The following is a 112,001-nucleotide window of genomic DNA, read 5'->3' on the forward strand; positions in this document are numbered from 1 at the left end:
GCTTTTCCTCATTCGTCTGCTCCTTCAGGTGGGGCAGACTCTACATCAGACTGAGGGATCGCGTGGGGGGCAGGTCACGAAGAATTGACTTGAGGTTCCCCTGTTGAACACGCGGCTGACGCTCATGTGCCCGGTAGTAAATTGTCTGAAACGGGACGCCTTTAACGAGTTCATCGTCGGAGGACTCAAAACACGCGATCATAGCGTGAGCGTAGATGTTTGTAGAGCGTTGTCGGTTTCTTATTCCTGACGAAACCCGCCTCGAAAATTCCAAGTAAACTGCCTCTAGCTGCTCGGCATAATTCATTGCGGCGCTTTCATAAGCGTCGATTCGGGTGCAGAATTGTTTGTCAGGCTTCCCTTCGAAAATATCCGATTGATCTAGGGTTTCAAGAACGAGAGCCTGCAGCAGTCCAACATTTCCGTAGCTGTCTCGGACAATCTTACTGGATATCTCATGGTCTATGTCGATGTTAAGGTTGTTGCTGCCCTTCTGTATCACGGCTACCAGATCGGTAGCGCTCCAGTAAACGCTGACCTCAGTTATGCGTCCGGCAAGGTCCGGGTTGAGGTGGGTAAGGTAGTTTCTCCGGACCCAGACGCCGATAATTACAACAAACGTCCTGTAATCCCAAAAGGCCTTGAGGTCATGCGCAAGACTGCGTTGCGCTTCATTCGATAGGTAATGAAAATCTTCAATTACCACTCTTCGTCCCGACTCTCGAATGATGCCGCAGATAAATTCTAAGTCGTTTAAGTCCTTTCCTACCGGATGGCGCTGAGTTCCACTTTCAAGGCTTCCCGAAAGCTTCGCTGACCCAACCACCTTTGCAAGAAGTTTCCATCCTGCTTCTCCGCTGCCGGAGAATTCAAGCATCCCGCCGTGCTTCTTATTGTGAGAAATGTCTAGCTTGATGTCGAGAGAGGCTAAGATTGATTTGTATACATCCGTCGCGGCGAAGCCGAGCCGGCACTGAACCACGATGGCATCTGGGAAAACCTTTTGTCGGAGCCAAGATTTGCCTGCCTTTGATTCTCCTTTAAGGGAGACGTGCGTCTCCCTTTCCGCAAGGCGACGGATCTCTTCATCTAGATTTCCGCGGTCAACGTAAGAATAATCATTAACCGATGCTTGAACGCCAAATACCTCAGATGCCTTCATTTGTACCTTCACCATTTATAAGCAAGGGATAGCGTCTTAACTATTTCGATTCGTTGCGTTCCGGCTAAGGCGTCCGACGGCGAATCCACGAGCTGGTCCCTCACCCCAAAAATCCCACCACAGCCTCCACCACCTCCCCCGGCTTCTCCGCATGCAGCCAGTGCCCCGTGCCGGCGACCCGCTCCAGCCGCGCCTCGGGGAACGCCGCGAAGATCGCCGCCTCGTATTCCGGCAGCACGTAGTCGCTCAGCGCGCCCGCCAGGAACAGCGCCGGGCCGTTCCATGACTTCCCCTCGCTGCCCGGCCAGCCGGTCAGGTCCGCCATCCTCGCGCGCAGGACCGGCAGGTTCAGGCGCCACTCGGGCGGGGTCGCGCTCAGGTCCAGGGATTGCAGCAGGAAGGCGCGGACGCCGGGGTCCGCCACCCGCGCCGACAGGGCCGCGTCAGCGGCGCTGCGGGTCTTGCAGGCGGTGAACTCGGTCCCCTCCATCGCGTCGATCTGCTTCATCTGGCTGTGGGAATAGGCGACCGGGGCGATGTCCAGCACCACCAGCCGCCGCACCAGCTCGCCTTCGGTCAGCGCCAGCCACATCGCGGCCTTGCCGCCCATCGAATGACCGACCACGTCCATGCGCCCGCCGTGGTCCCGGATCACCTGGGCCAGATCGCCCGCCATCGCCGGGTAGGAATGGTCGGGATCGTGCGGCGACAGGCCGTGGTTCCTCATGTCCACCGACACCACCTTGCGGTCCCGCGACAGCGCGCGGGCGAGGACGCCCAGGTTGCGGGCCTGACCGAACAGCCCGTGCACCAGCAGCACGGGGGTCTTGTCAGAGGGTTCTTCGGGGCCGGCGGCGGTCGTGTGCAGCTTCATGGCCGCAGCCTAAAGCGGCTGGCACGGCCTTGCCAGCGATCTTATGGTGGCGCGAAAACGGGGGGCGCCATGACGATCGAGGATGTGCAGGGCTGGGCCGACGAGGTCGCGCGGCTGATGGCGTCACGGTTCGGCGGCGCGCGGCGCGGCGCGTCGCCGGCGCTGGCGACGATGATGAAGCGGCGCGGCCGCGCGCTGCCCCGGCGGCACCGGCGGGCGGCCGCGCTGCTGGCGTCTCATGCGGGGCTTGCGGCCAATCCGCGCACGGCCCGGCAGGTGGACACCGCCCCCCTGCGCGAGGCGCACCGGCAGCTGGTCGAATACCTGCGGCCCCTGGGAAGCCGGCGGCGGTTCACGGACGGGCTGCTGCACGTCGGCGCCGCCGTGGCGCTGGGGCTTCTGGTCGTGGGGGCGCTGGCCGTCTGGCTGATGGTCCGGCGCGGGGCGCTATAGGGCACCGCGCCGCGCCGGGGTCAGGGGTCAGAGGTTCGGATACAGCGGAAAGCGGGCGCAAAGCGCCTTGACCTCACCCGCGACCTTCGCTTCGACCTCCGCATTGCCGTCGGGGCCGTTCGCGGCAAGCCCGTCCAGCACCTCGACGATCCAGCGGCCGATCTGGCGGAACTCGTCCTCGCCGAAGCCCCGCGTGGTCCCGGCGGGGGACCCCAAGCGCACACCCGACGTGACGGTCGGCTTTTCGGGGTCGAAGGGGATCCCGTTCTTGTTGCAGGTGATGTGTGCGCGCCCCAGCGCGTCCTCGGTCGCGTTGCCCTTGACCCCCTTGGGACGCAGGTCCACCAGCATCAGGTGCGTGTCGGTGCCGCCGGTGACGATGTCCAGCCCGCCCTTCATCAGCTCGTCCGCCAGCGCCTGCGCGTTGGCGATCACGCGCGCGGCGTAGTCCTTGAAGTCCGGGCGCAGCGCCTCGGCAAAGGCCACGGCCTTGCCGGCAATGACGTGCATCAGCGGCCCGCCCTGAATGCCGGGGAAGATCGCCGAGTTCACCTTTTTCGCGATGTCGGCGTCGTTGGTCAGGATCATGCCGCCGCGCGGGCCGCGCAGCGTCTTGTGGGTGGTCGTGGTCGCCACATGCGCGTGCGGGAAGGGCGAGGGGTAAAGCCCCGCCGCCACCAGCCCCGCGAAGTGGGCCATGTCCACGATCAGATAGGCCCCGACCTCGTCCGCGACCTGGCGCAGCCGCACGAAGTCGATGATGCGCGGGATGGCCGAGCCGCCGGCGATGATCGCCTTGGGCTTGTGCTCGCGGGCGAGACGCTCGACCTCGTCGTAGTCCAGCAGGCTGTCCTGCTTGCGCACGCCGTACTGGACCGCGTTGAACCACTTGCCCGACTGGTTGGGCTTCGCGCCGTGGGTCAGGTGGCCGCCCGCATCGAGGCTCATCCCCAGGATGGTGTCGCCCGGCGTCAGCAGCGCCTGGAACACGCCCTGGTTCGCCTGGCTGCCGCTGTTGGGCTGGACGTTCGCGAACGCGCAGCCGAACAGCTCCTTCGCGCGGTCGATCGCCAGCGTCTCGGCGATGTCCACGAACTCGCAACCGCCGTAGTAGCGCTTGCCGGGGTAACCTTCGGCATACTTGTTCGTCATGACCGAGCCCTGCGCCTCCAGCACCGCCTGCGAGACGATGTTCTCGGACGCGATCAGCTCGATCTCGTCGCGCTGGCGGCCAAGCTCCTTGCGGATGGCGGCGAAGATCTCGGGGTCGCGGGATTCGAGCGGTTCGGTGAAGAAGGCGTTGTCGGTCATGGCGTCTCTCCCAGGTGTGGCGACGGTCTAGCGGCTTTGCGGTGCGGTTTCCAGAATGGAGCGGGGGCGCGCGTCACGGAATGAAGCTTGCCAAGGCCGGGGCGCGGTGCATGGTTGCCGCCATGACACGGATGCATTTCACGGCGAACGACACCGAGCTTGCGCAAGCGGCGCTGGCGCAGCTGACCGACCGGCACGGCCAGGCGGAGATCGCGCAGGCGGACGTGATCGTGGCGCTGGGGGGCGACGGGTTCCTGTTGTCCACGCTGCGCCAGAACTCCGGCCTGCCCATCTACGGGATGAACCGGGGCACGGTCGGGTTCCTGATGAACGACTATGCCGAGGACGACCTGCCCGAACGCATCCGCGCGGCCGAGCAGACGGTCATCAACCCGCTGTCGATGGTGGCGCTGTCGTCGGACGGGCACGAGCATCGCGCCCTCGCCATCAACGAGGTTAGCCTGCTGCGCGCGGGTCCGCAGGCGGCGCGGCTGCGGGTCAGCGTGAACGGCCGGGTGCGGATGGACGAGCTGACCTGCGACGGCGCGATCCTGGCGACGCCGGTCGGGTCCACCGCCTACAACTATTCGGCGGGCGGGCCGATCCTGCCACTGGGGTCCGACGTGCTGGCGATGACCGCCATCGCCCCGTTCCGCCCGCGCCGCTGGCGGGGGGCGATCCTGCCGAAATCCGCCGTGGTGCGGTTCGACGTGCTGGAGCCGCTGAAGCGCCCGGTCATGGCCGACGCCGACGCGCGCGGGGTCGAGCGCGTTCACCGGGTGGAAATCCGCTCCGAACCCGCGATCACCCACCGGCTTTTGTTCGACACCGGCCACGGCATGGACGAGCGGCTGATGCGCGAGCAGTTCGTGTGAGCCGCGCCGCGGGGGGCGCTGCCCCCGTCCCTCGCGGGACTCCCCCGGGATACTTGGGCAAAGGAGAAAGGCGGTCGATTGCGCGGACTGCGCGGGAGCGTTAAACGCGGCCCATGCTAGACAATCGCCCCCAGCTGCCGCCCGAGATCGCCCGTCGCCGGACCTTCGCGATCATCTCGCACCCCGACGCCGGCAAGACCACCTTGACCGAAAAGTTCCTGCTGTTCGGCGGCGCGATCCAGATGGCCGGCCAGGTCCGCGCCAAAGGCGAGGCGCGGCGGACGCGGTCCGACTTCATGAAGATGGAGCAGGAGCGGGGGATTTCGGTTTCCGCCTCGGCGATGTCGTTCGATTTCGGCGACTACCGCTTCAACCTCGTGGACACGCCCGGCCACTCGGATTTCTCCGAGGATACCTATCGCACGCTGACCGCCGTGGATGCCGCGATCATGGTGATCGACGGGGCCAAGGGCGTCGAAAGCCAGACCCGCAAGCTGTTCGAGGTCTGCCGCCTGCGCGACCTGCCGATCCTTACCTTCTGCAACAAGATGGACCGCGAAAGCCGCGACACGTTCGAGATCATCGACGAGATCCAGGAGAACCTGGCCATCGACGTGGCCCCTGCCAGCTGGCCGATCGGGGTGGGGCGCGATTTTCTCGGCACCTACGACCTGCTGCACGACCGGCTGGAGCTGATGGACCGCGCCGACCGCAACCGGGTGGCCGGGTCGGTCAAGATTTCCGGCCTCGACGATCCGAAGCTGGCCGAGCATATCCCCGCCGAGCAGTTGGCGAAGCTGCGCGATGAGGTCGAGATGGCGCGCGAGCTGCTGCCCGCTTTTGACCGCAAGTCGTTCCTGGAAGGGCACATGACCCCGATCTGGTTCGGGTCGGCCATCAACAGCTTCGGCGTGAAGGAGCTGATGACGGGGATCGGCGAATACGGCCCCCAGCCGCAGCCGCAGACCGCGGCCGAGCGGCAGATTTCGCCCGACGAAAGGGACGTGACCGGCTTCGTCTTCAAGGTGCAGGCCAACATGGACCCCAAGCACCGCGACCGGGTGGCGTTCGTGCGCCTCGCCTCGGGGCATTTCGAGCGCGGGATGAAGATGACGCATGTCCGGTCGAAGAAGCCGATGGCGGTGTCGAACCCGGTGCTGTTCCTCGCGTCCGACCGCGAACTGGCCGAAGAGGCGTGGGCCGGCGACATCATCGGCATCCCGAACCACGGCCAGCTTCGCATCGGCGACGCGCTGACCGAGGGCGAGATGCTGCGGTTCACCGGCATCCCGTCGTTCGCGCCCGAGCTTCTGCAGACGGTCCGCGCGGGCGACCCGATGAAGGCCAAGCACCTGGAAAAGGCGCTGATGCAGTTCGCCGAGGAAGGCGCGGCCAAGGTGTTCAAGCCCGCGATCGGCTCGGGCTTCATCGTCGGCGTCGTCGGCGCCTTGCAGTTCGAGGTGCTGGCGAGCCGGATCGAACAGGAATACGGCCTGCCGGTGCGGTTCGAGCCGTCGCAGTTCACCTCGGCCCGCTGGATTTCGGGCCCGAAGGACGCGGTGGAGAAGTTCGCCGCCACCAACAAGCAGCACATGGCGACGGACAACGACGGCGATCTGGTCTATCTCACGCGGCTGCAGTGGGACATCGACCGGGTCGTGCGCGACCAGCCGGAGCTGAAGCTGACGGCGACGAAGGAGATGATGGTGTGATAAAAGCCAACCTTCCTGAACGCGTCGGCGAAAGGGAGCAGGCCGTTGTGGCTCGCGTCGTCTCAGGGTTAGACCACAACGGCCTTCTTGTGCTTGGTGCCTGGACAACTGCAATGATGCAGATACGGAACATGCCCATCGCTCGCTGGCGAAAGGCGCAACTGGCTCTCAGAGCGACGTTTGCCTCAAAAGCCACATGGCCCATTGTCAAGTTGATGGCCAAAGCGCTTAAGAGTTCGATCAGATCGGCTTCAGGAACACGCCTTGGCCGCACCGGACTCGTGGGGGCGGCCGCGCTGGCGTTGTTTGGTGGACAAGGTGCCGGCGTGGCAGCCTTGGGCGGCGCTATCGCCGTGCCACTCTGGATTGTTGTAGGCGGGGGCTATGCGTTTGCGGAGGCATTGCAGGCGGGAATCTTGCTTGCTGCCGAACGGGAACCGTCCGTCAGCAAGCAGCCCTGACACAGCTCTCACCCCACCGTCAAATCCATCGTCACCTCGGCATTCAGCACCTTGCTAACCGGGCAGCCGACCTTCGCCGCTTCTGCCGCCTGGCGGATCGCCGCCTCGTCGCCCTGGCCCGACACCTTCGTCGTCAGGTGGACCTTCTTGATCGTGAAGCCCTCGCCGTCCTTTTCGATCGACACGGCCGAGCTGGTCTCGATCCGGGCGTTCGTCACGCCCGCCTTCTCAAGCTGCCCCGACAGCGCCATGCTGAAGCACGCGGCGTGGGCGGCGCCGATCAGTTCCTCGGGGTTGGTGCCCTTCTCGTCGCCGAAGCGGGTGCTGAAACCGTAGGGCGAGTTCAGGACGCCGCTCTCGGTCGAGACCGTGCCCTTGCCGTCCTTGATGCCGCCTTGCCACTGGGCCGAACCGGTTCTGGTGCTCATCGCATGTTTCCTCGTCTGGGTGTGGCCGGTGAACGCGCGAGCGTGGTGCATGGTTCAGGGCGCGCGTGCCCGGGCCAAAAGCTGGCCGACACTACGGACCGAAAACCGGTTTGGCGTTGCGGGACGCAGGGACTATAGTCCCGCAGCTTTTCAAAAGGGTCCCGCATGCTGGGCAGAATCTATCATTACATCCTGTTCACCATCGGGCGCGCGATCGTCTCGGCGCAGTCCTTCGTGGCGTGGTGGCGCACCCGCGACATGCCGACCGTCGTCCATGTCGAGGCGCCGTATGACGGGCGCCCGATCATGCTGCTGGCGCTGTTCCAGAAGGGGCTGCTGCGCCCCGACGTCGTGCGGATGCTGGAACACGCGCGCCGCGCCGGCTTTTACGTCGTGGGCGTGAACACGCTCAAGCTGCGCGACCCGGCAGGCATCGCCGGGCTGATCGACTGCTACATTGAGCGGCCGAACTACGGCCGCGACTTCGGCAGCTACAAGGCGGGCTTCCTGCACATCTACGCCCGCGGCATGGACCAGACCTGCCAGCGATTGTTGATGGTGAACGACAGCGTCTATTTCTCGAGCGGGCAGATGGCCAAGTTCCTCACCGACATCATGGTCGGGTCGCAGGTCCTGGGCGCGACCGAGAACCACGAGATCGACCACCACCTGGGATCGTTCTGCATCTCGATGGCGGGCGGGGTGCTGCGCGCGCCTGCGGTGCGCGCCTACTGGGAAGCCTACAAGCTGACCGACGTGCGGCCGCGCGTCATCAAGACGGGCGAGATGCGGCTGTCGCGGACGCTGAAGGGGGCGGTGATGTCGCCGCGCGAGTTCGTCGCGCTTTACAGCGCGACGCGGTTCGCAGCCCAGGTCGAACATGACGACGCGCTCTTGCATTTTGCGATGCGGAACGGGCGGTCGGCCAACATCAACCACTGGAAGCGGATCACGCCCAAGGCCGCGCTCGACTATCTGTCCACGCGCTTCCTGGTGCCGTTCAACCCGGCCGCCAGCTTCGAGCAGCCGAAGCCGAAGCAGTTCCGCAAGCCCGAGGGGATGCCGCAGGCCAGCCTGGCCGAAAGCGCCTTCGTGGCCGACTACGACGACTTCGTGAAGTTCGTCCACAACCGCGTGGGTGAAGCGGGCAACATCAACGAGACCGCGCTGCGGTCGATGACCGCGGCCTACGCCGCCGAGGTGTTCATGGAGGGCAGCCAGATCCACCAGAACGCCGCGATCCTGCTGGCGATGGGGTTGCCGATCATCAAGCTGGACGGGCTGTACCGGGGCATGTTCAACTTGGCCGACGTACGGACGCTGACCGATCAGCTGCCCACCGACGAGGCCGAGGAACTGCGCGCCCTGCTGATGGAACGCCCCTTCGGCGGCGACACGCTGGTCGGCTGGAAACGCGCGACCTTCATGCGGGGCTATATCTGATGGCCGTGCGCCGCGCCGAAAGCGCCGCCGCCCGCCCTGCCGCCCGCCCTGCGGCCCTGCGCGCCGTCCGGTCCGCGTAACGGACGCCGGCTGATGGCCCGCCTCGTCATCCATATCGGCACGCACAAGACGGGAACGACGTTCCTGCAACACAAGCTGGCCCTTGCCCGGCCGTGGCTGGAAGAGCGGGGCTTCGTCTATCCAGACCTCGGCCGTCCCGCGCATCATCCGCTGATCGCGCACTGGGTCGGGCTCAAGCGCGAGCTGGAGTTCTGCCCCGACCCGGTGCCCGTGTGGCAGGCCATCGCCGCCGCCCATGTCGACAGCGACCGCACCGTCGTCCTGAGCAGCGAGGAGTTCTCGCGCGTCACCGTCAACCGCCCCGATTTCAGGGCGATCCGGGAATGGTTCCAAGGATACGAGTCGGTCCGGCTGATCTGCTATATCCGCGACCAGCTGTCCTACCTGCAGTCGATCTATACCGAGGTGTCCAAGGTCATCAATCCGACCGCGCCCCACGCCATGGTGGAAGAGGCGATCCGTACCGGCACCTACACGGGCGTCGCGATCGGCTACAACCTTCTGGCCGACATCCTCGCCCAGCAGATGCCGCTGGAGGACGTGACCTTCTGCAGCTACAGCGACGCCTGCCAAGGCGAGGGCGGGATCCTTGGCCATTTCCTGCGCCAGCTGGGGATCGACGACCTGCCGCCGCCGACGCCGGTGCAGCGCCACAACGAAAGCCGGGCGGCGCTGGCGGTGTGGATCGCCAACATGATCTCGGCCCCCGCCATCTCGCCCGCGCCGCTGGTCGAGAAGGTCACGCAGGTCCTGGCCGAACATGTTCCCGATTACCGCCGCGCGATGATCTTCACCCCCGACGAGGTGGCGCAGCTTCAGGCGCGGTTCGAGGGCGCGAACCGCTATTTCGAGGTGCGGGCGCAGCCTTCCAGCCCCGGTTTCACGATCCCGCCGCTTACGAGTTTCGATGGGCGTCCGTCGCGCGAGGATATCGGCGCGGCCGTGTGGGACGCGGTGGTCAAGGGACTGTAGCGGGGCAGATCGTCCGCGCCGTCTTGCGGTGGTTCAGCGCGCCAGCCGTTCGCATTCGCTGATCGCGAAGCGGTCGGTCATCCCGGCCACGTAGTCCAGCACCAGCCGCGCCCGCGCCGTCTCGTCGCGCGCCGCCAGCGCCTCGGCCTGCCAGTCGGCAGGCAGGAGCGTGGGGTCGTTCATCAGAAGCGGGAACAGGTGCTGCAGGATGTCGGTCACGCGCGCCCGCTCCTCCATCACCGAGGGGGCGCGGTACATGCGGGTGAACAGGAACGCCTTGATCGCGCGCAGGTTCTGAAACAGCGGCTTGGAAAAGCGGATGATCGGGCCGTCCATGTTGCGGATGTCGTCGGCATGGGCGGGCTGCAGCGCGGCCAGCCGGTTTTCGGCCACCGCGATCACGTCCTCGACCATGTCGCCGAACACGCGACGCAGCGCCTCGTGCCGGCGGCGCATGGGGGCGAGGCCGGGGTGCAGGCGGTCCACCTTGGCGAAGGCAGGGCCGATCAGGGGCAGTTCGGCCAGATCGGCCTCGGTGAACAGGCCGGCGCGCAGGCCGTCGTGCAGGTCGTGGTGGTTGTAGGCCACATCGTCGGCCACGGCGGCCACCTGCGCCTCGGCGCTGGCGTGGGTGTGCAGCGCAAGGTCCCATTCGGCGTTCACCTCGGCCAGCGCGTAGGGCAGGGGGTCTGCTGCCGGGCCTGCCGTGGGGCCTGCCCCGACGACTGGACCTCCCGTCGGGTTTGCCCCGGCGACGGGGCCGTTATGCTTGGCGATCCCTTCCAGCGTCTCCCACGTCAGGTTCAGCCCGTCGAACCCGGCGTAGTGGCGTTCCAGCCGCGTTACGATCCGCAGGGCCTGCGCGTTGTGGTCGAACCCGCCCCAGGGCGCCATCAGCGCGGCCAGCGCGTCCTCGCCCGTATGGCCGAAGGGCGGGTGGCCCAGGTCGTGGGCCAGCGCCACGGCTTCCGCCAGGTCGGTGTTCAGCTCAAGCGCGCCGGCGATCGTGCGGGCGACCTGCGCGACCTCGATCGTGTGGGTCAGGCGGGTGCGGTAATAGTCGCCGCGATAATCCTCGCCGTCCTGCTCGACGAAAACCTGCGTCTTGTGCTTCAGGCGGCGGAAGGCGCTGGAATGGATGATGCGGTCGCGGTCGCGCTGCCAGGGGCTGCGGAAGGTGGACAGGTCCTCGTCGTGCAGCCGCCCGCGGCTGCTGGCAGGCTGGCAGGCGTAGGGGGCGGTCATGCGGGTTCCCTTCCCGTGCGCTCGCCCGCCGGTCGTGTCGCGGTTTCCTTGCAGGCAGCGGTTTCCTTGCGAGCGGCCAAGCCGCCGCCTATATTCGCAGCCTATATTCACCGCCACAGCATCGAAACGGGAACGCCCCATGAACCTGCCTCCCACGGTCACCCCCCGCGCGTTCGCGCGGCTGGCCGAGATCAATGCCGGTTCCGGGGATCAGGCGCTTCGCGTCGCCGTCGAGGGCGGGGGCTGCTCGGGCTTTCAGTACGACATCCGGCTGGACGCGGCGGCTGACGACGACATCGTCATCGAAGGCCAGGGCCCCAATCGCGGCCAGCGCGTGCTGGTCGACCCGGTGTCGCTGCCGTTTCTCAGCGGCGCGGTCATCGACTGGTCGGACGACCTGATCGGCGCGCGCTTCGTGATCGAAAACCCGAACGCCAGTTCATCCTGCGGCTGCGGCACCTCGTTCTCGATCTGACACGATGCTTCTTGAAATCCTGTTCGTCCTCGTCCTGACCGTCATCAACGGCCTGTTGGCCATGTCCGAGCTTGCGGTGGTGTCGTCACGCCCCGCCCGCCTGCAAAGCATGGCCGAAAAGGGCGACCGCAGCGCGCAGGTCGCGCTTGAGCTGCTGTCCGAGCCGGGCAAGTTCCTGTCCGCCGTGCAGGTGGGGATCACGCTCGTCGGCGTCCTGACCGGTGCCGTGTCGGGTGCGACGCTGGGCACCCGCGCGGCGGACGCGCTTGCCGCGGCCGGCGTGCCCGTGTCGGTCGCCCAGCCGGTGGGCGTGTTCCTGGTCGTCGCCGCCATCACCGCGCTGTCGGTGATCGTGGGCGAGCTGGTGCCCAAGCAGATCGCCATGTCGAACCCCGAGGCGATCGCCGCGCGCGTGGCACCGTGGATGCGCCGGCTTGCCAAGGTGGCGACGCCGCTGGTCTGGTTTCTCGACTTCGCGGGGCGCGGGCTACTGCGCCTGCTGGGTATCCGCAGCTCGTCCGATCGCGCCATCACCGACGAAGAAGTCCGCATGACCATCGCCGAAGCGACGCAGGCGGGCGTCCTGATGGAGGGCGAGCGCGGCATGATTGCGGGCGTAATGCGCGTGGCCGACCGCACCGCGCGGGCGATGATGACGCCGCGCCGCGATGTCGACATGATCGACGTAAGCGACCCGCCCGAGACGGTGATCGAAAAGGCCCGCTCGGCCAAGTTCTCGCGCATGCCGGTGACGGACGGCAGTTCCGACGAGATCCTGGGCGTCGTCGCGCTGCGCGACCTGATCGGCGTCGAACGGCCCGACGTGCGGGCCCTGATCCGCGAGGCGCCGACCGTCCTCGACGCCGCCGACGCCCTGTCGGTGGTCGAGGTGCTGCGCGCCACTCCGTCGCGGATGCTGCTCGTCTATGACGAATACGGCCACTTCCAGGGCATCATCACCGCGATGGACCTGCTGGAAGCGATCACAGGCGATTTCGTGGACCCGCACGGGGACGAACCCGACATCGTCCGCCGCGCCGACGGATCGTGGCTGGTCGCGGGCAGCGAAAGCGCCGACGAGTTCGCCAACGAGACCGGGTTCCCGGTGCCCGAGGGGGATTTCAGCACCGTGGCGGGCATGGTGCTGGCGCTCATCAACCGCATCCCGCGCACGGGCGACGTGTTCAGCCACGACGGCTGGGTGGTCGAGATTGCGGACATGGACGCGATGCGGATCGACCGCCTGATCGTGACCGCGCCCGCCACCGCTGGTTAGGGCTGCCGCCGGCCGAGGCTGTGGTTCGGGGCCAAGCCCCCGGAGCGCGCCTTACCGCTTGGGGATCATCCCCATGATGCGCCGGGTTTCCTCGACGATCGGGGCCGAGATCGCGTCCGCGCGTTCGGCGCCCGCGCGCAGGATCCGGTCCAGTTCGCCTGGGTCGCGCATCAGGTCGTTCATGCGGCCCGTGATCGGCCCCAGCACCGCCACCGCCGCGTCCGCGAGCGCGGGCTTGAACGCGCCGAAGCCCTGCCCTTCGAACCGGGCGCAGATCGCGTCGGCGGTTTCGTCCGTCAGCGCTGCGAAGATGTTGACGAGGTTCTTCGCCTCGGGCCGGTCCTTCAGCCCCTCCATCGAGCCGGGCAGGGGCTCGGCGTCGGTGCGGGCCTTGCGGATCTTCTGGGCGATCGTGTCGGCGTCGTCCGACAGGTTGATGCGGCTGGCGTCCGAGGGGTCGGACTTCGACATCTTCTTCGTGCCGTCGCGCAAGGACATCACCCGGGTCGCCGGGCCTTCGATCACAGGCTCGGTCATGGGGAAGAAGTCCACGCCATAGTCATGGTTGAACTTGGCCGCGATGTCGCGGGTCAGTTCCACATGCTGCTTCTGGTCCTCGCCGACCGGCACGTGGGTCGCGTGATAGGCGAGGATGTCGGCCGCCATCAGCGCCGGATAGGCATAAAGCCCAAGGCTCACGGCCTCGGCGTTCTTGCCCGCCTTGTCCTTGAACTGCGTCATCCGGTTCATCCACCCCATCCGCGCGACGCACATCAGAAGCCAGCCAAGCTCGGCATGGGCCGGAACCTGGCTTTGCGCGAACAGGACCGACGCGTCGGGATCGACGCCCGAGGCAATGAACCCGGCCGCCGCCTCGCGTGTCTGGCGGATCAGCGCCTCCGGCTCCTGCCAGACGGTGATCGCGTGCAGGTCCACAAGGCAGTAGATCGTTTCCCGCTGCCCCTGCTGCGCCGCAAAGCGTTTCAGCGCGCCAAGGTAGTTGCCCAGCGTCAGCCCGCCCGACGGCTGGATGCCGGAAAAGACGCGCGGGGTGAACGCGCCTTTGGACGCGTCCGGGGTGGCGTCCGGTTGGGGTGCGAGGGACATCGGCGCTGCCTGCTTGGAAAACTGTCACCGGCGGATTACCCCTGACCCCGAACGGGCGCAACCGCCCTGCAACCGCCCCGCACCCCTCCCGCACCCCGACGAAGGACCAGACCATGCGCGCAGGCTACGACGAGAACCCGCTGAACCCCGTGCCGCCGGTGGTGTGGCTGATCGCCCTGCCGGTGATCCTGTCCGAGGCGGCGTTCGGGCTGGCGCAGGCCGGGTTCATCGGCGGCGGCCAGTATTCCGGCGGCGTGCTGCGCCAGCTTTGGGTCGAGCGCACGGCGCTGGCGCCAGAGGCGCTGCTGCGGATGTGGCAGTGGGGCGAGCCGGGGGCGCAGCTTTACCGGCTGCTGAGCTATCCGTTCGTCCATTATTCGTTCACCCACGCGGTGTTCGTGACGGTGTTCCTGCTGGCGCTGGGCAACATGGTCGCGCGGCAGATCCGCCCGCTGGCCGTCCTTTGCATCTTCCTCGGCGCCGCGATCGCGGGCGCGGCCGTCTATACGGTGGGGGCGGCGCTGCTGCCGACGGCGGGGTTCGGGCTGCTGGTCGGCGGGTATCCGGGCGTCTACGGCCTTCTTGGCGCCTTCACCTTCCTGCTGTGGACGCGGCTGGGGCAGGAAAACGCGAACCGGCTGCGCGCGTTCTCGCTGGTGGGGCTGCTGCTCGCGTTCCAGCTGGTGTTCGGGCTGCTGTTCGGGAACGCGGGCTACGCCTGGGTGGCCGAGATCGCGGGCTTCGTCACCGGCTTCGCGCTGTCATTCGTCCTGGTGCCGGGCGGCCTTGCCGACGTGAGGGCGCGCATCCGGCATCGGTGAGGGCGCTCGGGGCCTTCCCGCTCAGCGACGGCGGCGCAGCTGCCCGCGCAGATCGGCCACCCGCACCGCGCCGAATGCCAGCGCGGCCGCGCCGTAAACGGCCATGCCGCCGAAAACCAGCGCCGCCAGCGCCCCGTAGCGGTGGCCGGGCGATTGCAGCGCCGGGCCAAGCAGGCGCATCAGCCCCGCGACCGCCGCCCCCATCACCGCCGATGCCGCCACGATCCGGGGCAGGGCGCGGCGCATCCGCGCGTCGAACTGCGCCGCCGGGCCGAAGGCGCGGCTGCCCCACCACAGCTGCGCGGCCATCGTCCAGCCGGCGACGGTGGTCCCCAGCGCGGCCGCCGCATAGCCGATCAGCGGCGACAGCCCGACCGCGATCACCGCGTTCACTGCCATCGACCACAGCGCATAGCGGAACGGGGTGCGGGTATCCTCGCGCGCGAAGAACAGCGGCTGCTGCACCTTTTGCAGGGTAAAGGCGGGCAGCCCCACCGCGTAGATCGCCAGCACCAGCGCCGTCGGCCCCACGTCGTCCTGGTCGAACGCGCCGCGTCCGAAGAGGACCGAGATCAGCGGATGGGCCGCCACCGCAAGCGCGACCGCGCAGGGGACCGTCAGCAGCAGCGCGAACTCCGTCGCGCGGTTATAGGCGTCGCGCCCGCCCTGTTCGTCGCCCGCCTTCAGGCGCCGCGAAATGTCGGGCAGCAGCACCACCCCGATGGCGATCGCGACGACCCCCAGCGGCAGCTGGTACAGGCGGTCGGCATAGGTGAGCCAGCCGATCGCCCCCTCGTAGAACGACGCGACCTGCCGTCCGACCAGCAGGTTGACCTGCACCACGCCCCCCGCCAGCACGGCGGGCGCGGCGATCGCCAGAAGGCGGCGCAGGTCGGCCGTCATTCGCGGCAGCCGCAGCCGCAGCGGAAAGCCCATGCGGCGGGCCGCGAACCAGACCGTGCCCAACTGCACCAGCCCCGAGACCGGCGTGGACCACGCCATCGCCAGCCCCATGTCCCAGCCGAAGCGTTCCGCCATCAGCATCGCGGCGATCAGCACCACGTTCATCAGGACCGGCGCGGCGGCGGCCGCGACGAACCGCCCGCCCGCGTTCAGCAGCCCCGACAGCAGCGCCGTCAGCGACATGAGCAGGATGTAGGGAAAGCAGATCCGGCCGTAGATCACGGCCAGGGGAAAGCGTTCGTCGCCCGCAAAGCCCGACGCCATCGCCAGGACCAGCCACGGCATCGCGATGGTGGCGATCACCGATACCAGCAGCACGACCCCGAACAGCCCCGCGAAGGCGTCCTCGGCGAACCGTTTCGGGTCGTCGCCTGATTCCAGCTTCTTGGCGAAGATCGGCACGAAGGCGGTGTTGAACGCCCCTTCGGCGAAGAAGCGGCGGAACATGTTGGGCAGCGAGAAGGCGACCAGATACGCCTCGGCCACCGGGCCGGTGCCCAGGAACGCCGCGATCAGGATGTCGCGGGCGAACCCCACCACGCGGCTGGCCAGCGTCCAGCTTCCGACGGTCAGGAAGCCCGAGATCAGGCGGATCGGTTTCATCGTGCCGGGGTCCTTCGCAGCGACGGCCGCATCGCGCCCGCCGGTCGGTGAGGGGGATAGAAGCGGGCGCGGCGCGGGGCAAGGCCGCGCGCGCGGCGGTTGGCGCTTCTCAGCCCACGTCGCGCGCGCGTTCGGCGCCTTGGGCGATGGCGGCGCGCAGCTTGCGCTCAAGCGCGTCGCGCCGGGGCTGCTGGTGCAGCTTCAGCCCGAAGCTGTCCTTGACATAGAAGCTGTCCACCACCTGCGCGCCGAAGGTCGCGATGACGGCGCTTGCGATGCGGATGTGGTTGGCGGCCAGCGTCCGCGTCAGGTCGTAAAGAAGGCCGGGCCGGTCGCGGGTATCGACCTCGATGATGGTGTAGATGTCGGACCCCTCGTTGTCGAAGGTGACGTGGGTCGGAAAGCGGAAGGCGCGGTCGCGCTTCTTCATCCGGTCGCGGTCGGCGAAGGCCTCGCGCGGGACGACCTCGCCCGCCAGCGTGCGGTCGATCATCTTCCGCAGCCGTGGCAGCCGGTCGGCGGCATAGGGATGCCCCTGCTCGTCCTGCAGCCAGAACACCGCGGTCGCATAGCCGTCCCGCGTGGTATAGGTGCGCGCGTCCACGATGTTGGCCCCGACCAGCGCCAGCGCGCCCGCCAACCGTGAGAAGATGCCGGGGTGGTCGGCCAGCACGAACGCGGCCCGCGTCGCGTCGCGGGCCGTGTCGGGGTGCAGGTCGATGCGGATGTCGTCGGGCCCCGCCTGCGCCAGCAGCGCCGCGAACACCGCCTGCGTGTCGGCGGGCAGGCCCTGCCAGTAGGTGTCGTAGTGGCGCGACAGCTCGGCCTTGATCGCGCGCCCGTCCCAGTCCTTGGCGACCAGCATGTGGCGCAGGCTGCGGCGCGATTCATCGACCTGCTGGCTGCGGTTCACCTCTTCCAGGCCGCTTTCCAGCGTCTGCGCGGTCGCGGTGTAGAGCGTGCGGATCAGGTCCGCCTTCCAGTTGTTCCACGTGCCCGGCCCGACCCCGCGGATGTCACAGACGGTCAGGACCAGCAGCAGGTCCAGCCGCTTGCGGGTCTTTACCGCCTTGGCGAACCCCTTGAGCGTGCGCGGATCGCCGATGTCGCGCTTTTGCGCGGTGTCCGACATCAGCAGGTGATTGCGGACCAGCCACTCGATCGTCTCGACCTCGTCGGCGGGCAGCCTCAGCCGGGCGCAGACGCGCCGCGCCATCTGCGCGCCGATGATCGAATGATCCTCGGGCAGGCCCTTGCCGATGTCGTGCAGCAGCGTCGCAAGGTAGATGACGCGGCGGTTGATCTTGCCGCCCATCACCTCGGTCACGATCGGCAGGGTCTCGTCCTGTTTGCCGTGTTCGATCGCGGCGAGGGCGGCGACGCACTGGATCAGGTGCTCGTCCACGGTGAAGTGGTGATAGACGTTGAACTGCATCATCGCCACGATCCGCTCGAACTCGGGGATGAAGGCGCCCAGCACGTTCAGCTCGTTCATGCGCCGCAGCGCCCGCTCCGGCTCGCCGTGGCGCAAGAGCACGTCAAGGAAAATCCGCACCGCCTCGGGGTTCGAGCGCATGCGGTCGTCGATCAGGTCAAGGCTCGACGTCACCGCCCGCATCGCGTCGGGGTGGATCAGGATGCCGGTGCGGACGGCTTCTTCAAACAGGCGCAGGATGTTGAGGGGGTCGCGGCGGAACAGGTCGGGGTCGGCGATGGTCAGGCGGCCGTTCAGCTCTCTGAACCCCTCGCGCAGGTTGCGGCGCCGGCGCAGGAATCGCGACAGCGGCGCGCGGTAAAGGTGGCGGGTTTCCAGCGCGGTCAGGAACACCCGCGTCAGGTCGCCTACGCGCGTCGCGTGGCGGAAGTAATCCTGCATGAAGATTTCCACGGCCCGCCTGCCATGGCTGTCGTGGTAACCCATGCGGCGCGCCACCTCGACCTGCATATCGAAGCTGAGCGCATCGACCGCGCGCCCCGCGATCAGGTGCAGGTGGCAGCGGACCGCCCACAGGAAATCCTCGGCGTTCCAGAAGGTCGCGTGTTCGTCGCGGGTGAAGAAGCCCAAGTCCACCAGCTCGACCGCGCGGTCCACGCGGTTGATGTACTTGGCGATCCAGTAGAGCGTCTGCAGGTCGCGCAGGCCGCCCTTGCCCTCTTTCACGTTGGGTTCCAGCACGTAGCGCTGCCCGCCCTGCCGCTGGTGGCGGGCGTCGCGCTCGGCCAGCTTCGCCTCGATGAACTGGGGCACGGTGCGCTCGAACAGCTCGGGGCCAAGGCGGTTTCGCAGCTCCTCGGCCGTCAGCGCGTCGCCGCAGACGAGGCGGTGTTCCAGCAGGCTGGTGCGGATGGTGATGTCGGCGGCGCCGAGTTGCAGGCATTCGTCCACAGACCGCGTCGCCTGCCCGACTTTCAGCTTCAGGTCCCACAGCATGTAAAGAATCGATTCGATCGCGCCCTCGGCCCAGCCCGATGGCCGCCACGGCGTCAGGAACAAGAGGTCCACGTCAGAATGGGGCGCCATCTCGGCCCGGCCGTAGCCGCCGACCGCCATGACGGCCAGCCGCTCGCTGGTGGTCAGGCTGTGCTGGGGGTGCAGGCAGGTGACGGCGACGTGGTGGACGGCGGCCACGACCGCGTCGGTCACGGCGGCGATGGCGCGCACCGTCTCGCGCGCGGCGCGGGGGTGGGCGGCGAAGCCCGCCAGCACGTCGGCCATCGCCTGCGCCCGCGCGGGCGCGATGTGGGCCACGGTCGCGGCCCTGATCTCGCGCGGCTCGGTCAGGCCGTGGAGCGCCAGCTCGAGGGTCGGAATGAAGGTCGCGGGGTCGAACAACGGATGCGCCCCGGGCAATGCCGGGGCGCTTTGGGTCGGTTGGGGCAGGGGGCGGTCCGGCAACGTCAGAACCCGGCGCCGCCGAAGCTTTGCGGCGCGGGGTCGATGATCGTCAGCTGGTTGCCCCGGATCGTGGCGATGGACAGGCCGCGCTGGTTGGTCCCGTCGGGGCGCAGGCGGAAGACGCCGCTGATCCCCTGGAAGCCGTTCCCCGAGGTCAGGCCCGCCGTCGTCAGCGCGTTCGCGCGCCCCGCCCGCACCAGGGACGCGATGGCCGACACCGCGTCGTAGCCCAGCGTGCCAAGCTCATGCGGGGCCTCGCCGTAGCTTTGCTGGTAGCGCTGCGAGAACTGAGCGATGCGGGGCAGGTCGGGCACGGCGAACCAGCCGCCCTGCACGCCCGGCAGTTGCAGCCGCGACGCCGGCACGTCCCAGCGGGTCAGCCCCATCAGCTGGATCGAGCTCGAGGTGACGCCGTTCTTCGCCAGCTCGTCGGTCAGGTAGGGCAGGACCGAGGGCGAGTTGGCGGTCATGAATACCGCGTCGGCCTGCTTGGCGTTGGCGATCGCGGCGACCTGCGGGACGATTCCGTCGATCCCCTGCTCGGACACCGGATGGACCGCCTTGCCGGCCAGCGTCGCGCGGTTGCGTGCGATCGCCGCCTCGATCGCGGCGGCGCCGATCTGGCCGGACACGTCGTCCTCGGCCACGACCAGCACCCGGCGCTTGCCCTGCCGGACGCCGTAGCCGATCAGCCGGTCGGCGGTGTTGTAGAACGTGTTGCCCAGGACAAAGACGTTGCCGCCCGCGATGTCGCCGTTATTGGAAAACGCAAGGACGTTGACCCGCCCCGCGACCGCCTGCCCGACCGCGTTCGCCGAATCGGCGTGCAGCGGCCCGACGATGATCTTGGCGCCTGCCGCCATCGCCTCGTTCGCGCGCGCGACCGCCAGCGCGGGATCCGACCCGGTCTCATAGACTCGCAGGTCGATCCGCGCGCCTTGCGCGTCGGCGGCGGCCATCTTGGCCGAGTTCACGATCGAGCGCGCGATCCGGTCCAGCTCGGCGCTTTCGCCGCCGCCCGGGACAAGCAGCGCGACTGGGACCGGCTGGCTGGGGTCGATCGTCGGGCCGGTCTGCGGCCCCGTCGCGGTGGTCGTTCCGGTGGCGTCGCAGGCGGCGAGGAACGCGACGGAGACGAGCGCCGCAACCCGCATCAGCGGACGGGACAGGCGCGACAGGCCGCGACGGGGGGCAAGGGCGGTCATGGTGGGGGTCCTGACATTCCTGGGGACGATTTTCCCGTGCAGGGTAGTCACAGACGGGGTTTGCTGGCAACCTGCCGCGCCGGTCGGGCTTACCCGGAACGGCGCGCACGAAGGGGCAGGAAAATGCAGGACGACGATCCATCCACGGTGGCGGGTCCCGGCACCCCCGCGCTGGCCCCCGGCCTGTACCTGGTGGCCACCCCGATCGGCAACGCCCGCGACATCACCCTGCGCGCGCTGGACATCCTCGCCGGGGCGGACCTGCTCGCGGCCGAGGACACGCGGACGCTGCGTCACCTGATGCAGATCCACGGCATCCCGCTGCGCGGCCGCCGCATCGTGGCCCATCACGACCACAATGCCGAAGCGAGCGCCCGGGGCATCCTCGCGGCGGTCCGCGACGGCGCGTCCGTCGCCTACGCGTCCGACGCCGGCACGCCGCTGATCGCGGATCCGGGCTTCGAGCTGTCGCGCATGGCCGCGGCCGAAGGCCTGGCGGTGCAGACGGTGCCCGGCGCGTCCGCCCTGCTCGCCGCGCTCACGCTGGCCGGGCTGCCGACCGACCGCTTTATGTTCGCGGGGTTCGTGCCGTCTGCCAGGGGCGCGCGCCGAAGCTGGCTCGCCGAGGTCGCAGCGGTGCGCGCGACCGTCGTCATGTTCGACAGCCCGAGGCGCGTTAAGCAAACGTTGGAAGAGTTGTGCGAGATTGATGCGAATCGATCTACGGTGGTGTGCAGGGAACTGACGAAGAAGTTCGAAGAGGTGCTGCGGGGCACCGCCGCGGAACTGGCGGACCGGATCCCCGACGAAGGACTGCGCGGCGAAGTCGTGATCCTGCTCGCGCCACCCGCGCAGGTGGCCGTCGGCGACGACGTGCTGCGGGCGGCGCTTGCTGATCGCCTGGAGCGGATGTCGGTCCGGGACGCGGCATCCGAAGTGGCGGCCGAACACGGCGTGGCAAGGAAGCTTGCCTACGCGCTGGCGGTGGAAATGGGTCGGTCCGACACGGACGCGACCGGGGGGTGATGGATGGGGCAGCTTCATTTCGCAGGCATCGACGCAGCGCGGTCTCAGCGCAGCCGGTCCGGCCGGGTCGTGCGCGGCCTTTCGGCCCAGGCCTCCGGCGCGGCTGCCGAGCGGCTGGTCGAGGATCGATACGCGGCGCTGGGCTGTGCCGTCCTCGCCCGGCGCTGGCGGGGTCCGTCGGGCGAGATCGACCTGATCCTGCGCGACGGCGCCTGCGTCATCTTCGTCGAGGTCAAGAAATCCGCGACCGTCGACATGGCCGCCGAACGGCTTGGGCGGCGGCAGATGGACCGCATCTGCAACGCCGCGCTCGAGTTCTGCGAGACGTTGCCGACCGGATCGCTGACGGAAATGCGCTTCGATGCGGCGCTGGTCGACGCCACGGGCAAGGTCGAGATCGTCGAGAACGCGTTCGGGCAGCACTGAGCGTCGCCGCTTGCATCGGTGCAGCGCGCAGGCAACAACCGCGCTGACGAGCAAGGAGTGTCGCGGATGAGCCTGTACGTTGCCCTGCAGATGGACCCGGTCGAGAACGTCTCGATCACGGCGGATTCGACCTTTCGGATCGGGCTCGAGGCGCAGGCGCGCGGGCACAGGCTGTTCCAGTACACCGTCGACCGCCTTTATTTCGACGAGGGCAAGGTGCGCGCCGTCGGCCGTCCGGTCGAGTTGCGGGCCGAGGCGGGGCGCCACGTCCAGTTCGGCGACTGGGCCGACGTCGATCTGACAGACTTCGACGTGGTCTGGTTGCGGCAGGATCCGCCGTTCGACATGGCCTACGTCACCTCGACCCATCTTCTGGATCGCATCCACGGCGAGACGCTGGTGGTGAACGACCCGTTCTGGGTCCGCAACCATCCCGAAAAGCTGCTGGTGCTGGACTTTCCCGACCTCACGCCGCCGACGATGATCGCCCGCGATCCGGCGGCGATCCGCGCCTTTCGCGAACGCCACGGCGACATCATCCTGAAGCCGCTTTACGGCAACGGCGGCGCGGGCGTCTTTCACCTTCGGCCAGGCGATCCGAACCTGTCGTCGCTGCTGGAAACCTTTGCGGGCATCAACCGCGAGCCGATGATCGCGCAGAAATACCTGCCTGCGGTAGTCAGGGGCGACAAGCGGATCATCCTGGTGGATGGCGAGCCGGTGGGGGCGATCAACCGCGTGCCCGCTGCGGGCGAAGCGCGATCGAACATGCATGTGGGCGGTCGTCCCGAAAAGGTCGGGCTGACCGACCGGGAACGCGAGATCTGCGCGCGGATCGGACCGGTCCTGCGCGACAAGGGCCAGATCTTCGTGGGTATCGACGTGATTGACGGCTGGCTGACCGAGATCAACGTCACCTCCCCCACGGGCATCCAGGAGCTCGAGCGTTTCGACGGCATCAATGCCGCCGCCCTGATCTGGGAGGCGATCGAGCGTCGCCGGTCTGCGCGGGCCTGATTGGCGGACCTGACCCCTTCAGGCGCGCTGACCCTGCCGAAACGAAGAACGCCGGCCCTCGCGGACCGGCGTTCGTCGTTGCAACCACAGCGGCCGATCAGGCGCCGCTGAGCGTCTTGGCCACTTCCGCGGCGAAATCTTCCTGCTTCTTCTCGATGCCCTCGCCGACCTCGACGCGGGCATAGCCCACGACCTCGACGCCCGCCTGCTTTGCGGCTTCGGCGACGGTCAGGTCGGGGTTGATGACGAACTTCTGGCCCAGAAGCGTCACTTCCTCGAAGAACTTCGCCATCCGGCCGACGATCATCTTCTCGATCACCGCGTCCGGCTTGCCCGACTCGCGCGCCTGCTCGGTCAGGACCGACTTCTCGCGCTCGATCAGCGACGGGTCCAGATCGTCCTGCGACAGCGAGGCCGGGTTGGTCGCCGCGATGTGCATCGCAATCTGGCGCCCGATCTCGGTGTTGTCGCCCTTCAGCGCGACCAGCACGCCGATCTTGCCCATGCCCTCGGCGGCCGCGTTGTGGACGTAGCTCACCACCTGGTCGCCGCTGACCGCGACCATGCGGCGCAGCGACATGTTCTCGCCGATGCGGGCGATCGCGTCGGTCAGGACTTCCGAGACCGGCTTGCCGCCGACCGGGGCGTCGTTCAGCGCCTCGACCGAGTCCACGTCCAGCGCCGCTTCGGCGATGCTGCGGACCATGTTCTGGAAGTCGACGTTCTTGGCGACGAAGTCGGTTTCCGAGTTCACCTCGACCGCGATGCCCTTGCCGTCCTTGACGGCGACCGCGACCAGCCCCTCGGCCGCGACGCGGCCCGATTTCTTGGCGGCCTTCGCCAGGCCCTTGGTCCGCAGCCAGTCGACCGCGGCTTCCATGTCGCCGTTTGTTTCGGTCAGCGCCTTCTTGGCGTCCATCATGCCTGCGCCAGTGGATTCGCGCAGTTCCTTCACCATCGCGGCGGTAACGGCCATGGATCACTCTCCTGAATATCGGTGTGGGACGGGCGGGACTTAGCCCCGCCCGATGACGTTTGGATGACGCCGGGCGTCATCCCCAGCGGGTCAGGCCGAGGCGCCTTCGGTCGCTTCGGTGGCGTCGGCGGGCTCGGCGTCGGCCAGATCGTCCAGATCCTCGGCCGGCGCGTCGGTCAGCGCGCCAAGGTCGACGCCCGCCGCACCCATCTGCGCCGACATGCCGTCGAGCGCCGCGCGTGCCGCGAGATCGCAGTAAAGCGCGATCGCGCGCGCCGCGTCGTCGTTGCCCGGGATGACGTAGTCCACGCCCTTGGGCGAGGCGTTGGTGTCGACGATCGCCACAACCGGGATGCCCAGCTTGTTGGCTTCCAGCACCGCGAGGTCTTCCTTGGTCACGTCGATGACGAACAGAAGGTCCGGCAGGCCGCCCATGTCGCGGATCCCGCCCAGGCTCGCCTGCAGCTTGGCCTGCTCGCGCTCCATGCCCAGACGTTCTTTCTTGGTCAGGCCCTCGGCGCCCTGGTCCATCGCCTCGTCGATCTGCTTGAGGCGCTGGATCGACTGCGAAACGGTTTTCCAGTTGGTCAGCGTGCCGCCGAGCCAGCGGTGGTTCATGTAGAATTGCGCGGATTTCTCGGCGGCTTCGGCGACGGCGCGCTGCGCCTGGCGCTTGGTGCCGACGAACAGGACGCGCCCGCCCTTGGCGACGGTGTCGCGCACGACCTGCAGCGCCGCGTCCAGCATGGGCACGGTCTGCGTCAGGTCGAGAATGTGGATGCCGTTGCGGTCGCCGTAGATGTATTCGGCCATCCGCGGGTTCCAGCGCTGCGTCTGGTGACCGTAGTGAACGCCAGCTTCAAGCAGCTGACGCATGGAGAAATCGGGAAGCGCCATGTCCATGTCCTTTCCGGTTTGCGCCTTGGCAGGGGATTCAGGGCGTGGTGAGCGCCCCAACCGGTGGACCCGCGACGGATTTCTCCCGCCGAAGGCCCGCCCCTGCCTGTGAAGTGCGTGCGCCATAGCGCAACTGCCGCCGGGGCGCAAGCGCAGGAAGGGCGGCATTTTAGCGGCAATCGAGGTGCGGGCGGCCGCCCTTCAACCGAAACTTAACCCGCCTGCGTCAGAAGGGCGGGACGGCTTGTGCAGCGGGGGACCGGGACATGCAAATTCAGGCGCTCCTTCAGGCGCGTCACACGGCGCGCGTCCGATGACGGCGACGCTGGTGCTGGCGGAACGGCTGGACCTGCCCGCGGCGCGGCCGCTGGCGCGCGACCTGATTGCCAACGAGGGCGAGGACCTGGCGATCGACGCGGGCCGGGTGGCGCATCTGGGCGGCCTTGCGCTGCAGCTGCTGATCGCCGCGACGCGGCGGTGGCGGGCCGAGGGGCTGTGCCTGACGGTCGCGCCGCGCTCGGTGGCGTTCGACGACGCCGTCCGCCTGTTCGGGGTCGCCGAGGGCGACCTGCCCGATGCGGGGGATGCGACATGTCGCTGAACATCCTCGCGGTGGACGACAGCCGCACCATCCGCGACACGCTGCGCATCACGCTGGTGTCGGCGGGCATGATGGTCACCACGGCCGACGACGGGCTGCACGGGCTGCAGCTTCTGGAGCAGATGGACCGGCCCGACGCCATCATCTCGGACATCAACATGCCGCGGCTGGACGGGTTCGGCTTCATCCGTGCCGTGCGCGGGATCGAGCATCTCCGGGCGGTTCCGATCCTGGTGCTGACGACCGAAAGCGCGCCCGAGCTGCGGGCGCGGGCCCGCACCGCCGGGGCCACCGGCTGGATCGTCAAGCCGTTCGATCCGGGCCGGCTGATCCGGTCGCTGCGCCTGGTCGCGGGTTGAGGGGGCATCATGTCTGACGACGCGATCAACGCCATCCGCGCCTCGTTCTTCGAGGAATGCGAGGAGCTTGTCGAAAGCCTGCACGACGCGCTCGAGCAGATGGATCGGGGCACGGGCGACGACGAGACGGTGAACGTCGTCTTCCGCGCGGTCCATTCGATCAAGGGCGGCGCGGGGGCGTTCGGCCTGGGCGACCTCGTCGATTTCGCCCACCGGTTCGAGACGGTGCTGGACGATCTGCGAAGCAGGCGGCTGAGGGCCGACGCCCAGGCGATCCGGCTGTTCTTCCAGGGCGCCGACCTGCTGCACGACCATGTCCGCGCCGCGCGGTCCGACGCGCCTCCGCCCGACGGCGCCGATGCGGTGCTGCACGCGCTTGAGGCGCTGCCGCTGACGCGGGCGCCGCAGGGCGCGGGCGCGGTCGATTTCACGCCGATGCTCATTGATCTCGGCTTCGCCGGGCTGGCCGAAGACCAGCAGGCATTGAACGGGACGGTCCCGTGGCAGATCCGGTTTACCCCCCGGCACGGGCTTTATGCCTCGGGGAACGAGCCGCTTCTGATCCTGCGCAGCCTCGCCGCGCTGGGTCAGGCGCGGGTGACCTGCATCGCGCCCCCCGACCTCGCGCTGTCGGTCGAGGCGGCCGAGGAGCCGCGCCTGACATGGGAGATCGAGCTGGCCGGCGACGTGCCCGAGGTCGACCTGCACGAGGCGTTCGATTTCGTCACCGACGTGTCGGACCTCAGCATCCGCCGCGCACCGGCGCCGACAGGGGCGGTCGAGACGGCAGGCGTGTCGGACCAGCCCGCTTCCGATCCGGCCGAAACTGCCGAGCATCTGCCGCCGGACCGGCCAAAGCCGGACCCCCGCCCCGAGGCCGAATGGCTTCCCGCGACGGTCCGCGTGGATCTTGACCGGGTGGACCGGCTGGTCAACCTGGTGGGCGAGCTGGTCATCAGCCACGCCATGCTCGCGCAAAGCGTGTCCGAAGCCGGGATCGCCGAGCACGGGGCGGTCAGCGGCGGGCTGGAAGCGTTCCAGGTGCTCACCCGCGACATCCAGGACAGCGTGATGATGATCCGCGCGCAGCCGGTGAAGCCGCTTTTCCAGCGCATGGCGCGGATCGTGCGGGAAACCTCGCTCGCCGTCGGCAAGACCGTGCGGCTCTTGACCGAGGGCGAGGCGACCGAGATCGACAAGACCGTGATCGAGCGCCTGTCGGACCCCTTGACCCACATGATCCGCAACGCCGTGGATCACGGGATCGAGCCGCCCGAGGTCCGGCTGGCCGCGGGCAAGCCCGCGCAGGGAACGGTCACGCTGACCGCCTCGCACCGCGCGGGGCGGGTGATGGTCGAGATCGCCGACGACGGGGCCGGGATCGACCGCGACCGGGTCCGCCGCACCGCCGTCGCGCGCGGGCTGATCGCGCCCGACGCGCAGCCGACCGAGGCCGAGATCGACAACCTGCTGTTCCTGCCCGGCTTCACGACCGCCGCCGCGGTGTCGTCCTATTCGGGGCGCGGGGTCGGGCTCGACGTGGTGAAAAGCGCGATTTCCGGGCTTGGCGGCCGGATCTCGATCCAGGCCGAGCCGGGGCGGGGAACGCGCTTTTCGATTTCCCTGCCGCTGACGCTCGCGGTGCTGGACGGGATGGTGGTCCGGGTCGCGGACCAGACAGTGGTGGTGCCCTTGTCGGCGATCATGGAAACCGTGCTGCTGTCGCCCGAGAACATCCGCCGCGTCGGCGGATCGACCGAGCTTCTGCACGTCCGGGGCCGGCTGTTGCCGCTGTTCGACCTGGGCGCGCAGCTGGGCTTCCGGCCCGCGCGCGGCTCGGAACGCGACCAGATCGTGATCCTGACCGCGCAGGACGACGGCAGCCGGGCGGCGCTGGTGGTCGATGCGATCCTCGACCAGCGGCAGGTCGTCATCAAGGGGCTGAGCCGGCAGTACGGCCGCACCCCCGGCGTTGCGGCGGCGACGATCCTGGGCGACGGGCAGGTGGCGCTGATCCTCGACCCCTCCGACCTCATGGCGGGCGCGCGCGCGCCCGCGCCCGCCCCAGTTTCCCTTGCAGGATGATCCGGCCATGACCGAGCACTCAGCACAATCCCAAGGCGCCACCGAGCTTCTGGCGTTTCGCCTTGGCGACCAGGAATACTGCGTCGACATCATGTCGGTGCGCGAGATCCGGGGCTGGACCCGCGCCACCCCGCTGCCCTTCGCCCCCGGCCACGTGAAGGGCGTCATCAACCTGCGGGGCACGATCCTGCCCGTGATCGACCTGGCCGTCCGGCTGGGCATGGACGCGGTCGCGGGCGACGAGCGCAACGTCATCATCGTCGTGGCGGTGAACGGGCATACCGTCGGTCTGCTGGTCGATGCGGTGTCCGACATTCTGTCGATCGCGCATGACGACTTCCAGCCGCCGCCGGACCTGGGCGACAGCCGGGCCGCGATGTGCATCAGCGCGCTGACGCTGGTCGACGACCGCCTGATCCGCGTCCTGGACCTTGGCGCGGTGCTGCCGCGCCAGTCGGCTGACGCGGCATGATCCGCAGCGGCCCGCCCGAACCGGGTGCCGCCCCGGCTGAACCCGTGCCGGAGGCGGATCGACAGACCAACGCGCGAGCCGGGGTGCCGCGCCCCGGGTTCGCGCGGTTCCGGGGGCGCGCGGCCGGCATGGTGCCCCAAGCGGCACGGCACGATGACGAAGAAGAGCCGGGTGACCGGTTTGGTGCCGCCTGCCACGACCACGGCAGGTCGGCGGGGCAGGCCGCCGCGGTTTCCTTGAACGGGTGCCCTGCGGATGAGGCGCGGGGTGATCTCCGCCGGCTGCATCCCGCTTCCGTTTCGGGCGAGATATCGCAACACCGGCTCGATGGGCCTACGTCCTCGTCGGCACGGGCGACCACCACGTCGCCCGGCCGCACGGACATCGCTGCCGCCGCGCTGTCGTTCCGGGCGGCCGGCAACCGACCCACCCGCGCGCCGTCCATTCCGGCGGCTCGGGAAGCTTCTTCGTATCGAATTGTCAACACCGGCAACCCGCCCCCGCCGGACGCCGTTTCCGGCTGCGACGCCGACGCGCGACCCGGCGCGATCGCCGCCCGACCGCACCCGTTTCCGCCTGCCGCCCCGCCCGTCCCCTCAGCCGCGAACCCGACCAACGTGCCCCCCATCGCCGCCCTGCGCCCCCGACAAGTTGACGACGACCTGTGCGCCCGCATCGCCCGCATCATCTACCGGGAGGCGGGGATCGTGCTGGGGGCCGACAACAGCAACATGATCCTCGCCCGGGTCGGCAAGCGTGTGGCGCGCGCGGGCTGCGACGATCTGGACGCGTACGTACGGATGCTCGAGGGGCCGCCGGGCGCGGAGCTGATCCCCGATCTCGTGACCGCGCTCACCACCAACGTCACCCAGTTTTTCCGCGAGGCGCATCATTTCGATTTTTTGCGCGGCGTGGTCGCGCCGGGGTGGAGCGGGGACATCGACACCCCACTCGACATCTGGTCGGCGGGCTGTTCCAGCGGACAGGAACCCTATTCCATCGCCATGGCCTTGTCGCCGCCGGCGCTGTCCTGGGCCGACGCGCCGCCGCTGCGGATCCTCGCCACCGACATCGACCACGCCGTCCTCGCCCGGGCGGAGCGGGGCGAATATTCGCAGGCCGAAGCCGGGTCGATCCCGCCCGCGCTGCGCGAGGCGTGGTTCCAGGACGCAGCGGGCGGGGTCCGCGCCCGCCCCGGGCTGCGCGGCAAGGTCGAGTTCCGGCCCATGAACCTGCATGGCCGCTGGGACCTGTCGGGGCAGTTCGACGTGATCTTCTGCCGCAACGTGATCATCTATTTCGATGCGGCCGCGCAGCTTCTGCTGTGGGAGAAGTTTCTTTACCACCTGCGCCCCGGCGGGTGGCTGGTCGTGGGCCATTCCGAGCAGGCGCCGAAGGCGCTGCAGGCGCGGCTGAGGCCGGTCGGGCCCACCGTCTACCAGTCCGTGGATCCAGCCGCGGCAAGAGGATGAGAGTATGAGCATCAAGGACCTCCTCCACGTCATGGTGGTGGACGACACGGCGACGAGCCGCGGGCTGATGCTGCAGGCGCTGGACAGCATGGGCATCCGCAACATCCAGCACGCCGCCGACGGGCACGAGGCGCTGGCGAAGCTTGCCGGCAAGCCGGTGCATCTGGTCCTGTCGGACTATTTCATGCCGGGAATGGACGGGCTGCAGCTTCTTCAGTCGCTGCGCGGCGACGCGCGGACGCGGGGCGTGGGCTTCGTGCTGGTCACGGGCCGCGCCGAGCCGGACCTGATCGAGCGCGGCAAGACGCTGGGCATGAACAACTTCATCCGCAAGCCGTTCACCACCCCGGAACTGAAGGCCTGCCTTGAGGCGGTCGTGGGCCGGTTCTGAATGGACGGCGCGGCGGAGGCTTCGCTGATGACGGCGGTCGGGGGCGAGCTGTCCGCGATGGCCGCCGACCTGCTGCGCCTGCAAGTGGCGCTGTCGGCGGCGTTCTGCGACGGCGGCGATCTTGGGAAAGCGTCCGGCGACCTGCCCGGAACGACGCAGGCAGACCTGCCCGGCGGGGCTGCCGTGCCAGGCATCGTGATCGCCCTGCAGGACCTGGACCGCCTGACGCAGACGGCCGCGGAACTCGGGCGGCTGTGCGTGGCGGCGGGCCGGGCCGGGGCCGCATATGACGGTGATGCGCCGGCCCGCACCGGCGGACCCTCCGCCGGGATCCATGGCGCGCTGGCGGGCGTGACGATGCACTCGCTTGCGGCGCGGCTGTCGGACCGCCTTGGTGCCGTCCCCACCGATCCGCCAAGCGCGGGGCCGGACCCCGTGCCGAACGCCTCAGACCGGGACGCGCCCGGCGTTCTTCATCTTTTCGACTGAGCGCCCCCTGCACACCCCCGCCGCGCTTGCGGCTTTACCCCGGCAGGGCACGTGCTTATGTGCTGGGACTGCCTCTCGCCCAGCCGGAAAGCTTCCCGATGCCCAGTTTGAACGACATCCGCTCGACCTTCCTCGATTTCTACGAACGGAACGGGCACGCCCGGGTGGACAGCTCATCCCTGGTGCCGCGGAACGACCCCACGCTGATGTTCGCGAACTCCGGCATGGTGCAGTTCAAGAACCTGTTCACCGGGGTCGAAAAGCGCGACTACGTCCGTGCGACGAGCGCGCAGAAATGCGTGCGCGCGGGCGGCAAGCACAACGATTTGGACAACGTGGGCTACACCGCGCGGCACCACACCTTCTTCGAGATGCTGGGCAACTTCAGCTTCGGCGACTACTTCAAGGAACAGGCGATTCCCTACGCGTGGGAGCTGCTGACCAGGGACTTCGGCATCGCTAAAGACAAGCTGCTGGTCACCGTCTATCACACCGACGACGAGGCGGCGGCGATCTGGAAGAAGGTCGCGGGGCTTGGCGACGACCGCATCATCCGCATCGCGACCGACGACAACTTCTGGCGGATGGGCCCGACCGGCCCGTGCGGCCCCTGCACCGAAATCTTCTACGACCACGGCGACGGCGTCTGGGGCGGCCCGCCCGGCAGCGCGGACGAGGACGGCGACCGCTTCATCGAGATCTGGAACCTCGTCTTCATGCAGTTCGAGCAGTTCGAGGACGGCGCGATGAAGCCGCTGCCTAACCCGTCGATCGACACCGGCATGGGGCTGGAACGGATCGGCGCGCTCTTGCAGGGCAAGCACGACAACTACGACACCGACCTGATGCGCGCGCTGATCGAGGCGTCGGCCCACGCGACCCACAGCGACCCCGACGGCCCGGGCAAGATCCACCACCGCGTGATCGCCGACCACCTGCGTTCGACCAGCTTCCTGATCGCGGACGGGGTAATGCCGTCGAATGAGGGGCGCGGCTACGTCCTGCGCCGGATCATGCGCCGCGCGATGCGCCACGCGCACATGCTGGGGGCCGAGGACCCGGTGATGCACAAGCTGGTGCCCGCGCTGGTGCGCCAGATGGGCGCGGCTTATCCCGAACTCACCCGCGGGCAGGCGATGATCGAAGAGACGCTGCGGGGCGAAGAGGCGCGTTTCCGCCAGACGCTCGACCGCGGCCTGCGGCTGCTGGGCGACGAGGTCGCGCGCCTGCCCGCGGGCGCGGACCTGCCCGGCGAGACGGCGTTCAGGCTTTACGACACTTACGGCTTTCCGCTGGACCTGACGCAGGACGCGCTGCGCGAGCAGGGGCGCGGGGTCGAGGTCGCGGGCTTCGACAGCGCGATGGCCGAACAGAAGGCCAAGGCGCGCGCCGCGTGGTCCGGCTCGGGCGAGACGCGCGATGCCGCGATCTGGTTCGACCTGGCCGACCGCCACGGCGCGACCGAGTTCCTGGGCTATGACGCCGACGAGGCCGAGGGCGCGATCCTGTCGCTGGTGATCGACGGGGCCGAGGTCGAAGCAGCGACCGAGGGCCAGCAGGTCGGGATCGTCGTGAACCAGTCGCCGTTCTACGCCGAAAGCGGCGGGCAGGTGGGCGATCGCGGCCTCATCAAGACCGAGACCGGGGCGGCCCGCGTGACCGACACCCGCAAGTCCGGGAACCTCTTCATCCACATGGCCGAGGTCACGCAGGGCCGGATCGGACGCGGGCAGGGCGCGGTCCTGTCGGTCGATGCCGCGCGGCGCGGGGCGATCCAGTCCAATCACTCGGCCACCCACCTTCTGAACGAGGCGCTGCGGGCGGCGCTGGGCGCGCATGTCGCGCAGAAGGGGTCGCTGAACGCCGAGGACCGGCTGCGGTTCGACTTCAGCCACGGCAAGGCGCTGTCGGCCGAGGAGCTGGCGCAGGTCGAGGCCGAGGTGAACGGGGTCATCCGCCAGAACACGCCGGTCGAAACGCGCGTCATGTCGCCCGACGACGCTCGCGCGATGGGCGCGCAGGCGCTGTTTGGCGAGAAATACGGCGACGAGGTGCGGGTCGTGTCGATGGGCCGCAAGGCCGGGTCGGACAAGGGCGCCAGCCGCGACGTCTATTCGATCGAACTGTGCGGCGGCACCCATGTCGACCGCACCGGCGACATCGGCGCCTTTGTCCTGCTGGGCGACAGCGCGTCGAGCGCGGGCGTGCGCCGGATCGAGGCGCTGACGGGGCAGGCGGCGCTTGACCACCTGCGCGGCGCGGAGCGGCAGCTGAGCGAGATCGGCGGCCTGCTGAAGGCGCAGGCGGGCGACGTGGTCGGCCGGGTGAAGGCGCTGGCGGACGAGCGCAAGGCGCTGGCGAACGAGGTCGCGCAGCTGCGGCGCGAGCTGGCGATGGGCGGCGCGGGCGCGGCCGAGGTGGCCGAAAAGGACCTGGGCGGGATCAAGTTCGTCGCGCGCCAGCTGTCGGGCGTCTCGGGCAAGGACCTGGGCACGCTCGCCGACCAGATGCGGGGGCAGCTGTCCGCGCCCGGCGCGGTGCTGGCGCTGTCGGATGACGGCGGCAAGGCCACGGTCGCGGCGACGGTGTCGCCCGATCTGGTGGACCGGCTGAGCGCGGTCGAGATCGTGCAGGCGGCGGTGCAGGCGCTTGGCGGCAAGGGCGGCGGCGGCCGTCCCGACCGGGCGCAGGGCGGCGCGCCGTCGCTTGACGCCGCCGACGCCGCCATCGCGGCGGTCGAGGCGCTGATCGCCGCCAAGTCCTGATCCGACCGGCGGTGCCGCGCCATAACGCGCGGCCCCGCCCGGCCCACCGGCCCCGCGCGCGGCGATGTGATCGCGGCTTTGCCCCGGCCCGGCACAATGCCGGTGAAATCGGCCGGTTTTCGTGCTAGACCCCGATCAAAGAAGCAAGAAACGGGGCAGGGGACATGTGTCGCTGGGCGGCTTACATCGGTGAGCCGATCTATCTCGAGGAGATCGTCAGCCTGCCGGCGCATTCGCTCGTCCGGCAAAGCCTGTCCGCGATCCGCTGCCATACCCCGGTGAACGCGGACGGCTTCGGCCTTGCCTGGTACGGCGACCGCTACGATCCGGGGCTTTACCGCGACGTGCTGCCCGCCTGGTCCGACCCGAACCTTCGCAGCCTGACCGCGACCGTCAAGTCGCGCCTGTTCATGGCCCATGTCCGCGCCTCCACCGGGACCGCGACCAGCCGCAACAACTGCCATCCCTTCGCGGTCGGGCGCTGGTCCTTCATGCATAACGGCCAGTTCGGCGGCTATGACGGCTGGCGGCGCGCGGCCGAGGCGCTGATCCCCGACGATCTTTACGCCCACCGCAAGGGTGCGACCGACAGCGAGGCGCTGTTTCTTGCCGCGCTGGGCGAGGGGATGGCGGCCGATCCCGCGGGCGCGATGGAACGGGCCACGCTGCGGTTCCAGGCGCTGGCCGAGGCGCGCGGCACGCTGCCCCACGTTCGGCTGACGGCCGCGTTCTCGGACGGGCGGCGGCTTTACGCGGTGCGCTACGCCAGCGACGATCAGGCGCCCTCGCTTTATTACCGCTGGTCGCCGTCACGCTCGGGCTTTGCGGTCGTATCCGAACCGCTCGAGGCGGACGAGCCCGGCTGGCTCGAAGTGCCGCCGGGGTCGTTCTGCGTGTTCGACGGGCAGGAGGTCGCGATCCGGCCGTTCCGGCCCGTGGCGGAGCGTGCGGCGGCCTGACTTGTCGGCACCGCCCCCGCGTGGCACAGCGGCGGGCAAAAGGACTGCCGCCATGACCGACGCCCCCGACCCCACCGAAGCCGTCGCCGGCCTGCCCGTCGTCCGCCTGCGCCCCAAGGCGAACGCCCGCGCGATCCGGCACGGGTTCCCGTGGGTGTTCGCCGACGAATTGGTGGTGGACCGCCGCACCCGCGCGATCCCGGCCGGCGCGATGGCGGTGCTGGAGGATGCCGAGCGCCAACCGCTCGGCGTTGTCACCGTCAACCCGAACTCCAAAATCGTCGCCCGGATGATGGACCCGCGGGCGGACGCGGTGATCGACCGCGACTGGCTCGCCGCGCGGCTGTCCCGCGCGCTGGCGCTGCGCGAGCGGCTGTTCGACGCGCCGCTCTACCGCCTGGTCCACGCGGAATCCGACGGGCTGCCCGGCACCATCATCGACCGCTTCGGCGACGCCGCCGTGATCCAGCCGAACGCGGCCTGGGCCGACGCCATGATCGACGACCTCGCGCAGGCGCTGGTCGATGTCACCGGCGTGTCCACCGTGGTGATGAACGGCAGCGGCCGGGCGCGCGGGCTGGAAGGGTTGCAGGACCGCACCGAGGTTCTGCGCGGCGCGCTCGGCGGTCCGGTCGAGGTGCCGATGAACGGGGCGATCTACCTTGCCGACCTGATCGGCGGGCAGAAAACGGGGCTGTTCTTCGACCAGCGCCCGAACCACGCCTTTGCGGCCCGTCTGGGACGTGGGGGGCATGTCCTCGACGTGTTTTCCCATGTCGGCGGCTTCGGCCTTGCCGCGCTGGCGGCGGGCGCCGCGCAGGCCACGCTCGTCGATGGATCGGCGGCGGCGCTGGAGCTTGCGGCGGGGGGCGCTCGCGCGATGGGCGCGGCCGACCGCGTCACCACGCGCCAGGGCGATGCCTTCCAGCAGATGGAGGCGCTGGGCGCCGAGGGCGCGCGCTTCGACCTCGTGGTCTGCGATCCGCCCGCCTTTGCCCCCGCCAAACCGGCGTTGGAGGCGGGCTTGCGCGCCTATGAACGGGTCGCGCGCCTTGCCGCGCCGTTGGTCGCGCCGGGGGGCTATCTCGTCCTGTGCTCGTGCAGCCACGCGGCCGACCTGACGGCGTTCCGCAACGCGAGCGCGCGCGGCATCGGCCGTGGCGGACGGCGGATGCAGCTGGTCCACACGGGCTTTGCCGGGCCCGACCACCCGATCCTGCCGCAGCTCGCGGAAAGCGGCTATCTCAAGTCCCTGTTTTTCCGGCTGGACGGATGAAGGCGGTCCTGGACGCCTGCGTCCTTTACCCCACGGTTTTGCGCGAGATCCTGATCCTCGCCGCCGACGCGGGGCTTTACGAGCCGGTCTGGTCGCACCGCATCCTTGCCGAATGGCGTCACGCCGCCGCGCGGCTGGGGCAGGGCGACGTGGCGGGGGCCGAGATCGCGCTGCTGACGGCCGCCCGCCCGGCTGCCTTTGCGCCGGATGACGGCACCGCCGCCGAAGGGATCGACTGGCCCGACCCCGCCGACCGGCACGTGGCCGAAGCCGCGCTGGCGGCCCGCGCGGACCTGATCGTCACCGCCAACCTGCGCGATTTTCCCGCCCGCGCGACGGCCGCGCTGGGACTGCGCGCGGTCCACCCCGACGCCTTCCTGACCGGCCTTTACGCGTCCGCGCCCGACCCCGTCGCGGACGCCGTCCGCATCGTCCATGCGCGCGCCGTCGGCGCCGGCGGCCCGGTCGAGTTGCGCGACCTTCTGCGGCGCGCGCGGCTGCCGCGGCTGGCCAAGGCGCTGGCTCGTTCGGGCTGACCCCTGTCCGCCCGGGCTTGCCGCCCCCCTTCGTCCGGTGTCTAACCCAAGCGCGAAAGGATGGTCCCACATGGTATCGCGTGTCATCCCGGTCGAAGATTTCGACCTGATCATCTTCGGCGCGACGGGCGACCTGTCCCGCCGCAAGATCATGCCAGGCTTGTTCCGGCGCTTCGTCGCGGGCCAGATCCCGCCCGGCGCGCGCGTGATCGGCAGCGCCCGGTCGGCGATGACGGCCGACGAGTTCCGCGCCGATGTCCGCGCCGCCATCGCCGAACACGACAGCCGCCGGGCCGATCATCCGCAGCTGGACGAGTTCCTGGCGCGGCTGGACTATGTCGCGCTGGACGCGACCGACCAGGCGGGTGCCGGGCCCGCGTGGCAGGCGATCCGCGACAAGATGCGCGACGGGGTGATCCGCGCCGCCTATTTCTCGGTCGCGCCGTTCCTGTTCGAGCCGCTGGCCCGCGGGCTGGCGCAGCACGGCCTTGCGGGCGAGGGGATCCGCATCGTCGTCGAAAAGCCGTTCGGCCACGATCTTGCCAGCGCGCGCGACCTGAACGCGATGCTGGCCCAGCATTTCGACGAGGCGCAGATCTACCGGATCGACCATTACCTGGGCAAGGAAACGGTCCAGAACCTGATGGCCGTCCGCTTCGCCAACATCCTGTTCGAGCCGCTGTGGAACGCGCAATACGTGGACCACGTGCAGATCACCGTGGCCGAGACGGTGGGCGTCGCCGGGCGCGGCAGCTATTACGACCAGGCCGGCGCGATGCGCGACATGGTCCAGAACCACATGATGCAGCTTCTGTGCATGATCGCGATGGAGCCGCCGTGGCATTTCGACCCCGACGCCGTGCGCGACGAAAAGCTCAAGGTGCTGCGCGCGCTGATGCCGGTTGACCCCGGCGACATCATCCACGGTCAGTATCGCGGCGCGGGCGACGTGGCGGGGTACGGCGCCGATGTCGAGAACCCGGACAGCCGCACCGAAAGCTTCGTGGCGCTGAAGGTGCGGCTTGCGAACTGGCGCTGGCAGGGGACGCCCTTCTACCTGCGGACCGGCAAGCGCCTGCGCGCCCGCACCAGCGAGATCGCGGTCGTGTTCCGCACCCCGCCGCATTCGATCTTCGACGCGGCCGATCCGCCGCGCGCCAACGAGTTGATGATCCGCCTTCAGCCTGACGAAGGGATGGACCTCAAGGTGATGATCAAGGAGCCGGGGCCGGGGGGCATGCGGCTGGTGCAGGTCCCGCTTGACATGTCCTTTGCCGAGGCGCTGGGCGAGGACGGGGCGGAACTGCCCGATGCGTACGAGCGGCTGGTGATGGACGTGATCCGCGGCAACCAGACCCTGTTCATGCGCGGCGACGAGGTCGAGGCAGCCTGGGCCTGGGCCGATCCGATCGTCGCGGCGTGGGCGGGATCCTCTGCCGCCCCTGCGCCCTACGATGCTGGGTCGGCCGGTCCGGCCGAGGCCGCCGAACTGATGAAACGCGACGGGCGCCGCTGGCGCGAGATGCGCGATTGACGCCCGCACGCACGGGCGAATGAGGAAGACATGAAGCTGATCGAATATCCCGACCGCGAGGCGCTGGTGCTTCAACTGGCCCAGGACATCGCCGGCCGCCTGCGCCAGGCGCTGCGCTCGGACGGCCGCGCGACGCTGTGCCTGCCCGGCGGGTCCACGCCCGCGCCGCTGTTCTCGCAGCTGTCCGAGCTGCAGCTGGAATGGGACCGCGTGATCGTGTTTCCCGGCGACGAACGCTGCGTGCCGCCCGCCGACGCGCGGTCGAACGCGCGGCTGGTGCGGCATCAGCTGATGCAGGGCCCGGCCGCCGCGGCGCAGTTCATCGACCTGTTCACCGGCACCGGCACGCCCGAGGAAGAAGCCGCCGCCGCGACCGAGCGTCTTGCGCCCGCGCTGCCGATCACCGTCCTGCTGCTGGGGATGGGCGAGGACATGCACATCGCAAGCCTGTTTCCCGACAACGACGGGACCGCCGCCGCGCTTGACGCGGGCGCGCCGCCGGTCGTGGCGATCCGGTCCGAGGCGCTGGCCGAGGCGCGGCTGACGCTCAGCGGTCCGGCGCTGAAAACCGCGATGGACCCGCATCTGATGATCTTCGGCGCGGCCAAGCGCGCGGCGCTGGAACGGGCGGCCAAGCTGCCCCCGGCGCAAGCGCCCGTGCGGGCGCTCTGGGGCGATCTGAACGTGCATTGGGCCGAATGACGGGAACAAACGCGATGACGACCTGGAACGACCTTCACGCCCACCGGCAGGCTAACGCCGACCGCCCGATCGCCGCCCTGTTCGCGGCCGAGCCGGACCGCGCCGCGAAGCGTTCGACAGAAGCCTGCGGCATGGTGCTGGACTGGTCCAAGACCACGCTGGACGACCGCGCCGTTGAGCTGCTGCTGGACCTCGCGCACGACGTGCCGGCGCGGCGCGAGGCGATGTTCACGGGCGAGCGCATCAACGAAACCGAAGGCCGCGCCGTCCTTCACGCCGCGCTGCGGGCGGTCGTGGCCGAGAACCCGGCGCCGGTCGTGGTGGATGGCCGCGACGTGCTGCCGGGCGTCGCCGACACGCTGGCCCGGATGCGCCGCTTTGCCGAACGCATCCGCGACGGCAAGATCGCCGGGCAGGGCGGCAGCTACACGGACGTGGTGAACATCGGCATCGGCGGGTCCGACCTTGGCCCCGCGATGGCGGTGCGCGCGCTTGCGCCCTATCACGACGGGCCGAGGGTGCATTTCATCTCGAACGTGGACGGGGCCGACGCGCACGACACGCTGAAGGACCTGGATCCCGAACGCACGCTGGTGATCGTGGGGTCCAAGACCTTCACCACCATCGAGACGATGACCAACGCCGCGACCGCGCGCGATTGGATGGGGCGGACGGTCACGAACCCCGCCAGCCAGTTCGCCGCGCTCTCGTCGGCGCTGGGCAAGACCGCGCAGTTCGGCATCGACGCCGACCGCGTGTTCGGGTTCGAGGACTGGGTCGGCGGGCGCTATTCCGTCTGGGGGCCGATCGGGCTGTCGCTGATGATTGCGATCGGGCCCGAGCGGTTCGACGAGTTCCTGTCGGGCGCTGCCGCGATGGACGCGCACTTTCGCGAGACCGCGCCGGACCGGAACATGCCGGTCATGCTGGCGCTGGTGGGGCTGTGGCACCATCAGGTCTGCGGCTATCCGACCCGCGCGGTTCTGCCCTACGACCAGCGCCTGCTGCGGCTGCCGGCCTATCTGCAGCAGCTGGAGATGGAATCGAACGGCAAGCGCGTGTCGATGGACGGCGCGGACCTGCCGCGCGTGTCCGGTCCCGTTGTCTGGGGCGAGCCCGGGACGAACGGGCAGCACGCCTTCTACCAGCTGATCCACCAGGGGACCGAGGTGGTCCCGTGCGAGTTCATGGTCGCGGCCCAGGGCCACGAGCCCGATCTGGACAAACACCACAAGCTGCTGCTCGCCAACTGTCTTGCGCAAAGCCAGGCGCTGATGCGCGGCCGCTCGCTGGACGAGGCGCGGGCGCTGATGCAGGCGAAGGGGCTTGGCGGCGACGAACTCGACCGGCAGGCCCGCCACCGGGTGTTCCCCGGCAACCGCCCGTCCACGACGCTGGTCTATCCCAAACTGACGCCGTTTCGGCTTGGGACGATCATCGCGCTGTACGAGCATCGGGTGTTCGTCGAGGGCGTGGTGCTGGGCATCAACAGCTTCGACCAGTGGGGGGTGGAGCTGGGCAAGGAGCTTGCGCTGGCGATCGCGCCGCTGCTCGACGGGGATGCGGACGCGCGGCAGGGCCAGGACGGATCGACGCTGCGGCTGGCCGGGCTGGTGGACGAGATGCGGGGCGCGGACGCCTGACCGTTCAGAAACGCCGAGCGCTCAGCCGCCGCGCCCGCTCAGGCGCTGGCGTGGAAATGCGCGAGTGCCGCGTTCATGAAGCGGGTGCGGCGTTCGGGCGTTTCGAACATCGCCTCGTGCCGGCCGCCGTCGATCCGCATCAGCTTCGCGCCCGGCCAGCGGTCCACGCGGGCGCGGATCGCATCGGGCGCGACGATCTTCTCGCGGTCGCCAAGGGCCACCAGAACCGGGATGTCGGGCAGGCCGGATGCGGGGACCGCCGCCAGCCGCTCGATCTCGGCGAAGGCCGATCCGACCCAGCCGTAGCTCGCGCCGCCCAGCGTCAGGTCGGGCCACGCCGCCGCCTCGGCCACCAGCCGGCCCCATTGCAGCCCGTCCTCGGTCAGCAGGTTGTCGCGGAACGGCCCGTCCAGGACGAAGCTGCCGCGCCCGCCGGTTCCGATCGCGGGCAGTCCCGACCGGCCCAGCCTGCCCGCCACCCGCGACAGCCCCGTTCCCAGAAGGCGCATGGCGGGCCGCGCCATGATCCCCCACATCGGGGCCGAGAACACGGCGCTGCGAACCGGCAATTCGTTGACAAGCGCCGCAAGCCCGATCGCCCCGCCCATGGAATGGGCCAGCAGGTGCCAGGGCTGCGGCAGGTCCAGGTCCTGCGCGGCGATGACGATTTCCACCACGTCGCGCTGGAAATCGGCGAAGTCGGCCACGTGGCCGGGGCGCGGATCGGCTTGCAGCCGGTCCGACATGCCCTGGCCGCGCCAGTCGGCGGCGATGACGTGAAACCCCTCGGCCGCAAGCTCGCGGCCGACCCGGGCGTATTTCTCAAGGTATTCGGTGCGGCCCGGAAACAGCAGGATCGTGCCTGCGGCGTCGCGGTCGCCGGCGGCCGGCCAGTGGGCCAGCCGCAGCTTCACGCCGTCATCCGCCTGCGCCCAGAAGGCCTGCGCGGGTGCCGGCGCATCGCCGGGCAGCAGGTGAAAGGGCGCAGGGGTCACGCGGCGGACCGGGCCGGGCGGTTCCGTCCGGTCAGGACAGCGCGCCGCCGAGCTTCATCGCCGCCGGCAGCGAGCCGTCGATCTTCAGCTTGCCGCTCATGTAGGCCATCGTCGGGTTGCTGGCCCCGGTCATGATGCCCTCGAACGTCTCGCGCGAGGCGGTCAGCGTGACGTCGGCTTCGCCGTCGCCTTCGCGGGCGCCGCTCTGGTCGATGAAAACGGTGCCTTCACCCGTGATGACGAACTTGGCGGTGCCGTCGTAGCTGCCGCCGAGGCGGGCGTTCAGTTGCTGGACGGCGGCGTCGATGACCTGGCTCATTCACAATCTCCGTTTCTGCTTTCGCTGGCGAACACCGCTGCGAAGCGATACATCCCCCTTATGCGCGGCCTTTTGCCAATGTTCCATACTGTCGTGGCGGCAACTGCACTGTCGATCGCCGCGGCCCTGTCGCCGGTGGCCGCGGCGTTGGCGCAGGATGCGGCGTCGCCGCCGGTTTCCGCCCCCGACATGGACGCGCTGTTCGCCGAACTCGCCCAGGTTGAGGGCGAGGGCTGGGCCGCCGCCGAAAGCGACATCCTGCGCGAATGGTCCCGCTCCGGGTCGCCGGTGGCGGACCTGCTGCTGAAACGCGGCTACGGCGCGCTGGATGCGGGGGATACCGTGGGCGCCATCGGGCACCTGACCGCGCTTGTCGAACACGCGCCCGATTTCGCGCCCGGCTGGGCCGCGCGGGCCGAGGCGTTCTACCTGCACGGCCAGATGGGCCCGGCGGCAGCCGACCTCGAACGCACGCTCGTGATCGAGCCGCGCTACTGGCCCGCGCTGACGCAGCTTGCCACCATGCTCGAGGAACTGGGAAGCGAGGGCGCCGCGCTCAGCGCCTATCGGCAGAGCCTGTCGATCAACCCCCATCAGGTCGAGGCCGAGGACGGGCTCGCGCGCCTGCGCGCCGCCGCCGAGGGAACCCCGATCTGATGGCCGGCACGATGAGCGCGTCGGTCGAACGCGCCCGCGTCACGGCCGTCCTCGGGCCCACCAACACCGGCAAGACGCATTACGCGATCGAGCGGATGCTGGCGCATCGCACCGGCGTCATCGGCCTGCCGCTGCGGCTGCTGGCGCGCGAGGTCTATGACCGCATCGTCAAGGCGCGCGGCCCCTCGGTCGTGGCGCTGGTCACGGGCGAGGAACGGATCGTCCCCGAACGCACCGCCTACTGGGTCGCCACGACCGAGGCGATGCCCGACGTGCTGGCCGATTTCGTCGCCATCGACGAGATCCAGCTGGCCGCCGACCCGGAACGCGGCCACGTATTCACCGACCGCCTGCTGAACATGCGCGGCCTGCACGAGACGCTGCTGCTGGGGTCCGATACCATGCGTCCGGCCATTGCCGCGCTGGTCCCCAACGCGCAGTTCATGCGGCGCGAGCGGTTTTCAACCCTCAGCTGGGCCGGGTCCAAAAAGCTCAGCCGGATGCCCGCGCGGTCGGCCATCGTGGGCTTCAGCGTCGATGACGTCTATGCCACCGCCGAACTGCTGCGCCGCCAGAAGGGCGGCTGCGCGGTCGTGATGGGCGCGCTGTCGCCGCGCACGCGGAACGCGCAGGTGGCGATGTACCAGGCGGGCGAGGTCGATTACCTCGTCGCCACCGACGCGATCGGGATGGGCCTGAACCTCGACATCCGCCACGTCGCGTTCGAGGCCACGCACAAGTTCGACGGCCGCCGGATGCGGCCCTTGTTCCCGCACGAGCTGGGCCAGATCGCCGGCCGCGCGGGCCGCCACACCGAACCCGGCACCTTCGGCGTCACCGGCGAGGCGCAGCCGCTGGAAGACGGGCTGATCGAGGCGATCGAGAACCACCGCTTCCAGCCGATCAGCCGCCTGATGTGGCGCAACCCGTCGCTGGAGTTCGGGACCGCGGACCGGCTGGTCCAGTCGCTGGAACAGCCCTCGGGCAGCGAATGGCTGGCGCGCGGGCGCGAGGCGGACGACCTGCGCGCGCTCAAGGTGCTGCGCGACCTGCCGGAAATCCGCGACCGCGTGACCCACCCCAAGGACGTGCGCCTGCTGTGGGACGTCTGCCGGGTGCCCGATTTCCGCAGCATCTCGCCGGTCGAGCATACGACGCTGCTGTCGCGCATCTTCGGCTTCGTCCAGGACGGCGGCATCCCCGCCGACTGGCTGGCGCGCGCCGTGGCCCGGATCGACAAGCCCGCGGGCGACATCGACGCGCTGTCCAAGCGCCTGGCGTATATCCGCACCTGGACCTACGTCGCGCAGCGGGGCGGATGGGTCCGGGACGAAGCCCATTGGCGGGGCGAGACGCGCGCGGTAGAAGATCGCCTGTCGGATGCGCTGCACGCGGCGCTGACGCAAAGATTCGTGGACCGCCGCACCTCCGTTCTGTTGCGGCGGCTCAAGCAGAAGGAGAGCCTTGTGGCCGAGGTGAACGACAAGGGCGAAGTGACGGTCGAGGGCGAGTTCGCCGGCCGGCTGGAAGGCTTCCGGTTCCGCACCGATCCGACCGCCACGGGCGACGAGGCGCGGATGCTGACCCGCGCCGCCTACGAGGCGCTGCGGCCCGAGTTCCACCTGCGGTCCGACCGGTTCTACAACGCGCCCGACACCGAACTGGACTTCACCGAACAGGGCGGTCTGATGTGGGGCGCCTCGGCGGTGGGCAAGCTCGTCAAGGGCGGCGACGCGCTGAAACCGGGGATCGAGGTTTTCGTCGACGAGGAAGCCGGGCCCGAGATCGCGGAAAAGGTCCGCCGCCGGCTCCAGCACTTCATCGACCGCAAGATCGCATCCGGGTTCGAGCCCTTGATCGCCATGCGCGACGACGAGACGCTGAACGGCCTTGCCCGCGGCGTGGCCTTCCGCCTGGTCGAGGCGATGGGGGTTCTTCCGCGCGAGGGCGTGGCGCAGGAAATCAAGGACCTGGACCAGGACGCGCGCGGCAGCCTGCGCAAGCACGGGGTCCGGTTCGGGCAGTACACCATCTTCCAGCCCGCGCTGCTCAAGCCCGCGCCGACGCGGCTGCGGCTGCTGCTGACGGCGCTGTGGGACGGCGCGGACGAGTTTCCGGGCAGCCCGCCCCCCGGCCTCGTCACGATCCCGAACCTGCCCGACGTGCCGCGCCGCGCCTATACGCTGTCGGGCTATCACCCGGCGGGCGAGCGCGCGATCCGCATCGACATGCTGGAACGGCTGGCCGACCTTCTGCGCGGACAGGACAGCCGCGCGGGGTTCGAGGCGACGCCCGACATGCTGTCGATCACCGGCATGACGCTGACGCAGTTCGCCGACCTGATGCGCGGCCTTGGCTACAAGGCCGAGCCGGGCGAGCGGCCCAAGTCGAGCGCGGCGCCGGTCGCGCCCGAGCCCACGCCCGCGCCCGAGGCGGCGCCCGCGTCCGACGCGCCGCTGACCGAGGAGGAAAGCGTGCTGGCGGCCGAAACCCGCGCCCGCTGGGAAGCCGAGCAGGCGGCGCGCCGCGCGGCCGAAGAAGCGGCCGAGGCCGCCGCCCGCGCCGAGGCCGAGGCGCAAGCGGCCGCTGCGGCGGGTGGCGAGGACGGACCGCTGGCGATGGACGCCGCCCCGGAAGGCGGGTCGGGCGACGCGGGCGCGGACATGCGTTCGGACGCCGGGGCAGAGGCGGCCCCGGTGGAAACCGAGGCGTTCTTCACCTTCACCTGGGCGCCGCGCGCGCGGGGCGGGCAACGTCGCGGCGGGGGCGAGGGCGAGGCGCGGGGTCCGCGCCGCAACTTGCGCGGCCGCGACGGCCAGCATGGCCAGCAGGGCGACCGCCCGGCCCACGCCGCCGGGGGGCAGACCGTCGACGGTGCGCCGGCGTCGGAAGCGTCGGCGTCGGATGGGCAGCCGCATGAAGGACAGCCTCGCGACGGACAGAATCGTGGCGGGCGGAACCGTGGCGGAAAGCCGCACGGCCAAAATCAGGGCCAGGGCCGGGGTGAAGGTGGCGAGCGCCGCTTCGACGGCAAGGGCGACCGCAATCAGGGCGACCGTGGCAAGGGCAACCGCAATCAGGGCGGGCAGGGCGACCGTACCGGTGACCACGGCGACCGCGGTAATGGCGGCCCGCGCGGCAAGGGCGGTCCCAAGGGCAAGCCCGAGCCGGTTCGCAACTACGAGGCGCGTCCGCCCCGTGCCGAAAAGCCGATCGACCCCGACAACCCCTTCGCCGTCTTGGCGGCGCTGAAGAACCGCTCGTGACGGCGCGCAAGCAGGTCCTCGCCTGACGTGGCGCGGGGTCGCGCAGGCCTGCCCCCCAGGGACGCCGCCCCGGTGGCCAGTGCCGTGCGGCTGGACCGCTGGCTGTGCTTTGCGCGCGTGTTCAAGACCCGCACCCTCGCCGCCGACCGGATCGCCGCAGGCGGCGTGCGGCTGAACGGCCAGCCCTGCCGCAAGCCCGGCCAGACGGTGCGCCCGGGCGATGTCGTGACCGCCGCCACGCCCGGCAAGGTCCGCGTGCTGCGCGTTGTCGCCTCGGGCGAGCGGCGCGGGCCCGCGACCGAGGCGCAGGCGCTTTTCGAGGATCTGACCGATCCCCCGGACCCCGCCGCCGCTGGCGTGGACCCGGACCCCGGTGCCGCGGCCGACGAATGAACGGGACGGCACGGCCCGCGCCTGCGGCTTGAACCCTTGGGCGACAAGGTCTAGGTCAGGTCCACTCATCTGGGGGCGCCGCGATGACCTATGTGGTCACTGACAACTGCATCATGTGCAAGTACACCGACTGCGTCGAAGTCTGTCCCGTGGACTGCTTCTACGAAGGTGAGAACACGCTGGTGATTCACCCCGATGAGTGCATCGACTGCGGCGTCTGCGAACCCGAATGCCCGGCCGACGCGATCCGCCCGGACACCGAGCCGGCCATGGAAAACTGGGTCGAGTTCAACCGCAAGTATTCCGAGCAATGGCCGGTCATCACCCGCAAGAAGGACCCGCTGCCCAGCGCCGCCGAGATGGACGGGCAGAAGGGCAAGCTGGAAAAGTACTTCTCGGAAGCGCCCGGCGAGGGTGATTGAGGCCGTCCTGGCGAGCCGGTTCCCTGCGGGTTCGTGCCCGCCCGCTCAGTCGTCCAGCACCTGACCGTCGGCGTTCCGCAGGTCGTTGTGGATCGCCACCGCCGCGCGCGATCCGGTGCCCATCGCGAAGCTGATCTGATCGAGCCCCTCGACCGCGTCGCCTGCCGCGTAGACGCCCGCGACCGAACAGCGCTGGTGTTCGTCGGTGACGAAACAGGCGTCCCCCGACAGGTCCAACCCCAGCCCGTCACCCAGTTCGTTCCGCGTCCGCGATCCCAGCGCCGCATACAGCGTCTCGACCCGCAAGCTGCGTCCGTCATCCAGCGTCAGGCCGACATCGCCGCCATCGAAGTCGAACGCGCTGACCGGCACCGCCTCGATGGCGATGCCCGCCTTGGCCGCCTGCGCGGAGAGGTCGGGGTTAAGATCGGGCGCGGCCAGCGCCAGCACGACCACGTCGTCGCTGTAGCTCCGCAGAAACATCGCCTCGGCCAGCCCGTGCGCGGTCAGGCCCAGGACGCCGATCCGGCGGCCCGTCTGTTCGAACCCGTCGCAGATCGGGCAGTAGCGCAGCTGCCCCGACGCCACCGCCGCGTCGTGGACGTCCGGGTCGATCGGCGGGCGCAGGTTCAGGACGCCGGTCGCCAGCAGGACGGTGCGGGCGCGGACCGGGCCTGCCGTCGTCCGGGCGCGGAACCCGCCGCTGTCGCGCGAGATGGCCGTGACCTCGCCCCGGCGCAGGTCACAGGCGTAGCGGCCTGCTTGCGCGCGCATCTGCGCCAGCAGGTCGCAGCCGCGCACCCCCTCGGGGTAGCCCGGCATGTTGTGCGACCGGGGGATCATGGCGAGCCGCCCTTCGTCGGCATCCACGAGCACCACCCGGCGGCGGAACCGGCCGATGTAGATCGCGGCCGTCAGGCCCGCAGGCCCGCCGCCGATGATCAGGCAATCGACGCGGTCGGGGTTTGCGGTGTCGTCCACCGCCTCGCCCCCCGCCTCGTCCGCCCGCCCATGCCCCATGTCAGCCGCCCCAGGTCCGGTCCAGCACGTCCACCCAGTTCCGCCAGGCGATGCGCTCGATCAGCGCCTCGCCATAGCCATGCGCGGCCATCGCCTGAACCAGCCGCGCGGCGCCGGTCACGTCGGCGATGTCCGTGGGCATCAGCGCCCCGTCGAAATCCGACCCCAGCGCCACCCCGCCTTCGCCGAGGATGCCCAGCAGGTGGTCCAGGTGGCGCAGCATCAGGTCGATCCCCGGCACCGCCTCGCGCCGCCCGTCCGGGCGCAGGAAGCCGATGGCGAAGTTCAGCCCGACCAGCCCGCTGCTGTCGGCGATCTGGCGAAGCTGCCGGTCGGTCAGGTTGCGCGAGCTTGGGGCAATGGCGTGGGCGCAGGAATGGCTGGCGACCAGCGGCGCGTCGGACAGGCGCGCGACGTCGTCCACGCCCTTTTCGTTCAGGTGCGACAGGTCGATCATGATCCGCAAGGCGTTGCATTCGGCGACCAGCGCGTGGCCCGCGGACGTCAGCCCGTCACCGGTGTCGGGGCTGGACGGGAACGCGAACGGAACCCCATGGCCGTAACGGGTCGGCCGCGACCAGACCGGGCCGAGCGATCGCAGCCCCATCGCGTGCCAGGCGTGAAGCGCGTCGGGGTCCAGGATCGCCTCGGCCCCTTCCATGTGCAGGATGGCGGCGATCCGGCCCGCATCCATCGTCGCGCGCAGGTCAGCGGCGCTGCGGCAGATCGACAGCTCGCCCGTCCGCTCGATCGCGAACAGCGCGGCCGCCTGCCGGAATGCGGACGGCAGCGCCAGGTCGTGCGGGATCTCGGCCGGCAGGTCCAGCCGGAACGGCGGCGTCCAGTCGGGGGCCGGCACGGGCCGGATGTCGCCGAAGTCGGGCTCGGGCACCCACATGGCGAAGAAGCCGCCGGCGAAGCCGCCCGCGCGCATCCGGGGCAGGTCCAGATGCCCGGTCGCGTCGCCGTTCAGGAACAGCTCGGCGACGCCGGTGCGGTTCCCGCCCGCGCCCGCCGCCACCAGCCGCTGCAGCATGTCGTTATGGCCGTCGAAGATCCGCATCATGCCCGTCTTTCCCGTGGAACGGGCCGACCATGCCCGCGCGATCCTGCGGACACAACCGGCCAGTTCGACGATGCCTTGACGGTGCTGCGACCCGGATCAAGTTCCGCTCGGACGTCGCGCCAGAGCGGTCAGCCGCAGGTCACGTCGCCCACGATCCCGTCCGTGCCGACATGCAGGTTCACGCGGCCTTCCATGCGTTCCATCGTGACCATCATGTCGGGGGTGAGGACGCGGACGTTCGCGCCGTCGGGGATCGGCACCTCGGCTCGCGGCTTGCCGATATAGGCGCGGAAGCTGTCGGCGTCGCAGCTGTCGGTCCCCGCGCCTGCGGGTGTCGGGGACGGCGTGGCGGGTTTGGCAGACGGCGCGTCCGAGTTCGCCGCAGGCGGCGCGGTCGCTGCGGGCGGCGTCGCGGCGTCCGCCGCGCTGCCGGTCGCCGCGGCGGGTTGCAGCAATTCGGGCATGTCGCCGAACGGGGCGGTCATCTCGGCCGTCTTGTTCTGCTTGTTGTAGATGCAGACCATCCGGTCGGCCGTCCCGTCCTTCAACGTGACCGTCACCAGCGCCGCGCCGTAGCTTTCGCTGCCGAAGGGGTTCACCGCATAGCTGGCGCTCGCGCCCTCGGGGACGTCGGTGATCTGCGCGCAGGCGGCCTGCACGTCCGTGCGGAAGGTGGCCCAGGCATCGTCGGACGATGCGAGCGCGGGGGTCGCCAGCAAAGGCCCAAGCAGGGGCGCGGCAAGGACGGCAACGGCAAAGATCGAACGCTGCATGGGGGATCCTTTCATGAGGTCCGGCCGAACGCGCGCCGCGGCGCACGGTTCAGCCACGTTCGGGTGAACGCCCGGCGCGGCCCAGTCGCCATACAGCCCAGCCCGCCAGCAGAAGCGCCAGCCCCGAGGCGGCCGTGCGAACGACGTTCCAGGTCTGCCAGCGCGGCGAATACGCGTCCCAGATCGCGGCGGCGGCCGCCCGGTCGGTGGGCACCGCGACCTGCGCCAGCGCCTCGTTCATCGGCACGTTGACCGCCATCGTGAGGATCAGCCCGAAGCCAAGGTAGATCGCGGATGCGGTGGCGAAGGCCAGGCTGGCGGGCCGGGCCGTCCGCCACGCGGCCCAGGCCGCCGCCGCCAGCACGACGGGCGTCCCGAAGAAGGCGGGCGCGAAGACGGCGTTGCGGACCGATGCGTTCATGGCCTGCATGGCGGCGATGGCCACCCGGGGATCGGCAGCGTCGAGCCCCCACATGGTCGAGCAGACCCAGGCATAGAAGAAGCCGAAGATCGCGCCGGTGAATATCAGCGATACGAGCGCCAGGGGCATGTCCGGGCCTTTTCGTTGGTGCAGCGCGATCATCTAGCGCGCCTGCGCGCGTGAGGCCAAGCCGAACCGCCTTTGCCCCCTCAGCGCCCGCGCTTCGACCGCTTGTTGCCGCCGCGCTGGCCCGCGCGGCCTGCCGTGGACCGCCCCGACGACCGCACCGCGGCTTCCGCCGCCTCGTCCACCGCCGTCTGCCGGGCGAGGGGGTCGTCCGACACGGCAAGCTCCACCGCTTCCAGCCGCTTGACCTCGTCGCGCAGGCGCGCGGCCTCCTCGAACTCCAGGTTCTCGGCGGCCTTGCGCATCTGCGTCCGCAGCGCATCGAGATGGGCCGCGAGGTTCGATCCGACCAGCGGCTTGTCGATCTTGGTCGTGATCCGCGACTGGTCGGTGTCGCCGGCCCACAGCCCCGCCAGCACGTCGTCCACGTTCTTGCGGACCGTTTGCGGGGTGATGCCGTGCTCGACGTTGTAGGCGTGCTGCTTGGCGCGGCGGCGCTCGGTTTCCGCCATCGCGCGTTCCATGCTGCCGGTAATGCTGTCGGCGTACAGGATCACGCGCCCGTCCACGTTCCGCGCCGCCCGGCCGATGGTCTGGATCAGCGAGGTTTCCGAGCGCAGGAACCCTTCCTTGTCGGCGTCGAGGATCGCCACCAGCCCGCATTCGGGTATGTCCAGCCCCTCGCGCAGCAGGTTGATCCCCACCAGCACGTCATAGGCGCCAAGGCGCAGGTCGCGCAGGATCTCGATCCGCTCGATGGTGTCGATGTCGCTGTGCATGTAGCGCACGCGGATGCCCTGTTCGTGCAGGTATTCGGTCAGGTCCTCGGCCATGCGCTTGGTCAGCGTGGTGACAAGCGTCCGGTAGCCCGCCTTTGCGACCTGCCGCACCTCGTCCAGGAGGTCGTCCACCTGCGTCTCGACCGGCCGGATCTCGATCACCGGGTCCAGAAGGCCGGTCGGCCGGATCACCTGTTCGGTGAAGACGCCGCCGGTCTGGTCCATCTCCCAGGTCGCGGGCGTCGCGGACACGAACACCGACTGCGGCCGCATCGCGTCCCATTCCTCGAACTTCAGCGGGCGGTTGTCCATGCAGGACGGCAGGCGGAAGCCGTGTTCGGCCAGCGTGAACTTGCGCCGGAAGTCGCCCCGGTACATGCCGCCGATCTGCGGCACGCTGACGTGGCTTTCGTCGGCAAAGACGATGGCGTTGTCGGGGATGAACTCGAACAGGGTCGGCGGCGGCTCGCCCGGCGAACGGCCGGTGAGATAGCGGGAATAGTTCTCGATCCCGTTGCAGACGCCGGTCGCCTCGAGCATCTCCAGATCGAAGTTGGTGCGCTGTTCCAGGCGCTGCGCCTCGAGCAGCTTGCCCTCGTCCTGAAGCTGGCCCAGCCGGGTGGTCAGTTCCGACCGGATGCCCTTGATCGCCTGCTGCATGGTGGGGCGGGGGGTGACGTAGTGGCTGTTGGCGTAGATGCGGATCTGCTTGTAGTCGGCTTCCTTCGCGCCGGTCAGCGGGTCGAACTCGACGATGCTTTCAAGCTCGTTGCCGAAGAAGGAAAACCGCCACGCGCGGTCGTCCAGGTGGGCGGGCCAGACCTCGACCACGTCGCCGCGCACCCGGAACGCGCCGCGCTGGAACGCGGTGTCCAGCCGCTTGTACTGCTGCGCGACAAGCTCGCCGATGAACTGGCGCTGGTCGTAGGACTTACCCACGACCATGTCCTGCGTCATCGCCGAATACGTCTCGACCGAGCCGATGCCGTAGATGCAGCTGACCGAGGCCACGATGATGACGTCGTCGCGTTCCAGAAGCGCCCGGGTGGCCGAGTGGCGCATCCGGTCGATCGCCTCGTTGATCTGCGATTCCTTCTCGATATAGGTGTCGGACCGCGCGACGTAGGCTTCGGGCTGGTAGTAATCGTAGTAGCTGACGAAGTACTCGACCGCGTTGTCGGGAAAGAAGCCCTTGAACTCTCCGTAAAGCTGCGCGGCGAGGGTCTTGTTCGGGGCAAGGATGATGGCGGGGCGCTGCGTCGCCTCGATCACCTTGGCCATGGTGTAGGTCTTGCCGGTCCCGGTCGCGCCCAGCAGCACCTGGTCGCGTTCGTTGGCCAGCACGCCTTCGGTCAGCTCTGCGATGGCCGTGGGCTGGTCGCCCGCCGGCTGGAACTCGGACTGCATGACGAACCGGCGGCCACCTTCCAGCTTGTCGCGCTTCTGGGGGGTCAGCAGCAGCGGGATCGGGGCGTTCGAGTTGTTGTGGGCCATCGGCGTTCCTTGGCTGCGGTGCTGAAAGCTTGGGGATCGGGGGGGCGGTTTTCAAGCGGGCGGCTGCGGGGTCCGCGCATGGAAAGGGGCCGCCCTTTCGGACGGCCCCGGCTGTTCAGTCGATCAGGCGAACGGGCGGGTCAGGCGCCGGTCGACTGGATCACGCCGCAGGCCAGACGGTCGCCCGAGGCGCCCGACGGCTGCGTGGTGTAGTCGTCCTGCCCGGTGTGGATCACGAAGGCCGAGCCGTCGCTGTCCAGCACGTCGTCCATCGTCACGTCGTTCTTGAAGAACTCTGCCTTGACGGTCCCGTCGGGGGCGACGGTCACGTTGGGCAGGTCGCCAAGGTGCATGCCTTCGGGCGAGTGGATGCCGTGGGCATGGCCGCCCGAAAGATGCGCGCCGGCCGATTCGAAGGTCGGGCCGTCGCAGGCGCCGGTTTCGTGGATGTGGACGGCGCGGACGCCCTCGCTCAGGTTGCCCAGGTCCAGCATGACGTGGATCGCGCCGGATTCGGTCGCCATCAGCGACACGCTGCCGACATCGGTGCCATCGGCGGTCGCGACAGTGGCCTCGGCCGTCTTCATGTCACCCATGGGCGCCGGCATGGAGCCGCTGGCGTCCGACGACGGCGTCGGTGCAGTCGTCGGCGCGGGCGTCGGCGCGGCGCCGGGTGCGGGCATCGGCATCGGCATCGGGGCCGCGCCCGGTGCGGGCGGCGGGGGAACCGGCGCGCCTGCGGCCGGTGCATCGGCGGCCGGTGCATCTGCGGCGGGCGCGGTGCCGGGCGTCGTGGTGACGATCACGCCGGTGACCGGGGCGGGTGCGTCGGTCGTCGTGGTATCCGTCGCGCCGTCGTCCGACGACTCGCCGATCGTGGTGCCGGATTCGCCGGTGCCCGAGGTGCCGGTGCTCGAATCGTCCAGATCAGGGACGGGCGCGCCTTCGGTGCCGACCGCAGTCGGGGTGGTGCCGACCGAGTCGCCGCTTTCGCCGGTGCCGCTTTGGCCGGTGGCGGATTCGTCGGTGGTGGCGACCGGTGCGGGCAGGGTGCCGGTGCTGGTCGGGGTTTCACCGACGGTGGCACCGCTTTCGCCCGAGCCGCCCTGGCCGGTGGCGGTGGCGTCGGTGGACGATCCATCGGTCTGGGCAAGAGCGCCGAGGGGCAGAGCAACGGACATCAGCAAGGCCATAACTGTCGTGCGGGTCATCGAGACTCTCCTGGGGATAGGTGGACGTTCAGATGCGTGGTGATGCCAGGGGAACGCGTGACAACTTGATGATGTTCCAAGACTTCATACTTTGTTTACCTGGCGGTGATGCGGGGGACGGCTTGCCGGCTGCGTCTTGATCCCGGCGCGCGGCTACGGCATGAACGGGGCCAGCCAACCCCCCGGGATCACAGCCATGCGCGTCCGCATCTACCAGCCTGCCCGCAGCGCCATGCAGTCGGGAACCGCCCGCACCAAGGCGTGGGTGCTGGACTTTCCGCCCGCCGACCCGCGCAGCATCGACCCGCTGATGGGCTGGACCAGCAGCGACGACACGCAAAGCCAGGTGCGCCTGCACTTCGACAGCCTGGACGAGGCGGTGGCCTATGCCACCGACAAGGGCCTGGACTTCATCGTGCAGGAACCCAAGCGGCGTGGCGTGAACGTGCGCCCGCGTGGCTATGGCGAGAACTTCGCGACCGATCGCCGGACGCCCTGGACGCACTAGCCTTGTGATCCCGGCCGCATCGAAAAGCCTCGGCATCGCTGCCGGGGCTTTTTGCTTGGTCGTCGCGGCGGATCAGCCGTTCCCGTCGCTTTGGGGCTGATCCAGCGGATCGCCGCCCTTCTTGTTGTGCCGGCTTTCCTGCCGGGTGCCTGCGGGTCCCGGGCTTCCGTCGGGGCTGCCGATGTCGGTGGCGCGGTTCGACAGGTCGGTTTCCTCGATCCGGTCGCGCACGTCTTTCGGGGCGTCCAGATAGGGGCGCGGGTCGAAATCCTTGTCGGCGTTGGATGTGTCCACGCCCTTTTCGATGATTTGCCGCTGCTGCTGGTGGGTCTTGTCGCCGCTCATCGTCGTCTCCCGTGATTGCTGGATTGACTTGGCCTTGATGGGGGTCGCGCCGCTCGCTTCGCTCAGCGAGACGTGCCACCCGTGTCCGCGTCGTCGTCGGTGGGCCGCTCGTCGGCGAGCTTTTCGCTGTCAGGCACCGCGTCGCCGGTCTGGTCGCTTTCGCGGTCCTGCAGCTGCTCGTTCTGGACGTGCCGCGAATCCAGTCCGCGCTCGTCGGAATGGCGCGAGGTGTCGCGGTTGGACAGGATCTCGGTGCGCGGCGTGATCTCGGGGTCGGCGGGACCCATCCCGCCAGAGCCGTCGCCCTTGCCCTGGTCCTGCTGGCCGGGCCCGAACTTCTTGCCTGCGTTCGCCATGTCGCGTCTCCCTTTCGGATTCACGAACACAACGTCGCGCTGTCGCCGATGTTCCGCTTTCGGCGGCATGGCGACATTCGGGACGTATCGGGCGCGGCGGACTGGCGACCCCGGGAGGGCTCGAACCCCCAACCTTGGACTTAGAAGGTCCCTGCTCTATCCGGTTGAGCTACGGGGCCGCACGCGGCCTGCTTGCGACAAAGCCGGGCGGCGCGCAAGTCGGTGGCCCGGGATGCCGACCGACGCCACTTGCCCCCGGCGCAAACAAAAGGGCCGGCGTGGCGCCGGCCCTTCGATCAGTGTCTGGAAAGGATCGCGATCACTCGCGGTTGCCCATGAACTGCAGCAGGAACATGAACAGGTTCAGGAAGTCCAGATACAGGGTCAGCGCGCCCATGATCGCGGACTTGCCCAGGAAATCCTGGTCCGAGTTCGCCAGCTGAAGGTAGGTGTTCTTGATGTTCTGCGTGTCGTAGGCGGTCAGGCCCGCGAAGATCAGGACACCGAGGGACGAGATCGCGAACTGCATCGCCGGCGACTTGAGGAAGATGTTGATGAGCATCGCGACGATCAGCCCGATCAGGCCCATCATCAGGAAGCGGCCCATGCCCGACAGGTCGCGCTTGGTCGTGTAGCCATAGATCGACAGCGCGGCGAAGCCGGCGGCGGTCGCAACGAAGGTCTGCACAATCGACATGTCGGTATAGGCGAGGAAGATCCAGCTGAGCGACGCGCCCATCGCGGCCGAGAACACGTAGAACAGGACCGTGGCCCCCGCCGTGGACAGCCGGTTCACGGCCGCGCCGAAGGCGAACACCAGCACCAGCGGCAGGAAGGTGATGACCCATTTCAGCGGCGAAAAGTAGATCGCCTGGCCAAGCTGGGTCGCCTGTCCATCCGGGCCGATGGCCAGCGCATGCAGGCCGTAGGCGGTGCCCGCAGTGACGAGCATCGCGATGCCCATCAGCGAGTACACCTTGTTCATGTAGCTGCGCAGGCCCTCGTCGATCGCGGCGCTGCGGGGCGCAGTGCCGGCGCGGGGGAATGCGTTGTAATCGGCCATCGAAGCCTCCCTTTGACGTGTCGACCTGCGGGCTGGCCGCAGTTGCGAGGAATATCGGGGCGCGCACCCCTCGTTTCAACCGTTTCCGGGTGGCGGAAGCTCTTTTTCGCGCCGGCGATTCCCTTGCGGGACACACGCGGTGCGGGAACCACCCCCATCCGACGCCACGATGGCCTTATGCAAACCTCACATGACACAAATATGGCAAGGCCCGGGGTTCCTGTCCGGAAATCTGGCCATCTCACCTATCCTTTTGGACACTTCGGTGACGTTAGCCCTACAAATTATGCGCGACTTGGCGGATAAGAATTCTTGTTAAACGGTTCTCTGTCACACAGGTTTTCCACTTCATGGCACATTCAGTTGATCTTCACGTCGGGCGAAAGCTCAGGCAGCGCCGCTGGCTCATGGGTATGACCCAGCAGCAGCTTGCCGACCGGGTTGGAATCAAGTTCCAGCAGATCCAGAAGTACGAGACCGGGGCAAACCGGGTCGCGGCGTCCCGCCTTTGGGAAATGGCCGAGGCTCTGGACGTGTCGCCGGCCTATTTCTTCGACGGCCTGCTTGAACACGGCGGTTCCGAACCGACGGCCGATGTGCTGAACGACAAGGAAGCACTTCAGCTGATGCGGTCCTACTACGCCATGCCGCAGGCGCAGCGCCGCCAGATCTTCGAACTGGCGCGGGTCCTGTCGCACGCCGCCTGAACGGCGCGGACGACAGCCGGCTTCTTTTTCGTGCAGCTCATTGTCCGCCGCGGTGCAGATCGCGGCGGACAAATCTTTTTGGGTCACCGTCGCCGGTGGCGACGCCGCGCGTCTGGCCGTCCGGGCGGCGGACGGCTAGACTTGCCGCGCTTTGCAAGGGGCCGCCCGGATGACCGACAGCCACGACCTGGTCGCGACCGCCCACGCGCTGGCCGATGCCGCGGGTGCGGCGATCCTGCCGTTCTTCCGCTCGCCCGACCTCGCCCCCGAAAACAAGCTGGCCTCCGGCTTCGACCCCGTGACGCAGGCCGACCGCGCGAGCGAGACGGCGATGCGCGCGATCCTTGCCCGCGACCGCCCCGACGACGCCATCCTGGGCGAGGAGTTCGGGGCCACCCCCGGCAACAGCGGCCTGACCTGGGTGCTGGACCCGATCGACGGCACCCGCGCGTTCCTGTGCGGCGCGCCCAGCTGGGGCGTCCTGATCGCCGTTACCGACCGCGCGGGTTGCCCGCTGTACGGCTTGATCGACCAGCCCTGGACGCGCGAGCGGTTCGAGGGTGGGATGGGCCACGCCTCGGTCCGGTCGCCGCACGGAACGCTGCCGCTCGGGGTCCGGCAGGGCCGGTCGCTGGCCGACGCCACGCTGATGACGACCTTTCCCGAGGTTGGCACCGCGACCGAGGGCGCAGCCTTCCGGCGCGTGGCGGGCAAAGTGCGGCTGACGCGCTATGGGCTCGACTGCTACGCCTATGCGCTGCTGGCAATGGGGCAGGTCGATCTGGTGATCGAGGCGGGCTTGCAGCCCTATGACATCGCGGCGCCCATGGCCGTGGTCGAGGCGGCGGGCGGGATCGTCACCGACTGGACCGGCGGGCCCGCGTGGAACGGCGGCCGCGTGATCGCCGCCGCGACGCCCGACCTGCATCGGCAGGCGATGCGGCTGCTGGCCGACGACTAGGCCCGCCCGGACCACGTTGCCCGCCCGCGCCGGTCCTTCTATGGTCGCGCCGACCGGGCACGCCCGCGCGCCCCGCAATCCGCCACAGCCGAACCGAAACGAGGTGCCGCATGTCCGACCCGCGCCCCCGCGAGCCTGAGTCCGAGGACGATTTCGTCCCCGCGCGCACCGTCGTGGCCGACATCGACGAGGCGGTGGACACGGGCGACGCCGCGCGTCTGGACGACCTGCTGGAACCGCTGCACCCCGCCGACATCGCCGACGTCATCGAGCAGCTGACCCCGCGCCGCCGGGGCGAGTTCGTGCGGCTGTATTCGCGCGAGATCGACGGCGAGATCCTGTCCGAGATCGACGAATCGATCCGCGACGAGGTGATCGAGGCGCTGCCCGACCACATCCTCGCCGACGCTGTGCGCGAGATGGACACCGACGATGTCGTCGACCTGGTCGAGGACATGGAAGGGCCGGAGCGCGAGACGATCCTTGCCGCGCTGGACGAGCCCGACCGGGTCGCGGTCGAGCAGTCGCTGACCTATCCCGAATACTCCGCCGGCCGCCTGATGCAGTCCGAGGTGGTGGTCGCCCCCGAACACTGGACGGTGGGCGAGACGATCGACTTCCTGCGCGCCGAGGAATGGCTCCCCGACCAGTTCTACCACGTCATCCTGATCGACCCGCGCCGCCACCCGGTGGGCTACGTCACGCTGGGCCGGCTTCTGTCGGCGCGCCGGGGCATGCGCCTGCGCGACCTGACCGAGGACAGTTTCCGCACCGTGAACGTCCTGCAGGAAGAAGGCGAGGTCGCCTATGCCTTCAACCAGTACCACCTGATCTCCGCGCCCGTCGTGGACGCCGACAACCGCCTTGTCGGCGTCATCACTATCGACGACGCGATGAACGTGCTGGACGAGGAACACGAGGAAGACATCCTGCGCCTTGCCGGGGTGGGCGACGAATCCTCGCTGTCGGACAGCGTGATCGAGACGCTGCGCCAGCGGCTGCCGTGGCTGGCGGTGAACGTCTGCACCGCGCTGATCTCGGCCACGGTGATTTCCATGTTCGAGGCGTCGATCAGCAAGCTGGTGGCGCTGGCGGTGCTGATGCCGATCGTGGCGTCGATGGGCGGGAACGCGGGCACGCAGACGCTGACGGTCGCGGTGCGCGGGCTTGCGACCAAGGGGCTGACGCCGGGCAACGTGCGCCGGGTCATGCTGCGCGAGGTGCTGGTGGGAATGCTCAACGGGCTGGTGTTCGCGCTGGCGCTGGCGGTCATCGCCTATGTCTGGTTCGGCGGCGTGCAGCTGGCGGCGGTGATCGCGGTCGCGATGCTCATCAACCTGACAGTCGCGGCGGCGGCGGGCATCGCCATCCCGCTCGCGCTTGAGAAATGGGGCGCCGACCCGGCGCTCGCGTCCGGCACGTTCGTGACCACCGTGACCGACGTGATCGGGTTCTTCGCGTTCCTGGGGCTGGCGACCTGGGTCCTGCTGTGACCGACGCGCCCGGCGCCAAGACGGCGCTGCGGGCGCAGGCCCTGGCCGCGCGCGGGGCGGGGGGCGATCAGGCGGCGCTGGATCGCTGGCTCGCCCGGGCGCTGAACCCGCATCGCGGCAAGACGCTGGCCGGGTACTGGCCGATGCGGGGCGAGCCCGATCCGCGCCCGGCGATGGCGGCCCATGACGGCCCCGTCTGCCTGCCGGTGGTCATGGCGCCCGCGACGCCCCTTCGCTTCCGGCGATTCGCGGGCGAGGTCGAGGCGGGCGCCTTCGGCACCTCGCACCCGCCCGAGACGCACGAGATCATGGTCCCGCAGGTGCTGATCGTGCCGCTGGTGGGCTTTGATCGCCACGGCAGCCGGATCGGCTATGGCGGCGGGTTCTACGACCGCACGCTGGCCGAACTGCGCGGGCAGGGGCCGGTGACGGCCATTGGCCTGGCCTGGGCGGGGCAGGAGCTGGCGCATATTCCGGTCGAGTCGACCGACGAGCCGCTGGACGCGATCGTCACGGACCGCGGCATCCTCGTGGTCTGACGGGGGCCGCGATGGCTGGGGACAGCTTGGTGGAGATCGCGTGAGGACGCCCCCGCAAGTCCCTAAAAACGCACGAAGATAATCGCTTGTCCACAGGGTGTTCAAACGCGTGTTAACCAATTGTTAACCAAACGAGTCGCGGGCAGAACGCGGCCGGCTTCACCGGAATGTCAAAGGATTTACTCGCCTCAGCCGAACAAAAAGTTTCTTGCGACACGCGAACCGACGCGGCATTTTGTGCGGACGGGATCAAGCGACCACCACATCTGGTAAGCCCTGAGTTGGTGGCGCCGCTTTGCAGAAACAACGATTGCGCCTTGGCATTGCGCCGGGCCGCACGGGTCCTTGGGCCCGGGCGGGCTGGCCCCGCACGACGGCGCGCGCACGAAGGGACAGGCGAGAAATGAAGATCGAGCGGCGCTTCACCACCACCGAAACCGGCTTCGGCACCGGCGCGTACGGCGACATCGCATTCTCGACCACGGTCAGCGAGATCCGCAACCCGGACGGCACCGTGGTGTTCCGCAACGAGGCCGTCGAGGTCCCCGAGGGGTGGAGCCAGGTCGCCTCGGACGTGATCGCGCAGAAATACTTCCGCAAGGCGGGCGTTCCCGCGGCGCTGAAGCGGGTCAAGGAAAAGGGCGTGCCCGAGTTCCTGTGGCGCTCGGTCGCCGATGACGCGGCGCTGGCGAAGCTGCCCGAGGGCGAGCGGATGGTGGGCGAAACCTCGGCCCGGCAGGTGTTCGACAGGCTTGCGGGCGCCTGGGCCTATTGGGGCTGGAAGGGCGGCTATTTCACCGCCGAAGCCGACGCCCGCGCCTATTACGACGAGATGCGCCACATGCTGGCACGGCAGATGGGCGCGCCGAACAGCCCGCAGTGGTTCAACACGGGCCTGCACTGGGCCTATGGCATCGACGGGCCGAGCCAGGGCCATTTCTACGTCGATTTCCAGACGGGCGAGCTGGTCAAGTCCGACAGCGCCTATGAACACCCGCAGCCGCACGCCTGCTTCATTCAGTCGGTCAGCGACGACCTGGTGAACGACGGCGGGATCATGGACCTGTGGGTCCGCGAGGCGCGGCTGTTCAAATACGGCAGTGGCACCGGCACCAACTTCTCGTCGCTGCGCGGCGAGGGGGAGCGGCTGTCGGGCGGCGGCAAGTCGTCGGGGCTGATGGGTTTCCTCAAGATCGGCGACCGGGCGGCGGGCGCGATCAAGTCGGGCGGCACCACGCGGCGCGCGGCCAAGATGGTGATCTGCGACATGGATCACCCTGACATCGAGGCCTTCATCAACTGGAAGGTCATCGAGGAACAGAAGGTCGCCAGCCTCGTGGCCGGGTCCAAGGCGCATGAGGCGAAGCTGAACGAGATCTTCGCCGCGATCCGGCAGTGGGACGGCTCGTCCGACGACGCGACCGACCCGGCTAGAAACGCCGCGCTGAAGGCCGCGATCCGGTCGGCGAAAAAGGCGATGATCCCGGAAACCTACGTCAACCGGGTGCTGCAATACGCGCGGCAGGGCTTCGACTCGATCGAGTTCCCGACCTACGACACCGACTGGGACAGCGAGGCCTACGCCTCGGTCTCGGGCCAGAACTCGAACAACTCGGTGCGGGTGACGGACGCGTTCCTGAAAGCCGTGCGAGAGGATGCCGATTGGGCGCTGGTCCGCCGCACCGACGGCAAGGTCGCAAAAACGGTCAAGGCGCGCGAGCTGTGGGACCAGATCGGCCACGCCGCCTGGGCCTGCGCCGATCCGGGCATCCAGTTCCACGACACCGTCAACGCCTGGCACACCTGCCCGGCGGACGGGCCGATCCGCGGGTCGAACCCGTGCAGCGAATACATGTTCCTCGACGACACCGCCTGCAACCTGGCGTCGATGAACCTGCTGACGTTCCTGCAGGGCGGCACGTTCGACGCCGATGCCTACGTCCACGCCACGCGGCTGTGGACCCTTACACTGGAAATCAGCGTGCTGATGGCGCAGTTCCCGTCGAAGGAAATCGCGCAGCGGTCCTACGACTTCCGCACGCTCGGCCTCGGCTACGCGAATATCGGCGGGCTGCTGATGAACCTCGGCCTCGGCTACGACAGCGACGAGGGGCGGGCGCTGTGCGGTGCGCTGACCGCGCTGATGACCGGCGTCAGCTACGCCACCAGCGCCGAGATGGCGGGTGAACGCGGGGCCTTCCCCGGCTATGCCCGCAACGCCGACGCGATGCTGCGGGTGATCCGCAACCACCGCGCCGCCGCCCACGGCACCGGCGCCTATGACGGCGTCAACGTGAACCCGGTCGCGCTGGATGTGGAAAACTGCCCCGACGTGCGGCTGGCGCAGATGGCGCAGGCCGCCTGGGACGAGGCGCTGACGCTGGGCGAGGAACACGGGTTCCGCAACGCGCAAACGACGGTGATCGCGCCCACGGGCACCATCGGCCTGGTGATGGATTGCGACACGACCGGGATCGAGCCCGACTTCGCGCTGGTGAAGTTCAAGAAGCTGGCCGGCGGCGGCTATTTCAAGATCATCAACCAGTCGGTCCCCGCGGCGCTGGAAACGCTGGGCTACGGCTCGGCCCAGATTGCCGAGATGGTGGCCTATGCGGTGGGCCACGCATCCCTTGGCAACTGCCCCGGCATCAACCACGCCGCGCTGGTCGGCCACGGCTTCGGCCCGCGCGAGCTGGAAAAGGTGGACGCGGCGCTGGCGTCCGCCTTCGATATCCGCTTCGTCTTCAACCAGTGGACGCTGGGCGAGGATTTCTGCAAGGGCGCGCTGGGCATCCCCGCCGACAAGCTGTCCGACCCCGCCTTCGACCTGCTGCGCCACCTTGGCTTTACCAAGGCCCAGATCGACGCGGCGAACGACCACGTCTGCGGGACGATGACGCTGGAAGGCGCGCCGTTCCTGAAACCCGAACACTACAGCGTCTTCGACTGCGCCAACGCTTGCGGCAAGACCGGCACACGCTACCTGTCTGTGGACAGCCACATCCGCATGATGGCGGCGGCGCAAAGCTTCATCTCGGGCGCGATCTCGAAGACGATCAACATGCCGAACTCGGCCACGATCGAGGACGCGCTGGCGGCCTATGAGCTGTCGTGGAGCCTGGGGATCAAGGCGAACGCGCTGTACCGCGACGGCTCGAAGCTGAGCCAGCCGCTGGCATCCGCGCTGGTCGAGGATGACGACGAGGCGGCCGAGGTGCTGGAAACCGGCAACGCGCACGAGAAGGCCACCGTCATCGCCGAGAAGATCGTCGAGCGGATCATCGTCAAGGAAGCCGTCCGCAGCCACCGTGAAAAGCTGCCCGGCCGCCGCAAGGGTTATACGCAAAAGGCGGTGATCGGCGGTCACAAGGTCTATCTGCGGACCGGCGAATACGACGACGGCAAGCTGGGCGAGATCTTCATCGACATGCACAAGGAAGGCGCGGGCTTCCGGGCGATGATGAACAACTTCGCCATCGCGGTCTCGGTCGGCCTGCAATACGGCGTGCCCCTGGAGGAGTTCGTGGACGCCTTCACCTTCACCCGGTTCGAGCCGGCGGGGATGGTGCAGGGCAACGACTCGATCAAGAACGCGACCTCGATCCTGGACTACATCTTCCGCGAGCTGGCGGTGTCGTATCTGGATCGAACCGACCTCGCCCACGTTAAGCCCGCGGGCGCCGCGTTCGACGATCTCGGCGGCGGCGAAACCGAGGGGCGCAACGTCGCGGCAGTGAGCGACGAGAAGTCCAAGAGCCTGGAGATGCTGCGCCAGATCAGCTCCACCGGGTATCTGCGCAAACGTCTGCCGCAAGAGCTGATGGTGCTGCAGGGGGGCGCGTCGTTGGTGGCGATGGCGACCGGCATGGCCGAGGCGCGGGGCGGGTTCCAGGCGGCGACCGTCGAGGCGGTCACCACCGTGTCGATGGACGTGCGCGCGAAGGCGAAGATGCAGGGGTATGAGGGCGACCCCTGCGGCGAATGCGGCAACTACACGCTGGTGCGCAACGGCACCTGCATGAAGTGCAACACCTGCGGCGGCACGAGCGGCTGCAGCTGAGACATCCCGGGCCGCGCCACCAAGGCGCGGCATCGCGGGACGAGGGACCCCCGTCCGACTGGACGGAGCGGCAGGCGGAAGACCACGAGCAGCATAAACCTTACCCGCGCATTGCAAGATGCGCGGGCATTTCCTTGCCTCAGCCCTGGCCCATCCGGTCCAGCTCCGCCGCCGCGAGGTCGGCCACGCGCAGGTCGATGGACATGTCCGCGCCGTCCTCGGCGAACCACGCGGCGGACAGCCCGCACCATGCCACGATCCACATCAGCAGGCGGCGGCGATCCAGCCCGGCCGCTTCGGTAACGATGTCGAGGCGGCGCAGGAACCGGTCCGGCCGGACCGCCACCGGCGGCTCGGCCCGGGCGAGGTCGGGATTGGTGAAGATGTTGGCGTAGTCGAAGCCGCGTTCGCCGATCAGACCCTTGGGGTCGATGGCGAGCCAGCCGCGCGGCCCGAAATCCAGCACGTTGTCGTGGTGCAGGTCGCCGTGCAGGACCACCGGGTCGCGGGGGGCGGCCAAGAGCGCCCGCGCCACGTCTGCGCTGCGGCCGAAGAAGCGGTCCCGCGCGCCCGCCGCCGTCCAGAGCGACCGGAACCAGCGGTCCAGCGGCACGAGCGTAGGCGGCGGGTCCGGTCGCGGCACGTGCAGCCGGGCGGCGGTGGCGCAAAGGATCCGGCTCGCCAGATCGTCCTGACCGCAGTCCTTTTCGTCGCGCGCCATGGCCGACAGCGACCCCGCGCCGGTCGCCCGTTCGATCAGCAGCGCGTGGTCGGCGTGCCTCAGCACCCGCGCCGCGCCGTCTCCGTTCCAGTGGACCATCAGCGCGGCCCCGCCACGCTCGTGCGGGTCGTCCGACAGCTTCAGCATTGCCGGCGTCTCGCCCGTGCGCACCGGCAGCAGCCGCGCGCCCGCCGTAACGATCGGCGCGCCGTCGGGCCGCAGGTTCCAGGCCGTGAGATAGGGTTGGAACGCGGTCATCTGTCTTGTCAGGACCGCCCGCACCGCCGCCGCAAGCTGCACGCAAGGCGCGAACCCGGCGCGCAGCGACACTCCGCCGATGCGCTTCAATCAACGGCCGATTTCCGCCGACGATGTCACCGGGCGTTCACAACCCCTTCAAATCGCTCGGTCGGGGCGGGTCCGAAATGCGTGGACAGGCCGAAATGCCGCCGCCATCATCTTGGCAGGTTGACGCTGTAAATCCGCGATAATCGATGCGAGCCGCCGCGCTGCGTGGTCGGCTCCGGCAGCATCAACCACACAATTTGTCGCACAGGGAGTGCCAAGTTATGCCGGCTCCGATACCAGCAGACGACCAGTGGTGGATCAACGACCAGACCCCCGACAATCCGTTCGGCAAGAGCGATGACTACGAATCCTTCCTCAGCTACGTGGGCGCGCTCAACCGCAGCCTGACTCCCGCGATCGCCGCGCAGCCGCTGCGGATCAACCTTTCGGAACTCAACGACCATCCCGACTACAAGGCGGCCGCGATCGGCGCGTTGGAAAGCTGGGCGGCGGTGACGCCGCTGCGTTTCATCATCGTCGATGACGCGCCGTTCGACCCCGCGACCGACTGGATGGAAGTCGTCAGCCCCGAGATCGGGGAAGAAGATGACGGCAGCGCCTATTCCAGCAACCGCTACGTCAGCATCGGCCAGCGCTTCCACGACAGCGAACCGAACCTGACCGACATCGGCGGCTACGTTTTCGATTCGTTCGTCCACGAATTCGGGCACGAGTTCGGACTGAATCACCCCGGCCTCTACAACTACTCGGGCCCGGGCGGCGTCCAGATCAACTATCTCAACAACGCCACCTGGATCTACGACCGCCAGCAGTACAGCGTCATGTCGTACTTCGACGGCATCGACGTGGGCGAGACCAGCCGCTGGTCCGCCACCGGCCCGCTGATGGCCGACATCGAGGCGGTGATCCGCCGCTTCTTCTCGACCGTGGATGCCGAGGGCAACCGCACCTACCAGACCATTGACCTGAACACCGGCGACGACGTCTACGGCTTCAACGGCACGCTGGACAACTTCACCCTGACCGCGTCGGGGATGCAGCACGACATCGGCTTCACCATCCACGACACGGGCGGGAACGACACGATCGACTTCTCGGGCTCGACCGCGGGAACGATCCTCGACATGCGCGCGGGCCAGTTCTCAAGCGTCAACGGCCACACGAACAACGTGTCGATCTTTGCCGGCCATAACGCCGACGGGACCGAATACTACATCGAGAACGGGATCGGCAGCGGCTACGCCGACGTCATCATCGGCAACGACGGCGCCAACGTCATCGACGGGCGCGCGGGCGCCGACAGCATGGCGGGCTACGGCGGCGACGACACCTACTTCGTGGACTCGGCCGACGACATCGTCCGCGAGGACGCCGACGGCGGCAACGACACGATCATCGTGCTGAACGGCGGCATCGACCTGGGCGACGTCGCCAACGTGGAAAACATCATCTACGTCGACGGCACGCCGGTCGTGCCCGGCAACGGCTCGGGCAACGGCAGCCAGCCGGGCAGCGGCGCTGCGATGGCCAGCATCATCGTGGGCACGGACGCCAACGAGACGCTGACCGGCGGTGCGGGTGGCAACACCATCATCGGGCGCAACGGCGACGACCTCATAATCGGCGGGCGCGACTCGCTCGACAGCCGCGACATCAACAACACGATCCCGATCGAGGATCTCGAGGACCAGACCGAAAGCGACGACGGCGCCGACTCGCTGTTCGGCGGCAACGGCAACGACACCATCATGGGCGGCGCCGGCGACGACACGCTCGACGGCGGGCAGGGCGACGACGTCCTGCGCGGCCAGGCCGGCGTGGACGTGTTCCGCGGCGGCGCGGGTGTCGACACCGTGGACTACAGCGTCGAAAGCCCGTTCCAGCTGCTGGTGAACCTTGAAACCAACGTCGCCGCCGGCGGCACGGGTTCGGGCGACACGTTCGACAGCATCGAGAACCTGATCGGGTCCGACGACCGCATCGACCGCTTCGTCGGCAACGGCGCGGCCAACCACTTCTGGGGCCGTGGCGGCGGCGACTTCTTCAACGGCCGCGCCGGCAACGACATCCTCGATGGCGGCAACGACGGCGACATCCTGTACGGTGAGGCCGGCAACGACACCATCATCGGCGGCTCGGGCCAGGACTACCTGGACGGCGGCGAGGGCGTCGACACGGTCGTCTATGCCGGCAGCTCGGCCGGGGTGACGGTGGACCTGGCGGCAGGCACGGCACGCGGCGGCGACGCCGACGGGCCAGTGCAGATCGTCGGCCGCGGCACGGTGATCCGGCACGACATCCTCGCGGGCTTCGAGAATGCCGTGGGCTCGGTCCACAACGACCGGCTGCTCGGGAACGCGCAGGCGAACGTCCTGTCGGGCGGGTTGGGAGACGACACCCTGGCGGGTGGCGCGGGTACCGACACGCTGAACGGCGGCGCGGGCCGCGACACCGCCGACTACCGGTCCTCGACCTCCGGCGTGTCGATCGCGCTGGGCGGCGGCCGCTCGGGCGGTGACTTCTACACCTCGATCGAGAACCTGGCCGGTTCGGGTTACGCCGACCGGATCAGGGGCGACGACGCGGCCAACCTGCTGACCGGGCAGGGCGGCAACGACCAGCTGTTCGGCAACGGCGGCGACGACACCCTGCTGGGCGACTTCGCCCCCGCAGGCGAGGTGCCGCCGCGGCCGGGGATGGGCACGGGCTACGCCACGCTCGGGCCGGACGCGACCAACAACTCGATGGCCACCGCGTTCGACATTTCGAACAACTTCTCGCTGACCGCGGACCCCGACATCTTCGACTCGACGACCGTCCTGCACACGACGGTCAACGCGACGGGGAACGGCGGCGGCGGCTACTACGCCGTCAATCTTGCGGCCGGCACGGTCATCACGATCGACATCGACCACATCGCCGATCCCAACGTCCACGACAGCTGGGTGCGCCTGCTGAACGCGGACGGCGAGATCGTCGCCGAGAACGACGATGGCGGCGCGGACCCGGGCTCGACCAGCTCGCGCGACTCCAGCACGGTGTTCACCGTCACGGAAAGCGGCACCTACTACATCCTCGAAGGCCAGTGGGACCCCGAGCTTCCGGGTAGCGGCTGGTCGCCGACGGTGCCCGAAGGCTCGACCTACGAGCTGAACGTGTCGGTCGAGTTCCCGCCGGCCGAGATCCAGCCCGGCAGCGCCGGTGCCGACCGCCTGTTCGGCGGCGCGGGCAACGACCTGCTGGACGGCGGCCTTGGCGCCGACCGCCTGACCGGCGGCACCGAGGAAGACACCTTCCGCTTCTCGACCGCGCTCGGCGGCGGGAACGTGGACGAGATCGTCGACTTCAACGTGGCCGACGACATCATCTTCCTTGCCCGCGACATCTTCGAGGGCGTGGGGGCCGCCGGCACGCTGGCGCTCACCGCGTTCCACCGCAGCGCGGCGGGCACGGCGCAGGATGCAAGCGACCGCATCATCTACGACACCGACAACGGCTACCTGTCCTACGACGCCGACGGCTCTGGCAGCGGCGCGGCGATCCGCTTCGCCCATCTCTCGGCCGGGCTGGCGCTGTCGGCAGACGACTTCTACCTCATCTGATCCGGCGGAGAGGGGGGCACGCCCCCCTCACGTCACCCACGAAAGCTGGCGATCCCGTTCCGCGGGGTCGCCGTTCCCGTCAAACGAAAGGGACACGCGGACATGACGCGCACGAGCCCCCGCGCGACCATGCTGATGGCCGCCGCAACCGCCGCCCTGACAACCATCGCAGGCACGAACTTGGCTGAAGCATCCGACATCCAGGGCACCGTCGCCTTTGCCGACGACGCCGCGATCCCCAAGGGCCGGATCGAGATCTACATCGACGACCCCGCCGCCAAGGGCGCACGCCGCCCGGACGCCGCGGCGACCCAGGTGGAAAGCGACGGCGGTTCCAGGACGATCGCCTTCACGCTGGCCGCACCTTCGGACGCCCCGGCGACGCAGGTGGTCGCACGGCTGGAACGCGAGGACGGCTTTTTGCTGGCCCGCGGCAGCGCCGCGCTGGAACCCGGCGCCCCGACGACGATCACGCTTTATACGGTGATGTACTAGGCGTGGCCGCAACCCCCGGCGGCCAAGCGCCGCCGGACATGCGGACGATGACGCGCCGCGCCTGCGCGCTTCGGCCTCATAAAGAATAGATGGATTTGGTGGAGCCAAGGGGAGTCGAACCCCTGACCTCTTGAATGCCATTCAAGCGCTCTACCAACTGAGCTATGGCCCCACCGGAGGTCCGGGTGGCCTGTGTCGACCGCCCGCGTGGGGGTCGTATATGGGCAGGGCCGGACCCCTGCAAGCGGAAAAATCGGGGTCGGGCCGCGCGCATGCGGCAGGATGCAAAAAGGGGCCGCGCGGGCCCCTTTTCCTTGTCGGCTGGTCGGTGGGACCCGGCGGGCGCTGCGGCCTCAGTCCTCGTCGGGCTCGGCCACGTCGGCGATGTCGTCCAGCGACACGTCGCCGTCGTCATCGTTGTCTTCCAGCAGGTCGTCGTCGAGTTCGGTCGAATCCTCGTCCAGATCCTCGTCGTCCAGCACGGCATCCTGGTCGTTGTCGAGCGCCGCGCTTTTCTCGGCGATCATGGCGCGGGTGCGGCCGTTCTGCAGCGCCTCGACGGTATAGACCGCGCCGCAGGACGGGCAGGTCATCGGGTCGTGCTGCAGGTCGTAGAAGCGGGTCGAGCACTGCGGGCACAGGCGCTTGGTGCCCCATTCTTCCTTGGGCATGGTCTTGTCTTTCTGTCCGTGTCAGGTAAATCCGACGACCCCTGCCATACGCATCGGGACGTGTAAAGTGTTTCCGGGGCAGGTCCGCGACGGCTGCGACGGCCACTGCAAGGCATGAGGGGACGCGGGCGCGTGGCATCGGGCGACGACCGGATCATCACCATCGACGGGGACATCCCGGTCAGGCTGCGCCGCAACCTGCGGGCGCGGCGGATGACGCTGCGGGTGTCGCGCGCCGACGGCGCCGTGGTCCTGACCCTGCCCCCCCGCGCGTCCGAGGCAGATGGCGCGGCCTTTGCCCGGTCGCGCGCGGGCTGGATCCGGGGCGCGCAGGCGGCGATGCCGGCGCCGCAGGTCGCGGCTTTCGGGGCGGCGCTGCCGGTCGAGGGGCGAGCGCTGATCCTGTCGCCCGCGCCGGTCCGCGCGGCGCGGGTGGACGGCGATGCGCTGCTGCTGCCGCAAGCGCGCGCCCCCGGCCGGGTCGCCGAGGCGTGGCTGAAGCACCTGGCGCGCGATCGCCTCGCCGCCGCCTGCGACCGCCATGCGGCGGCGCTGGGGCGGCCCTTTGCCGCCATCGCGCTGCGCGACACCCGGTCGCGCTGGGGCAGCTGCACGCAGGACGGGCGGCTGATGTTTTCCTGGCGGCTGGCGATGGCCCCGCCCGAGGTGCTGGACTACGTCGCCGCGCACGAGGTCGCGCACCTCGCGCATATGGACCATTCGCCTCGGTTCTGGGCCGCGGTCGCCGGGCTGATGCCGGACTATGCCCCGCGCCGCGCATGGCTGCGCCGGAACGGCGGCGACCTGATGGCGTGGTCGTTCCGGTCGGACGGACCCGGCGGCGCTTGACGCCGGGCGGTTGTGATCACAAGGTCGGGCATGGCGAACCGCAGCACCCCCGCACCCCCGGCACCGCCCGCGTCCTCCGCATCCGTGGCGTCCACCGCGCCCGCGCAGCCCGCGACGCATGAGCGCGTGTATCGCGCGCTGCGCGGCCGGATCATGCTGGGGGAACTGCCGCCGGGACGGGCGCTGACCTTGCGCGGCATCGCCGCCGACCACCGCGTCAGCATGACGCCCGCGCGCGAGGCTGTGCGGCGCTTGGTGGCCGAGGGCGCGCTGACGCTGTCCAGTTCGGGCCGGGTCGCCACGCCGGAACTGTCGGTCGAGCGGATCGAGGAACTCGCCGCGCTGCGCGCCCTGATCGAGCCGGAGCTTGCGTCACGCGCCTTGCCGCGCGCGCATTTCGCGTTGATCGACCGGCTGGCGGCGATCAACGCCTCGCTCGGCGACGCGGCGCAGAACCACGACGCGGTCGGCTATATCCGCTTGAACCTCGAGTTTCACCGGACGCTTTACCTGCGCGCGCAGGCGCCCGCGATGCTGGCTGTGCTGGAAACGATCTGGCTGCAGCTGGGGCCGACAATGCGCGCCGTCTATCAGCGGATGCGCCGGAACGAGCCGCCGCGCCATCACCGCCTGATCCTGGCCGCGCTCAGAGCGGGGGACGAGCCAGGGCTGCGGCTTGCCGTGCGCGCCGACGTGACGCAAGGGCTGCGCCACCTGATGAACCAGGACGCGCCGCGCTGAGCGGTCCGGTCAGACCTCCTCGATCCGCAGCTCCACCGGCTCGCCGACGATGACGCCGGTGCGGGGCAGGGCGCCGATGGCGAAGTCGATCGCGTCGGGCGTCGTCTTGTGGGTCACAATCAGCACCGGCGCGTCGCCGCTGGCGTGACCGTACTGCCGCATCCTGTCGATCGAGATGCCCGCGTCGCCCAGGACCGTCGCCACCTTGGCGAGCGCGCCGGGCTTGTCGGCCAGCGTCAGCCGCAGGTAATAGGCGGCGGGCACCGCCGTCCGCGCGGGATGGGCCGAGCGCAGGCCGGTCGCGGGCTGGCCGAACACCGGCAGCCGCACACCGCGGGCGATTTCCACGATGTCGGAAAGGACGGCGCTGGCGGTCGGGCCCTGTCCCGCGCCCGCGCCGCGCAGGACCAGCTGGCCCACGGCATCGCCTTCGATCACGACCATGTTGGTGCCGCCTTCCAGCTGGCCCAGCGGGCTGTCGCAGGGGACGAGGCACGGCGACATGCGCTGTTCCAGCCCCCGCGCGGTCATCTGCGCGACGCCCAGCAGCTTGATGCGGTAACCCATGTCGGCCGCGCGGTTGATGTCGTCGATGCTGACGCGCTCGATCCCCTCGATCTCGACCCCGTCGAAGGCGGGTTTCGTGCCGAATGCGATGGCGGCGAGGATGGCCAGCTTGTGGCTGGCGTCGATGCCGCCCACGTCCAGCGTCGGATCGGCCTCGAGATAGCCGAGCTGGCGCGCCTCTTCGAACACGGTGTCGTAGGGCAGGCCCGCCGACTGCATCCGCGTCAGGATGTAGTTGCAGGTGCCGTTCATCACGCCCATGACGCGGCGGATCGCGTTGCCGGCAAGGCTTTCCGTCAGCGTCTTGATGACCGGGATGCCGCCCGCCACCGCCGCCTCGAACCGCAGCGACCGGCCCAGCTGCTCGGCCCGCTCGGCCAGCGCCTGCCCGTGGACGGCCAGCATCGCCTTGTTCGCCGTCACCACGTCCTTGCCGCTTTCCAGCGCGATCAGGGTGGCGTCGCGCGCGACCCCTTCCTCGCCGCCGATCAGTTCGACGAACACGTCCACGTCCTCGCGCCGCGCGAGATCCGCCGCGCTGTCGGCCCAGACGAAATCCGACAGGTCCGCATCGCGGTTGCGGTGCCGGTCGCGGGCGCAGACGGCCGTGATCTGGACCGGGCGGCCGCAGCGCGCGGCCAGAAGGTCGGCGTGGGACTGGATGATCTTGACGACGCCGATCCCGACGGTGCCAAGACCGGCGATGCCGAGACGGAGGGGGGCGGACATGGGGGCCTCGTGACTGGGAAGAAGGGCGGGTCGGGCGGGTTTGGGGGGCGTCCGATCGGTGTTAGCCTGCCCGCGCGGGTGATTGCAACGAGGGGCGGGGCAGGCAGGCGTGCGCCCACCGCGCTTTCGACGCGCGCCCGGCCGCGCCGATCAGTCGCTGCCCTTCCAGTCGGCGACCAGCGCCGCCTCGATCACCCGCCCGACCCGCTGCGCGGCAGCGAGCGTGCGGTCGCACAGCGCCGTCAGGTCCGCGGCGCTGAGCGCGCTGTCCACGACCTCGCCCCGGCTGCCCGAGAACGCGGGCACCCAGCCTGCGGGGGTCGGGTGCCAGGCCGCGTGGCACAGCACGTTGCGCCAGGTCTTGATCTCGCCCAGTTCGGCGTCGAGCGCTGCGTCCATGTGGTTCGCCCGCCGCAGCGTCTGGTCGAGCCGCTCGATCAGGTTGCCCAGCGAATCCGTCTCGACATGTTCCATCCGGCGCAGCCAGGCGGCAAAGTCGCGTTCCGTGATCTCGCCCGGCAGGCCGTCGCGTTCCAGCGCGAAGACCGCGCGTTTCAGCATGTCCTCCAGGTGGCCGAACGCGGCGATCGTGCGGCCAAGCGCCGCCGCCATCGCGTCCGGCAGCGGCTGCCAGGCCGAGGGCGCGGCGGTCAGTCGCGCCACAGCCGGGCGACCCAAGGGGTGGGGCGGACGTAGTGGCGCAGGTGACGCGACAGGCTTTCGCGCCGCGTCCCGTCAAAGGCCGCGCGCAGGTGGTCGCGGGGGGCGCGGGGGGTGTCGTCCTCGCTCCACCGGCCGGCGATGGCGTCGGGGGGGTTCAGGCTGCCGGCGAAGATGACGATCTTGGCGCCATCCGGCACCTGCGGCGTCCGCCAGTAGCGCAGGGGAAAGGCGGGCACGCAGTCGGCGCGGAAATGGACGACCCATCCCTTGGGCCAGAACTTGACCCCGCCCGGCGCGCGGCGGGTGACGAAGCGCTGCTCGAACCGGTATTCGTCGGCCACAGCCTGCGGATCGGCGCGGAAGATGTCCTGCAACCCGGCGAGCTTGCCGACCCGCATCCGGTAGACCGAGGTCTGGCCCAGCTTCTCGAACGGCTTGATGCGGGCGGGGTTCGTGGCCAGCACCGTGTCGTCGGGATCGCCGAAGGTGAAGAAATCGTCCAGGTTGCCGGTGACGATGACGTCGAGGTCCAGGAACAGGACCGTGCCGGTCACGTCGCCCAGGTCCCCCCACAGGCGCGATTTCGGCCATTTGCCGATGGTGTTCTTGGGCGGCTCGTAGTCGAACCGGGGCAGGGGGCGCACGACGATGTCGCCGTGCAGCCCGTTGCCGTCGTCGGTGAAGCAGATCAGGCGGAACGGCGGCGTGATGTTGCGCGCGATCATGCCGTGCAGGCGGTTGACGTATTCGGGGCCGAACTTGGTGCCCCACTTGATGCAGATGATCTGCTTGGCCTCGGTCATGCCTGCCTCGTGCTTCTGGGGCCGACCCTTTCACGCATGGGCGGGAGCGGCAAGTGACCCGCCCGCCGCCATCCCGGTCGCCCGTCTTACGCGGCGTCGAGCGCCGCGACGATCGGGCCGAAGTCGGCCGCCTTGAGGCTCGCGCCGCCGACCAGCGCGCCGTTGACATGCGGGATCGCGAAGATCTCGGCCGCGTTGCCGGGCTTGACGCTGCCGCCGTAGAGCAGGCGGAAGTCGGCGCCGTCCGCGAACCGCGCGGTCAGCGCGTCGCGGATCGCGGCATGGACCTCGGCGATCTGGGCGCTGTCGGGGGTGCGGCCGGTGCCGATGGCCCAGACGGGTTCGTAGGCGACGACGGTGTTCCCGGCGCGGGCGCCGTCGGGGATCGAGCCGGCAAGCTGGCGCGCGATCACGTCCAGCGTCTCGCCGCCGTCGCGCTGCGCCTCGGTCTCGCCCACGCAGACGATCGCGGTAAGGCCCGCCTTGTGCGCGGCCTGCGCCTTGGCGGCGACGGTGGCGTCATCCTCGGCATGGTCGGTGCGGCGTTCGGAATGGCCCACGATCACGTATTCCGCGCCTGCGTCGGCCAGCTGCGCGGCGGCGAGGTCGCCGGTATGCGCGCCGTTCGCGTCGGCATGGCAGTCCTGCCCGCCGACCGCCACCGCCGCGCCCGCAATCCGCGCGACCATGGGGTGGATCAGCGTCGCGGGCGGGCAGATCAGGACCTCGCAGTCGCGATCCTCACCCAGAAGCGCGTCGAGTTCGGCCAGCGACGCCAGCGTTCCGTTCATCTTCCAGTTGCCGGCGGCAAGCTTGCGCATGGTCCATCCCTTCGGTTCCGTTGTGAAAACGGCTTAGGCGAGGACGGCGGCGTGGATCAAGCCGGGAAGCCGCGGGTGAGCGGGGATCGGATCGCGGTCGGGCGGCTGTCAGGCGACAGTCAGGCGTCGGCGGTGCCGCGCGGAATGGCGAAGCTGACCGATTCGCCGCAGCCGCAGCTGTCGGTGACGTTGGGGTTGCGGAACCGGAAGCCGCTGTCCAGCAACGCGGTCTCGTAGTCGATCTCGGTCCCGAACAGGAACATCTGCGCGGTCGGCGCGATCAGGACCCGGGCCGCTCCCTGTTCCACCACCTCGTCGCCGGGCGCGGGCACGTCGGCCATTTCCATCGTGTATTCCATTCCCGCGCAGCCGCCCTTCTTCAGGCCGATCCGCAACCCCGCCGCGCCCTTGCCGGTCATCAGCCGGGCGATCTGCGCCTCGGCCGCGGGGGTGATGGTGACGGGGGACTTGCCGGGGATCGAGAACATGGTCGGACCTTTCGGGTCGGGGCGTGCGCGCCTGACCGCCAAGATAGGGGCGCACGGGCCCGGGCTCAAGCCACGGGCCCGTCGCGCGGATCGGGCGGGGCTATTCCAGCCCCAGCTTGTCCTTCAGCGCGTCGATCCGGCGCGACGCCTCGGCCTTGTTCACCGTCTCGTCATAGGCGTCGGGGTCGTCGGCCTGCTCGCTCAGCGTCTTGAGGTACGACGCCTGCGCGCCGGTCATCGGGTCGTCGCCGCTGACCCAGTCGTCGGGGTCCTTTTCCGTGTTGCCGTTCTCGGGCGTCTGCGACTTGGGGTTCTGTTCGTCGGCCATGGTGATCTCGCCTGAATGTGTCGGGCAGAACCCCTTTCGCCGGGGCGAAGTTCCCGTTTTGTGCCGGGACGTGGCGATCCGCCCGGAAAGTTGCTACATGGCGCGCATGACGATGCCCCGCCCTTCCCCTGTTCAGCCGCTGCCCAACGCCGCAAGCGATGCCGCCGTGCGCGATGCCGCGCGGCTTTCCGTGGCGCCCATGATGGACTGGACCGACCGTCACTGCCGCGGTTTTCACCGCCGGCTGAGCCGGCGGGCGCTGCTTTATACCGAGATGGTGACCTCGGCCGCGATCGTCCACGGGGACCGCGCGCGGCTTCTGGACTTCGCACCGGGCGAACATCCCGTCGCGCTGCAGCTTGGCGGGTCGGACCCGGCCGAACTGCGTCAGGCGGTGCAAATCGCCGCCGACTGGGGCTATGACGAGATCAACCTGAACATCGGCTGCCCCAGCGACCGGGTGCAGTCGGGCTGCTTTGGCGCGGTGCTGATGAAGTCGCCGGACCTGGTGGCGGACTGCGTGGCGGCGATGGCGCGGGCGAGCGCGGTCGAGGTCACGGTGAAGTGCCGGATCGGGGTGGACGACCAGGACCCGGCCGAGGTGCTGCCCGGCTTTCTTGCGCGGATGCGCGATGCGGGCGTGCGGCGGGTCACGATCCATGCCCGCAAGGCGTGGCTGCAGGGCCTGTCGCCAAGGGAAAACCGCGAGGTGCCGCCGCTCGACTATCCGCTGGTCCACGCGATGAAGGCGGCGTTCCCGGACCTGCACCTGTCGATCAACGGCGGGATCGCGACGGTGGACGCCGTCCGCGACCAGCTTTCGCACATGGACGGGGTGATGGTCGGGCGCGCCGCCTATCACCAGCCCTGGGACATGCTCGGCGACGCCGACGCGCTGTGGGACGAGGGACCGCGCTTCGCGTCGCCCCTGGAGGTCGCCGAGGAAATGCGCGAGGTGATCGCCCGCCATCTGGCCGAGGGGGGGCGGATGCACCAGATCACCCGGCACATGCTGGGGCTGTTCCACGGCCGCCCCGGCGCGCGGGGATGGAAGCGGATCCTCTCGGAGCGGGGGTCGTCGGGGACGCTCGCGGACTACGACGCGGCGCTCGCGGCGGTGCGGGACGGGGCGATGGCGGCGTGATCGGGTGTGCCCTGCGGCGGTCCTGCTGAAGGAAACGGGCCACGAGCCCGTTTCCATGCGGTCCCGTGACGCCAGCACTTCGGAGGAACGCGTCCGCCTCGTGGGTGCGAACGCACCCGCCTGGGGCGGGCGGGCGCGTCCCGGTCCGCTTTGGGCGGACCGGGGGGTGGATCGAAGGACTGTTGCAAGGCTGGATTATTGGTTCGGAGCCATGCGTGCGGGGCGCTGAGTGGGTGCCGGGCGGCGCGTTCCCCCCCCGTTGCGCAGCCTTCCGCCACCGCTATCCTTCAACCATGACCCCGCCCTATTCCCTTCCCGATCACCTCTCCACCGACCGCTTCCTGCTGCGCCGCGCCAGCCCGGACAACGCCCACGCGGCTTTCGACGCCTATGCCTCGGACCCGCGCGTCACCCCTTACCTGGCCTGGCGCACGCACCGGCACCCGGACGGGACGCGCGCCTTTTTCGTCCGCGCAGCGGCCAAATGGACCGCCGGCACCGGCTTTCCGATGGTCATCCTGCCGCGTGAAAGCGCGCGAGAGGTCATCGGCATGATCCACCCCGAGGTGACCGGGGATACCGTTGTTTACGGATACGTCCTTTCCGCCCGCTGGTGGGGCCGGGGCTGCATGACCGAGGTGCTGCGCCGCCTCGTCCGGCACGCGCTGGCGCATCCGGCCGTCCGGCGGGTCGAGGCGACCTGCGCCCCCGAAAACACCGCCTCGGCGCGGGTGCTGGAGAATGCGGGGCTGGTCCTGGAAGGGGTTATGCAGCGGCACATGGTTCGTCCCAACCTGTCGGACCAGCCGGGGGACTCGCTCGTCTACGCCGCCACTCGGTAAGCCGGCCCCGTCACGCCCGCGCCGCCGCCGCCCGCTCCGCGATCTTCGCCGCGTCCCACAGCGCGTCCATCTCCTCCAGCGTCGATTGCTGCGGCGTGCGGCCGTCCGCCGCCAGCGCCGTCTCGATCGACCGGAACCGCCGGGTGAACTTGGCGTTCGCCGCTCGCAGCGCCTCCTCGGGGTCGATGTCGAGGTGGCGGGCGAGGTTCGCCATCACGAACATCAGGTCGCCCAGTTCCTCGGCCATGTGCGCGCGGTCGCCGCCGTCCTTTGCCGCGACCAGCTCGGTCGTCTCCTCGCGCAGCTTGTCGAGCACCTGGTCCGTCGCCGGCCAGTCGAAGCCGACCCGCGCCGCGCGGTTCTGCAGCTTCACCGCGCGGGTCAGCGCCGGCAGGCCCATCGCCACGCCGTCCAGCATGCCGCGCTCGGCCTTGGCGGCGCGTTCGGTCGCCTTGATCGCCTCCCAGTCCTTCACCTGCTGCGCGGCGGACTTGTCGCGGTTTTCGTCCCCGAAGACGTGCGGATGCCGGCTCACCAGCTTGTCCGAGATCGCCCGCGCCACGTCGGCGAAGTCGAACATCCCCGCCTCGGCCGCCATCTGCGCGTGAAACACCACCTGCAGCAGCAGGTCGCCCAGTTCCCCCGGCAGCTCGGCCCACGCCTCGCGCTCGATCGCGTCGGCGACCTCGTAGGCTTCCTCGATCGTGTAGGGGGCGATGGACGCGAAGTCCTGCTCGATATCCCACGGACAGCCGGTCGCGGGATCGCGCAGCGCGGCCATGATGGCGATCAGCCGCCCGGTTTCGTCAGTCGCGTCGGACATGCGCCGCCCCCCGATGGACAATGCGTCCCGGTTGGGACTGAATGGCCGCACGAAACACGCACCCTGCGAAAGAGTCCATCATGCCCGTCCTCAACCGCATCGCCGGCTACGCCGAAGACATGACCGCGTGGCGGCGCCACCTGCACCAGCACCCCGAACTGCGGTTCGACCTGACCCAGACCGCCGCCTTCGTGGCCGAGCGCCTGCGCGAGTTCGGGGTGGACGAGCTGCACGAGGGGATCGCGCAGACCGGCATGGTCGCGATCATCAACGGGCGCGATGCGGGCGAGGACGGCCCCACCATCGGCCTGCGCGCCGACATGGACGCGCTGCCAATCGCCGAGACGACGGGCAAGGACTATGCGTCGAAGAACGCGGGCGTCATGCACGCCTGCGGCCATGACGGGCACACCACGATGCTGCTGGGCGCCGCGCGCTACCTGGCCGAGACGCGCAACTTTTCGGGCCGGGTCGCGCTGATCTTCCAGCCGGCCGAGGAAGGGGGCGGCGGCGCCAAGGTCATGGTGGACGAAGGGATCATGGACCGCTTCGGGATCACCCAGGTCTTCGGCATCCACAACTCGCCCAACGTCGAGCCGGGCAGGTTCGAGACCAATCCGGGCGCGATCATGGCCGCGGTCGATACCTTCGACATTCGTATCGCAGGCCGGGGCGGGCACGGGGCCAGGCCGCACGAGACGGCCGACCCGCTGGTCGCCGCCGTGGGGATCGTGCAGGCGATCCAGACCATCGTCAGCCGCAACCACTACGCGATGCAGGATCTCGTGGTGTCGGTGACGCAGATCCATTCCGGCTCGGCCGACAACGTGATCCCGGACACCGCCTTCGTGCAGGGCACGGTGCGCAGCTTCGACCCGGACGTGCGCGAGATGGTCGAACGCCGGATGACTGAGATCGTCGCGGGGCAGGCTGCGGCCTATGGCGTCACGGCGGAACTGGACTTCGACCGCGGCTATCCGGCGACCATCAACGACGCCGACCGCGCGGCCTTTGCCGCCGACGTCGCGGCCGAGGTGTCGGGCGAGGACCAGGTGAACCGCGAAAGCGAGCGCGAGATGGGCGCCGAGGATTTCAGCTACATGCTGCAGGCCCGCCCGGGCGCGTATCTGTTCCTGGGCCAGGGGCCGGGCGCCGGGCTGCACCACCCGGCCTACGACTTCAACGACGAGATCGCGCCGGTGGGGGCGAGCTTCTTCGCCCGGCTGGTGGAACGCGCGCAGCCCGCGCGCGCCTGAGGGGCGCGGCGAGGCCGCGCAAAGGCGGCAAGCGCGGCCCGGTCAGGCCGCGTCGGCCCGGCCCAGGTCGGCCGCGTCCATCAACCGCGTCTTCGACCGCAGCGCGTTCAGCGCAATGCGGTGGACGACCTCGGTCGGCGCGGTGCAAAGGTCGCCCACCACGCGCACCTTGTAGGGGTCTGCGTCGCGCGACATCGCGGTGAAAACCACGCAGTTCTGCGTCATCATGCCGCAGACCAGCAGCTCGCCCGAGCCCGGCAGGTGGCTGGCAAGGTCGGTGTCCTGAAACGCGTCGGCCACGTGTTTGGTCACGACCGGCGCGCCGCCCGCCGCGTCCAGGACCGCCTGGCGGATCAGGACGCCGCTGCCGCCCGCCGCCATGAACCCGGCGGGCGCGGTCGAGACGTGCTGCACCAGCACGATCCCGTCGCCGCGTTCACGGGCGGCGTGGATCGCGGCGACGATCCGCGCTTCGGTCTCCTCGGCCTGCCACAGGGGCAACAGTCCGCCGGGGAAATAATCGTTCTGGATGTCGATCACGAGAAGAGTGCGGTTCATGCGCGGTGGCCCCAATGCAGCATTCCGGTTGCGATGGGCCACTTTTGTCGCGGTTCGGGCCTGCGTGGTAGTGGCCCTGCGGACAAGTTTCATGTAGATCGGGCCAATGCGCGTCGCAGTCATCGCCTATGACCGGATCAGCCCCTTCATGCTGTCCACTCCGCTGGCGGTGTTCGGCGAGCCGTTCCTTGCCGCCGGTCACCGCGTCGATGTCTGCGCCGCCGAACCCCGGGTCGCGGCCGGTGCGGGGCTGACGATCGAGGTGCCGCATTCGCTTGAAACCGCGCGGACCGCCGACGTGATCGTCCTGCCGGGCTGGCGCAATCATGCCGAGCCGGTGCCGGGCGCGATCGTGGACGAACTGCGGCACGCGGGCGCGCGGGGGGCGGTGGTGGCGGGGCTTTGCCTCGGCGCGTTCGGCGTGGCGCAGGCGGGCCTGCTGGACGGGCGCCGCGCGACGACGCACTGGGCCCGCGCCGACGATTTCGCCGCGCGGTTTCCGGCGGTGTCCGTCGATCCGGGGGCGATCTTCGTGGACGAGGGGCCGGTTCTCACCTCGGCGGGCGTCGCATCGGGGCTGGATTGCTGCCTGCATCTGCTGGCCCGCGTCGCGGGCGCGACCGAGGCGAACCGGGTTGCCCGCTATCTGGTCGTGGCGCCGCAGCGGTCCGGGGCGCACCCGCAGCTGGTCGCGCGTCCCGTGGATTATCACGGTGTACTGCCGCCCGAGCCGGGCGCCGGGGAAAGGCCGGTGATGATGGGCACCGGCGCAGGTGCGCCGGCGCGGCCCAAGTTCAAACCGGTCGCCAGCCGCGACGAAAAGCCGGACTATGCCGACGAAGAAATCGAGTTCTGGATGCAATACGGCGACATGATCGGTCTCGATCCGGACGAGATTGAGGAAACGTTGAAGGAGAAGCGGAGCGACGATACTTTCAATCACGACCAGCGCCGTGACCGGAGCTGACGCTGGTCGGCACCAGGCGCATCCGGGACTCCTTGGGGGGCGGAGGGACGACCTCCGCCGTTATGACGTAATCCACCTACGCGACCACAGCGAAGGCCGCGCGCGCCAGCCACGGCGCGCGGAGGGCGGTGGTGAACGTCGCCGAGAGCGCCCAGCCAGTGGCTCGCCCGCCAGCGACGGGACTGACCGGCGCGGGCCCGGCCGCGCCGGTCATCCGCGCGCTCGACACGGCCGGCGGGGGCGGTGCGGGCCCGGTGCGGCGCCCGCCACCCCTTTTCTGGACAAGCGCGCGCCCCGTCGCTAGGTTGCGCGCCAATCCGCCGGAGGCTTTGCCGCCGGTCGCCGCCTTCCGCCTGCCCTCATGCCCGCTGCGCCGACCCTGCGCGGGGCCCCGACCAAGGAACGCCGATGTTCGTGACGCCCGCCTACGCCCAGGCCACCGCCGCCCCCGGGGGCGCTGCCGCCTTCGCTCAGTTCGTGCCGCTGATCCTGGTGTTCGCGATCATGTATTTCCTGATCCTGCGCCCGCAGCAGCGCAAGCTGCGCCAGCACCGCGACATGGTCGCCGCGCTGAAAAGGGGCGACGAGATCATCACCAACGGCGGCCTCATCGGCCGTGTCGTGTCGGTGCGCGACGACGAAGTCGACGTCGAGATCGCGCAGAACGTCAGGGTGCGCGTCGTGCGCGGCATGATCTCGCAGGTCGTGAGCCAGGCCGCGACCGCCGCGCCCGCCGCCAAAAGCTGAGAAAAGACCGGCGCCATGCTGCAAATCCCCTTCTGGAAGCGCGCCCTGATCCTGGGTCTGGTCGCGATCGGCCTTCTGTTCGCGATGCCGAACCTGTTCTACGGGCGGGTCGAGCAGCATAACGACGCCGTCACCGCCGCCGAGCGCGCGGGCTTCGAGACGCCCGAGCAGGCCGAGGCCCGCAAGAGCTGGCCGGACTTCCTGCCCTCGAACCTCGTCAACCTGGGCCTGGACCTGCGCGGCGGCGCCCATCTTCTGGGCGAGGTGCACGTGGCCGAGGTCTACAAGTCGCGGATGAACGCGCTGTGGCCGGAACTGCGCGAGGCGCTGGCGAAGGAACGCGACGTGATCGGCGCGGTCCGCCGCGTGCCCGGCCCCGAGGACCGCCTGACCATCGAGATCGGCGAACCCGCGCAGATGGCCCGCGCGGTCGAGATCGCGCGCACGCTGGCGACGCCCGTCGCCTCGCTGTCGGGGGCGGGGTCGAGCGACCTCGACATCACCGCCAGCGGCGCGAACCTGATCGTCGGCCTGTCCGAGGCGGAGCGCGCCGCGACCGACGACCGGACGATCCAGCAGTCGCTGGAAATCGTGCGCCGCCGCGTGGACGAGGTCGGCACCCGCGAACCCACCATCCAGCGCCAGGGCGCCGACCGGATCCTGATCCAGGTGCCCGGCATCGGCTCGGCCGAGGAGCTGAAGGAGCTGATCGGCACGACCGCGCGCCTGACCTTCCACCAGGTCGTGGGGCAGGGCGTCGACCCGAACGCCCGGCCCGGCGCGGGCAACATCCTGCTGCCGTCGCTTGAGCAGGAGGGGGTGTATTACACTCTGGACGAGACCCCGGTCGTCACCGGCGAGGAACTGACCGACGCGCGGCCCAGCTTTGACCAGGACGGCCAGCCGGCGGTCGAGTTCCGCTTCAATCCCAATGGTGCGCGCCGCTTCGGCGCCTATACGGCCGCGAACGTGGGCCAGCTGTTCGCCATCGTGTTGGACGACCAGGTGATTTCCGCGCCCAACATCAAACAGCCGATCCCCGGCGGTCAGGGTCAGATCTCCGGCGCGATGACCGTGGACGAATCGAACCGGCTTGCCGTCCTGCTGCGCGCGGGCGCGCTGCCCGCGGAAATGACCTTCCTCGAGGAACGGACGATCGGCCCGGAACTGGGTCAGGACAGCATCAACGCCGGCACGCTCGCCACCCTGGTGGCGACGGTGCTGGTGGTGGGCTATATCGTGGCAAGCTACGGTCTGTTCGGCGTGTTCGCGTCGATCGCCGTGATCGTCAACGTGATCCTGATCCTGTCGATCATGTCGATGATCGGGGCCACGCTCACGCTGCCCGGGATCGCAGGGATCGTGCTGACGGTCGGCACCGCGGTCGATGCCAACGTCATCATCTACGAACGCATCCGCGAGGAGCTGCGCGCCGGCAAGCGCGTGGTCGCCGCCATCAGCGACGGCTTCAACGAGGCGATGAGCGCGATCATCGACGCGAACGTCACGACCTTTATCGCGGCGCTGGTCATGTTCTTCCTGGGTTCCGGCCCGGTCAAGGGCTTCGCCGTGACGCTGACGATCGGGATCGTGACCTCGGTGTTCACCGCGATTTTCCTGACGCGGCTGCTGATCGTGCTGTGGCTCGAGTGGCGCAAGCCCAAGACGCTGGTCCTGTAAGGGGAATATCGTGGCATTCCGTCTCAAGCTCGTCCCGGACGAAACCCGCATCAACTTCTTTCGCTGGCAGGCGCTGACCACCGGCATCTCCATCGCGGCGATGGTCGCGTCGGTGATCCTGATCTTCACGATGGGGCTGAACCTCGGCATTGATTTCAAGGGCGGCACGACCATCCGCGCCGAAAGCAGCACCGCGTTCGAGGTGGGCGAGTATCGCGCGGCCCTTGAACCCGTGGTGCAGGGCGATCTGTCCATCACCGAGGTGTTCGACCCGACCTTCGGACCCGACCGGCACGTGGCGCAGATCCGCATCGGGCTTGCGAACGAAGCCGGGTCCGTCACGCCCGAACAGCTGAACGAATACGAGGCGGCGCTGAAGCAGGTCGATCCGGCGGTGCGGTTCGCCGCGGTGGAATCGGTCGGCCCCAAGGTGTCGGGCGAGCTGCTGAAGACCGCGCTTTACGCGGTGGGCGCGGCGACGCTTGGCATCCTGTTCTACATCTGGCTGCGGTTCGAATGGCAGTTCGCGCTGGGGGGCGTCGCCGCGCTGGTCCACGACGTGCTGCTGACGATGGGCATCTTCTCGCTGTTCCAGCTGAGGTTCGACCTGACCACGATCGCGGCCCTGCTGACGATCCTGGGGTATTCGATCAACGACACCGTCGTCGTGTTCGACCGGCTTCGCGAGAACCTCATCAAGTTCAAGACCCGGCCGCTGATCGACGTGATGAACCTGACCGTGAACGAGACGCTGTCGCGCACGGTCATGACGGCGGTGACCACGCTGCTCGCCCTGATCCCGATGCTGGTGCTGGGCGGAGACGTGATCCGCAACTTCGTCTTCGCGATGATCTGGGGCGTGATCGTGGGCGCGTATTCGACCGTCTATCTCGCCAAGTCTGTGGTGCTGTGGCTGGGCGTCAAGCGCGACTGGTCGAAGCCCGCCAAGGCCGCGCCGGGCGAGAAGGACGAGCTTGCGGGGACGCCCTTCAAGGACATGCCCTGATGCCGATGAACCCGACCGATTTCGGCGGGGCGCTGTCGCTGGACGGCTATGGTCCGGGGTTCTTCCGCATAGGCGGACAGGTTCACCGTGGCCCGGTGATCGCGACCGCGCAGGCGGTCCGCGCCTGGGGCGGGCTTGACGACACCGCGGCGCTGCTTGATCTCGCGGCCGAGATCGATCTGCTGTTCGTGGGCATGGGCGCGGACATCGCGCGGCTGCCGGGCGATCTGGCCGGGCGGCTGCAGGACGCGGGCCTGATGGTCGAGGCGATGTCGAGCCCGTCGGCGGCGCGCAGCTACAACGTGACGCTGGCCGAGGGGCGGCGCGTGGCCTGCGCCCTGATCCCGGTCTGACCCATGGCGCCGCTGCTGACGGTCACGATGCTCGCCGTCGCACGCGGCGGGCGGCGCGCGGTCGAAGGGGTGTCGTTCCAGCTGGACCCCGGCGCGGCCCTGATCCTGCGTGGCCCGAACGGGATCGGCAAGACGACGCTGCTGCGGACCGTCGCCGGGCTGCAAGACCCGGTCGAGGGGCGGATCGACCTTGTCCCCGACAGCGTGGCCTATGCGGGCCACGCGGACGGGCTGAAGGGCGCGCTGACCGTGGCCGAAAACCTGGCGTTCTGGGCACAGCTGTTCGGGGCGGGGCGCGCGCAAGTCGATGCGGCGCTGCGCGCGCTGGACCTCGGCGATCTTGCCGACCGTCCGGCGGCGATGCTGTCGGCGGGGCAAAGACGGCGGCTGGGGCTTGCGCGGCTTCTGGTCACCGGACGGCCGCTGTGGGTGCTGGACGAGCCGACGGTGTCGCTGGACGCGGCGTCCGTCCTGCTGTTCGCGTCCGCCGTCCGGGCGCATCTGGCCTGCGGCGGGGCCGCGCTGATCGCGACCCACGTGGACCTCGGGCTGCCCGAGGCGGCGGTGCTGGACCTGACCCCGTATCGCGCCGACCCCGCCCGGCCGGCTGGCCGCGCCCCGGCAAGCTTCGACGAGGCGTTCGGGTGAGGCCCGCCCCGTCCAGCCGGCGGCACCATCCATGAAGGCCGTGTTCCTGCGCGACCTGCGGCTTGCCTTCCGCGCGGGCGGGGGCGTGGGCCTTGGCCTCGCCTTCTTCCTGATCGTCTGCACGCTGGTCCCGTTCGGCGTGGGCGCGGGGGGCGACATCCTGTCGCGGATCGCGCCCGGCATCATGTGGGTCGGCGCGCTTCTGGCCTGCCTTCTGTCCCTCGACCGCATCTTCGCCCTGGACGGGGAGGATGGGAGCCTGGACCTTCTCGCCACCGCCCCCCTGCCGCTGGAAGGCGTGGTGCTGGCCAAGGCGGCCGCGCACTGGGTCACGACCGGGCTGCCGCTGGTGGTCGCGGCGCCGCTGTTCGGGCTGCTGCTGCACCTGCCCACGCCGGCGCTGCCTTGGCTGCTTACGTCGCTGGCGCTGGGGACGCCTGCGCTGTCGATGCTGGGCGCGTTCGGCGCGGCGCTGACCGTGGGCGTGCGCCGGGGCGGGCTGCTGCTGTCGGCGCTGGTCCTGCCGCTTTACATCCCGACCCTGATCTTCGGGGCCGAGACGGTGCGGCTGGGCGCGGCGGGGCAGGACCCCGCGACGCCGCTTGCGCTGCTGGCGGGGATCACGCTGGCGGTGGTCGCGGCGATCCCGTTCGCGGCCGCCGCGGCGCTGCGGGTCAATCTGAGGTGAGCGGGCTTCACCCCGGCCACGCGCGCGGATAAGGGACGACCATGTCGCTGTGGGAATACGCCAACCCCGTTAAGTTCATGCGCCTGTCGGGCGCGGTTCTGCCGTGGCTGTCGGCCGCGGCCGCCGTCGCGCTGGTCGCGGGGCTGGGCTGGGGCTTTGCCACCCCGCCCGACTACCGGCAGGGCGCGACGGTCAAGATCATGTTCGTCCACGTCCCCGCCGCGATGATGGCGATCAACGCCTGGATGATGATGCTGGTCGCGTCGCTGATATGGATCGTCCGCCGCCACCACGTCAGCGCGCTGGCCGCCCGCGCCGCCGCGCCGGTGGGCGCCGTGATGACCGTGATCGCCCTTGTCACCGGGGCGATCTGGGGGCAGCCGATGTGGGGATCGTGGTGGGAATGGGACCCGCGGCTGACAAGCTTCCTCGTCCTGTTCCTGTTCTACGTGGGCTACATCGCGCTGTGGTCCGCCGTCGAGGACCCCGACAGCGCCGCCGACCTCACCTCGGTCCTGTGCCTCGTGGGGTCGGTCTTTGCGCTCTTGTCGCGCTACGCCGCGCTGTTCTGGAACCAGGGCCTGCACCAGGGCGCGTCCCTGTCGGTGCGGGCGGGGGAGCGGATGGCGCCGGTCTACAAGCAGCCGCTGTATCTGTGCATGCTGGCGTTCTTCCTGTTGTTCCTGGCGCTCGTCCTTGCCCGCACCCGGACCGAGATCCGCCGCCGCCGCACCGCCGCCCTGATCGCGCGCGAGGCGCGCCCGTGAAGGAGGTTGCATGATCGAACTTGGCAAACACGCCGTCCCCGTCCTGTCGGCATGGGGCGTGGCCGCCGTCCTGCTGGCCGCGCTGGTCGTTCAGACGCTGGTCGCTGGGGCGCGGGCGCGGCGCGACCTGGACCGGGTGGAACGCCGCCGTGGCTAGGATCCCGCCGCTCGCCCTGCTGCCGCCGGTGCTGTTCGCGGGCATCGCCGCGATGTTCCTGTGGGGCATGGGGCGCGAGAACCCCGACGACCTGCCATCGGCCCTGATCGGCCGGCCCGCGCCCGCGCTGCCGCAGACGACGCTGGAGGGCGCGCGGCAGCTGACCGACGCCGATCTGCGCGCGCCGGGCGTCAAGCTGGTGAACTACTGGGCCAGCTGGTGCCCGCCCTGCCGGGCCGAACATCCGACGCTTACCGCGCTCGCGCAATCCGGCCTGCCGGTGCTGGGCGTGGACCTGAAGGACCCGGCGCCCGCGGCGCAGCGGTTCCTGGACGAGCATGGCAATCCCTTTGGCGCCTTGGCGACGGACCCGCAGGGGCGGGCGGCGATCGACTGGGGCGTGACGGCCCCGCCGGAAACCTTCATCGTCGACGCGCAGGGCCGCATCCTTTACCGCCACGCCGGGCCCCTTGTCGGAGCCGACTACGAAAACCGGTTCCGCCCCGAGCTGGAAAAGGCGCTGGCCGCACAGTGAACGGCCGGTCCGGCGCAGGCGATCGCCGCGCGCGACCCCGCAACGCAGAAGGCCCCGCGTTTGCGGGGCCTTTGCGTGATGTCGTTCGGGTCCGGTCGGATCAGAAGGTGTAGCCGATCTTCACGCCGACGCCGAGGGCGTGGTTGTCCTCCATCTCGGCGCGCGCGGTGTCGGGCGTGCCGGTTTCGGCGGACGCGTCGCCCAGCTTGAAGTAGCTGATGCCGGTCGTGACCTTGAACTTGTCCTGCGTGTAGATCGCGGCCAGCGAGATGCCCTTGCGCCCGTTCGTGGGCGCGAGCGGCGACACCAGGTCGTCGTCCTCGGCCTTTTCGTACGAGAACGAGGCTGCGCCCGACCAGTTGTCGGTGAACTTGCGGCCGACACCCAGCGTGAAGGTCGTGGTGTCTTCCAGGTCCACGAGACCGTCCGAGATGCCGAAGCCCGCGGGCGGGGCGGCGACGAAGACGGCGGGGTTCACCTTGAACTCGGACCACTTCACCCAGCGGATCGAGCCGAACACCAGCGTGCCCGGCGCGACGCCGGTCTGGCCTTCAAGGTTCCAGCTGCGCGGGGTGTGGACCTTGGTGCGCGATTCGCCACCCAGCGGGAAGCCACTGAGGCTTTCGCGGGTATCGAACTCATGCTCGATGTCCGAGTTGTAGGTGAGCGAGACGCGCGCCGCGATCTCGGGCTTTTCGTAGCTGACGCCGACGACGTAGCCCGCGGCCCAATCGTCATCGACCTTGAGGTTGTAGCCGCTGATCGGGCCGTAGGCGAGGCCACGCAGGTTCACCTCGGCATCCACGCGCGACCCGCGCAGACCGCCGTGGACCCCGAAACCGTTGTCCATCGTGTAGCGCAGCAGGGCCGTGTAGGTGGTCGAGTTGACCTCGGCCGAGGTGCCGCCCAGTGCGACGGACTCGCCGACCGGATATTTGATGTCCGTGCCGTAGGGCTGTTCGACGATGAACGCGACCGACAGGTTGTCCTGCAGCTGCTGCTTGTAGGCGAAGCCAACGAAGCCATAGTCGTCGGCCACGCCGCCGGTGTCGCGGCCGCCGAAGATCGCCACGTCACGGCCCGACACGTCCGGGTTCACCTTGCCGAAGCTCAGCTCGACGTAGTTGCCCGGCTCGAACAGCGCGCCGAGCGATTGCGGCGCCCGCTCGATCCCGCCCGCCATCAGCGGCGCGGCACCCAGCATCAGAACGGCCGAGGCCGTAAGTGTCTTTTTCATTGTTGTCCCTCCCCTCCGCCGACAGGCGGGTCTCATGCGGACTGTGGCGCGCAAAGAAACGTGAAGCAAACATGACGCAACGTCGGCGTCTTCTTGCCGCCGTTGTCGTGGCGCGCCCGCAACGCCCGCGCGCGGCGCGCGGCGCGCATCGCCAGCGAGGAGCGGCGCGGCGCGGCGGGGCGCCCGCCTGTCCGCTGGACTTCGCCCGGGATGCGTGACAGGGGGACTTGCCAAACGAAGCTCTGACAGGATCGATTCCCATGCAGATTCGCGAGGCGCTGACCTTCGACGACGTCCTTCTCGTGCCGGCCGCGTCCAGCGTGCTGCCGTCCACCGCCGACGTGGCGACGCGCCTGACGGCAAGGATCGCGCTCAACATCCCGCTGGTCAGTTCCGCGATGGATACCGTGACGGAAAGCCGGATGGCGATCGCCATGGCGCAGGCGGGCGGGATCGGCGTGATCCACCGCAACCTGTCCACCCAGGCGCAGTCGGACGAGGTGCGGCGCGTCAAGCGGTTCGAAAGCGGAATCGTCTACAACCCCATCACCCTGCGCCCCGACCAGACCCTGGCCGATGCGAAGGCGCTGCAGGACCGCTACAACGTCACCGGCTTTCCGGTGGTGGACGAAGAGGGCCGGATCCTTGGCATCGTCACCAACCGCGACATGCGCTTCGCCAGCGACGACGCGACCCCCGTCCGCACGATGATGACCGCCGACAACCTCGCCGTGCTGCGCGAGCCCGCCGACCGGGCCGAGGCGCTGAGCCTGATGAAGGCGCGCCGCATCGAAAAGCTGCTGGTCACCGACGAGCGCGGCCACCTGACCGGCCTTCTGACGCTGAAGGACAGCGAAAGGTCGGTTCTGAACCCGCTCGCCTGCAAGGACCACAAGGGCCGCCTGCGCGTCGCCGCCGCATCGACCGTGGGCGACGACGGGCACGAGCGCAGCCTTGCGCTGGTGGACGCGGGCGTGGACCTGGTGGTGATCGACACCGCGCACGGCCATTCCGAAGGGGTCGCGCGCGCCGTGGCCCGGCTCAAGGCCGAACATCCCGACGTGCAGGTCTGCGCGGGCAACGTGGCGACCGCCGCCGCGGCGCGGGCGCTGGTCGATGCGGGCGCGGACGCGGTCAAGGTCGGGATCGGCCCCGGCTCGATCTGCACGACGCGGATCGTGGCGGGCGTGGGCGTGCCGCAGCTGACGGCGATCATGGACGCGGTCGCGGGCGCGGGCGACGTGCCGGTCATCGCCGACGGCGGCATCAAGTATTCGGGCGACTTCGCCAAGGCGATCGCGGCCGGGGCAAGCTGCGCGATGGTCGGCAGCGCCATCGCCGGCACCGACGAAAGCCCGGGCGAGGTGATCCTGTACCAGGGCCGGTCGTTCAAGTCCTATCGCGGCATGGGCAGCCTGGGCGCGATGGCGCGCGGGTCCGCCGACCGCTATTTCCAGAAGGACGCGGCGTCGGACAAGCTGGTCCCCGAGGGGATCGAGGGGCAGGTGCCCTACAAGGGCACGGCGGCGGCGGTCATCCACCAGATGGTCGGCGGCCTGCGCGCCGCGATGGGCTACACCGGCAACGCCACGATCGACCAGATGCGCCGGGGCTGCGAGTTCGTCCGCATCACCGGCGCGGGGCTGAAGGAAAGCCACGTCCACGACGTGCAGATCACGCGGGAAAGCCCGAACTACCGGCTGGGGTGACCGCCGGGCGGCCGCCGCCCGCGATGGCCGGCGTGGCGCCTCGATCGGCGGATTTCCGGCCGTGGGTGGCGCGCGGCTGTCATCAGAAGGACAGACTAGATAAGGCAGACAGCAAGGCGCGGCCCGTGGACGGCGCAGGCCGCGCATCCCGTCACCCGTCCCGCCCATAGGTCGAGAACCCGATGAAGATCCTGCTTGCCAACGCCCACCCCTATATTCCCCAGATGGTCGGGGGCGCGCAGTCCAGCATCAACGACCTCGCGCGTGAGTTCGCGGCGCGCGGGCACGAGGTCAGCGTGTTGTCGGGGCTGACCGGCAAGGGCCGCCTGGGCGTCGTGAGCCGGGTCAAGCTCAAGCTGAACCGGCGCGGCTATGTCGTGGACCGGACGCTCGGCTACCCGGTCTACCGCGCCTGGTTCCCGTGGGAAGTCGCGGCGGACGTGGCCCGCCGCGTGGGGGCCGACGTGGTGGTGCCGCAGTCGCTGTTTCCGGTGAAGATCGCGCAGGCGCTCGACGGGGTGGATACCCGCGTCGTGATCTACCTGCGCAACGCCGAGATCGAGGATCTGGGCGGCAGTCTGGATACGCTCAGGAACGTGGGCTACGTCGCCAACTCGAACTTCACCGCCGGCCGCTTTCGCGAGCTGTTCGGGATCCACGCCGACGTGGTCTATCCCCTGATCCGGCGCGAGACATACCAGACCGAGACGACGCGCGAGAACGTCACCTTCATCAACCCCCACCCCCGAAAGGGGCTGGAGATCGCGCTGGGCGTCGCCGAACGCTGCCCCGAGATACCGTTCGTCTTCGTCGCGGGTTGGATGCTGGAACCCGACGACAAGGCCCGGCTGATGGAACGCTTGGCGGCGCTGCCCAACGTGACGCTGAAGCCGTCCACCGGCGACATGAAGTCGGTCTATGGCAAGGCGCGGATCGTGCTGGCCCCCAGCCAGTGGGAAGAAGCGTTCGGCCGCATCGCGGTCGAGCCGCAGTTCAGCGGCATCCCCGTCGTCGCATCCGATCGCGGCGGCCTGCCCGAGGCGGTGGGGCCGGGCGGGGTGCTGATCGACCCTGCGGCGCCCGCCGACGAATGGGCGGCTGCGGTCCGCAAGCTGTGGCACGACGAGGCCTATTACCAGGCCACCTCGCGCGCCGCCCGCGACTTTTCAGCCCGACCCGACATGGACCGGCACGCGCAGGTGGACAAGCTGCTGTCGATCTTCGCGAACGCACCCGCGCGCCGGTAGCGCCGCTGTCGTCAGGCGAGGGGCGGGTTGTGGGGGGCTGCCTGCGCTCGCCCGGCGCCGATCGGCAGGAAAACCGGCCCGATCCCGCTGCCGCGAACGTGTCGTGGCGGATGGACCGTGCCGCAGCGCGCTCACGCGGCGGTTGAAAAACGTCGCCCTGTATACTGTCCGAAAGGACAGGTCGGCTTTCCTTTACAGGAATCGCCCCGAGGGCCAGCATCGGCAGATCGCCTGGCGCATGTTTCCGAGTCTCATTTTCAAGCAGATGGTCGAATGACAAGATCATTGAAGCGGCGGCTCGCCCATGTCGCCGCCCGGCGGTTCGCGCAGCGGAGCGCCCCCGTTTTCCTCGACCGCGCCGTCGTCAGTTTCAGCTTCGACGATTTCCCCAAAAGTGCCGCCACGACCGGGGCGCGGATCCTCGAGGATCGCGGGCTGCGCGGCACGTTCTATGCCACCGCGTCGAACATGGGCCGCGTCGTCAACGGCGTGCGGCAATACGATGCCGAGGATCTTGCCCGCCTGTCCGAACGGGGGCACGAGATCGGGTGCCATTCAGCCACCCACCCCTGGCTCGCGCGCGAGACCGAGGATCGCATCCTCACCGAGTTCGAGGCGAACCGCGATCACCTTGCGCTGCTGGGCCACACCAAGCCGCTGCGGACCCACGCCTATCCCTATGGCGATGTCAGCCCGCGGGTGAAACGCCACGCGGGACGCTGGTTCGCGGCCAGCCGGGGCATCTGGCCGGGGCTGAACGAGGGGCACATCGACCTGGCGCTGCTGCGCTGTGTCAGCCTTGAGCCGCATATCCTCGTCCGGCGTTCCGCGCGCGACTGGATCGACCTCGCCGTCCGGCGCAAGGCGTGGCTCATCTTCCTGACCCACGACGTGACCGAGGATCATTCGCGCTACGGGACCGACCCCGGCGCGCTTGCGGGCGTGGTGGACCACGCCATAGCCGCCGGGGCGGCCGTGCTGCCGGTCGCCGAGGCGCTGGACCTCGCGCTGGCCCGCCCGCGCGAGCCGCAGGCAGAAACGCGGCTTGAAGGGCTGGCCGACGGGCGCGGTCTGGCGGCCGGCGGTCTGGCGGCAGGTGGTCTGGCGGCAGGTGGTTTGGGGACTGGTGGTCTAGGGCGGGCGCTTTGCCGACCGTTGGCGCGGTGACAGGCGGAATGGCGCGGGCCTGACGGGTGGCGCGTTGCTCAGGGCCGCCGGTGGCGGCATAAGGGCGCGCGTGACGAATGGCCGGGTTCGCGGGCCGACCACGGGCGGCGCGGGACCGGCACGGCAGGGCAGGGGCGATCGCGTTGCGCCCTTCCGATATGATCCCCCCATATGAACCCCCGTGCGCCTTTCGCGCGCGGCGCGGCGGATACGAGGACCGATGGCAAGCCTTGGCGACATGCAGACGACGGATGCGGCGCGGTTCCCCCGTGCCGCGCGCCCGGCTGCGCGCCCGGCCGCGTATCCGCCCGCACACCCGTCTGCTCGTCGCCCGGGGTTCGTCCTGACCTATTCGCCCACGGTCGTCGTGGGGTTCCTGTGCCTTCTCGGCGCGGCGCTGCTGCCGATGCTGGGGTCCAAGGGCGCACTGGTGTTCCTGCTGGCGGGCGCCGGCCTGATCGCGATGCGGCCCGGTGCCACCATCGCCGCGATGGGGCGCAACTGGCTGATCGTGGCGCTGGCGCTGTGGTGCCTGTGTTCGTTCACGTGGTCCGATTACCCGGGCGTCACCGTGCGCTACGGGGTCCAGCTTCTGCTGACGGTGATGATCGGGATCACGCTCGCGGACCGGCTGCCGCCTGCGATCTTCGTCAAGCTGGTGCTCGTGGCGCAGCTGATGGCATCGCTCGCCAGCTTCGCCACGGGCCGGTCGCGGGGCGACGGCGGCGGGTATCTGGGGATCTACGCCAGCAAGAACGCGCTGGCGGCGGCAAGCGGGATCCTCGTGATCGCGGCGGTCGCGGTGCTGTTCGACCGGCGCGCCACGCGGCTGTGGCGGGTGCTGGCGCTGGCGGGCCTTGCCGCGGGCGGAATGCTGCTTTTGATGGCCAAGTCCACCGGCGCGATCCTTGCGGTCGGCGGCACGGTGGGCGTGTTCGGCCTGCTTTACGTGCTGCGCAGGCTCGACGGGCCGGTGCGGCTGGCGGTCGTGGCGCTGGCGACGCTGCTGGTCGCGGTCGTGACGGTGATCCTTACCGGCATGTTCGACGAGCTGTCGCAGGCGTTTCTCAGCGCGACCGGAAAGGACCTGACCCTGACCGGCCGCACCGAGCTGTGGGCGACCGCCTTCGGCGAGATCGCGCGCCATCCGTTTGCCGGCACCGGCTACCAGGCGTTCTGGGTGGTGGGAAACCAGCTGGCCGAGCAGCTGTGGGCCGAGTTCGGGATCGAGACCCGCACGGGGTTCAACTTTCACAACACCCTCATCTCGAACGCGGTCGAGATCGGGCTGATCGGCATCACGATCCAGGCGGTGCTGTTTTACGGCGCGCTCTGGGCGATGCTGTCATGGACCATCCGCAGTCCCGGCGCGGGTTCCATCTTCTTTGCGCTGTTCATGGTGCGGCAGTTCGTGCTGATGCAGGTCGAGCTGGTGTTTTTCTTCCAGTTCGACTTCTCGTCGATCATCACCATCGTGGCGATCTGCCACGCGGCCGGGTTCAGACAGGCCGCGCGCGCCGTGGACCGGATGCCCCGGGCCGCTTACGGACGGGCGGGTCGGGCAGGCTCGTTCGCCGCCGCCGCGGGGCGCGGCAACCGGCCAAGCTGGCCCGCCTCGATCCACGCGCCTTCGAGCAACCAGTGGCCCCGCGCCCGCAGGCCGATCCGCCGCGACGGGTAATCGCCCGCGTTGCTTGCCGCGACGTCGCCGGACACTCGCGTGTTGAGCCTTTGGCGCCGAGCGGGTAAGAGCCGGGCGACCTTCGGAACGGGATCAGATCCATGCCGGACCAGACCGCCGCACGTCCCGACCCCGCCCGCCCATCGCCGCAGGTGTCCGTCGTCGTCACCGCCTACGACGCCGAGGCGACGATCGCCGACGCCGTGCGCTCGGCCCTGGCCGAACCCGAGGTGGCCGAGGTGATCGTGGTCGACGACGCCTCGCGCGATGCCACCGCGCACGCGGCCGCCCATGCGGCGGGCGGCGACCCGCGCCTTGTCGTCCTGCGCCAGCCCCGGAACGGCGGGCCCGCCGCCGCGCGCAACCGCGCCTTCGCCGCCGCGCGCGGGGACTTCGTGGCGGTGCTGGACGCCGACGACTTCGTCCTGCCGGGGCGGTTCGCGCGCCTGCTCGCGGTGCCCGACTGGGACCTGGTGGCCGACAACATCCTGTTCGTGACCGAGGCGACGGTGCCCGACGACCTGCCCCCCGTGCCCCGCGCCGCGGGCAAGGGCGTGATCGACATCGACCTGAACGGCTTTGTGCGCGCGAACCTGTCCAGCAAGGGCTCGGCCCGGCACGAATGGGGCTTTCTCAAGCCCGTCATCCGGCTGGACTTCCTGCGCCGCCACCGCCTTCGCTACGACGAAAGGCTGCGGCTGGGCGAGGATTACGACCTTTATGTCCGCATGTTGCAGGCGGGCGCGCGGTTCCGCGCCATCCGCGAGGTGGGCTATGCCGCCCGCTGGCGCGAGAACTCGCTGAGCTCGCGCCACCGCACCGAGGATCTGGAGGCGCTGTGGCGCGCCTCGGAAAGCCATCTGGCGGCGTGGCGCGCGGCGGACGGGGGCAAGCGCGTGGGGACGGATGGGGGCGCGGCCGTGGCGGCGCTGGCGGATCACCGGCGCGACCTGCACCATCGGTTCGCGCTGCGCGATTTCCTCGACAACCGCGCGCGCATGGGCCGGGCGGGGGCTATGGTGTCGGCCCTGCGCCAGCCCGAAACGATCCTGCCGATCGCGCGCGGGATCCTGCGCGACAAGCTGGCCGCGCGCCGGCCCGACATTCGTCCGACCCGGATCGGCCGCCTGCTGATCGAGGACTGATCGGCACCTCGCCGCCTGCGCGGCCCCGCCTCGCGCGCCGCGCGACCGTCACATAAAGGTGCGCCACTGTTGATAAAGCCGCCCGGATCGCCCGGTTTTACCGCGGCGCGACATCGTTTAAGGGCGTCCGTGTGATTGCAACTGGATCATTTGCCAGCCCGGCCGGGGCCGCACGTCCCGCCCCGATCGCGGACCGGATCGCGGCCCCGCCCGCGGCCCCACCCGCGACCCCAGACGTCGGAGAGCATGCTTGCGCGTGACCTATCTCGCCCACGACCTTGACGATCCGTCCGTGTGGCGGCGGGTCGAGATGCTGCGGCGCGGTGGCGCGACCGTGGCCGTCGCGGGCTTTCGCCGCGGCGGGGGCGCGCTGCCCGACGCGGCCGTGGTGCTGGGGCGCACCGCCAACGGCCGCATGGTCCAGCGCGTCCGCGCGGTGATCGCGGCGCTGCCCCGGATCGCGCGGCTGGTGCCCGAGACGTCGGCCGCAACAGGTGACGGCGAGGCGGCTGGTCCCGAGGTCGTGCTGGCCCGCAACCTGGAAATGCTGGCGCTCGGCGCGGCGCTGGTCCGCAGGCGGGGCGGGCGGCTGGTCTATGAACTGCTCGACATTCACGGGATGATGCTGGGGCAGGGGATCGCCAAACGCGCGCTGCGCCGGGTCGAGGCGGGGCTGCTGGCCGCCACGCGGCTGATCGTGATCTCGTCGCCCGCCTTCGACACCCGGTATCTGCGCGGCTACGGCCAGCCCGACGTGCCGACGCTGCTGGTCGAGAACAAGCCTTTCGCGCAACCCTCGGACGACGCGCCCCGGCCCTCGCGCACCGCGCCCGCGCCGGGCGGGATCGAGGACGGGGGGCCGCTGATCGTCGGCTGGTTCGGGATGCTGCGCTGCCGCTGGTCGCTGCTGACGCTCGACGCCGTGACGCGCGCCGAGCCGGGGCGCTGCAAGGTGCGCCTGCGCGGCCGCCCGGCGCTGGACGTGATCCCCGATTTCCACGCGGTCGTGGACGCGAACCCGGACCTGGAGTTTCTGGGCCCCTATGACTGGCCGGGTGACCTGCCCCGCATCTATGCCGAGGTTGACGTGGCCTGGCTGTTCGACCGCTATCAGGCCGGCCAGAACTCGGACTGGCTGCTGCCGAACCGGCTGTACGAGGGGTGCCTGAACGGCGCGGTGCCGGTTGCGCTGGACGGGACCGAGGTCGCGCGGCGGGTGCAGTCGTGGGACTGCGGCGTGATCGTGCCGGGCGCGGGCGATGCAGGCCCGGCGGTGCCGGTGGTGGCGCGGGCCCTGGCCGCCATCGACGCGCCCGCCCTTGCGGCGCGCCGCGCCGCCGTGGCCGCGATCCCGCGCGACCGACTTGAAATGAACGAGGCCGAATGCCGCCGCCTGACCCGCGCGATCTGCGGCGAGAACGCGGGGACCACGACATGAGGTCAGCCATGCCCGATCCCCGCGCCCTCAAGGTGCTGGTCGTCATCCCGACCCTGAACGAGGAAGCGCATATCGCCCAGGTGCTGGACGGGATCGCCGGTTTCGCCGCCCGCCACGACGCGCTGGTGGTGGTTGCCGATGGCGGGTCGAACGACAGCACCTGCGAGATCGTGCGCGCCCGCGCCGTCCGCGACGACCGGGTCCGGCTGATCGACAACCCGCGCCGCCTGCAGGCCGCCGCCGTGAACCTTGCGGTCGAGCGGTTCGGCGACGGGCGCGACTGGCTTTTGCGGCTGGATGCCCACAGCGCCTATCCAGCCGATTTCGGCGACGTGCTGCTGGCCGAAGCGGCGCAAGGCGGGGCCGACAGCGTCGTCGTCTCGATGCAGGCGCAGGGGGACGGCTTCCTGCAGCGCGTGATCGCGGACGCGCAGAACTCGCGCATCGGCAATGGCGGGTCGGCGCACCGGCTGCTGGGCGCGGGCGCGTGGGTCGAGCATGGGCACCACGCGCTGATGCGGATCGCCGCCTTCCGGGAGGTCGGCGGCTACGACCCGACCTTCAGCCACAACGAGGATGCGGAGCTTGACCGCCGCCTGCTCGCCGCCGGGCACCGGATCTGGCTGACCGGCAAGACCCGCCTGACCTATTTCCCGCGCCGCCGGATCGGCCCGCTGATGCGGCAGTATTTCAACTTTGGCCGGGGCCGGGCGCGCAACCTTATCAAGCACCGCGCAAGGCCGGGGCTGCGGCAGGCGGTGGTGGCGCTGCTGGCGCCCGCCGTGGCGCTGGCGGTGCTGACGCCGCTTTCCCTTGTGTTCGCGCTGCCGTTGGCGCTGTGGCTGCTGGCCTGCCTCGCGGGCGGCGCGGGTATCGCCGTCCAGACCGGCCGCGTGGCGGGGATCCTGTCCGGCTTCGTCGCCGGGTCGATGCACATGGCCTGGTCGGTCGGGTTCTGGCGGCAGTGGCTCGCGCCCCGCCGCGCGCCCGCAATGGCAGCAGCGAGGTAAGCGCCGATGTCACCCGCATCCCCGATGACGCCCGGGTCGCCCGACACCCCCGACATCTGGATCGGCGTCTGCACCTTCCGCAGGCCCGAGCTGGAGGTCACGCTGAACTCGCTGGCGCGGATCGACCGCACCGGGACGGCCGTCGGCGTCGTCATCGCCGACAACGATTCCACCCCGTCGGCGCAGGCGCTGGTGGAACGGATCGCCGCGACTTTTCCGATGCCGCTCATCTATCTGCATGCGCCCGAACGCAACATCTCGATCGCGCGGAATGCGCTGCTGGACCATGCGCGGGGGGCGGGGGCGCGGCTCTTGCTGTCGATCGACGACGACCAGTGGGTCGGGCCGGACTGGCTGGACCAGATGTTGAAACCCTGGCGCGAGGGGCAGGACGGCGCCCCGGAAAGCCGGATCGGCGCGGTCCTTGGCCCCGTCCACGGCGTCTATCAGCCAGGCACGCCGGACTGGATGGCACGCGGGCGGCTGCACGACACCGTGCCGGTGCGGCGCCGCGACGGCGCGATCGTCAGCGGCTACACCGGCAACACCCTGCTGGACCTGGCCGACCCGGCGCTTTCCGACCTGCGCTTCGACGTCGCGCGCGGCCGTTCGGGCGGCGAGGATACGGCCTTCTTCTCGGCCTACCTGCGCGCGGGCGGGCGGATCGCCTTTGCGCCCGACGCGACCGCCGAGGAAACCGTGCCCGCCGACCGCGCGAGCCTGCGCTGGCTTCTCAAGCGCCGCTACCGGATGGGGCAGACCCATGCGAGCCTGATCGCCCGCGACAAATCGCGGACCGGGCGGCTGGGGCAGGCGGGAATCGCTGCCGCCAAGGCCGCGGCCTGCGGCGGAATGGCGCTGCTGGGCGCCGGCAGGCCCGCGTGGCGCAACCGCCAGTTGATGCGCGCGGCCCTTCACATAGGCGCAGGCGCGTATCTTGCGGGCGCGCCGCGGATCGAGCTTTACGGAACCCCGCCGGTCTGCGCAGGCTCCGTCCAGCCTGACGGGCAGGGCGGACCAAAGGGGTCGAAAGGAACATGATGTCGCGCGAACTCAGACCCTACGACCCGGGCAACGCCTACGGCATCGCGCCGGGATCGCAGGTCCAGACCATCGACCTGCGCCGGATGATGGTCGCGCTGCGCCGCCAGCGGACGACGATCCTTGCCCCCGCGCTGCTGATGGGCGCGCTTGGGCTGATCTACGTCAAGTCGCTTCCCGACACCTACGACGCCTTCGCCAATCTGCTTCTCGACAGCAATCAGAACAGCGCGATCAAGCAGGCGGGCGGCATCGACACCATGCTGACCACCGACATGATCGAGAACGCGCGCGTGGTGCTGGGGTCCGACAAGCTGGCCTATGACGTGCTGGACCAGACCGGTCTGGAAACCAATCCGCAGTTCCTAAACCCGCCGGAATCCGCGCTGTCCCGCGCGGTCGAGGGGGTGTTCGGCACCGTCCTTGCGCCGGTGTCGTGGGTCAAGAACCAGGTAGAGGCGCTGGTCGCCCCCGCCGACACGGTGGTTCAGGGCACGCTGCCGACCGGGGCCGATCCCCGCACCGGCGGCGCGGTGGCGGTCGATCCGCAGCGCCAGCTGGCGGCGATGAAGCTGAAGGCCGGGGTGCAGGTGTTCCGGGTCGCGAAAAGCACGGCGGTCGCGGTGCGCGTGACCTCGCACGATCCGGTGATCGCCGCCGACATCGCCAACGCCTATGCCGACGCCTACGTGCAGGACATCCTGACCTCGAACGCCGAATCCGTCGGCCGCACCAACGCATGGATGCAGACGCGGCTCGACGAGCAGCAGGAACAGGCCCGCGCCGCCGCCGACGAGGCAGAGCGGTTCGCGTCGGAAAACGGCCTTGTCGCGTCTTCGACCGGGGCGCTTCTGACCGAACAGTCGCTGGGCGAACTGAACGCGAGCCTGTCGGAGGCCATCAGCGAGGCGGCGCGGGCGCGGGCGGTTCTCGACACCTACGACAAGGCGGTGGCCGGCGGCGTCGAGGGGCTGACCGAGGGCAACGCCCTGTCGATCGGCGGCGAGATGTCGGACGCGCTGGTGGCGCGGCTGGACAACTACAACGACGTCCGCGCGCGGCTCGAGGGTCTCATCAACGACGGCGGCCCGAACCACCCGCAGGTGGCGGGGCTGCGGCGCACGCTGGCATCGACCGCCGAGCGGCTGTTCGTCGAGCTTCAGGGCCAGCGGCAGGAAGCGACGAGCGCGCTGCGGGTGGCCGAGGCGCGGGTGGAGGCGCTGCAGACGAGCGTGAAGCAGGCGACCGAGCGCAACACCGACCAGGCCGCGAACTTCGTCCGGCTGCGGGCGCTGCAGGAACGGGCGGCGACCCTGTCGGCGCTGTACCAGGCGACGCTGACCCGCGCGCAGGAGATCGAGCAGCAGCAGTCGTTCCCGGAATCGAACGTTCGGATCCTGTCCTACGCGCAGGTGCCGCCCAAGGCGTCGGGGCCAAGCACGATCCGCGGCGTCCTCGCCTCGACGTTGCTGGGGCTTTTTCTCGGCGGCGGGCTGGCCGCGATCCGCGAAAGCCGCGACCGCTTCCTGCGGACCGGGTCGGACGTGACCGACACCACCGGGCTGCGCTTTCTGGGCCACCTGCCGGTCCTGCCGCGCGGCGCCCCGCCCCGCGCCGCCCGCGCCGGCCGGGCCGAGGGCGGCACCCGCGCGGCCCTGCGCCGGGCAGAGGCGGCGGCAGATCATGCCCATGACCAACAGGCCGAACATTGGCCGGACCACCGGCCGTCGGGTGAGACCCTGCCTGCCATCAAGAAGCCCGACGTGCCCGAGATCCGCGCCTTCGTTCCGGTGCTGATGTACCCCAACTCGGTCTATGCCGAGACGCTGCGCCACGTGCGGCTGGCAGCCGCGACGCGCGACCGCGACATGCGCGTGACCGGCGTGACCTCGTTCCACCCCTATGCCGGCCGGTCCGAGGTGTCGCTGAACCTTGCGGCGCAGCTTGGGCTCGGGTCCGACGCGGTGCTGCTGATCGACGCCGACGGGCGCGGCCGGGTTCTCAGCCGGATGCTGCGGCTGGACCGCAAGCCCGGCCTGACGGATGCGGTGTCGGGGGATGGCGGATGGCACGCATCGCTGTTCAAGATCGCCGACACCAACATCTACGTCCTGCCGTGCGGGCTGGAAGGGGGCGGGGCGTCCGACGACCTGCTGACCAGCCAGCTGCTGCGCAATGTCGTGCAGGATGCCCGCAAATCGTTCAGCGCGGTGATCGTCGACGTGCCGCCGCTGTATCCCGTCGCGCAGGGCCGCGCGGTCCTGGCCGAGTTGCAGCAGTTCGTCGCCGTGGGCGAATGGGGCCGCACCCCGCGCAGCATGGTCGAGACGACATTGGCCGATCATCCGCGCCTGACGGATAAATGCCTGGGCGTCGTCTATGACCGGGTGAACCTGCGGCGGCTGCGTTCGTATCTGGTGCCGGAAGCGATGGAGAACTATCTCAGCCGCTCCAAGGGCTACCTCTCGTTGAGGACGAAAAAAGACAGTTCTATTTAAATTTGTGCAACGGATTGTGAAAATCAGTCATCTCCGGGGTGGATCGGTTTAAATATCAAGTCTACCCTTGCGTGTAGGGGGTGACTGATGTTCGTGATTCGATTTCTGATCGCAGAGCTGGTCGTGCTTGGCGGTATCATCGGCGGCGGGATCTCGCGGGACGTCTCTGCCGGGACGATCGCCTGGATCTGCTTTGGCGCGTTGATCGTCATGCAGGTCGCCGTCGTGATCGGTATCGCTGTCGCGGCCAACCGGCCCGCACGCCGGGCGGCTACGAAACCCGCCAAGTCCTCGGACCGGCTGGTGCCCGCCCACCGCTGATCTTTGGGCACAGTTGACGCGTGCCCGCCGCTGACGCTCACCTACGCTGACTCTGCCGTCTCAAGCATGTGCCGCAGATGCGTCGGTCAAGATCGGTTCTGAACGTGCGGGCGGGGGCCCTCGGCAAATCGTGCAGCATCTTTGCGCCCTGCGCCGGCGCTCAAGATCGCCTTCCCCACTCCACGCCAGCCGAGCCGCGCCCGCGTCCGCACCCGCTGCGTGCATAGCAGCTACCCGGCGATTCTTCACAAACTTGCCTTAAATGCAGGGCATACAGGCCGTGTTGGCGCTATCACCGGCATCTTCGCCGGAGTGCGTCAGCCCGACTGCCCGTATGTTATCCTGAACTCGCCCCGCAATGCCCGATTGCGAAAGATTCTTCTCTCTCGACGTCCCGATTTGGTTGCTCGGCGCTCAATTGCCAACGGACCGGATCGGCGGTGGTTTTCGCCTTGTCAGCAGGGTACTTTGACCACATGTTGCCCGTGAATTTCGAGTGGCGTTGTTTCTCTCCATTCGGGACGGCTGCGTGGTCGAGTGGTTCGTTTGGTTGAACAGGTGACGTTATGCAGTTGGCTCCGGCTGAAGATTTCATATCCGTACACGAACAGGACCTTCCTGCGATGGCACTCGGCAAGATGGCGACCCCGAACGATGTGATGAAACCGGCGCTCGGCTTGGGCGATGCGACCACCCGGGACGCATACCCGACGGCCCCGGTGGGCGGGCTGGCCAAGCGGATGATGGATGTCCTGCTGGTCGTGCTCAGCCTGCCGCTGCTCTTGCCGATGGTGATCGCGCTGGCGGTGCTGCTGAAGCTCACCGATCCCGGCCCGCTGCTTTACGGACACCGCCGGGTCGGTTTCCAGGGGCGCGAGTTCCGCTGCTGGAAGTTCCGCACCATGGTCGTGAACGGTGACGAGGTGCTGGAACGCCACCTGCGGGACAATCCCGCGGACGCGGCCGTCTGGGCGCTCAAGCGCAAGCTGGTGAACGATCCGCGCGTGACGCCGCTGGGCGCGATCCTGCGCAAGCTCAGCCTGGACGAGCTGCCGCAGCTGCTGAACGTGCTGTCGGGCGAGATGAGCCTGGTCGGCCCCCGCCCGGTCGTCGAGGCCGAGCTGAGCAACTACGGCGTGTCGGGCAAGTACTACCTGGCGACCCGCCCGGGTCTGACCGGCCTGTGGCAGATCAGCGGCCGCAGCGACACGACCTATGCCGAACGCGTCCGGCTGGACCGCTTCTACGTTGCGAACTGGGGCCTGCTGCGCGACCTTCGGATCGTGGTCATGACCGTGCCCGCGATCCTGATGTCGCGCGGGGCGCACTGATCGCCCGATCCCGACCGGATCACCCGGCCGACGAAATCGAAAGACCGCCACGCTTGTGGCGGTCTTGTTCGTTTGCAGGCCCGCCCGTCACGGCTGGCAGGTCACCGATTCCGGGAACAGGCACTTCTTGCCCGGCGGCGTGTAAGCGACCCAGTCGATGTCGTACCGCTGCATCTTCGCGTCCGGGTTCAGCGGCCCCATCCAGTCCACCAGCGTGGTCGTGCTCCAGAACGACATGTAGAGCTTCTGGGGAAAGTCGGGCAGCGCCGCGCCGTCGGGCGTGCGGTGGACCTGCCTGCCGTCGATGTACCAGCGAATCCCCGTCGGCTCCCACCGGATCGCGACGCGGTGGAAGGCCTGTTCGGTGCGGGGTTCGACCGAAACCTTCTGGCCGTTCATCGGCTTGCCCTCGACATAGGTGTTGAATTCGACCTTCGAGGTGTCGCGGGTCAGGATCTCGATGTCGATCTCGCTGTGCGGATATTTGTGGGCCGGGCCCGAGTAGGTAAAGACCGAGGCGTTCATGCCCGACACCCGGGCCGTGCGGATCCGCGCCTCGAACGTGCCATAGCGGAAGAAGGCGTTTGTCTGCACCTCGCCGCAGCGGGCCTTGGGGTCGTCGCCCGTCTCGGGGGCGGGGATGCGGAACAGGGTCAGCATTCCGTCGCGCACCTGCACCGCGCCCGCCGACCAGACGCAGTCCTGGTGATCGCCGTTGGTCCAGCCGTCGGACACGTACCAGCGCTTCTTGTCGAGCGCGTTGAAGTGGTCGCGAAAGCCCGCCTGCTCGGACGCGGGCGGGAACGGGGCGTTCGGGTCGGTCTGCGTCTGGGCGCCGGCACCGCCCAGGCCAAGGGGCAGCATCGCAAGGGCAAGCGTCATGCCGAGAACTGGGTTTCGCATCTGATTTCCTTGTCTGCACAACCGCGCGGGGAGTCCGGTTGTCGCGTTCATCAGCCCGGGTTATCAGAACAGCGAAGGCGCCGATCAACCTGAGGGTGAGTTGACGCATGTAACGGATTAAAGTCGGTGCAATGATCCCACAGGCCGCGCATTCGCACGACGAATCGAACCGCGCAAATCCGCTGATTTCCGTCATCATGGCGAATTATCGGGGCGCGCGCTATCTCGCCGCGTCGATGAAGGCGGTTCTTGCGCAATCCGAACCGCGGTTGGAGCTGATCCTTGCCGACGACGCGTCCGACGACGACAGCGTTGCCATCGCGCGCGCGATCGCGGCGGGCGATCCCCGGGTCAAGGTCATCGCCTCGCCCCGGAACGGCGGGCCGGCGGTCACGCGCAATCTTGCGCTGGATGCCGCGCGCGGCGACTGGATCGCGGTCGTGGACAGCGACGACCTGATCCACCCGCAGCGGCTCGCGCGGCTGGTTCAGGCGGCGACCGCCGCAGGCGCGGACATCGCCGCCGACGATCTGGTTCATTTCGGCGCGGCCGAGCGGGCGCAGGGGCGCACGCTGCTGCAGGGCTTGCGACTGTCGTCGCCGATGCGGCTGACGCTTGATCTTTACCTGCAGGGCAACGCGCCGGGCGCCGACCTGCCGTCGTTCGGCTATCTCAAGCCGTTGATCCGGCGGTCGGTGCTGGGATCCCGCCGCTACGACCCGGCGCTGCGGATCGGCGAGGATTACGACCTGATCCTGCGGCTGCTGATCGACGGCGCCTCGTTCCTGCTGCTGCCCGATCCGCTTTACGCCTATCGCCGCCATGCGGGGTCGGTGTCGCATCGCCTGTCGGTCGAGACGGTGGGGGCGATGCTGGCCGCGCACGAGGCGCTGCCGCCGATCGCGGACCCGGCCGCGCGGCGCACGGCGGCGGCGATCGGGCGCGATCTGCGCGCGGCCCTGCGCTATGAGCAGCTGGTGCTGGACATCAAGGCGCGCCGCGCGGGGGCGGTGCTGCCCCGGCTGGCCGATCCGAGAATGCTGAAGCGGCTGGCCGGCAGCGTGCTGGACAGGCGTCGCCGCAAGGCCGCCGAAGCCGCTGCCGGGCAACCGGCGCGTGTCGAAAAAGCCGCGCCGCCGCCGATGCCCGAGGCCGGGGACGCCTGGTCCGAACCGCCCGCCGATGCGGCAGCGGGGATCGCCGCCCGCGCCTCGACCGGTGCGCCGGTGCCCGGCCCCACAGCGCCCAACTGGGCGCAGTGGCTCGCCCGCGCCGCCGCGACCTGACCCGCGCCGCTCAGTCGTCCGACGGCTCCGCCGCGTTCCAGTAGGCGGCGAGATGCGCCCGCGCCTTCGGCACCGCGAGGGTGTCGAGGATGGCGCGCTTCAGGGGCTTCAGCCGCGCCTTTTCCGTGGCGAACCAGTACTGGTCCACCGGCGGCGCGGCTGCGATCTCGGCGGCGACTTCGGCTTCCGCGTGGGGGCGGTGAGTGATCGCTAGGCCGGGATGGGTCGGAAAGGGGTAGTCGGGGCGCGCGCCGAACAGATGCGCCGCGATCCGCGCGGTCGGCGCCTGCGCGGCGATGATGCGGGCGAGCGCCGGATAGGCGGTCTCGTCGCCGCCGATCGCCAAGGCTTCGCCGCGCGGGATGCCGCCGCCGCCCGGCCCCGTCAGCCCGACCTGGGCGCCCGGCCGTGCCGCATCCAGAAACCCGCAGACGCGCCCGCCCGGATGAACGAACACGTCCGTTTCCAGCCAGCCCGCGTCGGCGTCGATGCCACTGATCGTGTACGCGGGCCGGTGCAGCCTGTCGGGCCATTCGGTCCGGCCGGCGGCGTTGAGACGCGGCCAGACCGTCGGCTGCCCATCCGCGCGGGGAAGGGCAAAGCGGAAATGGATCATGTCGCGGTCGAGACGGGCGAGATCGCGCCCCTCAAGCCGGACGCGCAGAAAATCGGCTGTCAGCCGCTCGATCCGGGCGACCCGCGCAAGGCTGAAGTTCGGCGGCAGGTGCCCCGCCGGGCGCGGACCGGTCCAGACCGGCGCGGGCGTGCCGGGGGCGTGGTGGGCCAGGTGTTCGTCCACCGACTCGCAGATCGCGTGCAGCCAGTCCGGGTCCGGGGCGCGCACCGACAGCACCGCCAGCCCGCCGTCGTGGCGCAGGCCCAGCGTCCCGCCCTCGACCTCGGCCCAGATCCCGCCGTCGGGGCCGGGGCGAAGGGTCAGGTCGTGTTCCTCGGCCTCGTGGCGCAGCAGGGCGTCGAGCGCCTCGAACGGGATCGCCAGGCGCGCCTCGGACCGGCAGGGGTTCGGCGTATCGTGGATCATGCGGCTGGCCTTGCTGGACGGTTTCGGGCGGTGGGCAGGATCAGGGCCATGGCAAGGGCGGCGGCGGCGGCGATGCCGAACACCGTATCGTAGCCGCGATATTCCGCGCCTAGCCCGACCAGCACGCCCAGGGCCATGCTGATCGTGGCGTCGAGGCACTGGAACACCGTGAAGTCCACGCCCCCCTGCGCGGGGTCGGCCCAGGCCATGAACTGCGCGTAAAGCGCGGTGAAGCCGATCGCGGTCACGGCGGACGACGCCAGCATCGCCGCCCCGACCACCACCGGACGCGGCACCGCAACGCCCGCGGCGCTGAGCGCGATGATGACCAGCATCAGCGCCTGAAGCGCCAGCGCGATCCGCATCGTGGCGCCGATCCCATAGACCCGCACCAGCGCCCCGCCGAGGATCGCGCCGGCGAGCCCCAGCCCGATGCTGGACGCGCCGCCGAGAAGGCCCACCGTTTCCAGCGACAGTCCAAGGTCGATCAGGTAGGGGCCCAGCATCTGCTGCGAGGCCTTTTGCGCCACGACGAAGCCTGCGGTCAGGATCAGGCCGCGGCGGATTTCGGGGCGCGACCAGGTGCGGCCGAGGCTGGGCAGGGGGGCGCCTGCGGGCGCGGACGGGCCGCCCCGCGCGGCCAGCGCGAAAGCCGCCAGCAGAACCGCGACCAGCGCCGCCATCGACAGCGTGCCCGCGGTCCAGCCCCAGCGCGCGACCATGACGACGAACAGCCCGCCGCCGATCGCCGCGCCGACATAGGCGCCGCCCACCTGCGCCGCGTTCCCCCAGCCAAGCGCCCGCCCCTCGAGCGCGCCGACCGCGTGGCCATCGACGGCGATGTCGACGGTCGCGGTCGCGAAGGCCACGACCAGCAGTGCGGCAAGGACCGGCAGCAAGGGTTGCAGCGGCAAAAGCCCGGCCATGGCCAGGCCCGCGACGGCGACCGCGCCCCCGATCATCGTCACCGCCGCGGTGCGGACCGGGCGGCCGCGGGGAACCCGCGCGCGCTCGACGAAGGGCGACCACAGGAACTTGAGCGCCCAGGGCAGCATCAGCAGCGACACAAGACCGATCTGGTCCAGCGGCAGGCCCCGGTCGCGCAGGACAGTGGCGAGGCCCCCCCAGGTCAGCCCCCCGATCACGCTTTGCGCGGCATAGGCGGCCCACAGACCGCCCAGCAACCCCGTCTGCCGACCCGGACCCACGCGTCAGAACCGCTTGCGAAGGCTGGCGGTCCAGGTCCGGCCCTCGTCGCGGTAGCAGTAGCCCGAGGTGCAGGTCTGCTTTTCGCTGTCGAAGACGTTCTTGACGTTCAGCTGCGCCTGCACGCCCGGCGCCTGCGGCACGTCATAGGTCGCGGCCAGGTCCACGAACACGCGGTCGTCGTTCTCGATCGTGTTCAGGTCGTCGCCGAAGCTTTCGCCGACATAGCGGATGCCCGCGCCAAGACCGAGGCCCGCGGCCGGGCCGTCCTGGAAGTCGTACTTGCCCCACAGCGACAGCACGTCGTTGGGCGTGCCGGACAGCTCGTTCCCGTTCGTGCCGGCCGCGCCTTCCTCGATCTTCAGGCGCATGTGGGTGTAGCTGGCGATGGTGGACCAGCCGTTGTCCCACGACGCGGCGGCTTCCAGTTCGATCCCGCGGCTGTTCAGGTCCAGCTGGCGCTGCTTGTTCGGCCCGGTCGAGGCGTCGTAAACGACGCCATCGCGCTGGTCGATGTCGAAGAGCGAGGCGGTGACGAGCAGGTTGGTGTCCTCGGGCGCGTATTTCAGGCCGATCTCGCGCTGGGTGGACCGGGTCGGGTCGGCGGGGCGCGTCTCGTCCGAGGTGATGTCGTCATAGACGACGCCGATGTTGGGTGCGAAGGACGTGGACAGGTTGGCATAGGCCACCAGCCCCGAATCCCAGCGGTAGCTGCCGCCCAGCCGGCCCGAACGGCCGCTGTCGTCCTGGTCGCTGCGCGAGCGGTCGGCCGCGATCGAGGTGGTGTCCACCTTGTCGAACCGGACGCTGGCGAAGCCGCTGAACCGGCCCCAGCCGATCTGGTCGTGCAGGTAGATCCCGGTCTGCGTGGTGTCCTGCCCGTTCGCGAACGGCACGTCGCCCGCATCGGCCGAGGCGGACGACACGAAATCCAGCAGGCTCCGCGCCTCGTAATAGGCGCGGGTCACGTCGATCCCGGCCAGCACCTCGTGCGTGACCGAGCCGGTCTGCCCATTCCATTGCAGCGCCGTGTCGACCGACCGGCTGTCCACTTCCTCAAGGTAGTGGCCCCAGAACCGGGCGAGCGTGCCGGTCCCCGTCGGATAGTGGTTGCTGTATTCGAGATCCGCGTCCACATGCGTGATCCGCGCGTTCTGGCGCAGGGTGAAGGCGTCGGTGAGGCGATGTTCGACCTCGTAGCCGAAGCGCCACTGCTGCTGGCGGAAGTCGTTGTAGTCCGGGTCGCCCTCATACAGGTCCGAGACCTCGCCGAAGGCCGGGTTGAAGAACGCGGCCGTCCCGCCGGTCAGGCTTTGCGACAGTTCGGCCAGCACCGTCACCTTGGTCGTGCCGTCGTCGTAGCTGAAGGCGGGGGCGAGGTAGGTCTTGTCGTCGGCGTAGCCCGGCAGGTCGGTATTGGCGTTGCGGTGCAGCGCGGTCAGGCGATAGGCGAAGCGGTCGTCCTTCAGCGGACCGGACACGTCGAAGGCAAGCTGCGCGCGGTCGTTCGCGCCGGTCACGGCCTCGATCTCGCGGTAGGGCTTGTCCAGCGGGCGCTTGGTCACGATGTTCACGATCCCGCCCGGACCGCTCACGCCATAAAGCGACGACGCCGGACCCTTCAGGATCGCGATGCCCTCGGTCCCGTAGGGTTCGGCCTTGTAGATCGCCGTCGGCGCGTTGAAGACGCGCAGCCCGTCGCGGAAGACGCCGTTGTAGTAGGCTGGGAAGCCGCGCAGCGTGAAGGCGTCGAAGCGGGTGTCGAAGCCGTAGTTGTTGGGGTTCGCGCTGGCGGTGTAGTTCAGCGTCTCGTTCAGCGTGCGCGGGCGCTGATCCTCGATCTGGTCCTGCGTCACGACCGTGACCGCCTGCGGGATCTCGGCCACCGGGGTATCAAGCTTGGTCGCCTGCCGCGCGGTCGTGGCGACGTAGCCGGACTGGTTCAGCGTCTCGTCGCTTTCCGCTTCAAGCACGATCGTGTCGAGGACGATGGCCTCCTGCGCGGATGCAGGGATGGCCACGCTGGCCAGCAGCAGGAACGGAAGGGAGCGGCGCATTCTAAACCTTTCGGGCATGTGGCGGACCGGCCCGGGCAGGGGTGCGCCACCCCGCCCGGTCCGCAGCAAGGCGCCAAGGGCGCGGCGGGCGGCGGGGGCGGGGGCGTGCGGCATGACAGCTCCGGGTGACAGCATGAGGGGCGGGCCGGCGCGGGGATGCGGGCAGACCCAGGATGACCTGACGCTGGCGAGAGCTGGCGTGACAGCCGCTCGATATTAATCCTGATCGAATGAGTCAATGATCCCGTTCGCAGAACCTTGCGGATGCGGACGGGATCGGGTCGGACCGCGGCTTTCCGGCGTCAGGGCTGGCCCGCGTCCACGCGCAGGTCCAGGATCTCGACCGACGACGGCAGCTCGATCAGGTATTCGGGATCGCGCGGCAGGTGGTGGATCTCGGCCGGGTCGCCGCCCGAAAATCCGGTCATCGCGTCGAAGTCCGGCCAGTAGCTGATCGTCATGAACTCGGTCTCGTCCTCGCCGTCCTTGCGGAAGGTCTGCACGGCAGACGCCTTTTCGATCAGCGGGCGGATGCCCTCGTCGTAGTTGTAGCGCTCGTATTCGTCGGCGATGTCGCGGCGGGTGCGGCCGCGCCAGATGCGGGCGACGGCGATCTTGCGGGGCTCGGGCATGGGCTGGGCGCCTTTCGCTGCTATGCAAGCCGAACGGGCGCGCGCCGTCCCGGTTCCCGGGTGGCGGATCAGCGGATGGTGGCGATCAGGTCGTGGGCGTCGCGGATCGGCCTGCCGCCGAAATCCGCGACCTTCGTCAGCGACCCCTTTAACGCGCGCAGGTACAGATCGCGCGGGATTTCCTTGCCGCCCATGCTGGCCAGGTGCGGGGTCAGGAACTGGGTGTCGCACAGGGTGAAGCCGGTGTCGGCGAGGTGCCGCGACAGCCAGATCAGCGCCATCTTGGACCCGTCGGTCCGGTGCGAGAACATGCTTTCGCCAAAGAACGCCGTGCCCAGCGACACGCCGAACACCCCGCCCGCCAGCTTGTCGTCGTGCAGAACCGCCAGCGCGTGGGCGTGGCCCGATCCGTGAAGCTGGGCGTAAAGCCGCGTCAGCGGCGCGTTGATCCAGGTCTCGGCCCGGTCCGCGCAGGCGGCGACGATCGCGCCAAAGTCAAACCGGGTGTCGGCCCGCCACCCGCCGCGCGCGAGGTTGCGCCTGAGCGAACGCGAGCAGTGGACGCCCCCCACCGGCAGGATCCCCCGCAAGGGCGGGCTGTACCAACGCAGGACGGGATCGTCGGCGGTCTGCGCCATCGGAAAGATGCCGTTCGCGTAATTGACCAGCAGTTCGTCGGCCGTGAGCATGGCAAGCTTTTTGTTCGGCGGCGGGGCGGCGATTGCGGCGGCGGGGCGGGCGCTACGGCTGGGGCGTCACCCCTGCGTGCTGATCCACCAGGTGGTGCCGTTTCCGTCCGAGATGCCGCCGCGCAGGTCGCCGTCGCCCTGCCGGCCGGGTTCCTGCACCACGGTTCCGCCCGCCGCCCGCGCGCGTTCGAATGTCGCGGTCGCGTCGGCCACATAGACATGGACGTTGATGTCCGCGCCGGGCGCGTCGTCGCTGCTGGTCCGCGGCATCTCGCCCAGCATCACGACGCTGTCGCCCACCCGGATCTCGGCATGCATGGTGCCGCCGTCCTCGCGCGGCATGACCCGCAGGCGGGTGCCGTCGAACACCGTCTCGATGAACGCGAGCGCCCGCCCGGCATCGCCGACGATCAGGTAGGGGCTGACGCTGGTGTAACCTTCGGGCTTCCAGGACATGGCCGGATCTCCGCCAGACGAGGGGGGTGGTGCGCGCGTAAGCCTAGAACCGCGCCCGCCGCCGTGCAAGCGGGCCGCCCGCCGCATGGGCGCGTCCGATCCGCCGCGCGCAGGACAGGCGCGGCGGATGACGGGTCGTCAGTGGTAGTTCCGTTCCAGCCAGCGTTCCAGCCAGTGGATCGAATAATTGCCGCTCTGGATGTCCGGGTCCTTCAGCAGTTCCCGGAACAGGGGCACGGTCGTGTCCACGCCGTCCACGATCAGCTCGCTCAGGGCGCGGTTCAGCCGCGCCAGCGCCTCGGGCCGGTCGCGGCCGTGGACGATCAGCTTGCCGATCAGCGAATCGTAATGCGGCGGGATGCTGTAGCCGTCGTAGATCGCGGAATCGACGCGCACGCCAAGGCCGCCGGGCGCGTGGTACTGCGTGACGCGGCCGGGGCAGGGGGCGAAGTCGGGAACCCGTTCGGCGTTGATCCGCACCTCGATCGCGTGGCCGCGGATCGACAGGTCCTCCTGGCGCAGGGTCATCTCGTTCCCGGCCGCCACGCAAATCTGTTCGCGCACCAGATCGACGTTGAAGATCGCCTCGGTCACCGGATGTTCCACCTGCAGGCGGGTGTTCATCTCGATGAAGTAGAACTCGCCGTCCTCGTACAGGAACTCGACAGTTCCCGCGCCCGCATAGCCGAGCTTGGCCATCGCGTCCGCGCAGACCTTGCCGATCCGCGCCCGTTCCTCGGCCGTGATCGCGGGGCCGGGCGCTTCTTCCAGCACCTTCTGGTGGCGGCGCTGCAGCGAGCAGTCGCGCTCGCCCAGGTGGACCGCGCGGCCACGCCCGTCGCCGAAGACCTGGATCTCGATGTGGCGGGGTTTCTGCAGGTATTTCTCGATATAGACGTCGGGGTTGCCGAAGGCGGCCTTGGCCTCGGCCCGGGCGGTGCGGAACGCGACTTCCAGCGCGCCGTCGTCATGCGCGACCTTCAT

106 protein-coding genes and 2 tRNA genes (1 of these 108 running past the window's edge) are annotated in these 112,001 nt (G+C 69.6%); 65 read left to right on the plus strand and 43 right to left on the minus strand.

All coding sequences use genetic code 11. The features are described from left to right. Positions 1–40: 40 nt before the first annotated feature. Both FNF32_RS09040 and FNF32_RS09045 read right to left on the minus strand, forming a co-directional pair. Complete coding sequence (locus tag FNF32_RS09040; RefSeq protein WP_185961908.1) at positions 41–1,162, minus strand: hypothetical protein; 1,122 nt, start codon at positions 1,160–1,162, stop codon at positions 41–43. A 100-nt stretch (positions 1,163–1,262) separates the two neighbouring features. Then, positions 1,263–2,036 carry an alpha/beta fold hydrolase gene (locus FNF32_RS09045; RefSeq protein ID WP_131672977.1) on the minus strand — a complete coding sequence of 258 codons (774 nt, stop codon included), beginning with the start codon at positions 2,034–2,036 and terminating at the stop codon, positions 1,263–1,265. A gap of 69 nt (positions 2,037–2,105) precedes the next feature. On the opposite strand from FNF32_RS09045, the gene FNF32_RS09050 reads away from it, so the two are divergent. Beyond that, positions 2,106–2,489 (plus strand): hypothetical protein, encoded by a 384-nt coding sequence (locus FNF32_RS09050; protein ID WP_131672978.1) that lies wholly within the window; start codon positions 2,106–2,108, stop codon positions 2,487–2,489. A 27-nt stretch (positions 2,490–2,516) separates the two neighbouring features. On the opposite strand, the gene glyA is transcribed toward FNF32_RS09050, so the two are convergent. Next, complete coding sequence (glyA, locus tag FNF32_RS09055; protein ID WP_131672979.1) at positions 2,517–3,800, minus strand: serine hydroxymethyltransferase; 1,284 nt, start codon at positions 3,798–3,800, stop codon at positions 2,517–2,519. Positions 3,801–3,922: 122 nt separating this feature from the next. Between glyA and FNF32_RS09060 the strand changes: the two genes are divergently transcribed. From FNF32_RS09060 to FNF32_RS09070, 3 genes are all read left to right on the plus strand, one after another. After that, positions 3,923–4,675 carry an NAD kinase gene (locus tag FNF32_RS09060; protein WP_131672980.1) on the plus strand — a complete coding sequence of 251 codons (753 nt, stop codon included), beginning with the start codon at positions 3,923–3,925 and terminating at the stop codon, positions 4,673–4,675. Between the two features lie 113 nt (positions 4,676–4,788). After that, the gene (locus FNF32_RS09065; RefSeq protein ID WP_131672981.1) at positions 4,789–6,387 is read left to right on the plus strand and encodes a peptide chain release factor 3; all 1,599 of its coding nucleotides are present in this window, start codon (positions 4,789–4,791) and stop codon (positions 6,385–6,387) included. Next, positions 6,384–6,848 carry a hypothetical protein gene (locus FNF32_RS09070; protein WP_131672982.1) on the plus strand — a complete coding sequence of 155 codons (465 nt, stop codon included), beginning with the start codon at positions 6,384–6,386 and terminating at the stop codon, positions 6,846–6,848. Before FNF32_RS09065 ends, FNF32_RS09070 begins: the two co-directional genes overlap by 4 nt. An 8-nt stretch (positions 6,849–6,856) precedes the next feature. On the opposite strand, the gene FNF32_RS09075 is transcribed toward FNF32_RS09070, so the two are convergent. Beyond that, complete coding sequence (locus FNF32_RS09075; RefSeq protein ID WP_131672983.1) at positions 6,857–7,276, minus strand: OsmC family protein; 420 nt, start codon at positions 7,274–7,276, stop codon at positions 6,857–6,859. A 165-nt stretch (positions 7,277–7,441) separates the two neighbouring features. Between FNF32_RS09075 and FNF32_RS09080 the strand changes: the two genes are divergently transcribed. Next, a complete protein-coding gene (locus tag FNF32_RS09080; RefSeq protein WP_131672984.1) occupies positions 7,442–8,719 on the plus strand; it encodes a hypothetical protein in 1,278 nt (425 codons plus the stop codon). Between the two features lie 93 nt (positions 8,720–8,812). Then, entirely contained in the window at positions 8,813–9,772 is a 960-nt protein-coding gene (locus tag FNF32_RS09085) for a hypothetical protein (RefSeq protein WP_131672985.1), read from the plus strand. A gap of 33 nt (positions 9,773–9,805) precedes the next feature. On the opposite strand, the gene FNF32_RS09090 is transcribed toward FNF32_RS09085, so the two are convergent. Beyond that, entirely contained in the window at positions 9,806–11,158 is a 1,353-nt protein-coding gene (locus tag FNF32_RS09090) for a deoxyguanosinetriphosphate triphosphohydrolase (RefSeq protein WP_281285663.1), read from the minus strand. Between FNF32_RS09090 and FNF32_RS09095 the strand changes: the two genes are divergently transcribed. Together FNF32_RS09095 and FNF32_RS09100 are read left to right on the plus strand one after the other, a co-directional pair. Then, a complete protein-coding gene (locus FNF32_RS09095; protein ID WP_131672987.1) occupies positions 11,157–11,492 on the plus strand; it encodes a HesB/IscA family protein in 336 nt (111 codons plus the stop codon). The two genes, FNF32_RS09090 and FNF32_RS09095, sit on opposite strands and share 2 nt — an antisense overlap. A 4-nt stretch (positions 11,493–11,496) precedes the next feature. Beyond that, on the plus strand, positions 11,497–12,768 hold the full coding sequence (locus FNF32_RS09100) for a hemolysin family protein (protein ID WP_131672988.1): 1,272 nt from the start codon (positions 11,497–11,499) through the stop codon (positions 12,766–12,768). Positions 12,769–12,819: 51 nt separating this feature from the next. Here FNF32_RS09100 and trpS read toward each other — a convergent pair whose 3' ends face one another. Beyond that, on the minus strand, positions 12,820–13,875 hold the full coding sequence (gene trpS / locus FNF32_RS09105) for a tryptophan--tRNA ligase (RefSeq protein WP_131672989.1): 1,056 nt from the start codon (positions 13,873–13,875) through the stop codon (positions 12,820–12,822). 113 nt (positions 13,876–13,988) lie between these two features. Here trpS and FNF32_RS09110 point away from each other — a divergent pair, with 113 nt between their 5' ends. Then, a complete protein-coding gene (locus FNF32_RS09110) occupies positions 13,989–14,696 on the plus strand; it encodes a rhomboid family intramembrane serine protease (protein ID WP_131672990.1) in 708 nt (235 codons plus the stop codon). 21 nt (positions 14,697–14,717) lie between these two features. Here FNF32_RS09110 and murJ read toward each other — a convergent pair whose 3' ends face one another. The 3 genes from murJ to FNF32_RS09125 form a co-directional block, all read right to left on the minus strand. Next, positions 14,718–16,262, minus strand: a complete 1,545-nt coding sequence (murJ, locus tag FNF32_RS09115) for a murein biosynthesis integral membrane protein MurJ (RefSeq protein WP_131672991.1) — start codon at positions 16,260–16,262, stop codon at positions 14,718–14,720. A gap of 109 nt (positions 16,263–16,371) precedes the next feature. Further along, positions 16,372–19,158, minus strand: coding sequence for a [protein-PII] uridylyltransferase (locus FNF32_RS09120; protein WP_131672992.1), 2,787 nt, complete (start codon positions 19,156–19,158; stop codon positions 16,372–16,374). A 2-nt stretch (positions 19,159–19,160) separates the two neighbouring features. After that, positions 19,161–20,363, minus strand: a complete 1,203-nt coding sequence (locus FNF32_RS09125; RefSeq protein ID WP_131672993.1) for a penicillin-binding protein activator — start codon at positions 20,361–20,363, stop codon at positions 19,161–19,163. A 123-nt stretch (positions 20,364–20,486) separates the two neighbouring features. Here FNF32_RS09125 and rsmI point away from each other — a divergent pair, with 123 nt between their 5' ends. The 3 genes from rsmI (at position 20,487) to gshB (ending at position 22,832) form a co-directional block, all read left to right on the plus strand. Further along, on the plus strand, positions 20,487–21,389 hold the full coding sequence (gene rsmI / locus FNF32_RS09130) for a 16S rRNA (cytidine(1402)-2'-O)-methyltransferase (RefSeq protein ID WP_131672994.1): 903 nt from the start codon (positions 20,487–20,489) through the stop codon (positions 21,387–21,389). A gap of 3 nt (positions 21,390–21,392) precedes the next feature. After that, positions 21,393–21,815: a YraN family protein gene (locus FNF32_RS09135; protein ID WP_185961909.1), complete on the plus strand. Its 423-nt coding sequence runs from the start codon at positions 21,393–21,395 to the stop codon at positions 21,813–21,815. A 66-nt stretch (positions 21,816–21,881) separates the two neighbouring features. Continuing rightward, positions 21,882–22,832, plus strand: coding sequence for a glutathione synthase (gshB, locus tag FNF32_RS09140; protein ID WP_131672995.1), 951 nt, complete (start codon positions 21,882–21,884; stop codon positions 22,830–22,832). A 97-nt stretch (positions 22,833–22,929) separates the two neighbouring features. Here gshB and tsf read toward each other — a convergent pair whose 3' ends face one another. Both tsf and rpsB read right to left on the minus strand, forming a co-directional pair. Next, positions 22,930–23,808, minus strand: a complete 879-nt coding sequence (gene tsf / locus FNF32_RS09145) for a translation elongation factor Ts (RefSeq protein WP_131672996.1) — start codon at positions 23,806–23,808, stop codon at positions 22,930–22,932. Between the two features lie 90 nt (positions 23,809–23,898). Then, the gene (rpsB, locus tag FNF32_RS09150; RefSeq protein WP_246087759.1) at positions 23,899–24,711 is read right to left on the minus strand and encodes a 30S ribosomal protein S2; all 813 of its coding nucleotides are present in this window, start codon (positions 24,709–24,711) and stop codon (positions 23,899–23,901) included. A gap of 307 nt (positions 24,712–25,018) precedes the next feature. On the opposite strand from rpsB, the gene FNF32_RS09155 reads away from it, so the two are divergent. The 14 genes from FNF32_RS09155 to pgi all read left to right on the plus strand — a co-directional run bounded on the left by FNF32_RS09155 (position 25,019) and on the right by pgi (position 39,989). After that, positions 25,019–25,306, plus strand: coding sequence for an STAS domain-containing protein (locus FNF32_RS09155; RefSeq protein WP_131672997.1), 288 nt, complete (start codon positions 25,019–25,021; stop codon positions 25,304–25,306). Next, positions 25,297–25,665 (plus strand): response regulator, encoded by a 369-nt coding sequence (locus FNF32_RS09160; RefSeq protein ID WP_131672998.1) that lies wholly within the window; start codon positions 25,297–25,299, stop codon positions 25,663–25,665. Before FNF32_RS09155 ends, FNF32_RS09160 begins: the two co-directional genes overlap by 10 nt. 9 nt (positions 25,666–25,674) lie before the next feature. Continuing rightward, positions 25,675–27,750, plus strand: coding sequence for a chemotaxis protein CheA (locus tag FNF32_RS09165; protein WP_131672999.1), 2,076 nt, complete (start codon positions 25,675–25,677; stop codon positions 27,748–27,750). A 7-nt stretch (positions 27,751–27,757) separates the two neighbouring features. Further along, positions 27,758–28,222: a chemotaxis protein CheW gene (locus FNF32_RS09170; protein ID WP_131673000.1), complete on the plus strand. Its 465-nt coding sequence runs from the start codon at positions 27,758–27,760 to the stop codon at positions 28,220–28,222. A gap of 617 nt (positions 28,223–28,839) precedes the next feature. Next, positions 28,840–29,694: a CheR family methyltransferase gene (locus FNF32_RS15305; protein ID WP_185961910.1), complete on the plus strand. Its 855-nt coding sequence runs from the start codon at positions 28,840–28,842 to the stop codon at positions 29,692–29,694. Positions 29,695–29,698: 4 nt separating this feature from the next. Then, positions 29,699–30,085, plus strand: a complete 387-nt coding sequence (locus FNF32_RS09180; protein ID WP_131673002.1) for a response regulator — start codon at positions 29,699–29,701, stop codon at positions 30,083–30,085. After that, the gene (locus FNF32_RS09185) at positions 30,086–30,574 is read left to right on the plus strand and encodes a hypothetical protein (RefSeq protein WP_185961911.1); all 489 of its coding nucleotides are present in this window, start codon (positions 30,086–30,088) and stop codon (positions 30,572–30,574) included. It begins immediately after the preceding gene. Positions 30,575–30,672: 98 nt separating this feature from the next. Next, entirely contained in the window at positions 30,673–33,339 is a 2,667-nt protein-coding gene (gene alaS / locus FNF32_RS09190) for an alanine--tRNA ligase (protein ID WP_131673046.1), read from the plus strand. A 164-nt stretch (positions 33,340–33,503) separates the two neighbouring features. Continuing rightward, the gene (locus tag FNF32_RS09195) at positions 33,504–34,298 is read left to right on the plus strand and encodes a class II glutamine amidotransferase (RefSeq protein ID WP_131673004.1); all 795 of its coding nucleotides are present in this window, start codon (positions 33,504–33,506) and stop codon (positions 34,296–34,298) included. 52 nt (positions 34,299–34,350) lie between these two features. Beyond that, complete coding sequence (locus tag FNF32_RS09200) at positions 34,351–35,574, plus strand: RSP_2647 family RNA methyltransferase (protein WP_131673005.1); 1,224 nt, start codon at positions 34,351–34,353, stop codon at positions 35,572–35,574. Next, a complete protein-coding gene (locus tag FNF32_RS09205) occupies positions 35,571–36,110 on the plus strand; it encodes an RSP_2648 family PIN domain-containing protein (protein ID WP_131673006.1) in 540 nt (179 codons plus the stop codon). The genes FNF32_RS09200 and FNF32_RS09205 overlap by 4 nt, the downstream gene beginning before the upstream one ends. Positions 36,111–36,180: 70 nt before the next feature. Then, positions 36,181–37,644: a glucose-6-phosphate dehydrogenase gene (zwf, locus tag FNF32_RS09210; RefSeq protein ID WP_131673007.1), complete on the plus strand. Its 1,464-nt coding sequence runs from the start codon at positions 36,181–36,183 to the stop codon at positions 37,642–37,644. A 30-nt stretch (positions 37,645–37,674) separates the two neighbouring features. Next, complete coding sequence (pgl, locus tag FNF32_RS09215; RefSeq protein ID WP_131673008.1) at positions 37,675–38,346, plus strand: 6-phosphogluconolactonase; 672 nt, start codon at positions 37,675–37,677, stop codon at positions 38,344–38,346. 14 nt (positions 38,347–38,360) lie between these two features. Further along, positions 38,361–39,989, plus strand: coding sequence for a glucose-6-phosphate isomerase (pgi, locus tag FNF32_RS09220; RefSeq protein ID WP_131673009.1), 1,629 nt, complete (start codon positions 38,361–38,363; stop codon positions 39,987–39,989). A gap of 38 nt (positions 39,990–40,027) precedes the next feature. Here the strand turns inward: pgi and FNF32_RS09225 are convergent, their stop codons facing one another. Both FNF32_RS09225 and FNF32_RS09230 read right to left on the minus strand, forming a co-directional pair. Beyond that, entirely contained in the window at positions 40,028–40,984 is a 957-nt protein-coding gene (locus FNF32_RS09225) for an alpha/beta fold hydrolase (protein ID WP_131673010.1), read from the minus strand. Between the two features lie 31 nt (positions 40,985–41,015). Next, positions 41,016–41,303, minus strand: a complete 288-nt coding sequence (locus FNF32_RS09230) for an SCP2 sterol-binding domain-containing protein (RefSeq protein ID WP_131673011.1) — start codon at positions 41,301–41,303, stop codon at positions 41,016–41,018. A 78-nt stretch (positions 41,304–41,381) separates the two neighbouring features. On the opposite strand from FNF32_RS09230, the gene FNF32_RS09235 reads away from it, so the two are divergent. The 4 genes from FNF32_RS09235 (at position 41,382) to fdxA (ending at position 46,041) form a co-directional block, all read left to right on the plus strand. Continuing rightward, positions 41,382–41,960 carry a tetratricopeptide repeat protein gene (locus FNF32_RS09235; RefSeq protein WP_246087760.1) on the plus strand — a complete coding sequence of 193 codons (579 nt, stop codon included), beginning with the start codon at positions 41,382–41,384 and terminating at the stop codon, positions 41,958–41,960. Next, positions 41,960–45,226, plus strand: a complete 3,267-nt coding sequence (locus tag FNF32_RS09240) for a helicase-related protein (protein WP_425467902.1) — start codon at positions 41,960–41,962, stop codon at positions 45,224–45,226. Before FNF32_RS09235 ends, FNF32_RS09240 begins: the two co-directional genes overlap by 1 nt. A 72-nt stretch (positions 45,227–45,298) precedes the next feature. After that, on the plus strand, positions 45,299–45,619 hold the full coding sequence (locus FNF32_RS09245; RefSeq protein WP_131673013.1) for an RNA-binding S4 domain-containing protein: 321 nt from the start codon (positions 45,299–45,301) through the stop codon (positions 45,617–45,619). A gap of 83 nt (positions 45,620–45,702) precedes the next feature. Further along, positions 45,703–46,041, plus strand: coding sequence for a ferredoxin FdxA (fdxA, locus tag FNF32_RS09250; protein WP_131673014.1), 339 nt, complete (start codon positions 45,703–45,705; stop codon positions 46,039–46,041). A 45-nt stretch (positions 46,042–46,086) separates the two neighbouring features. Here fdxA and FNF32_RS09255 read toward each other — a convergent pair whose 3' ends face one another. From FNF32_RS09255 to FNF32_RS09280, 6 genes are all read right to left on the minus strand, one after another. Then, positions 46,087–47,061: an NAD(P)/FAD-dependent oxidoreductase gene (locus FNF32_RS09255; RefSeq protein WP_131673015.1), complete on the minus strand. Its 975-nt coding sequence runs from the start codon at positions 47,059–47,061 to the stop codon at positions 46,087–46,089. A gap of 1 nt (position 47,062) precedes the next feature. Then, positions 47,063–48,127 (minus strand): dipeptidase, encoded by a 1,065-nt coding sequence (locus FNF32_RS09260; RefSeq protein WP_131673016.1) that lies wholly within the window; start codon positions 48,125–48,127, stop codon positions 47,063–47,065. A gap of 128 nt (positions 48,128–48,255) precedes the next feature. Further along, positions 48,256–48,900, minus strand: coding sequence for an I78 family peptidase inhibitor (locus FNF32_RS15445; RefSeq protein ID WP_131673017.1), 645 nt, complete (start codon positions 48,898–48,900; stop codon positions 48,256–48,258). Between the two features lie 49 nt (positions 48,901–48,949). Then, positions 48,950–49,450, minus strand: coding sequence for an anthrone oxygenase family protein (locus FNF32_RS09270; protein WP_131673018.1), 501 nt, complete (start codon positions 49,448–49,450; stop codon positions 48,950–48,952). Between the two features lie 80 nt (positions 49,451–49,530). Further along, the gene (gene uvrB, locus FNF32_RS09275) at positions 49,531–51,720 is read right to left on the minus strand and encodes an excinuclease ABC subunit UvrB (protein ID WP_131673019.1); all 2,190 of its coding nucleotides are present in this window, start codon (positions 51,718–51,720) and stop codon (positions 49,531–49,533) included. Between the two features lie 140 nt (positions 51,721–51,860). Beyond that, a complete protein-coding gene (locus FNF32_RS09280) occupies positions 51,861–52,931 on the minus strand; it encodes a superoxide dismutase family protein (protein ID WP_131673020.1) in 1,071 nt (356 codons plus the stop codon). A gap of 196 nt (positions 52,932–53,127) precedes the next feature. Between FNF32_RS09280 and FNF32_RS09285 the strand changes: the two genes are divergently transcribed. Further along, the gene (locus FNF32_RS09285) at positions 53,128–53,439 is read left to right on the plus strand and encodes an ETC complex I subunit (protein WP_131673047.1); all 312 of its coding nucleotides are present in this window, start codon (positions 53,128–53,130) and stop codon (positions 53,437–53,439) included. A gap of 72 nt (positions 53,440–53,511) precedes the next feature. On the opposite strand, the gene FNF32_RS09290 is transcribed toward FNF32_RS09285, so the two are convergent. The 4 genes from FNF32_RS09290 to FNF32_RS09305 all read right to left on the minus strand — a co-directional run bounded on the left by FNF32_RS09290 (position 53,512) and on the right by FNF32_RS09305 (position 55,203). Continuing rightward, on the minus strand, positions 53,512–53,784 hold the full coding sequence (locus FNF32_RS09290) for a hypothetical protein (RefSeq protein WP_131673021.1): 273 nt from the start codon (positions 53,782–53,784) through the stop codon (positions 53,512–53,514). A gap of 62 nt (positions 53,785–53,846) precedes the next feature. Further along, positions 53,847–54,140, minus strand: coding sequence for a hypothetical protein (locus tag FNF32_RS09295; protein WP_131673022.1), 294 nt, complete (start codon positions 54,138–54,140; stop codon positions 53,847–53,849). A gap of 102 nt (positions 54,141–54,242) precedes the next feature. Next, a tRNA-Arg gene (locus tag FNF32_RS09300) sits at positions 54,243–54,319 on the minus strand. 140 nt (positions 54,320–54,459) lie between these two features. Further along, positions 54,460–55,203, minus strand: a complete 744-nt coding sequence (locus tag FNF32_RS09305; RefSeq protein ID WP_131673023.1) for a Bax inhibitor-1/YccA family protein — start codon at positions 55,201–55,203, stop codon at positions 54,460–54,462. A 350-nt stretch (positions 55,204–55,553) separates the two neighbouring features. On the opposite strand from FNF32_RS09305, the gene FNF32_RS09310 reads away from it, so the two are divergent. The 5 genes from FNF32_RS09310 (at position 55,554) to FNF32_RS09330 (ending at position 62,963) form a co-directional block, all read left to right on the plus strand. Further along, positions 55,554–55,910 (plus strand): helix-turn-helix domain-containing protein, encoded by a 357-nt coding sequence (locus FNF32_RS09310; RefSeq protein WP_131673024.1) that lies wholly within the window; start codon positions 55,554–55,556, stop codon positions 55,908–55,910. 169 nt (positions 55,911–56,079) lie between these two features. Continuing rightward, positions 56,080–56,871, plus strand: coding sequence for an inositol monophosphatase family protein (locus FNF32_RS09315; RefSeq protein WP_131673025.1), 792 nt, complete (start codon positions 56,080–56,082; stop codon positions 56,869–56,871). Positions 56,872–56,981: 110 nt separating this feature from the next. After that, positions 56,982–58,364: a magnesium transporter gene (mgtE, locus tag FNF32_RS09320; RefSeq protein ID WP_131673026.1), complete on the plus strand. Its 1,383-nt coding sequence runs from the start codon at positions 56,982–56,984 to the stop codon at positions 58,362–58,364. Next, on the plus strand, positions 58,361–58,903 hold the full coding sequence (locus FNF32_RS09325; RefSeq protein WP_246087761.1) for a 5-formyltetrahydrofolate cyclo-ligase: 543 nt from the start codon (positions 58,361–58,363) through the stop codon (positions 58,901–58,903). Before mgtE ends, FNF32_RS09325 begins: the two co-directional genes overlap by 4 nt. Before the next feature lie 403 nt (positions 58,904–59,306). After that, positions 59,307–62,963, plus strand: coding sequence for a vitamin B12-dependent ribonucleotide reductase (locus FNF32_RS09330; RefSeq protein WP_131673028.1), 3,657 nt, complete (start codon positions 59,307–59,309; stop codon positions 62,961–62,963). A gap of 139 nt (positions 62,964–63,102) precedes the next feature. On the opposite strand, the gene FNF32_RS09335 is transcribed toward FNF32_RS09330, so the two are convergent. Further along, a complete protein-coding gene (locus tag FNF32_RS09335; protein ID WP_246087762.1) occupies positions 63,103–64,032 on the minus strand; it encodes an aminoglycoside phosphotransferase family protein in 930 nt (309 codons plus the stop codon). Between the two features lie 221 nt (positions 64,033–64,253). Here FNF32_RS09335 and FNF32_RS09340 point away from each other — a divergent pair, with 221 nt between their 5' ends. Together FNF32_RS09340 and FNF32_RS09345 are read left to right on the plus strand one after the other, a co-directional pair. Beyond that, positions 64,254–67,595: a M10 family metallopeptidase C-terminal domain-containing protein gene (locus FNF32_RS09340; RefSeq protein ID WP_131673029.1), complete on the plus strand. Its 3,342-nt coding sequence runs from the start codon at positions 64,254–64,256 to the stop codon at positions 67,593–67,595. Between the two features lie 102 nt (positions 67,596–67,697). After that, positions 67,698–68,090, plus strand: a complete 393-nt coding sequence (locus FNF32_RS09345) for a hypothetical protein (RefSeq protein ID WP_131673030.1) — start codon at positions 67,698–67,700, stop codon at positions 68,088–68,090. 96 nt (positions 68,091–68,186) lie between these two features. Here the strand turns inward: FNF32_RS09345 and FNF32_RS09350 are convergent. After that, positions 68,187–68,262, minus strand: a tRNA-Ala gene (locus FNF32_RS09350). Between the two features lie 181 nt (positions 68,263–68,443). Then, positions 68,444–68,761, minus strand: a complete 318-nt coding sequence (locus FNF32_RS09355; protein WP_131673041.1) for a TIGR02300 family protein — start codon at positions 68,759–68,761, stop codon at positions 68,444–68,446. A gap of 132 nt (positions 68,762–68,893) precedes the next feature. Here FNF32_RS09355 and FNF32_RS09360 point away from each other — a divergent pair, with 132 nt between their 5' ends. Together FNF32_RS09360 and FNF32_RS09365 are read left to right on the plus strand one after the other, a co-directional pair. Beyond that, positions 68,894–69,610 carry a M48 family metallopeptidase gene (locus FNF32_RS09360; protein ID WP_246087763.1) on the plus strand — a complete coding sequence of 239 codons (717 nt, stop codon included), beginning with the start codon at positions 68,894–68,896 and terminating at the stop codon, positions 69,608–69,610. Between the two features lie 30 nt (positions 69,611–69,640). Then, positions 69,641–70,351, plus strand: coding sequence for a GntR family transcriptional regulator (locus tag FNF32_RS09365; protein WP_131674783.1), 711 nt, complete (start codon positions 69,641–69,643; stop codon positions 70,349–70,351). Positions 70,352–70,360: 9 nt separating this feature from the next. Here FNF32_RS09365 and FNF32_RS09370 read toward each other — a convergent pair whose 3' ends face one another. The 6 genes from FNF32_RS09370 to FNF32_RS09395 form a co-directional block, all read right to left on the minus strand. Beyond that, a complete protein-coding gene (locus FNF32_RS09370; protein WP_131674784.1) occupies positions 70,361–71,647 on the minus strand; it encodes a homoserine dehydrogenase in 1,287 nt (428 codons plus the stop codon). 150 nt (positions 71,648–71,797) lie between these two features. Further along, entirely contained in the window at positions 71,798–72,310 is a 513-nt protein-coding gene (locus FNF32_RS09375; protein WP_131674785.1) for a hypothetical protein, read from the minus strand. Next, positions 72,298–73,113 carry a glycosyl transferase gene (locus FNF32_RS09380; protein WP_131674786.1) on the minus strand — a complete coding sequence of 272 codons (816 nt, stop codon included), beginning with the start codon at positions 73,111–73,113 and terminating at the stop codon, positions 72,298–72,300. Before FNF32_RS09380 ends, FNF32_RS09375 begins: the two co-directional genes overlap by 13 nt. A gap of 86 nt (positions 73,114–73,199) precedes the next feature. Then, entirely contained in the window at positions 73,200–73,934 is a 735-nt protein-coding gene (gene tpiA, locus FNF32_RS09385; protein WP_131674787.1) for a triose-phosphate isomerase, read from the minus strand. 119 nt (positions 73,935–74,053) lie between these two features. Further along, positions 74,054–74,422, minus strand: a complete 369-nt coding sequence (locus FNF32_RS09390) for a HesB/IscA family protein (RefSeq protein ID WP_131674788.1) — start codon at positions 74,420–74,422, stop codon at positions 74,054–74,056. A gap of 100 nt (positions 74,423–74,522) precedes the next feature. Then, the gene (locus FNF32_RS09395; RefSeq protein WP_131674789.1) at positions 74,523–74,750 is read right to left on the minus strand and encodes a DUF3072 domain-containing protein; all 228 of its coding nucleotides are present in this window, start codon (positions 74,748–74,750) and stop codon (positions 74,523–74,525) included. Between the two features lie 112 nt (positions 74,751–74,862). On the opposite strand from FNF32_RS09395, the gene dusA reads away from it, so the two are divergent. Both dusA and FNF32_RS09405 read left to right on the plus strand, forming a co-directional pair. Next, positions 74,863–75,894 (plus strand): tRNA dihydrouridine(20/20a) synthase DusA, encoded by a 1,032-nt coding sequence (gene dusA / locus FNF32_RS09400; RefSeq protein ID WP_131674814.1) that lies wholly within the window; start codon positions 74,863–74,865, stop codon positions 75,892–75,894. Positions 75,895–76,187: 293 nt separating this feature from the next. After that, entirely contained in the window at positions 76,188–76,736 is a 549-nt protein-coding gene (locus FNF32_RS09405; RefSeq protein ID WP_131674790.1) for a GNAT family N-acetyltransferase, read from the plus strand. A gap of 10 nt (positions 76,737–76,746) precedes the next feature. Here FNF32_RS09405 and mazG read toward each other — a convergent pair whose 3' ends face one another. Further along, complete coding sequence (gene mazG, locus FNF32_RS09410; protein ID WP_131674791.1) at positions 76,747–77,559, minus strand: nucleoside triphosphate pyrophosphohydrolase; 813 nt, start codon at positions 77,557–77,559, stop codon at positions 76,747–76,749. Positions 77,560–77,639: 80 nt separating this feature from the next. Between mazG and FNF32_RS09415 the strand changes: the two genes are divergently transcribed. Continuing rightward, a complete protein-coding gene (locus FNF32_RS09415; protein ID WP_131674792.1) occupies positions 77,640–78,815 on the plus strand; it encodes a M20 aminoacylase family protein in 1,176 nt (391 codons plus the stop codon). 42 nt (positions 78,816–78,857) lie between these two features. Here the strand turns inward: FNF32_RS09415 and FNF32_RS09420 are convergent, their stop codons facing one another. Further along, on the minus strand, positions 78,858–79,373 hold the full coding sequence (locus FNF32_RS09420; RefSeq protein ID WP_131674793.1) for an isochorismatase family protein: 516 nt from the start codon (positions 79,371–79,373) through the stop codon (positions 78,858–78,860). 106 nt (positions 79,374–79,479) lie between these two features. On the opposite strand from FNF32_RS09420, the gene FNF32_RS09425 reads away from it, so the two are divergent. From FNF32_RS09425 to FNF32_RS09470, 10 genes are all read left to right on the plus strand, one after another. Further along, on the plus strand, positions 79,480–80,340 hold the full coding sequence (locus FNF32_RS09425) for a GlxA family transcriptional regulator (protein WP_131674794.1): 861 nt from the start codon (positions 79,480–79,482) through the stop codon (positions 80,338–80,340). A 408-nt stretch (positions 80,341–80,748) separates the two neighbouring features. Next, on the plus strand, positions 80,749–81,087 hold the full coding sequence (gene yajC / locus FNF32_RS09430) for a preprotein translocase subunit YajC (protein ID WP_131674796.1): 339 nt from the start codon (positions 80,749–80,751) through the stop codon (positions 81,085–81,087). 15 nt (positions 81,088–81,102) lie between these two features. Then, on the plus strand, positions 81,103–82,767 hold the full coding sequence (gene secD / locus FNF32_RS09435; RefSeq protein ID WP_131674797.1) for a protein translocase subunit SecD: 1,665 nt from the start codon (positions 81,103–81,105) through the stop codon (positions 82,765–82,767). A 10-nt stretch (positions 82,768–82,777) separates the two neighbouring features. Further along, entirely contained in the window at positions 82,778–83,773 is a 996-nt protein-coding gene (gene secF, locus FNF32_RS09440; RefSeq protein ID WP_131674798.1) for a protein translocase subunit SecF, read from the plus strand. Then, the gene (locus FNF32_RS09445; RefSeq protein ID WP_131674799.1) at positions 83,773–84,126 is read left to right on the plus strand and encodes an Mth938-like domain-containing protein; all 354 of its coding nucleotides are present in this window, start codon (positions 83,773–83,775) and stop codon (positions 84,124–84,126) included. Before secF ends, FNF32_RS09445 begins: the two co-directional genes overlap by 1 nt. Before the next feature lie 3 nt (positions 84,127–84,129). Continuing rightward, positions 84,130–84,774 carry a heme ABC exporter ATP-binding protein CcmA gene (gene ccmA, locus FNF32_RS09450; protein WP_131674800.1) on the plus strand — a complete coding sequence of 215 codons (645 nt, stop codon included), beginning with the start codon at positions 84,130–84,132 and terminating at the stop codon, positions 84,772–84,774. A gap of 31 nt (positions 84,775–84,805) precedes the next feature. Beyond that, positions 84,806–85,462: a heme exporter protein CcmB gene (ccmB, locus tag FNF32_RS09455; RefSeq protein WP_131674801.1), complete on the plus strand. Its 657-nt coding sequence runs from the start codon at positions 84,806–84,808 to the stop codon at positions 85,460–85,462. Positions 85,463–85,503: 41 nt separating this feature from the next. Continuing rightward, positions 85,504–86,229 (plus strand): heme ABC transporter permease, encoded by a 726-nt coding sequence (locus FNF32_RS09460; protein WP_131674802.1) that lies wholly within the window; start codon positions 85,504–85,506, stop codon positions 86,227–86,229. 10 nt (positions 86,230–86,239) lie between these two features. After that, positions 86,240–86,386 carry a heme exporter protein CcmD gene (gene ccmD / locus FNF32_RS09465; RefSeq protein WP_131674803.1) on the plus strand — a complete coding sequence of 49 codons (147 nt, stop codon included), beginning with the start codon at positions 86,240–86,242 and terminating at the stop codon, positions 86,384–86,386. Further along, the gene (locus tag FNF32_RS09470) at positions 86,379–86,921 is read left to right on the plus strand and encodes a DsbE family thiol:disulfide interchange protein (protein ID WP_131674804.1); all 543 of its coding nucleotides are present in this window, start codon (positions 86,379–86,381) and stop codon (positions 86,919–86,921) included. Before ccmD ends, FNF32_RS09470 begins: the two co-directional genes overlap by 8 nt. A 100-nt stretch (positions 86,922–87,021) precedes the next feature. Here the strand turns inward: FNF32_RS09470 and FNF32_RS09475 are convergent, their stop codons facing one another. Further along, positions 87,022–88,158, minus strand: coding sequence for an OmpP1/FadL family transporter (locus tag FNF32_RS09475; protein WP_143796613.1), 1,137 nt, complete (start codon positions 88,156–88,158; stop codon positions 87,022–87,024). Positions 88,159–88,418: 260 nt separating this feature from the next. Here FNF32_RS09475 and guaB point away from each other — a divergent pair, with 260 nt between their 5' ends. From guaB to FNF32_RS09530, 11 genes are all read left to right on the plus strand, one after another. Continuing rightward, positions 88,419–89,867 (plus strand): IMP dehydrogenase, encoded by a 1,449-nt coding sequence (gene guaB, locus FNF32_RS09480; RefSeq protein ID WP_131674806.1) that lies wholly within the window; start codon positions 88,419–88,421, stop codon positions 89,865–89,867. Between the two features lie 182 nt (positions 89,868–90,049). After that, the gene (locus FNF32_RS15625) at positions 90,050–91,114 is read left to right on the plus strand and encodes a glycosyltransferase (RefSeq protein WP_131674807.1); all 1,065 of its coding nucleotides are present in this window, start codon (positions 90,050–90,052) and stop codon (positions 91,112–91,114) included. A gap of 273 nt (positions 91,115–91,387) precedes the next feature. Beyond that, on the plus strand, positions 91,388–92,281 hold the full coding sequence (locus FNF32_RS09490; protein ID WP_131674808.1) for a polysaccharide deacetylase family protein: 894 nt from the start codon (positions 91,388–91,390) through the stop codon (positions 92,279–92,281). Positions 92,282–92,519: 238 nt separating this feature from the next. Beyond that, positions 92,520–93,962, plus strand: a complete 1,443-nt coding sequence (locus FNF32_RS09495; protein ID WP_185961912.1) for an O-antigen ligase family protein — start codon at positions 92,520–92,522, stop codon at positions 93,960–93,962. Positions 93,963–94,063: 101 nt separating this feature from the next. Continuing rightward, positions 94,064–95,107, plus strand: coding sequence for a glycosyltransferase family 2 protein (locus tag FNF32_RS09500; protein ID WP_143796614.1), 1,044 nt, complete (start codon positions 94,064–94,066; stop codon positions 95,105–95,107). Between the two features lie 256 nt (positions 95,108–95,363). After that, positions 95,364–96,545, plus strand: coding sequence for a glycosyltransferase family protein (locus FNF32_RS09505; RefSeq protein ID WP_131674811.1), 1,182 nt, complete (start codon positions 95,364–95,366; stop codon positions 96,543–96,545). Between the two features lie 8 nt (positions 96,546–96,553). After that, a complete protein-coding gene (locus FNF32_RS09510) occupies positions 96,554–97,555 on the plus strand; it encodes a glycosyltransferase family 2 protein (protein WP_221930693.1) in 1,002 nt (333 codons plus the stop codon). A 6-nt stretch (positions 97,556–97,561) separates the two neighbouring features. Continuing rightward, positions 97,562–98,596: a glycosyltransferase family 2 protein gene (locus tag FNF32_RS09515; protein ID WP_246087764.1), complete on the plus strand. Its 1,035-nt coding sequence runs from the start codon at positions 97,562–97,564 to the stop codon at positions 98,594–98,596. Next, the gene (locus FNF32_RS09520) at positions 98,596–101,094 is read left to right on the plus strand and encodes a Wzz/FepE/Etk N-terminal domain-containing protein (protein WP_185961913.1); all 2,499 of its coding nucleotides are present in this window, start codon (positions 98,596–98,598) and stop codon (positions 101,092–101,094) included. The genes FNF32_RS09515 and FNF32_RS09520 overlap by 1 nt, the downstream gene beginning before the upstream one ends. An 87-nt stretch (positions 101,095–101,181) precedes the next feature. Further along, positions 101,182–101,415 (plus strand): hypothetical protein, encoded by a 234-nt coding sequence (locus FNF32_RS09525; RefSeq protein WP_131675166.1) that lies wholly within the window; start codon positions 101,182–101,184, stop codon positions 101,413–101,415. 623 nt (positions 101,416–102,038) lie between these two features. Beyond that, positions 102,039–102,746, plus strand: coding sequence for a sugar transferase (locus FNF32_RS09530; protein ID WP_246087765.1), 708 nt, complete (start codon positions 102,039–102,041; stop codon positions 102,744–102,746). Between the two features lie 87 nt (positions 102,747–102,833). On the opposite strand, the gene FNF32_RS09535 is transcribed toward FNF32_RS09530, so the two are convergent. After that, a complete protein-coding gene (locus FNF32_RS09535; RefSeq protein ID WP_185961914.1) occupies positions 102,834–103,649 on the minus strand; it encodes a family 16 glycosylhydrolase in 816 nt (271 codons plus the stop codon). 131 nt (positions 103,650–103,780) lie between these two features. Between FNF32_RS09535 and FNF32_RS09540 the strand changes: the two genes are divergently transcribed. Further along, positions 103,781–104,935, plus strand: a complete 1,155-nt coding sequence (locus FNF32_RS09540) for a glycosyltransferase family 2 protein (RefSeq protein ID WP_131675168.1) — start codon at positions 103,781–103,783, stop codon at positions 104,933–104,935. A 10-nt stretch (positions 104,936–104,945) separates the two neighbouring features. Here the strand turns inward: FNF32_RS09540 and FNF32_RS09545 are convergent, their stop codons facing one another. From FNF32_RS09545 to accC, 7 genes are all read right to left on the minus strand, one after another. Further along, positions 104,946–105,977, minus strand: a complete 1,032-nt coding sequence (locus tag FNF32_RS09545) for a siderophore-interacting protein (RefSeq protein WP_131675169.1) — start codon at positions 105,975–105,977, stop codon at positions 104,946–104,948. Then, positions 105,974–107,185, minus strand: coding sequence for an MFS transporter (locus FNF32_RS09550; RefSeq protein ID WP_131675170.1), 1,212 nt, complete (start codon positions 107,183–107,185; stop codon positions 105,974–105,976). Before FNF32_RS09550 ends, FNF32_RS09545 begins: the two co-directional genes overlap by 4 nt. A 3-nt stretch (positions 107,186–107,188) precedes the next feature. Further along, positions 107,189–109,240 carry a TonB-dependent siderophore receptor gene (locus tag FNF32_RS09555; RefSeq protein ID WP_131675182.1) on the minus strand — a complete coding sequence of 684 codons (2,052 nt, stop codon included), beginning with the start codon at positions 109,238–109,240 and terminating at the stop codon, positions 107,189–107,191. Positions 109,241–109,542: 302 nt separating this feature from the next. Beyond that, the gene (locus tag FNF32_RS09560; protein ID WP_131675171.1) at positions 109,543–109,872 is read right to left on the minus strand and encodes a hypothetical protein; all 330 of its coding nucleotides are present in this window, start codon (positions 109,870–109,872) and stop codon (positions 109,543–109,545) included. A 68-nt stretch (positions 109,873–109,940) separates the two neighbouring features. Then, the gene (gene aat, locus FNF32_RS09565; RefSeq protein WP_131675172.1) at positions 109,941–110,561 is read right to left on the minus strand and encodes a leucyl/phenylalanyl-tRNA--protein transferase; all 621 of its coding nucleotides are present in this window, start codon (positions 110,559–110,561) and stop codon (positions 109,941–109,943) included. A 66-nt stretch (positions 110,562–110,627) separates the two neighbouring features. Beyond that, complete coding sequence (locus FNF32_RS09570) at positions 110,628–111,017, minus strand: VOC family protein (RefSeq protein ID WP_131675173.1); 390 nt, start codon at positions 111,015–111,017, stop codon at positions 110,628–110,630. A 138-nt stretch (positions 111,018–111,155) separates the two neighbouring features. Continuing rightward, a protein-coding gene (accC, locus tag FNF32_RS09575) for an acetyl-CoA carboxylase biotin carboxylase subunit (RefSeq protein WP_131675174.1) crosses the window boundary here: on the minus strand, positions 111,156–112,001 show its 3' portion. The gene runs 501 nt beyond the window's last position; the window shows 846 of its 1,347 coding nt (coding positions 502–1,347); its start codon lies beyond the right edge, outside the window; its stop codon occupies positions 111,156–111,158.

The organism is Paracoccus marinus (genome assembly GCF_007018965.1).
Classification (GTDB): Bacteria; Pseudomonadota; Alphaproteobacteria; order Rhodobacterales; family Rhodobacteraceae; genus Paracoccus; species Paracoccus marinus.

What these genes read in the sequence shown, in the direction of transcription:
- FNF32_RS09040 (WP_185961908.1), bottom strand. Translation starts at nt 1,162, where the DNA reads ATGAAGGCATCTGAGGTATTTGGCGTTCAAGCATCGGTTAATGATTAT.
- FNF32_RS09045 (WP_131672977.1), bottom strand. Translation starts at nt 2,036, where the DNA reads ATGAAGCTGCACACGACCGCCGCCGGCCCCGAAGAACCCTCTGACAAG.
- FNF32_RS09050 (WP_131672978.1), top strand. Translation starts at nt 2,106, where the DNA reads ATGACGATCGAGGATGTGCAGGGCTGGGCCGACGAGGTCGCGCGGCTG.
- glyA (WP_131672979.1), bottom strand. Translation starts at nt 3,800, where the DNA reads ATGACCGACAACGCCTTCTTCACCGAACCGCTCGAATCCCGCGACCCC.
- FNF32_RS09060 (WP_131672980.1), top strand. Translation starts at nt 3,923, where the DNA reads ATGACACGGATGCATTTCACGGCGAACGACACCGAGCTTGCGCAAGCG.
- FNF32_RS09065 (WP_131672981.1), top strand. Translation starts at nt 4,789, where the DNA reads ATGCTAGACAATCGCCCCCAGCTGCCGCCCGAGATCGCCCGTCGCCGG.
- FNF32_RS09075 (WP_131672983.1), bottom strand. Translation starts at nt 7,276, where the DNA reads ATGAGCACCAGAACCGGTTCGGCCCAGTGGCAAGGCGGCATCAAGGAC.
- FNF32_RS09080 (WP_131672984.1), top strand. Translation starts at nt 7,442, where the DNA reads ATGCTGGGCAGAATCTATCATTACATCCTGTTCACCATCGGGCGCGCG.
- FNF32_RS09085 (WP_131672985.1), top strand. Translation starts at nt 8,813, where the DNA reads ATGGCCCGCCTCGTCATCCATATCGGCACGCACAAGACGGGAACGACG.
- FNF32_RS09095 (WP_131672987.1), top strand. Translation starts at nt 11,157, where the DNA reads ATGAACCTGCCTCCCACGGTCACCCCCCGCGCGTTCGCGCGGCTGGCC.
- FNF32_RS09090 (WP_281285663.1), bottom strand. Translation starts at nt 11,158, where the DNA reads ATGGGGCGTTCCCGTTTCGATGCTGTGGCGGTGAATATAGGCTGCGAA.
- FNF32_RS09100 (WP_131672988.1), top strand. Translation starts at nt 11,497, where the DNA reads ATGCTTCTTGAAATCCTGTTCGTCCTCGTCCTGACCGTCATCAACGGC.
- trpS (WP_131672989.1), bottom strand. Translation starts at nt 13,875, where the DNA reads ATGTCCCTCGCACCCCAACCGGACGCCACCCCGGACGCGTCCAAAGGC.
- FNF32_RS09110 (WP_131672990.1), top strand. Translation starts at nt 13,989, where the DNA reads ATGCGCGCAGGCTACGACGAGAACCCGCTGAACCCCGTGCCGCCGGTG.
- murJ (WP_131672991.1), bottom strand. Translation starts at nt 16,262, where the DNA reads ATGAAACCGATCCGCCTGATCTCGGGCTTCCTGACCGTCGGAAGCTGG.
- FNF32_RS09125 (WP_131672993.1), bottom strand. Translation starts at nt 20,363, where the DNA reads ATGACCGCCCTTGCCCCCCGTCGCGGCCTGTCGCGCCTGTCCCGTCCG.
- rsmI (WP_131672994.1), top strand. Translation starts at nt 20,487, where the DNA reads ATGCAGGACGACGATCCATCCACGGTGGCGGGTCCCGGCACCCCCGCG.
- FNF32_RS09135 (WP_185961909.1), top strand. Translation starts at nt 21,393, where the DNA reads ATGGGGCAGCTTCATTTCGCAGGCATCGACGCAGCGCGGTCTCAGCGC.
- gshB (WP_131672995.1), top strand. Translation starts at nt 21,882, where the DNA reads ATGAGCCTGTACGTTGCCCTGCAGATGGACCCGGTCGAGAACGTCTCG.
- tsf (WP_131672996.1), bottom strand. Translation starts at nt 23,808, where the DNA reads ATGGCCGTTACCGCCGCGATGGTGAAGGAACTGCGCGAATCCACTGGC.
- rpsB (WP_246087759.1), bottom strand. Translation starts at nt 24,711, where the DNA reads ATGGACATGGCGCTTCCCGATTTCTCCATGCGTCAGCTGCTTGAAGCT.
- FNF32_RS09155 (WP_131672997.1), top strand. Translation starts at nt 25,019, where the DNA reads ATGACGGCGACGCTGGTGCTGGCGGAACGGCTGGACCTGCCCGCGGCG.
- FNF32_RS09160 (WP_131672998.1), top strand. Translation starts at nt 25,297, where the DNA reads ATGTCGCTGAACATCCTCGCGGTGGACGACAGCCGCACCATCCGCGAC.
- FNF32_RS09165 (WP_131672999.1), top strand. Translation starts at nt 25,675, where the DNA reads ATGTCTGACGACGCGATCAACGCCATCCGCGCCTCGTTCTTCGAGGAA.
- FNF32_RS09170 (WP_131673000.1), top strand. Translation starts at nt 27,758, where the DNA reads ATGACCGAGCACTCAGCACAATCCCAAGGCGCCACCGAGCTTCTGGCG.
- FNF32_RS09180 (WP_131673002.1), top strand. Translation starts at nt 29,699, where the DNA reads ATGAGCATCAAGGACCTCCTCCACGTCATGGTGGTGGACGACACGGCG.
- FNF32_RS09185 (WP_185961911.1), top strand. Translation starts at nt 30,086, where the DNA reads ATGGACGGCGCGGCGGAGGCTTCGCTGATGACGGCGGTCGGGGGCGAG.
- alaS (WP_131673046.1), top strand. Translation starts at nt 30,673, where the DNA reads ATGCCCAGTTTGAACGACATCCGCTCGACCTTCCTCGATTTCTACGAA.
- FNF32_RS09195 (WP_131673004.1), top strand. Translation starts at nt 33,504, where the DNA reads ATGTGTCGCTGGGCGGCTTACATCGGTGAGCCGATCTATCTCGAGGAG.
- FNF32_RS09200 (WP_131673005.1), top strand. Translation starts at nt 34,351, where the DNA reads ATGACCGACGCCCCCGACCCCACCGAAGCCGTCGCCGGCCTGCCCGTC.
- FNF32_RS09205 (WP_131673006.1), top strand. Translation starts at nt 35,571, where the DNA reads ATGAAGGCGGTCCTGGACGCCTGCGTCCTTTACCCCACGGTTTTGCGC.
- zwf (WP_131673007.1), top strand. Translation starts at nt 36,181, where the DNA reads ATGGTATCGCGTGTCATCCCGGTCGAAGATTTCGACCTGATCATCTTC.
- pgl (WP_131673008.1), top strand. Translation starts at nt 37,675, where the DNA reads ATGAAGCTGATCGAATATCCCGACCGCGAGGCGCTGGTGCTTCAACTG.
- pgi (WP_131673009.1), top strand. Translation starts at nt 38,361, where the DNA reads ATGACGACCTGGAACGACCTTCACGCCCACCGGCAGGCTAACGCCGAC.
- FNF32_RS09230 (WP_131673011.1), bottom strand. Translation starts at nt 41,303, where the DNA reads ATGAGCCAGGTCATCGACGCCGCCGTCCAGCAACTGAACGCCCGCCTC.
- FNF32_RS09235 (WP_246087760.1), top strand. Translation starts at nt 41,382, where the DNA reads ATGTTCCATACTGTCGTGGCGGCAACTGCACTGTCGATCGCCGCGGCC.
- FNF32_RS09240 (WP_425467902.1), top strand. Translation starts at nt 41,960, where the DNA reads ATGGCCGGCACGATGAGCGCGTCGGTCGAACGCGCCCGCGTCACGGCC.
- fdxA (WP_131673014.1), top strand. Translation starts at nt 45,703, where the DNA reads ATGACCTATGTGGTCACTGACAACTGCATCATGTGCAAGTACACCGAC.
- FNF32_RS09255 (WP_131673015.1), bottom strand. Translation starts at nt 47,061, where the DNA reads ATGGGGCATGGGCGGGCGGACGAGGCGGGGGGCGAGGCGGTGGACGAC.
- FNF32_RS09260 (WP_131673016.1), bottom strand. Translation starts at nt 48,127, where the DNA reads ATGATGCGGATCTTCGACGGCCATAACGACATGCTGCAGCGGCTGGTG.
- FNF32_RS15445 (WP_131673017.1), bottom strand. Translation starts at nt 48,900, where the DNA reads ATGCAGCGTTCGATCTTTGCCGTTGCCGTCCTTGCCGCGCCCCTGCTT.
- FNF32_RS09270 (WP_131673018.1), bottom strand. Translation starts at nt 49,450, where the DNA reads ATGCCCCTGGCGCTCGTATCGCTGATATTCACCGGCGCGATCTTCGGC.
- uvrB (WP_131673019.1), bottom strand. Translation starts at nt 51,720, where the DNA reads ATGGCCCACAACAACTCGAACGCCCCGATCCCGCTGCTGCTGACCCCC.
- FNF32_RS09280 (WP_131673020.1), bottom strand. Translation starts at nt 52,931, where the DNA reads ATGACCCGCACGACAGTTATGGCCTTGCTGATGTCCGTTGCTCTGCCC.
- FNF32_RS09285 (WP_131673047.1), top strand. Translation starts at nt 53,128, where the DNA reads ATGCGCGTCCGCATCTACCAGCCTGCCCGCAGCGCCATGCAGTCGGGA.
- FNF32_RS09290 (WP_131673021.1), bottom strand. Translation starts at nt 53,784, where the DNA reads ATGAGCGGCGACAAGACCCACCAGCAGCAGCGGCAAATCATCGAAAAG.
- FNF32_RS09295 (WP_131673022.1), bottom strand. Translation starts at nt 54,140, where the DNA reads ATGGCGAACGCAGGCAAGAAGTTCGGGCCCGGCCAGCAGGACCAGGGC.
- FNF32_RS09305 (WP_131673023.1), bottom strand. Translation starts at nt 55,203, where the DNA reads ATGGCCGATTACAACGCATTCCCCCGCGCCGGCACTGCGCCCCGCAGC.
- FNF32_RS09310 (WP_131673024.1), top strand. Translation starts at nt 55,554, where the DNA reads ATGGCACATTCAGTTGATCTTCACGTCGGGCGAAAGCTCAGGCAGCGC.
- FNF32_RS09315 (WP_131673025.1), top strand. Translation starts at nt 56,080, where the DNA reads ATGACCGACAGCCACGACCTGGTCGCGACCGCCCACGCGCTGGCCGAT.
- mgtE (WP_131673026.1), top strand. Translation starts at nt 56,982, where the DNA reads ATGTCCGACCCGCGCCCCCGCGAGCCTGAGTCCGAGGACGATTTCGTC.
- FNF32_RS09330 (WP_131673028.1), top strand. Translation starts at nt 59,307, where the DNA reads ATGAAGATCGAGCGGCGCTTCACCACCACCGAAACCGGCTTCGGCACC.
- FNF32_RS09340 (WP_131673029.1), top strand. Translation starts at nt 64,254, where the DNA reads ATGCCGGCTCCGATACCAGCAGACGACCAGTGGTGGATCAACGACCAG.
- FNF32_RS09345 (WP_131673030.1), top strand. Translation starts at nt 67,698, where the DNA reads ATGACGCGCACGAGCCCCCGCGCGACCATGCTGATGGCCGCCGCAACC.
- FNF32_RS09355 (WP_131673041.1), bottom strand. Translation starts at nt 68,761, where the DNA reads ATGCCCAAGGAAGAATGGGGCACCAAGCGCCTGTGCCCGCAGTGCTCG.
- FNF32_RS09365 (WP_131674783.1), top strand. Translation starts at nt 69,641, where the DNA reads ATGGCGAACCGCAGCACCCCCGCACCCCCGGCACCGCCCGCGTCCTCC.
- FNF32_RS09370 (WP_131674784.1), bottom strand. Translation starts at nt 71,647, where the DNA reads ATGTCCGCCCCCCTCCGTCTCGGCATCGCCGGTCTTGGCACCGTCGGG.
- FNF32_RS09380 (WP_131674786.1), bottom strand. Translation starts at nt 73,113, where the DNA reads ATGACCGAGGCCAAGCAGATCATCTGCATCAAGTGGGGCACCAAGTTC.
- tpiA (WP_131674787.1), bottom strand. Translation starts at nt 73,934, where the DNA reads ATGCGCAAGCTTGCCGCCGGCAACTGGAAGATGAACGGAACGCTGGCG.
- FNF32_RS09390 (WP_131674788.1), bottom strand. Translation starts at nt 74,422, where the DNA reads ATGTTCTCGATCCCCGGCAAGTCCCCCGTCACCATCACCCCCGCGGCC.
- FNF32_RS09395 (WP_131674789.1), bottom strand. Translation starts at nt 74,750, where the DNA reads ATGGCCGACGAACAGAACCCCAAGTCGCAGACGCCCGAGAACGGCAAC.
- dusA (WP_131674814.1), top strand. Translation starts at nt 74,863, where the DNA reads ATGCCCCGCCCTTCCCCTGTTCAGCCGCTGCCCAACGCCGCAAGCGAT.
- FNF32_RS09405 (WP_131674790.1), top strand. Translation starts at nt 76,188, where the DNA reads ATGACCCCGCCCTATTCCCTTCCCGATCACCTCTCCACCGACCGCTTC.
- mazG (WP_131674791.1), bottom strand. Translation starts at nt 77,559, where the DNA reads ATGTCCGACGCGACTGACGAAACCGGGCGGCTGATCGCCATCATGGCC.
- FNF32_RS09415 (WP_131674792.1), top strand. Translation starts at nt 77,640, where the DNA reads ATGCCCGTCCTCAACCGCATCGCCGGCTACGCCGAAGACATGACCGCG.
- FNF32_RS09420 (WP_131674793.1), bottom strand. Translation starts at nt 79,373, where the DNA reads ATGAACCGCACTCTTCTCGTGATCGACATCCAGAACGATTATTTCCCC.
- FNF32_RS09425 (WP_131674794.1), top strand. Translation starts at nt 79,480, where the DNA reads ATGCGCGTCGCAGTCATCGCCTATGACCGGATCAGCCCCTTCATGCTG.
- yajC (WP_131674796.1), top strand. Translation starts at nt 80,749, where the DNA reads ATGTTCGTGACGCCCGCCTACGCCCAGGCCACCGCCGCCCCCGGGGGC.
- secD (WP_131674797.1), top strand. Translation starts at nt 81,103, where the DNA reads ATGCTGCAAATCCCCTTCTGGAAGCGCGCCCTGATCCTGGGTCTGGTC.
- FNF32_RS09445 (WP_131674799.1), top strand. Translation starts at nt 83,773, where the DNA reads ATGCCGATGAACCCGACCGATTTCGGCGGGGCGCTGTCGCTGGACGGC.
- ccmA (WP_131674800.1), top strand. Translation starts at nt 84,130, where the DNA reads ATGGCGCCGCTGCTGACGGTCACGATGCTCGCCGTCGCACGCGGCGGG.
- ccmB (WP_131674801.1), top strand. Translation starts at nt 84,806, where the DNA reads ATGAAGGCCGTGTTCCTGCGCGACCTGCGGCTTGCCTTCCGCGCGGGC.
- FNF32_RS09460 (WP_131674802.1), top strand. Translation starts at nt 85,504, where the DNA reads ATGTCGCTGTGGGAATACGCCAACCCCGTTAAGTTCATGCGCCTGTCG.
- ccmD (WP_131674803.1), top strand. Translation starts at nt 86,240, where the DNA reads ATGATCGAACTTGGCAAACACGCCGTCCCCGTCCTGTCGGCATGGGGC.
- FNF32_RS09475 (WP_143796613.1), bottom strand. Translation starts at nt 88,158, where the DNA reads ATGAAAAAGACACTTACGGCCTCGGCCGTTCTGATGCTGGGTGCCGCG.
- guaB (WP_131674806.1), top strand. Translation starts at nt 88,419, where the DNA reads ATGCAGATTCGCGAGGCGCTGACCTTCGACGACGTCCTTCTCGTGCCG.
- FNF32_RS15625 (WP_131674807.1), top strand. Translation starts at nt 90,050, where the DNA reads ATGAAGATCCTGCTTGCCAACGCCCACCCCTATATTCCCCAGATGGTC.
- FNF32_RS09490 (WP_131674808.1), top strand. Translation starts at nt 91,388, where the DNA reads ATGACAAGATCATTGAAGCGGCGGCTCGCCCATGTCGCCGCCCGGCGG.
- FNF32_RS09495 (WP_185961912.1), top strand. Translation starts at nt 92,520, where the DNA reads ATGCAGACGACGGATGCGGCGCGGTTCCCCCGTGCCGCGCGCCCGGCT.
- FNF32_RS09500 (WP_143796614.1), top strand. Translation starts at nt 94,064, where the DNA reads ATGCCGGACCAGACCGCCGCACGTCCCGACCCCGCCCGCCCATCGCCG.
- FNF32_RS09510 (WP_221930693.1), top strand. Translation starts at nt 96,554, where the DNA reads ATGCCCGATCCCCGCGCCCTCAAGGTGCTGGTCGTCATCCCGACCCTG.
- FNF32_RS09515 (WP_246087764.1), top strand. Translation starts at nt 97,562, where the DNA reads ATGTCACCCGCATCCCCGATGACGCCCGGGTCGCCCGACACCCCCGAC.
- FNF32_RS09520 (WP_185961913.1), top strand. Translation starts at nt 98,596, where the DNA reads ATGTCGCGCGAACTCAGACCCTACGACCCGGGCAACGCCTACGGCATC.
- FNF32_RS09525 (WP_131675166.1), top strand. Translation starts at nt 101,182, where the DNA reads ATGTTCGTGATTCGATTTCTGATCGCAGAGCTGGTCGTGCTTGGCGGT.
- FNF32_RS09530 (WP_246087765.1), top strand. Translation starts at nt 102,039, where the DNA reads ATGGCACTCGGCAAGATGGCGACCCCGAACGATGTGATGAAACCGGCG.
- FNF32_RS09535 (WP_185961914.1), bottom strand. Translation starts at nt 103,649, where the DNA reads ATGCGAAACCCAGTTCTCGGCATGACGCTTGCCCTTGCGATGCTGCCC.
- FNF32_RS09540 (WP_131675168.1), top strand. Translation starts at nt 103,781, where the DNA reads ATGATCCCACAGGCCGCGCATTCGCACGACGAATCGAACCGCGCAAAT.
- FNF32_RS09545 (WP_131675169.1), bottom strand. Translation starts at nt 105,977, where the DNA reads ATGATCCACGATACGCCGAACCCCTGCCGGTCCGAGGCGCGCCTGGCG.
- FNF32_RS09555 (WP_131675182.1), bottom strand. Translation starts at nt 109,240, where the DNA reads ATGCGCCGCTCCCTTCCGTTCCTGCTGCTGGCCAGCGTGGCCATCCCT.
- FNF32_RS09560 (WP_131675171.1), bottom strand. Translation starts at nt 109,872, where the DNA reads ATGCCCGAGCCCCGCAAGATCGCCGTCGCCCGCATCTGGCGCGGCCGC.
- aat (WP_131675172.1), bottom strand. Translation starts at nt 110,561, where the DNA reads ATGCTCACGGCCGACGAACTGCTGGTCAATTACGCGAACGGCATCTTT.
- FNF32_RS09570 (WP_131675173.1), bottom strand. Translation starts at nt 111,017, where the DNA reads ATGTCCTGGAAGCCCGAAGGTTACACCAGCGTCAGCCCCTACCTGATC.